This window comes from Pyxidicoccus xibeiensis, assembly GCF_024198175.1.
Taxonomy (GTDB): Bacteria; Myxococcota; Myxococcia; order Myxococcales; family Myxococcaceae; genus Myxococcus; species Myxococcus xibeiensis.
In genome coordinates, this window is the sequence record NZ_JAJVKV010000006.1 from 458,485 (window position 1) to 573,827 (window position 115,343).

Below are 115,343 nucleotides of genomic sequence, written 5' to 3' on the forward strand. Positions count from 1 at the left end.
GCCGTACCTGGCCATGGAGCTCATCGAGGGCCTCACCCTCCGGCACTACCTCGACATGAGCGGCGAGGACCTGCTCTCCCACCCCGCCGGCTACACGCCGCGCAGCCCCCTGTCCGTGCGGCGCACCGAGGACGACGACTTCGGCACCGGCAGCGACAGCCTGGCGGACTCGGACGTGGGCGAGGGCGTCTTCGGCCTGGCCGCCTTCGCGGACGAGGCCCCCAGCGAGGACCTGGCCAGCTTCGCCGGCGCCGGCATGTCGGGGGGCATGGCCTTCGGCGATGACTCGGACGACTCGCTGGAGAGCCCGGACCCGGCGCCGCCCGCGCCCCGGCCGCCGGTGGAGGAGCGCATCCGCGTGGTCCGCGTGGAGGAGCTCAACCGCCCCGAGCGCATGGGCCGCCTCAAGGACGCCATGCTCCAGGTGTGCGAGGCGCTGGCCTACATCCACGGCCACGGGCTGGTGCACCGCGACCTCAAGCCCTCCAACATCATGGTGGACGAGGACCGGCAGGTGCGGCTGATGGACTTCGGCCTCGCCAAGTTCCTCGCGGACGACGTGGCGATTACGGAGGCCGGCAAGCTGGTGGGCACCTACCGCTACATGGCGCCGGAGCAGATCCTGGGCGAGCCGCTGGACGGGCGCGCGGACCTGTACAGCCTCGGGGTCATCCTCTATGAGCTGCTGAGCGGGCGGCCCCCCTTCGACGCGAAGACGCCGCACGAGCTCTGGCGGCAGGTGCTGGAGACGGAGCCGCCACCGGTGCTGGCGCTGAACCTTCACGGGGACCCGCAGCTGGCGCGCGTGGCCCACCGCCTCATCCGCAAGGAGCCGGACGACCGGTTCCAGACGGCCGAGGAAGTCTACGAGGCCCTGTCCGAGTGAATCCCTCCAAGCTGCACACCCTCACCGTGGACGCCGCCAAGGCGGGCCAGCGGGTGGACCTGTTCATCGGTGAAGCGCTGGGCCTGTCCCGCGCGCGCCTCAAGCGCCTCTTCGAGGCCGGCGCGGTGAAGGTGAATGGCCGCACGGCGAAGAAGGGCCTGACGCTCACCGCCGGGCAGAACATCTCCGTGGAGGTGGAGGAGGAGTCGCGCGAGGCCGTGCCCGACACGGACTTCCCGCTGGTGGTGCTGCACGAGGACGCCGCGCTCGTCTTCGTGGACAAGCCCGCGGGCCGGCCCTCGCACCCGCTGCAGTCCGGGGAGACGGGCACGGTGGCCAACGCGCTGGTGGCCCGCTACCCCGAGTGCGCCCAGGCGTCGGTGGACCCGCGCGAGGGCGGCCTGTGCCACCGGCTGGACGTGGAGACGTCCGGCGTGGTGGTGGCGGCGCGCACGCGCGAGGCGTGGAGCGCGGTGCGAGACGCCTTCGGAGGCCGCACCGTGGACAAGCGCTACGTGGCGCTGGTGACGGGGCCGCTGGCGGACGAGGGCGACATCGACGTGCCCCTGCGCCACCACCCGCGCCACCCGGACCGGGTGGAGCCCGCGCCCCACGGCGCCGAGGACGCGCGCGAGGCGGTGTCCCACTTCACGGTGCTGGCGCGCACGGGCGACCACAGCCTCGTGGAGGTGCAGATTCTCACCGGCGTGCTGCACCAGGTGCGCGCGCACCTGGCGGGCATCGGCGCGCCCATCGTCGGGGACGCGCTGTACGGAGGCCGGGAGGCGCCGGAGCTGGGCCGCTTCTTCCTGCACGCCCGGTCGCTGTCCGTGCCCCACCCGGAGACGCAGAAGCAGGTGCGCGTGTCGAGCCCCCTGCCCCCGGAGCTGCGCGCGGAGCTGGAGCGCCTGGGCCTGCCGCTGCCTCCGGGCGAACAGCAGGGCTGAGCCGCGACGCCTATTCGCCCATCACCTTGACGATGACGCGCTTGCGGCGCTGTCCGTCGAACTCCGCGTAGAACACCTGCTGCCAGGGCCCCAGGTCCAGCTTCCCCGCGGTGACGGGGATGATGACCTGGTGGTGCACGAGCATCGACTTGAGGTGCGCGTCGCCGTTGTCCTCGCCGGTGCGGTGGTGGCGGTAGTCCGGCCCGAAGGGCGCGAGCTGCTGGAGCCAGTCCCAGATGTCCTCGTGCAGGCCAGACTCGTCGTCGTTGACGAAGACACCCGCGGTGATGTGCATGGCGGAGACGAGCACCATCCCCTCCTGGATGCCGCTCTTGCGCACCAGGGCAGACACCGTGTCAGTGAGGCGCACCAGCTCGCGCCGCTCCTTGGTTTCGAACCACAGGTACTCGGTCAGGGTCTTCATGGTGTCCACGTTCCGTCAAAACCTTACGGCCTTGCGTTGTCTGTGATTCAACCGGGCTCGTCCCATCCACGTCCACCGCCTTGGGGCCTCTCGCGAGGCTGGACCTGCGCGAGCAACCTCACAGGTCCTGAAGGTACACCTACCTCTTGAGTCACCAGGGTGCCGCGGGCCTCGAATCGCATGTAGCCTGTACGCGTCTTCACGCTCGCGCCCGCCGAGCGTCAGAGGGGACCGTTACAGTGATTCACACCATGCGAGCCATCATCCACGTGGACATGGATGCCTTCTATGCATCCGTGGAGCAGCGGGACAACCCTGCCCTGCGCGGCAAGCCCATCATCGTCGGTGGGCACGCGCAGCGGGGTGTGGTGGTCGCCGCCTCCTACGAAGTGCGCCCCTTCGGCGTGCGCAGCGCCATGCCCATGGCCCGCGCCATGAAGGCCGCGCCCCACGCCATCGTCGTGAAGCCCCGCTTCTCCGCGTACGCGGAGGCCAGTGAGCAGGTCTTCGCCATCTTCGAGCGGTACACGCCCCTCATCGAGCCGCTGTCGCTGGACGAGGCCTTCCTCGACGTGACGGCGTCGGTGGGCCTGTTCGGCACGCCCGCGGACATCGCCCGGCGCATCCGCAAGGAAATCGCGGACGAGCTGGCGCTGCCGGCGTCGGCGGGCATCGCCGCGGTGAAGTTCGTGGCGAAGATTGCCTCGGACCTGGCCAAGCCCAACGGGCAGCGGGAGGTGCGGCCGGAGGAGACGGTGGCCTTCCTCGCGGGGCTGCCGGTGTCGCGCCTGTGGGGCGTGGGGCCGAAGACGGAGGAGGCGCTCAAGGTCGCCGGGCTGCGGACCATCGGCGACGTGGCCGCGCGGGAGCCGGAGTGGCTGGAGGAGCGGCTCGGCTCCAGCGGCCGGCACCTGTGGGAGCTGTCGCAGGGCATCGACACGCGAGAGGTGGTGCCGGACCGGGCCGCCAAGAGCGTGGGCGCGGAGGACACCTTCGACGAGGACCTCACGGGGGTGGACGCGCTGAAGCCGCACGTGCACTCGCAGGCGCTGCGGGTGGGGCGCCGGCTGCGGCGCGCGGGGGTGAAGGGCCGCGTGGTGCAGCTCAAGCTGAAGTTCTCGGACTTCACGCTCATCACCCGGCGCACCACGCTGCGCGAGGCCACCGACGACGGGCAGGCGCTCTACCGCACCGCGCTGGAGCTGCTGGAGCGCTCGCACGAGGGCAAGTCCATCCGCCTCACGGGCGTCAGCGTGCAGCTGGACGAGGTGCCCCCGCAGCTGGGCCTCTTCCCGGCGGCGCCGCCGCGCGCCGCGAAGCTGAACGCGGCGCTGGACAAGATTGCCGAGCGCTTCGGCAGCAAGGCGATAACGACGGCGGACATCGCCGGGAGCGAGGCCCCGGCGGACGACGAGCACCGCTCCGAGCGGCCCGTGGACAAGCCGAAGCGCTGAGCCTGCGGCCCCCGGCGGACGACACGCATGGCTCCGCGCGGCGAGTGGCCAGGCCGAAGCCCTGCCCTCCCGCCCGGACCTCAGTCCGCCGCCGGCACCATGTCCGGAGGCGGCGGCTGGCGCAGGGCCTCCTCGCGGGCCATGAACAGCACGCCCACCAGGGCCATGCCTCCGCCGACGAGCTGCACCCAGTCCGGCGTCTCCCCCAGCAGCGGCACGGCCCACAGCGTGGACAGCACCGGCTCGCCGAGCGTCGTCACCGCGACGAAGGGCGCGGACAGGTGGCGCACCGAGGCGTTGAGCAGCGAATGCCCGATGAGCTGCGGCACCACCGCCAGCCCCACCAGCACGGCCCAGGTGCGCGGCGTGAAGCCGGTGAGCGGCGAGTCGACGAAGAGGTGCGCCACCATCAGCGCCACCGCCGCCACCGAGTACACCACGCCCACGTACGTCCCCAGGGACATGGCGTCGCGCACGCGCCGGCCGATGACGAAGTACACCGCCGCCAGGATGGCGCCCATCACCGCCAGCACGTCACCCCAGAGGGCCTGCCCTCCGGCGGCGAAGTCCCGCGCGCCGATGAGCACGCTGCCCGCCAGGCACAGGCCGATGGCGGCCAGCCCGCGCGGGCCCACGCGCTCGGACAGCGCCACCCAGGCGAACAGCGCTACCCATACCGGCTGCGTCGTCACCAGCGCCACCGAGCTGGCCACGGTGGTGTACTGCAGCGAGGCAATCCACGTGGCGAAGTGCAGCGCCAGCGCCAGCCCGGACAGCACCAGCCAGCCCCAGATGCGGGCCGACAGCGAGGCCAGCTCGGCGCGGCCCCGCAGCAGCGCCAGCAGCAGCAGCGGCGTGGCGGCGAAGGTGAGGCGCCACGCGGAGATGGCCAGCGACGGCGCCTCCGCGAAGCGGATGAGGGGCGCGGCCCAGGACACGGCCACCACGCCCAGCACCAACCCTCCGTAGACCCGGGCCTTCGTGGGACGCGGCGCCGGAACCGGAGGGGTGTGGCTCAAGCCTCGCCCGCGTCGGAGCCGGACGCGGGGGCACCCGACGAACCCGCGCCCTCACCGGAGGCCCCGCCCCCGGCAGGACGGCGGCGGCGGCGACGACGGCGGCGCTTGCGCTGGCCTCCGCCCTCGCCACCCTCGGCGTCGGCGGCCTCGGCGCGCGGCTGCGGCACCTCGCCGGCCTTCCACGCCTCCAACTGCTCGCGGTTCTCCCCGGTGGCCTCCACCGTCATCTCGAAGACGGCCAGGGCCTCCTGGAAGAGCGGGTGGCGCTTGAAGGCCGCGCTGCGACGGCGGCGCTCGCCCGTCAGCGTGCGCTGGGCCAGCAGCAACATGCGGCAGCGCTCGGCGATGCGGCGGGGCAGCCGCGCCGACTGCACGAAGCCGGCGAGCAGGTCCTCCACCACCTGCGACACGGAGGGCCGCGCCCCGTCCTGGGACTGGGCCTGGGCCTGGGCGTCCTCCGGCCCCGGCGAGCGGCTGATGGGCATCAGCAACATGGCCAGGAGGATGGCGTCGTCGAGCGGCTCGCCCGAGGCCACGCGCCGGTCCAGCGCCTGGGCGAAGGCGTAGAAGGTCTTCTCGCCCTCCTTGCCATACTGCTTGAGGTACGCGTTCACCGGCGGCAGCAGGATTTTCAGCGCGTCCAGCGCGTCCAGCAGCTTGAGGGCCGGGGCGGACACGCCGCCGCGGATGAGGCGGAAGGTCTCCTCCAGCAGGCGCGCGGGGGCGCAGCGCGGCAGGTCCTCCACCGCGCCCTCCATGGCCGCGTACGTGCGCGACTCGATGTCCAGGTCCAGCTTCGCGGCGAAGCGCACGGCGCGCAGGATGCGCACCGGGTCCTCGCGCATGCGAATCTCCGGGTCGCCGATGGTCCGGATGAAGCGCTCGTCCAAGTCCCGCCGGCCGCGGACGTAGTCGATGACCCGTCCCTCGGCCACGTCGTAGAACAGGCCGTTGATGGTGAAGTCGCGGCGGCGCGCGTCCTGCTGCGCGGTGCCGAAGACGTTGTCGTGGGTGATGAGCAGGTCCTCGCTCGACTCACCCTCCTCCTCACCGTTGGCGGGGGCGGGCTCCAGCTCCGTCGGGTTGGCGCGGAAGGTGGAGACCTCGATGATCTTCCCGCCCTTGAAGTAGACGTGCGCCAGCCGGAAGCGCCGGCCGATGAGGCGGCAGTTGCGGAAGATGCCGCGCACCTCGTTGGGCGTGGCGCTGGTGGCGATGTCGAAGTCCTTCGGCTTGCGGCCCAGGAGCAAATCGCGCACGCAGCCGCCCACCATGTAGGCCTGGTGGCCGTGCTGGTGCAGGCGGAGCACCACCTTGAGCGCGTCCGGGTCCAGCTCGTCCGGGTCGATTTCCGCCGGCTCGCCGGTGGAGCGGACATGGGGCGCGTGCAGCGCGCGCTCATAGGGGGTGGGCTCGGGCTCGGGCTCGAGGATGGTGGGGACCTCCTCCACCTCGACCTCGCCGGCCTGTGCGGCCGCGGCGGCCTCGGCGGCGTCCGCGGCCTCGGCGGCGGCCAGCGCCTCGACGCTCAGGCCGACCTCGTCGAGGCTGCCCTCCAGGGCGTCGTCGTCCTCGCCCTCGTCGTCTACGTCCTCGGCCCCGGCGGACAGCTCGGGCTTCTCGGACTCCTCCGCGGGGGAGGGAGGCGTGGGCAGGGTGTGGGGGGTTTCGGAAGGGGCCGCTTCGGTGGCCACGGGCTCGGAGGCGCTGGCCTGTTCCGAGGGCGCCGACAGCTCCAGATTGGAATTCATGGGGACCTCTTGTTCGCCGCGCTCGGAAGTCGCTGCCGCCTCGAAGGAGGCAACCTCGCGCGCGTCGTTATCGGGCGCAGGTGGCAGCGGACCGCCGGCAGGCGGCGTCTCAGTCGAATCTCGCGTCATCGCCATTTGACGCCCCCCAGGGGGCGCTTCAAGGGCAGCCGTCTATACCGCATCCTCCCGGGTAGGGAGTAGCGAGTGAAGACATTGTTGACCGGGGATACCGGGCCGGTGGGGGCCGTCCTGGCCTCCCTGCGCCGACCCGGTGGGTGGGGACGCCTTCCGAGCGCCCGTGCGCGAACAGGCAGAGCTTCCGTTCGCGGTGGGGATTTCGGGAAGGCGTGGAAGTGCATCCTGCTCCGGGCTCGCTCCGGTTGCGGTGAAGGGTGACACGCACGTGGCGCACCTGGCCGGAAGCGCGTGGATGACCCGTTCCTCCGGGGCACTCTGTCCCGTATCAACACGCCATGCACGTGAAACGTTCTGGGACTGTCCGGGGAGCCGGGCAGCGGGTCGCCCGGAGGGGGACCGGGCAGGTCGCCCCCCCCCCGGCTCTGGCTCCCTGACGCCCTGGCGCCCTCGCGCTCTGCCCGGGGGGACGGGCCGGATGGCGGGCGGCCGAGTCCTGGCGGCCCACCCGGGCCGGAATGTCGGTTGATGGCCAGCCGGGGGCGGAGGCCCGGTATGGTGGGTCTCCCCGGCCCCGATGCGTCCGCTCCGTACCGCCTCGCTCCTGTGTACCGCCCTCCGGCTCCCCTGCCTGACGCTGGGGCTGCTCCACGGCTCGGGAGCGTGGGCCCAGGAGGCGGCCTCCCCGGCGCCGGCTCCGGCCTCCACGGAAGCGCCAATGGCCGCCCCGGTGGCCACGGAGGCGGAGCAGGCCGGGACGTCGGCGCCTGAAGCCCCCGCCTCCCGCGAGACGGTGGTCTCCGCGCCGGCCGCCACGCAGGACGCGCCCGAGGGCCGCGCGTCGAGCACCGTCACCCGCGCCGACCTGGAGCGCCGGCTGCCGCGCTCGGCGCCGGACGCGCTGCGCTGGGAGCCGGGCGTCTTCGTGCAGCAGACGGCGCACGCGCAGGGCTCCGCCTTCGTGCGCGGGCTCACCGGCCAGCAGACGCTCGCGCTGTTCGACGGCATCCGCCTCAACACCAGCACCTGGCGCCAGGGCCCCAACCAGTACTTCTTCACCCTCGACTCGCGCACGCTGGACTCGGTGGAGGTGCTGCGCGGCGGCGCCTCCACGCCCTATGGCTCGGACGCGCTGGGGGGCGTGCTGCTGGCCCACCCGCTGGAGCCACCTGCCCGGCCCACGGCCTTCCGCCCCACCCTCTTCCTGCGAGGCGCCACCTCGGACGAGGAGCGCGGCGGGCGCGTGCAGGTGCAGGGGGCCACGGAGCGGCTCGGCTTCATCGGCGGCGTGGGAGGCCGGCGCGTGGGCCTGCTGGAGAGCGGCGGCCCCGTGTACAACCTCACGGACGGAAAGCTCCCGGAGGTGCCGCGCTTCGCGGAGGACCAGCGCACGCAGCTGGGCACGGGCTTCGACGAGCTGACCGCGGACGGGCGCCTCGTCTGGCGCGCCACGGCCGAGGACACGCTGACGGCGGCGGCGTACCTCTATCGCCAGTACGACGCCCCGCGCACGGACCAGTGCGCCCCGCCCTTCTCGCGCTTCGACGAGTGCCTCCAGTACGACCAGCAGTTCCGCACGCTGGCGTACGCCGCCTGGTCCCACGCCGGGGCGGACGGCCTCACGGCCCGCGCCACCCTCTCCTGGCAGCGGCAGCACGAGCGGCGCACCTTCGACCGGCCCGCCTTCAACGTGGTGGACCAAGGCACCGACGACGTGGACACGCTGGGCGCCACGCTGCGCCTGTCCCCCGCGCCGCTCGTCGTGGCCTCGCGGCCGCTGCGCCTCTCCTACGGCGTGGACGGCGCCTGGGACTTCGTGCGCTCGGAGGCCCTCACCACCTTCACCGCGCTCGAGCTGCAGCTGGAGCGCAGCCGGGGCCAGTACCTGGAGGGCTCGCGCTACTTCACCGGCGGCGCCTTCGTGGATGCGGCGTGGGAGCTCCACCCGGTGCTCACCGCGCGCGCCGGCACCCGGCTGGGACTGGCAACGGCGCGGGCCCCGGAGGACACCGAGTCCGGCACGCTCGCCGTGGACCGCACGTGGGTGCCGTGGGTGGGCCATGCCGGCCTCGAGTGGCGGGCCACGCGCGTCCTCACGCTGCTGGCGCACGTGGACCGCTCCTTCCGCGCGCCCAACCTGGATGACCTCACCTCGCGCCAGCAGACGGGCCCGGGCTTCCAGTTCGAGAACGCGGCGCTCTCCCCCGAGCGCGCCACCACGGTGGACGTGGGCGCCCGCGTGCGCACCCACCGCGTCACGCTGGAGGGCTGGGGCTTCGCCACCCGGCTGACGGACGCCATCGGCCGGCGGCCGCGTGACGTGGCGGACTGCCCGCCGGCCACCCCGCAGTGCAACGCGTCCTGGTCCCGCTTCCAGCTCGTCAACGCACGCGAGGCGAGCCAGCTGTACGGCCTGGAGGGCAGCACGCGCGTGCGGCTCCCCGCGGCCTTCACCGTGCAGGCCGGGGTGGCGTGGACGTGGGGCGAGGGCCCCAACCTCGCCGAGCGTCCGAGCAACCCGGCCGTCCCCTACTCGCCGCGCATCCCCCTGTCGCGAGTGCCGCCCCTCAACGGCACGGTGGAGCTGCTCTGGGCACACCCTTCGGGCCTCTCCGCCAGCACCGGCCTGCGCTGGGCGCGCGCGCAGAAGCGGCTGGCCCTCTCGGACCGCTCGGACGCGAGAATTCCGCTGGGAGGGACACCCGGCTACGCGGTGGCGGAAGTGCGAGCAGCCTGGCGACTCGACACGCGGTGGGTGGTGGCCGCCGTGCTGGAGAACGTCACCGACGCGGCGTACCGTTCGCACGGCTCGAGCGTCAACGGCCCGGGCCGGGGACTCGTGGTCTCTCTCGAGGCCACTCCCTTCTGACAGAGCGCCCCCGAGCGCCGCCTCCTTCCCCCGCAGGAGAAGACATCCATGAAGCGAACCCTGCTGACCCTGGCCGCGGCGGCCCTGCTCGCCACCGCGTGCGACTCCGACCCGGACCCCACGGAGACTCCTGACGCCGGAAGCGTCGATGCCGGAAGCCCCGACGGCGGTCCTGGCGACGCCGGTCCTGGCGACGGCGGTACCGGCGACGGAGGCACCGACGCCGGCTGCGAGAACCCCACCTACACGGAGGACGTCAGCGCCTGTCAGCCGGCGGCCACGGACTACCGGCCCCGAGACCCGGCGGCCAACAACGGCCCGGAGGACGCGTGGCCCGCGTGCATCTCCGACACCAACACGTACTCGCCCATCGACCCCAACATCTCCACCGTGGCGCGCGTGGCGGCGTTCGACCAGCTTGCCGTGAAGCTGTGGAAGGACGGCAAGGTGCCCACGAACCTGGAGTTCGTGGAGTCGCTGGACCTCTTCACGCAGCCCGAGGGCCTGGCGTCGCGCGTGCAGCGCCGCGAGGACGTGCACTACCCGCCGGCACCCAACGGTGGGCGCTGCCGGGACCAGGGCGTGCCGGAGACGGCGCCGGACCGGTGCGTGGGCCCGGCGAAGCTGCTGCCCATCATCAACGACGCCTTCACGCGAGGCGCCCGGGGTGAGACGCCGCGCGTGCAGGCCGCGCGAATCGAGGCGGCGCTGCTCTGGTTCCTCTACGTGTCCCCGCTGTCCGAGGTGACGAGCTGCGGCGGAGCGCCCAAGGACTGCGACAGCGCCTGGGCGTACTACACGGGTGGCACGGAGCGCGCGGTGCCCAAGGGCCTGGCGGCGTACGTGAAGGCGCTGGGGCCGGAGACGCACGAGCGCGCCTATGACGCGGCGCTGGCGGTGCGCTGCTGGCGCAACCTGGACAATGAGACTGGCACCGCGACGAACACGGCGATGCAGCAGCGCGCGCTGAACCAGTACGACACGGCGCTGCTGCGCGGCACGGCGCTCATCCTCCGCCAGCGCCTGACGGAGCTGACGTGCGGCGACACCGAGGGCAACGGGGCACGCCTGGCCTTCATCAACACGATTGGCCCCTTCTTCGACCGCGCGGCCCGGGCCATCAACCCCGCGCGGGCGGACGCGCTGAAGGCCGAGGTGGAGAAGACGGACGCGGAGGCGGTGGACGTGGACGCCGCCGTCGCCGCCCTCGACGCCCTCTTCCCCTGCCCGTAGTCACTGCTTCATCCAGGCGTCCGGTGCGCGCGCTGGCGTGGCACCGGGCCCTGCCGCCCTACTCTTCCGCCGGCTTCGTCCGGCGCTTGCTGTTGCGCGGCATGGCGTGGTGGATGAGCTTCACGTAGTCCACCGCCTGCACGGGCGGCGGCGGCGGCGGCGTGCCCAGCGCGGCCAGCCGCTTGCTGAACGCGGCCAGGATGTCCGGCATGGGCCGCATCGCCGCCAGCAGCTTGTTGGGCCCCTCCAGCGCCTGCGACAGCGCAATCGCCGCCTGCTGCAGCGGCAGCCCGCGCCTCAGCAGGTCCTGGAAGGAGTTGGACAGGGTGATGATGTTGTGCCCCGCCGTCTGCACCATCTCCACGGCAATCTTCAGCACCTGCGGCGCCGTCAGGTGGCCGTCCGCCAGCAGCACCAGCGCGGCCTGGAAGTAGTTGAAGATGGGCACCACGCGCGGCCCGTACGCGGTGAACTGCGCGGGCGGCGTCAGCCGGTCCAGGTGGATGAAGATGCGCCGCACCGGGTCCGACACCGGAATCTTCTTCCACGCCTCGCGCACCCGCGCCTGGTCGTCCGGGTACACCCCGCCCGCCTCCAGGACTTGAGAGAGCACCCGCTCGTCCACGCGGCCGGCAATCAGGTCCGCGAACAGCGAGTAGATGAACGCGTCCGCCTCCGCGTCGTCGCCGAAGAGCACCTCCTCGGCCTCCACCGGCGCGTGCACGCGGCTCTCCAGGATGGCCGGCAGCTTGTAGCCCACCTGCCCGCGCAGGGCCCGGAAGCGACCGCGCAAGAGGTTGCCCACGTTGTCCTTGAGGACGAACTCGTCCCACTTCACGCCGTCCAGCTTGAGCTTCTCCTCCAGCACCGCCCGCATCTGCTTCGGGCTGCCGGAGACGATGCACAGCCGCGAGTCGCCCTGCTCCGACAGCTCCCGGATGAGCGCGCTCGCCCCGGGCACCGCCACCTTCTGGTGCGCCTTCTGGAACGCCGTGCGCACCAGGTCACGGAGCGAGTCGAACTCCGTCTGGAGGTACGTCTTGTCCAGGTCCCACCGGTAGATGCGCCGGGGCGGACGCGGGTCGATGCGGTCCGGCAGACTCACTTCTTCAGGCCCTCCCGGATGGCCTGCCCCAGGTTGTTGGCCACCACCTTCGCCGCCACCTTGCCCGCGTTGGCGATGGCCCGCGACTTGGAGCGACCGTGCGCCTTGATGAAGATTTTATCGAACCCCAGAATCGGCGCGCCGCCGTACTGGTTCCAGTCGGTGATGTCCTTGATGCGCTGGATGCCGCTGGACAGCATGGCCAGGCCCGCGCGCCAGCGCAGGCTCTCCTTGTAGGCGTACTGGGCCAGCTCCACGACGGTGTCGTGCACGCCCTCCAGCATCTTCAGGCACACGTTGCCGGTGAAGCCGTCGGTGACGATGACGTCCGCGGTGCCCTTCGGGATGTCGATGCCCTCCACGTTGCCGATGAAGTTGATGTCACCCAGCGACGACAGCCGCGAGTGCGCCTCCACCACCCGGGGCGGGCCCTTCTGCGGCTCCACGCCGTTGGACAGGAGCGCCACCTTGGGCCGGTCGTTCTTGGAGATGATGCGCGCATAGGCGGAGCCCATGACGGCGAACGTCACCAGGTCATCCGCCGTGGCCTCCACCGTGGCGCCCACGTCGAGGATGAGGGAGAACGGGTCCTCCTTCGCGCCCCGCACCGAGCGCGTCGGGTACACCGTGGCCAGCGCCGCGCGGCGCACGCCGGGGATGAGCTTGAAGTGCCGCGCGCACGCCAGCACGCCCGCCCCCGTGTTGCCCGCGGACACCAGCGCGTCGGCCTCGCCCTCGGCCACCAGCCGCGCCGCCACCGCGACGGAGGCGTTCGGCTTGCGCGCCAGCGCCTCGCCCGGCTTCTCGTCCATACCGACGAAGTCCGCCGCGTGCTGCACGGAGATGCGCTCGCCGTTGTGCTTCGTCTCCGCCAGCGCCTCGTCGATGAGGGTGCGGTCCCCCACCAGGAGCGTGTGGATGTGGGGGGACTCCAGCGACAGCATCGCCGCCCCGCGCACCACCTCCGCCGGGCCGTGGTCCGTCCCCATGACATCGAATGCAATCGTCACCGGCTGCGGCTGCGTCCCCACCATGGCCTCCATCTTAGGACCTTTGCTCGGCCCCCGCGCCTGCCAATCTCGACTGGGCCACCAGGGACAGCGCCAACACCCCGGCCAGCCCCACCATCAACGCCGCCGTCCCATACGGCGCCCCCGGCCCCAAGCGGGTGAAGAGCCACCCGCCCAGCGCCGGCCCCACAATCCGCCCCAGCGAGCCGAAGGCCTGGTACGCCCCCAGCACCGCCCCCTGCCGCTCCGGCGGAGCATGCAGGGATACCAGGGCGGACAGACACGGGTTCACCAGCGCCGAGCCCACCGCCAACAGGCCCATCACCGGAAAGAGCCATGAGTAGGTCGGCGCCACCGGCATCAGTGAAAGCCCCACCGCCGTCAGGCCGAGCCCCACCGTGGCCAGCAGGGCCTCGCGCCCCGGCCTGCCGTCCGTCCCGCCGACCAGCCGCCGCACCAGCCCGCCCTGCACCAGCGCGGACAGCACGCCCACCGTGGCGAACAGCCAGCCCGCCCTCAGGCTCGCCTCGCGCAGCACCGCCGCGTCCGGCAGCGCCGCCTGGAGGAACAGCCCGCCCTCCTTCAGCGGCACCGGCCCGGACGACAGGAACTTCGTCAACAGGAAGACGGAGAACGTCCCCTCCATCTGCGCGAAGGCCGTGGTGAACACCAGCATCAGCACCAGGCAGCGCCCCACCACCGGCAGCGTCAGCGCCAGCGAGGCGCCCTTGAGCGTGCGCGCATGGCCCGAGCCCGGGGCGTCCTTGCGCCGCGTCTCCGGGAGGAAGAGGAAGGTGCAGGTGAGGTTGAGCGCCACCAGCCCCGCGGCGAACAGGCCGATGGCGAGGTTGCCGCCCCACGCCCCCAGGAAGCCTCCCAGGGCCGGCCCCAGCACGAAGCCCAGCCCGAAGGCCGCGCCGATGATGCCCATGCCCCGGGCCCGGTCCTTGGCCGTGGTGATGTCCGCGACGACGGCCTGCGCGGTGGCGATGTTGCCCCCGGACACCCCGTCGATGACGCGCGCCAGGAACAGCAGCGGCAGCGACTGGGCGAAGGCGAACAGCAGGTAGCCCGCCAGCGAGCCCACCTGGCTGAGCAGCAGCACCGGCCGGCGGCCGTACCTGTCACTCAGCCGGCCCAGCACGGGCGCCGCCACCAGCTGCATCAACGAATAGACGGAGATCAGCAGCCCCACCGTGAAGGGCGAGGCGCCGAACTTCACTCCGTACACGCCCAGCTGCGGAATCAGGATGCCGAACCCGATGAGGTCCAGCGTGACGATTCCGAAGACGACGCGCAGTGACGCCGCCCGCCTCACCACCAGGTGCCCCTTCCTTCCAAAAAAGAAAACCGCCGGGAGCGCGGAAGATAGCGCCCCCAGCGGTCGTCCGGGTGGAGAAGTCCTCGCCCCCTGGGCGGTTGCTACATCGCCTCGGCGGACTGGACGTTCCGGTTGGCGGTGTCCCGCTCGATGCAGCCCTTGGTCAGCGTGTACTGGTAGGTGCCCAGCTCGTCGCGCCAGTACTCGCCCTCGTAGGGCCAGTAGAGCTGGTCGTCGGAGACGGCCACCGAGTACTTGTACTTCTTGACGATGGCCGTGCGGCCGCCCGCCTTGAGCTGCTCCTCGAGGAACTCCTTCTCCTTCGTCGTCGTCTCGAACTTGATGCGCAGGCCGTTGGCCAAGAGCTGCTTGAGCGCCACGAGCTCCGTCTCCAGCTTGCCCTTGGCCATGATGCCCGCCTTGGAGATGAGGCCGGTGCGCTGCACCTTCAGCTCCTCCAGCAGCGTCTTGCTCAGGTCCGAGTACTTGAAGGTGTCCGCCCGGTTGGCGAAGGCGTCCATCTCCCCCTCGAGCTCGAGGATGGAGTCGTTCGTCTTGCGCAGGTCCTGGTCCGTCAGGGCCAGCCGGAGGATGCGCTCCAGGATGAGGTCCGTCTCGTTCTTCTCCAGGCCGTCCTTGTTCTTCTTCTGCACCTCGGCGAGCACCGAGTAGTACTCCCCGGCGTCCATGTTCTTCTTCACCAGCGACTCCAGCTGGTCGTGCACCGGCAGGTAGGTGCGCTCGAAGTCCTGGAGGATGAGGTTGGACTCCCGGTAGCGGCAGTTCTCGTAATAGATGACCGCCTTCAGGATGAGCGCCTCGGGGAAGTACTCGTCGCGGAAGAAGGGCGAGGACAGCGTAATCAGGTTGCCCAGCGCCTGCTCGAACTGGCCCACGCGGTAGTTGGCCCAGGAGGCCTCGAAGAGGGACTCCAGCCACTGCGTGTTCCCGCGCTCCACCTTGCCCAGGTAGAACAGGGCGAAGCGGTTCTGCTGCATGCCGTAGTGCGTGCGGGCCAGCTGCATGAAGGCCAGCTCGCGCAGCGACTTGTCCAGCTTCGTCTGCTCGGCGGACTTGCCAGCCATGGGCCGGGTGAGGCGGACGACCTCCTTCATCGCCTCGATGGCCGCCAGCATGTCCCCGTTGCCGCGCTTGGCCGCCGCGTCCTTCTGCCGGCTGCCGTTGCGGAAGGAGGACAGGCCCTCGAGGTACTTCGCGCGCGGGTAGAACGGGTCATTGCGCGGAATGGACAGCGCCAGGCGCTTCACTTCCGAGAAGCTCTTGTCCGCGTCCGCCGGCTGGCCCACCTGGTCCAGCGCCCGGCCGCGCACGAAGTGGTAGCGCGCCAGCAGGTAGCGGAACTCGTTGCGGTACTTCTCAGGGAACTCCTGGTTCGCGTGGCGGGCAATCTCGTCGAGGATGACCGTCTCGTTCTTCGTCTTGCGGCTGATGAAGAAGAGCCACTCGAGGCTCGTCTTGAAGAACTTGGTGGACGGGCCCAGCGACAGCAGCTTGGAGAACTCGCCCAGGGACGAGTGGTACATGCCCATGCGGTAGAGCGACTTGGCCAGGACGTAGCGCGCCTCGGTGTGCAGGCCCGCCAGCTTCGCGTCGCCCAAGAGCTCGTGCGCCGCCATGGCGGCCTTCTCGTACTCGTCGTTCTTGAAGAGGCTGACGGCCACGTCCAGCCGCTGGCGGTCCGCCGTCTTGCCGGAGACGTCCACCGCGTCGAAGGACATGGTGGGCGCGGCCGGCTTCTTGGCGTCGCTCGTCAGGTCCAGCCCCAGGCCGGGGTTGGAGGCACCGGCGCTCGCCGGAGGCGAGGCGGGCGTCGGGGCGGGCGCGGTGGCGGCGGGCTGCTCGGCCACGGCGGGCGCCGTGCTCCCGGTGACGGCCTCGGCCGGCGCGGGCGCCGGGCTCTCGGTGGCGGCCGTCGGGTCCTCCTCGGGGGCCGCCGCGGGGGTGGCCGCCTTGCCCTTGCCCTTGCGGGTGGGCTTCTTCTTCTTGCTGGCGGCGCCCTTCTTCTTCTTCTTGGACTGGGCGCCGAGGTCCAGGCCCTCGAAGCTCTGGGCGTAGGTAGGGGCCGTCCACGCGAGCGCGAGCCCGAGGACGGCGACACGGATGAGCCGGAAGGAGCGGATCATGACTCGGAGCCGTTGAGGAAGAAGAAGGAGACGCCCAGCTCGAACAGGAGCTGGTTGCGCAGGTAGCTGTCGGTGGTGCGGCTCTTCTCCACGTAGATGAGGTCACGCACCTCGGTGCGCAGCGTCACCCAGCGGTTGAAGAAGAAGCGCGCGCCGACGCCCACGTTGCCGCCGCCGGTGAGGTAGTTCTTCGCGCCGGTGGGGGTGCTCAGCTCCGGCCCGCGGTACTGCACCACGGAGGCGCCCGCGATGCCGTACAGGTCGAAGCTGACGAACTTCTCCGCCAGCAGCGACAGCTTGCCGTAGATGGGCGCCCACTGGACGTCCGCGCCACCCAGCAGCTTGAGCTGGCCCGGGGCCTGCCCATCCAGCTGGTTCAGGGTGGGCGAGCCGCAGCCGCGCGTGTCGCCCGCACCCGAGTCACCGAAGGTGCAGATCTGCGCGGCGCCGGCCACGGCGTTCACCGCGTAGCCCAGGCGCAGGCTGACGCCGAGCGTCTCCAGCGGGTGGTACGTCAGCGTGCCGCCGAAGATGTACTTGCTGAAGAACGCGTCGCGCAGCGACAGCGTGGCGGACGGGCTGAACTCGAAACGCCCCTTCTTGAGGAAGAGGTGCCCGGAGACGGGGCGCACGCGCTCGCGCAGCGGCCCGAGCCGGTCCTTGTCCACCTCGGACACGTCGCCGGCCTCCTCCTCCTCGGAGGTGGACTGCGCGTGGCCCAGGACGGGCGCGACGAGGCACAGGGCCAGGAGCAGACGGAGTGCCAGCTTCATTCCGCGTCCCTCCCCGTGGAGCTGAAGGGCAGGAACAGCGAGATGCCCGCGTTGAGCGTCATGACGTTCTGGATGGCGCCCTTGCTGCTGCCCAGGGGCTGATCCACATAGGAGGTGTTGATGAGGGCCACGTTCACGGCGATGTAGTCCTTCGCCACGAAGCGCATGCCCAGGCCCAGGTCGGCGGCCGGGTTGAGGCCGCGGTCGGGCAGCGCCGAGGTCTCCGTCTGCACCACGCCCGCCCCCGCCAGCAGGTAGCCGTCGAAGTGGAGGATGGAGTTGAGGAAGGCCACCTTGCCGTACAGCGGGCTCCACTCCACGTCGCCCATGGCCGACCACTCGGGCACCGAGTTGTAGATCTTGCTGTTGAACGTCCGCTTGGCGGTGCGCACGTCGTCGGACGGCACGACCTGCATCACGGAGGCGCGGGCGGCGATGGCCAGCGTGTCCGCCAGGTACCAGGCGCCGCGCAGCGACGCGCCCACCTTGGAGTAGAACGGATCATTCACCGAGATGCTGATGAGCGGCGTCAGCTCGAAGCGCCCGGCCTTTCGGTAGACCTTGCGCTGCACGCTCTTCACCCGGTCCTCCTGGGTGATGTCCGTCAGGGGCGGCAGGGCCTCCAGCTCGGGTGTGGCCTCCGCCGGGGCAGCGGCCACGGCGGGCGTGGCCTCCTCGGCGGGGGGCGCGGTGGGAGTTTCTTCAGAGGACGTCTGGGCCGGGGACTCTTCCGTCAGGTCGAGTCCCATGCCTTCCTGGCTCTGCGCGGATGCCAGCGTCGGCACCAGACACAGGGCGAGCAGCAACTTGGGGCGGTTCAAATCCGGAGGCTCCGTGGAGGAGGGGGGGCGTAACTGCCACCGGGGGGTACTGCGCAACTCTCGGTTTCCGCATCCTATCGGTCACATTCCCAACCATCAACCGCCCTGCGCAAGCCTGGTTACCCTGTATCCCTCCGGTATTCCTTCACAATTCCACCCCCCCTCCTGTGGTACCGGGGGCGTTGGCCTTCCGGGGTGCTGTGTTACCCTTCCGGGCACTGTGCGGGCCCCGCGGTCCCGCGCCCCCCAATCCCCCCTTTGTAGAGGTGTCATGAAGATGTCCGTGCGAACCGCCCTCCTGATGTCCGCCTCGCTGCTGCTGGGTGGCTGTGAAGTGGCCAGCGAGATTGGCAAGGAGTGCACCCTGGTGCGCAAGGCGACCGCCGAGGAGGAAGTGACCTTCGGCAAGAAGTTCAGGCCCATCCTCCAGGGCGAGGTGGCGCCCAACCAGGACGTCATCTCCTTTGGCTCCATCGAGTGCGAGGACCTCGTCTGCGTGCGCGACGCGGACGTGCCCTTCGAGATGATGCAGAACCCGGAGGACCCGGAGGGCCCGCAGATCATCAACCGCGGCGCCGAGGCCAAGGGCTACTGCAGCAAGGAGTGCGTGGAGGGCTCCAACGCGTGCGAGGTGAAGGACACCAGCGGCGTGCTGGAGGGCCTGCCCCAGCGGATGACGTGCCGCTCGCTGCTGCTGGACCAGGACACCCTGGAGGCGCTGCGCTCCTCGGACGAGGCCTTCTACCGGCGGACGTTCGGCGAGAACAACTCGCCCTTCTTCTGCGCCGGGACGCCCGCCTCCGCGCAGGGCAACTGACACTTTCGAGCGCGGAGGGTAGACCTTTTTCCGCGCCTCGTTCGTAAAGGCAGGGCCCGCGTCACCAGCGCAAGGAGCCCTGCCCCATGAACCGAACGGTCCTCTTCCTCAGTCTGGCCGGCGGCCTCGCCCTCACCGCCCTGGTGCTGGGGCTGCCCCACGTGGGCTCCCCGCCGCCCGCGGTGGTTCCCCGCGTGACGGAGCCGGCCGTGGTGCCCCCGCCGCCCCCGTCGAGCGTGGTGACGGGGGCGCCCGGCTCCATCAGCCTGACGAGCCGCCTGTCGCACCCGTACATCCCCGCGGGCACGTCCGAGGTCTTCGCCACGGTGGACCTGGCGGGGGCCGAGGTGCCCGGGGCGATGCGCAGCCCCGTCAACCTGGCGCTGGTCATCGACCGCTCGGGCTCCATGAGCGGCTACAAGCTGGCCCAGGCGAAGCAGGCGGCGCGGCACCTGGTGACGCTCCTGCGCAACGAGGACCGGCTGGCCATCGTCCACTATGGCTCGGACGTGAAGAGCCTGCCGTCGCTGGCGGCCACGCCCGGCAACCGCGAGCGGATGCTCCAGTACATCGACGGCATCTGGGACGAGGGCGGCACCAACATCAGCGCGGGCCTGTCCGCCGGCCGCTTCCAGCTCACGTCCGCGCAGGGGGGCCACACCATCCACCGCCTCATCCTGATGAGCGACGGCCAGCCCACCGAGGGCATCACCGACGACGAGGGCCTGACGCAGCAGGCCCGGGAGCTGCGCGCGGCCGGCATCACGTTGAGCGCCATCGGCGTGGGCACCGACTTCAACGAGGACCTGATGCAGGGCTTCGCGGAGTACGGCGCGGGCGCGTACGGCTTCCTGGAAGACGCGGGCCAGCTGGCCACCCTCTTCCAGAAGGACTTGCAGCAGGCCACCACCTCCGTGGCGCACCACGTGACGCTGAACTTCACGCTGCCGCCGGGCACGTCGCTGGGCGAGGTGCTGGGCTACCGCGCCACCCAGTCCGGCGACACGGTGCAGGTGGCGCTGCCGGACTTCTCCTCGGGCCAGGTGGAGCGCGTGGTGGTGCGGCTGAACGTCACCGACACCACGGTGGGCCGCACGGTGCCGGTGACGGGGGTGCGGCTGGCGTACACGGACCTCATCCGCAACGCGGCCGTGCAGAACGGAATCTGGCTGAGCGCGGTGGTGACGGACCGCGACGAGGAGGTGCTGGCCCGGCAGGACAAGGAGGCCACGGTGTACGCGGCGCGAGCGCGCGGCGCCGCCAACATGCAGCGGGCCGCCGAGGCCCTGCGTGAGGGCCGCAAGGACGAGGCGAAGGGCTACCTCCAGCAGAACCAGGCCCTCTTCCACGAGACGAGCGCCGTGGCCGGCGCCGCCGCGGTGGCCGCCGACATGGCCGAGCAGCAGGCCACCCTCGACGAGTACGACAGCGCCGACAGCGAGGAGGCCACCCGCGCCGCCGTGAAGAAGAGCAAGGTGAAGGCCCTCAAGAGCTTCGGGAAGATGGGCTCCACCTACTAGCTCCCTCCAGCCACGGTGCAGGCACCCGCCGGGCGGCGCCCTCCACTTCCGGGGCCCGCCCGGTTCGGTTTCCGGAGTGCTGCGCCAGGGTGCTCCGCCGGGGGGCAGGCGGGTGGGCGGGAGGGGCCCGGTGGGTGGGCATGGAGCCCCTGCCCCACCTTCCGTGTTGACCGATGGAATCCCCCCGCCCTATCTCCGCGTTTCTCCCGCCTTCGGCTGGAGAGCGCACGGAGGCGCGCACACCACATGGCGAGCACGGTCAGCCCCTGGGTCGGGGTCATCATGGGCGGCAGGAGCGACCTGGAGTACCTGCAGCCCGGGGTCGACATCCTCAAGGAGCTGGGAATCCCGCATGAGGTCCGCGTGGTGTCGGCCCACCGCACCCCGGACTGGATGATGGAGTACGCGTCCACCGCGGAGTCGCGCGGCCTGTCCGTCATCATCGCCGCCGCGGGAGGGGCTGCCCACCTGCCCGGCATGGTGTCCAGCAAGACGCTGCTGCCCGTCATCGGCGTGCCCATGCCCACCACGCTGCTCAGCGGGCTGGACGCCCTGCTGTCCATCGTCCAGATGCCCAAGGGCGTGCCCGTGGGGACGCAGGCCATCGGCAAGCCGGGCGCCGCCAACGCCGCGCTGCACGCCGCCGCCATCCTCTGCCTCAAGTACCCGGAGCTGCGCGAGCGGCTCGCGGCGTGGCGCCAGGCGCGCACCGACGAGGTGCTGGCCCACCGGGAGATTTCATGAAGTCGCGCGTGGTGCTCCCCGGCGGGACGATTGGCATCCTCGGCGGCGGCCAGCTCGGGCGGATGATGGCGCTGTCGGCGCGCACGCTGGGCTTCCAGGTGCAGGCGCTGGACCCGGACGCCACCTGCCCCGCCCGCTCGGTGGTGGACCGCTGCCTCACCGCGTCCTTCTCCGACACCGCCGCCGCCGAGGAGCTGGCGCGCGGCTGTGACACGGTGACGCTCGAAATCGAGAAGATTGCCCTGTCCACGCTGGAGGCGGTGGCCCGGCACACGCCCATGCGGCCCGGCGCGTCCGTGCTGCACGTGGTGCAGCACCGGGGCCGGCAGAAGGGCTGGCTCGCGAAGGGCGGCTTCCCGCTGGGCCCCTGGCGCGAGGCCCACTCCGTCACCGAGCTGGCCGAGGCCATCCAGGCGCTGGGCGGCCGCTGCTTCGTGAAGTCCAGCGAGGGCGGCTACGACGGGCGAGGCCAGTGGGAGGTGAAGTCCGCCGCCGAGGCCCCCACCGCGTGGAAGGAGCTGGGCGAGCGCTCCGTGGTGGTGGAGGCCGCGCTGGAGCTGAAGTCCGAGCTGTCCGTGCTGGTGGCGCGCAACCCCCACGGGGACGTGGCGGTGTACCCGCCGGCATACAACCACCACGAGGAGCGCATCCTCGCGTGGTCCCTGCTGCCGGGCCCGCTGCCGGCCCACGTCGCCGCGCGGGCCACGGAGCTGGCGCGCGGCATCACCGAGGCGCTCCAGGTGGAGGGCCTGCTGGTGGTGGAGCTGTTCCTGCTCAACGACGGCAGCGTGCTCGTCAACGAGCTGGCGCCGCGGCCGCACAACAGCTTCCACTCCACCGAAGTCGCGTGCCTCACGTCCCAGTTCGAGCAGGCGGTGCGCGCGGCGTGCAACCTGCCCCTGGGCTCGGTGGAGGTGGTGCGCCCGGCGGCCATCGTCAACCTGCTGGGGGACTTGTGGCTGAAGGAGGGCGGCCCGCGCTTCGAGCAGGTGCTGGCCATGCCCGGCGTCCGGCTGCACCTGTACGGCAAGCGGGACGCGCGCAAGGGCCGGAAGATGGGGCACCTGTCCGCGGTGGGCACCACGCCCGAGGACGCGCTCGCGCGGGTGAAGGCCGCGGCCACCGCCCTGGGAGTCTGACGCCGTGAAGACGAACGCCGCCCGGCTGCTGGACTCGCTCGGCGTGAAGTACGAGCTGCGCGACTACGAGGTGGACCCGGAGGACTTGTCCGCGGAGACGGTGGCCGCGAAGGTGGGCATGCCCGCCGAGCAGGTCTTCAAGACGCTGGTGGCGCGCGGCGACCGCACGGGCGTGCTGATGGCGGTGGTGCCCGGCAACGCGGAGCTCGACTTGAAGGCCCTGGCCCGGCTGAGCGGCGACCGCAAGGTGGACACCGTGCCCCTCAAGGAGCTGCAGCCGCTCACCGGCTACGTGCGCGGCGGGTGCACCGCCATCGGCGGCAAGAAGGACTATCCCGTCTACGTCGACGAGACGCTGGAGCTGTTCGACGTGGTGGCGGTGTCCGCCGGCGTGCGCGGCACGCAGCTCGTGCTGGCACCCGCGGACTACCTGCGGGTGACGAAGGCGAAGACGGGCCCCATCTCCCGCGACAAGGCGTCCTGAGCGCCGCGCTACGCCGCGCTGCCCTGCCCCGGCACGAAGAGCACCTTGCCGGCCGTCATGTCGGAGGAGGCGATGCGCACCGCCTCGCCCGCGGACTCCAGCGGCAGGCGCGCGCGCACCGGCGTCTGCAGCTCGCGGCCCACCATGGCCGTCACCGCCATGGCCGCGCCGAGCTTCTCCTTGCCGAAGCCCCGCTTGCCCCAGCGCTCCATCCAGAAGCCCTCCACCTTCTTGTCGCCGAAGATGAAGTCGCGCGGGTGGACGCGGCACTCCTGCTCGGACAGCAGGCCGTGGACGATGACGGTGCCCCCGTCGACCAGCGCCTGCGAGAGCTGGCCGGTGAGCCTGCCGCCCACCGCGTCGAAGGCGAGCGAAACCTGGAGCTCCTGGCACATCAGGCGCAGCCGCTCCTCGAACTCCGGCTCATGGCTGCTCAGCACGTGCTCGGCGCCCAGCTTGCGCAACAGCTCCACCTGCTCCGGCCGGCTCACCACGTGCACCATGGGGATGCCGGCCTTGCGCGCCAGCACCCCCAGCATCCGCCCCAGGGCGCTCGCCGCGGCCGTCTGCGCCAGCGCGGCGTGCTTGCCCGCGCGCGCGCGCTCCATGAGCACCCACGCGGTGAAGGGGTTGACGAAGAGGCTCGAGCCCTGCTCGTCGGAGATGTGCGCGCGAAGCGGCAGGCACTGTGACAGCCCCACCACCGCGTACTCCGACCACAGCCCTTCCCCGTCAGCGGGGGCCGCGCAGGCGACGCGCCGGCCCACCATGAGGCGCCCGGTGACGCCGCCCGCGGCGACGACGGTGCCGCTGCCCTCGAAGCCCGGCACCATGGGCAGGGGCTTGCGCGTCCCGTACATGCCGCGGATGAACATCATGTCCGACGGGTTGATGGGGGACGCCGCCATGCGCACCAGCACCTGACGCGCCGTGGGCCGGGGCACGGGCCGCGTCTCCACCCGCAGGGACTCCGGCCGGCCGTCGAAGGCGGTGAGGACCAGCGCTCGCATCGTCTCGGGCAGGGGCAGGGCTTTCATGCGGAAGACCTTTTTATTCGCCCGCGCGTGAAAGGGGGAATTCCCTGCCCGGCCCATGTCCCTGGGGTCTCTCGATGAACGCCACCATCTTGCAGCTCCACCACCGAGAAGCCTTCGAGCGCACCGTCACGCGCGCCCTCGCCGCGGGGGCCGGCGCGGGCCTCGTCCACCTCGCCACCCTGCGTTTGGGCCTGCCGCTGCCGCTGGCGTGGCTGGTGCCGGCCGCGGTGGTGCTGGCGTGCGCGCAGGGAGACAAGTGGGACCGCATCCTCCTGGGGGGCCTGGGGGTGCTGCTCACCGCGCTGCCGTATGCGCTGGGCATGGCGCCGGCGTGGACGGTGGCGTGCAGCGCGGCGGCGGCGGGGGCGCTGCTGGTGCGCGCGCGGCTCAGCGAGCGGGGGGAGAAGGGACAGGTGGCGGACGCGCGCCCCACCCTCGTCCACTTCGGGCTGGGGGCCGCGCTGGGGGCGGGGCTGACGCTGGCGGGCGTGGAGGTGGCGCGCGTCTTCACCGTGCGGCTGGCGGACCTGGCCACGCCGGCCCTGCTGGGGGCGGGGGTGTCGGGGGGCATCCTCGGCCTCTTCGTGGGGCTCAGCGCCGTGGCCGCGCACCTGGCGCTGTCCGCGGACCCGGTGGAGGCGCGCGCCGAGGAGCTGCTGCCCCGGCTCTCCGGTGACTTCCGGACGCAGTCGGAGCGGGCGCTGACGCTCTACCGGCAATGCGGCCAGTCGCTGGCGCTGCTGCCCCGGGAGCCCGCGCGCGAGGAGCTGGCCCGCACGCTGGCGCGCATCACGCGCGACGCGGTGGAGCTGGCCTCGGAGTGGGCCGGCGTGGAGGCGCAGTTGGAGGAGCGCGCGCAGGCGGAGCTCCAGGCCGAGCGCGAGGACCTGGAGCGCAGCGCCCGCGCCAGCACGGACGCGGTGGCGCGCCGGCAGCTCGAGCTGGCCGCGGCCTCGCTGGGGGAAGAGGTGCAGCACCTGGGCGAGCTGAAGCAGCGGCGGGAGCGCATCCTCGCGCGGCTCCGGGCCGAGGTGGCGCTGCTGGAGCGGGCGCGCGTGGCGCTGCTGTCGCTGCGCAGCGGCCAGGCCCAGCTCAAGGCCGCGGAGCTGTCCGCGCTGGCGCGCCGCTTCCGCTCGCTGTCCTCCGTCCAGTGGGAGGAGGGCCAGTCGCTGGACGCCGTCGCCACCCAGGCCGCGCTGTCCGTGACGCCGGGCGTCGCGGCCCCTGCCCCCTCTGATTCCGCCCACACTGTTCAGGCCATCCAGGAAGTCCCGGCCGGGGAGGGTGCGGCGCCAGTGGGGGAATCTTCCCGGATTCGTGAGTCCTGACGGGGCTGTACGCCCGCCCGACGAGGGGCGGAGGGGCCTCCGTTGCCGGGCCGTCAGGAGAATCTCACGGGGGTGGCCTGAAGCCGTGGGACGGTTCAGCTACAATTTCCCCACATGAGCCCCCCCTCCTCCTCCACGCCGGCCCCCGCCTGGCTGTGGAACGGTGACGAGCCGAGCGTCACGTCCGTGTTCCAGCCCATCGTGGACCTCCTGCACGGCGAGGTCATCGGCCACGAGGTGCTGTCACGAGGGCCAGGCGAGTGGCGGGAGCCGCAGGTGCTCTTCACGCATGCGCGGGCGAAGGGCTTCACGTGGGAGCTGGAGCGCGCGTGCTGGACGGCGGCGCTGCGGTGCATCTCCACGCTGCCGGACGAGCAGCGGCGCGCGCCCTTCTTCTTCAACGTCAGCCCGGACGTGCTGAGCGACCCGCGCTTCGGGGACGGCTCCACGATTGAGCTGCTGGCGCGCTACGGGCTGAACCCGAAGCACCTGGTGCTGGAAATCACGGAGAAGGCGGCGTTCGACGACATCGAGCTGATTCAGCGGCTGACGCGGCAGCGCGCGGCGGAGGGCTTCGGGATTGCGCTGGACGACTTCGGCGCGGGGCACTCGGGGCTGGTGACGCTGGTGCACAGCGCGCCGCAGTTCATCAAGCTGGACCAGGCGCTGGTGCGCGACATCCACCGGTACAGCTACCAGCAGCACCTGGTGAAGTCGCTGGTGGCGTTCGCCTCCAGCGTGGACGCCATCCTCATCGCGGAGGGCGTGGAGACGTGGGACGAGCTGGCGGTGCTGCTGCGGCTGGGCATCCGCTACGTGCAGGGCTACCTGGTGGCCCGCCCCGCTCCGTCGCCCGTGATTCCCAACGGGGAGTTCCAGGCGCGGCGCCACCAGGCGATGCGCGCGCTGGACTTCCGCGAGGGCACGGGCGAGGACGACGAGACGGTGGGGAGCATGATCATCCGCCGCACCTGCGGTGACGCGGGCATGTCGGCGGAGGACGTGCGCCGGCTCTTCCACGACACGCCCGCGCTGGACCATGTGGTGCTGCTGGAGGGTGAGCGGCCGTCGGCGCTGGTGACGCGGCGGCACGCGCCGTCGATGAACGACCGCCCGCTGGTGGTGGAGGACCGCATGGCCATCACCACGCTGGCGCGGCTGGCCATGAAGCGCCCGCCGGAGTGGCTCTACGAGCCCGTGGTGGTGACGGATGCGCAGGGCGTCTTCCTGGGCACGGTGACGATGAAGCAGGTCATCCTCCGCGCCACGGAGTTGCTGGAGCGGCGCGGGACGCGGTAAGGGAGCAGAGGGCTCGGGCTGGTAGGTTTCGCGCCCATGCGAAGCCTTCACGCGCTCCTGCTCTTGTGGCTTGCCGTGTCCTGGTCGGGCTGCGCCACCGTCACGCCACGGGTGTCGGCAGAGACGGAATGCGAAGACCCCGGGGCGGACCAGTGCGTCACCCTCCTGTGCCTCGGTGACGCCTGCGGCTTCTACCGGTGCGAGGACATGCCCGGTGAGGTCGAACTGGCGCGCTTCCCGCCCTCGGTGGGGCCTCCGACGCCTGCGGCACCAGGAGGGCGGCCCCGGAGGAACTGGGGCGGCGCGGGGAAGCTGCCCGGTGGCGCTGTCATGGTCTTCCCCAACTGGAACGGCGCGCCCGAGCAGATCATCCCGCCTTCACGCCAGCTCCCGCCCGGCAGATGGGAGAAGCACCACATCTTTCCCCAGCAGGAGGAACTGGCGAGGTGGTTCGAAAAGCAAGGCGTCAGAATCCACGATTTCACCATGCCCCTTCCATTCGAAGTTCATCAACGGATTCACCGCGAGGGAGGGAACGGAGGACCATGGAACCGATCCTGGCTCGACTTCAAGCGCCTGAATCCCAGGGCTACGCCAGAGGAGATCTACAAGCACGCGGGAGAACTCATCTATCGCTTCCAGCTCACGGACGGCCCCGTTCAGCCCTACTATTCTCGCCCCGGGACATGAGGACGTGATGACCCGATTCTTCTGGATGCAGGAAGACGAGGTGGTCGCAGCAAAATACGGTGGCTACATTGAGGCGTCGCACAGGTGGGGGCTCCCCGGCGCACGGTGCCACGCGTGCGGTGCTACATGGAGCGACGTAGGCCACGAGTACCCATGCGTCGACCTGTCGCAATTGCCAGAGCGCGGCGAGTTCAAGATACCCAGGCCCGAGTCCTTCACGGAGTTCGCGCGCCTGCGCGAGCTGGTGCGCCCCCTGGCTCCTCCCAATGCCGAGCTGCCACCTGGTACTGACTTTGGGCTGCTGGAGGGCACTGCTTCTGGGAAGTTTGGCCCTATTGCATGGTCGCCAGGCCAGATCACTCTGCTCATTCAGCGGGATGCGGTGGAGCGGCTCCAGACAGCAGGTGTACGGGGCTTATTGCCCTGCCCGACAGCCTTGCGGTTCCGGAAGAAGGACCCGCCAGAGCTTCTAGAACTACAAATCGAGCCGCGCAGCCGCCTGCACCCGGACTGCATTCCGCAGGATGTGCCGCCACCATGCACCACCTGTGGGCGGCACGGCTTCTCTCGTCCGGACGAGCCCATCCTCGAAGCGGCATCCCTTCCCACAGACAGTGACCTGTTCCGCGTGGGCAACTTCGCTCCGATGCTCATCGGCACCGAGCGCCTCATGGACGCCGTGCAGCGCCTGGAGTTGGAAGGCATCACCTTCCGCGAGCTGCCCACTCGCTAGTCGGCGCCTCGGAAGCAGTCCATCACACCGCGCCGGAATACGCAGTGGGAGAGGCCATTGCCAGACGAAGGTTTCGCCTCAGGAGCAGACCTCGTACGGGATGACATCCTCCGTGTACATCGTGCGAATGGTTCCCCAGCAAGCCGGGCTGGAGCCGCACAGGCACCTGCGCTCTCCGACCAGATTCGTGTGTCGCGCGTCGCTGTAGAAGCGGATCCAATACTGGGTGGTACATCAAGTGAACTGCCGTAGGAGTTCGCGGTGCCCGTCCCCGGGAGTTGCGCCGGGGGATGGCGCGCTGTCATGGGAAGTTTGCAAAACCCCTCGTTGCGGCAACTGGACATTTGAATATTGTAATATCGCCATGTCCGCCGCGATTGAATCCCTGGACGTCCGCTCCGCCTCTCGACTCTTCAAGGCACTGGGGGACGAGACGCGCCTTCGTATCGTCGCGCTCCTCAGTCATGGGGAGCTGTGCGTCTGCCACTTTGAATCCGCGCTCGGGCTGACCCAGTCCAACACCTCCCGGCAGCTCGGAGTGCTGAAGAACGCTGGCATCGTCGAGGCCCGGCGTGACGGGAGCTGGGTCTATTACCGACTGGCCCCTCAGCTGGACGAGGTGTGCAAGGCACAGCTCAAGACGCTCGTGAGTGCCTTCTCCAAGCGGGACGTGCTTCGCGCGGATGTCGAGCGCCTGCTCGAGAGCCGCGGCCCCAACGCCTGTAAGTAGCCCCCGGGAACCTCCCATGACCGCCACCACGGCCTCTAACAGCATCGTCAAGAAGCTTTCCCTCATCGACCGGTTCCTGCCGGTGTGGATTTTCGCCGCCATGGGCCTGGGAATCGGCCTGGGCCGCGCCTTCCCGGACCTCGGCGCCCGGCTGGACACGGTGAAGCTGGACACCGTGTCGCTGCCCATCGCCATCGGCCTCTTGTGGATGATGTACCCGGTGCTCGCGAAGGTGCGCTATGGCGAGCTGGGCCGGCTGCGCACGCGCGGCAAGCTCTTCACCACCTCGCTGGTGCTCAACTGGGTGGTGGGGCCGGTGCTGATGTTCGCCCTGGCCTGGCTCTTCCTGCCGGACCTTCCGCACTACCGCAACGGGCTGGTGCTCATCGGACTGGCGCGCTGCATCGCCATGGTCCTCATCTGGAACATGCTGGCGTGCGGCAGCAACGAGGTGGCCGCCGTGCTGGTGGCCCTCAACTCCGTCTTCCAGATTCTCTTCTACTCGGTGCTCGGCTGGCTCTTCCTCACCGTCATTCCGGGCTGGCTGGGCGCGGATGTCACCGCGTTCGACGTGTCCATGTGGAGCATCGCCAGGAGCGTGCTCATCTTCCTGGGCGTCCCCCTGGTGGCCGGGGCGCTGACGCGCATCGTCCTCACGCGGCTCAAGGGAGAGGCGTGGTACGAGCAGCGCTTCCTGCCGCGCCTGGGCCCCACCGCGCTCATCGGCCTGCTCTACACCATCGTCCTGATGTTCGCGATGCAGGGGGAGAAGATCACCCGCCTGCCGCTCGACGTGGTGCGCATCTCCCTCCCGCTGGTCGTCTACTTCGTCATCATGTTCACCAGCGCGTTCTTCCTCTCGCGCAAGCTGGGCTTCAGCTACGAGGAGACGGCGTCGCTGTCCTTCACGGCGGCGGGCAACAACTTCGAGCTGGCCATCGCGGTGGCGGTGGGCGTCTTCGGCATGGCCTCCGGTGAGGCGCTTGCCGGAGTGGTGGGGCCACTCATCGAAGTGCCCGCGCTCATCGCCCTCGTCTACCTGTCGCTCTGGCTCAAGCGCCGCCTCTTCCCGGCGGCGGGAGAGGCCGTGCTGCCCACGGACCGCTTCCAGTCGACGGAGTCCTCGCGATGAATGCGGCTCATCACCAGGGCAGCCAGGCGTCCTCCAGCAGTTCCCAGAAGCCGGGCGCGTCCTTCGGAACCCGGGTTGATCGCGACCAATGGTCCACTTGAACCCACCGTCCAGCCTTCCAAGCGACTGAAATCTTACAATCTTAACGGTGGCGTCACATTTGCTCTAGTCTGGTTTCGTCACGAAAGTGACACGACAGGGGCCTCGACAGGGGCCTCTGTCCCCCTCAGCCACACCTCCACCCACTTCGGGCTGGTGCGGGTTGACCCACACCCCAGAGTACCGAGCTCCCCCCATGACGCCCGTGTCTGCCCCCTCCCGCTTCTCGAAGCGCCGCTACCCCCTTGCCCGCGTGGCCGCGATGCTCCTGGCCTTCGGGCCCTCCGTGGCGAGCCTGACGGCCCACGCGCAGCCCCCGGCCGCCAGCAGTGCTCCCGCCGCGAAAGCCAAGACGGTGCGGATGGCGATGACCGCCGCGTTCGTGTCGGAGAGTGGCATGCCCGTCTACGGGCGCATCGCCACGTATCTCAGCAAGAAGCTCGGCACGGAGTTCAGCTTCGTCACCGGCCAGTCCTATGGCGCCGTGGACAAGATGCTCGACGCGGGCACCGTCGAGGTCGCCTTCGTCTGCGGCCTGCCCTACGTCCTCAAGCACGACGCCAACAAGGCCGCCGTGCACCTCGTCGCCGCGCCGGTGATGAAGCACGCGCGCTACGGCAACAAGCCCAAGTACTTCTCCGACCTCATCGTCCGCAAGGACAGCAAGTTCAAGAAGCTGGAGGACCTGCGCGGCGCGACCTTCGTCTACAACGAGGAGGCCTCCAACTCGGGCTACAACATGCCCCGCTACAAGCTGCTGAAGCTCGGGCAGACGCAGGGCTTCTTCGGCAAGCTCGTGCGCTCCGGCTCCCATGAGGAGTCCATCCGCATGGTGGCCACCGGCAAGGCGGATGCGAGCTTCGTGGACAGCCTGGTCCTCGACTTCGACCGGGAGACCGGCAACGGGTGGGCCAGCGAGGTGTCGGTCATCGACTCGCTCGGGCCCGCGGGCATTCCCCCGGTGGTCGTGTCGGGCAAGGCGCCCGCGGAGCTGCGCCAGCGCATCAAGGATGCCCTCGTCACGATGCACAAGGACCCGGACGGGCGCCGCATCCTCGATGACGCGCTGGTCGACCGCTTCGTCGAGGTGGACGACAGCAACTACAACGACGTCCGTCAGCAGCATCAGGCGGCCGTGAAGGCGGGCTTCACCACCATCAAGTGATGGACCTCGCGCGCCCCCCCCACGCCCCGTCCATGACCATGACGTCCCCCTCCCTCCCCCGGGCCCTCCGTGGCGCGGCCCTGCTCGGGCTCGCCCTGACCTCCCCTTCGGCATGGGCCGAGGAGCCGCCCCCCACCGGTTCCTCCGCCCCCGCCAGCGTGCCGTCCGCTCCCCCTTCCGAGAGCGCACCCGAGCCCGAAGCCGCACCCCTCGTCCCGGAAGCCTCCCGCCTGAAGCTGACGTTCGGCGGGTTCCTCACCGGAACGATGAGCTACGACACGAACCGCGGCGCGAGCCGGCCCTACCTCCACCAGGTGGGCTCCGGAGGCACGGAGGACGTCCTCTTCTTCGACGCGGCGGGCACCCGGCTCAACGTCGGCCTGGAGTCCCACGGCGACGCGGTCGTCGGCCGCGGACTGCTCGAGCTGGACTTCCTGGGCGGCGAGGGCCCCTTCTCCCCTCGCATCCGGCATGCCTACGCGGAGCTGGAGACGGCGCTGGGCAGCATCCGGCTGGGACAGTCGTGGACCCTCATCGGGCAGCACTTCCCCACCAGCTTCAACCTCGACGGCCTCTTCCTCCAGGGCAACCCGCACAACCGCCTTCCGCAGGTGACCCTGTCTCGCAAGGTGGGGCCGCTGGAGGCCTCGGCCGGGGTGTTCCTCAACAATGCCAGGAACGGCTCGGCCACCATCGTCGTCGACCCGGCCCTCGCCGGCTCGGCCTCGCCGGGTGACAATGCCTCCCCCATCTACCAGGCCCGCCTGGGCGTCACCGTGAGGCAGACCGGGTTCGTCGCGGTGGCCGCGGCGCTGGGGAAGACGCGGGTCTACTTCTCGCCCACGCCGGGCGCTGACGCGGGGGCGGCCTTCGACTCACCGGTCGGCATGGCGCTGGCCACGCTCGACTTCTCCATTCCCCTGGCCCCCCTGACGCTGTCCGGCAAGCTCTGGTACGCGGCCTCCGGCGGCTACAGCGCCGGTATCGGTCAGCTCGCCGTCATCGATGCCTCGGGCGAGCTGCGGCAGCTCCGCTCGCGCGGGGGCTGGCTGGACGTCGCGATGTCGCTGGGACACCAGGCCAAGGTGTCTGCCTATGCGGCGGTGGATGACCCCGAGGACCGCGTGGAGGGGGTTGCCATTCCGATAGCGCGCAACCTGACCCTGGGCGCCACCACCTCCTACGAGGTGATGCCGAAGTTCATCCTGGGGCTGGAGGGCCAGTACGCGCAGACCCGGTATGCCCCCCCCGCCGGAACCCCCGCTCCGGTGCGTGCCGAGGCAAACGCCCTGCGGCTGTCGCTCGTCGCCCAGTACCACCTGTAGGCCCGTGGCTTCATCACATGAATCGGAGCTGGGCATGAGTCCACGACGCGACGTGAAGCGCCTACGCGGGTTGGCCCCCTGGCTGTTGCTGGGAGCCCTGACGTGCGCCGGGGCGGTCCTGGCCGAGCCAGGAGTGAGTCCGACGGAGGTGGTGCTCGGACAGCCCGCTGCCTTCAGCGGCCCGTCCGCGGGCCTCGGCGTGGAGATGTGGCGCGGGGCCTCGGCGGCCTTCGCGGAGGCGAACGCCGCGGGCGGCGTCCACGGCCGCAAGGTCCGCATCGTCGCCGCCGACGACGCGCTCAATCCCGAGCAGGCGGCCCCGGCTGCCCTGCGGCTGCTGAAGGAGCAGCAGGTCTTCGCCCTCTTCGGCGGCGTAGGCGACGCCACGCTGATGAAGGTCCTGCCCGTGCTGCTGCGTGCCTTCCAACGGGAGCAGGCCTTCTACTTCGCGCCGTCATCCGGCGCGCAGCCCCAGCGCGAGCCGCCGTGGGAGCCGGCCGTGTTCAACGTCCGGGCCTCCTACCGCCAGGAGATTCGCGCCATCGTGGATGCCTTCATCGCCCTGGGGCGCCGCCGCATCGGCCTGTTCGTCCAGAACGACGCATTCGGCGCCATTGGCCGGGATGCCATCCTTCGAGCGCTCCAGGACTACGGCCTCAAGCCCGCGGCGGATGCCACCTACCGGAAGGGGCAGGACTTCACCGTCAGCACCCAGCCGCAGCTCGAGGTCCTGCGCGCGGGGAAGACGGACGCCATCATCGCCATCGGCACCGCCCAGGCCTGTGCCGCGCTGATTCGCGACGCGCGACTGGCCGGCTGGGACCTTCCCATCCACAGCCCCTCGGTGGTGGGCGCCGACGCCCTCGTCTCCCTGCTGCGCGCCGAGGAGCAGCGGGTGAGCAAGCCGCTGCTGGGCAACCTCATCTTCACCCAGGTCGTCCCGTCCTATGACGACACGGACCTCGACCTCGTCCAGCAGTACCGGGCCGCCATGGAGCGCCACCGGCCCACGGCGCCCCCGGGCCTGGGCGGTGGCTACACCCCTGCATCGCTCTACAGCTTCGGCTCCCTGGAGGGCTACATCAGCGCCCGGGCGATGCTGGCCGTCCTGGAGAAGACGGGCCCGGAGCTGACCCGCCAGCGGTTCCACGCCGCCGCCGAGTCGATGGGCAAGTTCGACCTGGGGCTGCGCGCCGTCGGGGAGCTGTCGCCCACCCGGCACCAGGTGCTGAGCAAGGTCTGGTTCACCTATGTCACGGCCGAGGGCTGGCGGACGACGTCCGCACCCGGGACGGTGCTGCGATGAGCGCCCCGGGAAGGCGTCTCACGGGCCGGTGGGACCCGCTGTCGCTGCGGTTCGGCCTCGCCGCCAAGCTCATGCTCATCAGCGCCGGCGTGACGCTGCTGGTCTGCGCCACGCTCATGCTCCAGGCGTCCACCCGCATGACCGCGACGATGCGCGGCGCGTTCACCGCCAACGGAGAGGCGCTCGCGCTGTCGCTGGCGTCGGCCGCCGAGCAGAGCGCGGGCGGCAACATCGCCCTGCTCCAGAGCGCCATCGACTCCGGACAGACGCTTGCCCATGTGCGCTACATCTACATCCAGGAGTCCGACGGGACCATCGTCGCGCACACCTTCGTCCCCACCTTTCCCACCGGCATCGAGCAACACAACCCGTTGGAGATGGGCGAGCTGTCGGCTGGCGCGCGCGTGAAGGTGAACCCCGGCCTGGAGTTCACGGCCTACGGCGACCCCATCCGCGCCATCGACGTGGCGGCGCCCATCTCCGGCGGCGCGCTGGGCACCGTGCACGTCGGCATGGACCTCGACGCCATCTCGACGGAGGTCACCTCGCTGCGGCGGGCCCTCATGCTGTGGGCGGGCCTCGTCCTGCTCGTGGGCGTGCTGCTGAGCTACGTGGCCTACAACCTCATGCTGCTGCGGCCCTTGCGGCACCTGGCCCACGTCACCGGCCGCATCGTCGAGTCCAATGACCTGGCGCAGGTCGTGACGGTGAACTCCCGGGACGAGCTGGGGCAGCTGGCGCGCTCGTTCGCGATGATGGTGGAGAAGCTGCGGCAGTTCCAGTCGAGCCTCCGCGGGTCGGTGGGGGTGCTGACGGAGTCGGCGAGCCGGCTCGATGCGGACACCTCCGAGCAGAGCGCGATGATCCACCGTCAGGCCGCGGCGCTGCAGCAGACGCGGGTCACCATCGACGAAATCAACCAGACCTCGATGATGGCCTCCGGGCGCGCGAACTCCATTCTCGAGGTGGCGGTGCGCGCGGACGAGGTGGTCCGCACTGGCGAGGACGCCCTGCAGAAGACCATGGGGGGCCTCAACGACATCCAGGGGGTCGTCCAGCAGATGGCGGAGATGGTGACGCAGCTCGGAAAGCGGACCGCGCAGATTCACGGCATCGCGGAGACGGTGCGGGAGCTGGGGGCCCAGTCCAACATGCTGGCCATCAACGCCGCCATCGAGGCGGCCCGGGCGGGAGAGTCGGGCCGGAGCTTCGGCGTCGTCGCCCGGGAGATTCGGGCGCTGGCGGACCAGTCCATGCGCGAGACGCACCGGGTCACCGCCATCCTCGCGGAGGTGTCGGACACCGTGGCGCAGGCCGTGAAGAGCTCGGAGAACGGCTCGGTCCGGCTGCAGGTGGGGCTGTCCCAGGTGGCGGTGTCCGGCGACAAGCTCCGGGAGCTCTCCAGCATCCTCACGGAGAGCACGTCGGGCGTGAGGCAGATTGCCGCGGCGGTGAGCCAGCAGAGCACGGGGGTGAATGAAATCTTCACCGCGCTCAAGAGCCTGGACGCGATGATGGTGGAGACCACGCCCCGTGTCGCCTCCACCCAGAAGGCCGCCAGCGCCTTGAAGGACCTCTCCGTGAAGGTGTCGGAGCTGGTCAGCCACTACAACGCCTGAGGACCGGGCGGAGGGCACTGGCGCGGCCGGCCCGCGCGCTGAGTGCCGGAGGTGGGGAGTACAGCGGGGGAGGTCGCACGGTGGTCGCAAGCCGGGCTGGTAGCTTTCGCCGGCCATGCGAACCCCTCACGCCTACTCCCATGCCAGGTGCAGCCGGCCATCCTCGAAGATGAGCCCCGCGTCTTCGAGTCCCGTGGACCCGTTCTCCACCTGCGGCAGCACGTTCTCCGGTGGCGCGAGCAGCGTGTCCCTTCCCTTCGCGAAGCCCTGCTCGCGCACCAGCGCCAGATAGGCTCGGCTCAACTCCAGCGCCCGCTCGCGTGACGGCGTCACGAGCCACGCCAGGTCCTTGTCTCCACCCTTCGCCGCCCGGCGCACGGTCGCCTCGTCGACCGCCCCGCCCTTGAAGAAACGCGACAGCAGCTCCTGGTTCGCGCGGAACTCGTCGCCGCCCTTCACGCGCTCGAAGTACGTCAGCACCTCGGGCTTCGCGTGGCCGGCCTGCGGCACGTCGGGAATGCCTCGCAGGTCCTGCGGCCGCCACCCTTCCCGGCCCGGCACCTTGCGCGGGAAGGCGAAGGTCTGGTCCACCGTCACGCCCAGGTTCGTGTGGCAGCCCATGCAGAACGCATGCTCCTCCATCGTCTGCACGCGCAGCCGCCCGCGCGCGTCCTCGATGAAGCCCTGCAGGCGCCAGCCGAAGTCGTTGATGAGCCCCAGCTCGGGGTTGCCGGGGAAGACGGGCAGGCGCCCCTGCAGCTTCTTCTCCCGCTCCTCCGCGTAGAAGCCCGTCACGCGGTCGTCCTCGTGCTCCTCGTCCTTGCGCGAGTAGCGGACCTCCTTCATCCGCGTGGACAGCAGCGCGGGCGCGTCCGGGTCCACGTACCGCACGGTGTGCAGGAACTCCGTACCGAGCGGATAGAAGTACCGGCGCACGGCCACCTGCGCCGCGCCGCCCACGTAGTGTGCGGGCAGCCCACGCACCTGCTCCACCGCCGCCTCGAGCGCCCCGTCACCGTCCAGGTCCACCCCGCCCGCGCGCTCGTCCACGGGCTCTACCCGGCGCCGCGCACCGCTCACGTCCGTGAGCCCCGGGTCCACCGTCATCGCCGCCTCGAGGATGGAGAGGTTGAGCCGGTACACCTCACGTGACGGCCGCCCCTCCGAGTCCCGCCGGAAGGCCTCCGGCAGGCGGATGAAGACGTCGTCGGTGCTGCCATTGGTGGGCCAGAAGGTGCCCAGGAAGGGCTTGTAGCGCACCGCCCGCCACCCGCTGCCGTCGCGGGCGAAGCCGTCTTCGTCGAAGCCCCGGGCCAGGTCCAGGTCCGGCACCCAGCCCTTGTACCCGCCCGTCCGCCCCGTCAGCGCGGCCCGCAGCGGCGTGTAGTTGTCCTGCCGGATGTACTCCAGGACCTCCGCGTCGGAGATGTCCGCCATGGCGGCCGAGCGGTCCGTGAAGAGGTTCGTCCACTGGTTCGTCAGGCCCACGTCGCTGAAGGCGTACTCGGCCTGCAGCCCCTCGTCGCCCATGACGTTGGCGCCCACGCCGCCCGTGTGGCACGTCCAGCACGGGTTCGAGACGCCCTCCGTCTTCGTGTAGCACATGGACGGAATGGGAGCCTCGCGGTTGGCCACGCGGCCACCGCTCGCCAGTGCCTGCGCGAGCGGGTCGAAGAGAGGCTCCGCTTCGGGAGGCTCCGGTGGCGGACGGCCAATGGCCCCCCACACGCCGACGGCGGAGAACACGACTCCCAGCGCGAGGAGCCCGATGAGGGCCCCTCGCACTCCTCCCTTCGACACCGCGGACATCCGATTCCACCTCCGGGACTGAGTGGGCCTGCGACTACGGCCAGACGCTGTAGTTGTCCTCGCCCGGGTGCTGGACGCTGACGAACAGGGTCTTCATGTCCGGGCTGAACGCGGGTCCGGTGGCCTCGGCGTCGCTCGGGACGGAGAGGACGCGGAACGCCCGGCGGAAGTACTCGTTGCCGCGGTGGGCCGGGCTCTGGTTCAGGTAGTAGACGCTGTCGGACACCTTGTTCGCGTTGAAGTTGCCGTCGGTGCCGAACCACACGCCGCCGTCACGGTCGATGGCGAGGTTGTCCGGCTTGGCCGCCGAGTACTCCGGCGTCGCGCTGAGCGAGGCCGTCTCGCCCTTCCACACGCGGAAGTACGCGAAGGTCTTCGAGCCCGCCGGCGCGGCGGTGTTGGACTCCCGGAGGGCGAAGATGGAGCCCACCCGGTCCGTGGGGCGCGCATCCGCCGCGGCGCGGTCCTTGATCACCCAGACACCCTCGCCGTTGCGCTGGGCGACGGCGATGCGGCCCTGCTGGTCCAGCGCGGTGACGTCGCCGTGCTCGGTGAAGGCCACGTACAGCAGCGGCGTGCCGCTCGGGTCCTTCGGGTTCCACTCCAGGTCCTCGGGACGGTTGAGCTCCATCACCCCCACCTTGTTGGCGGCGGTCCAGAGCAGCTTGCGAATCTGGTCGTCGTTCACGAAGCCGCCGATGGCGTTGTAGTTGGCATCCCGCAGCGCGGCGCCCACCGTCAGCGTGGGCTGGCCATAGGCCTCCGCGTTGGGCGCCACGTCCGCGCTGTCCACGCTCAGCTCCACCCAGCGGCCCTGGCCGGGAGCCTGCTCGGTGGGGATGGCACCGCCCACCAGCGTGTCACCCGTGCTGTTGTTCAGGCCCGCGAAGTGCGCGGCGTAGAGCTTGCCCGTCTCCAGCAGGTCGCGGATCTGCTTCTTCGTCATGCCCTCGGTGTAGTTGCCGCTGGTGACGAACTTGAAGATGCGGCCACCGCGCCGGTCGTCGCCGCCGTACATGACGATGGGCTGGCCCGCCAGCAGCTTCCAGTTCGCATCCACCACGAAGGTGGCGTTCTCCCAGTGCGCCCGGCCCATGCCGCCCAGCTTGCGGTGGCCCGCGCCCTGCTTCGTCGCGTCCTTGTCGTACCAGAGGTCCGCCGGCTGGCCCGGGTCGATCTCCGTCAGGTAGCCGTACCCGTCCTTGAGGTGGCTGGAGTTGGCGTCGGAGCTGATGAAGTCGCCGGACGTGGGAGCGGAGAAGTTCGGGTCCAGCGGCGCGCCCGCCGCGAAGCCCGGGGCATTCACCTTCCAGGTGTTGCCATCCCAGAGCGCGAGCTCCGGGTCGCCATAGGCGCCCTGGGTGTTCTCCTCGCCCGTGAAGATGGTGCCCCACGGCGTCTGACCGCCGGAGCAGTTGGAGTGGGTGCCGGGCACCACCCCCGCCGCCAGCGGGTTGCCGGCGTCATCGCGCTCGGTGCCGGACAGGGACAGGCCCACCACCTTCGCCAGCGTGGAGCTGGTGGCGTCGTAGCGCAGGTTGGCCGCGCTCCGGTCCACGGCCCACTCGCCGGTGGCCGGGTCCTGCACCACGCGAATCCACGAGCCGCCCACCTGCTTCTTCCACTCCTTGTTGTAGGTGATGAGCGCGTCGGCCTGCCACGTGGTGCCGTCCGTCACGGTGTTGGACAGCACGCCCGTGTTGCGGAGGAACTTCGCGAAGTCCAGGTGCTGGCCGATGGGGGCCGTGCCCGTGCGCGGCTTCGTGCCGGAGATGTACTCGTGGTTGATCCACATCCACCCCGCCGAGCCCTTGCCGGTGAACTGGGGCGCGTTGCCGTTGGCCGACCAGCCGTCTCCGAAGAAGGCGATGTAGTCCACGTTGGCGCCGAAGCGCGCCCCCGTCTTGCTGAAGGTGACGGGGTCCATCCACTTGATGACCGTGCTGGAGAACAGGCCGGGCACCGTACGCACCGTGTCCGTGGAGGACGACGGCAGCGGGAACACCATGGGCGTGGGCAGCTGGTTGGTGACCACCTGGTCCACGCGCAACTTCACGTACTCGGCCAGGTTGGAGGCGCCCGTGCCCAGGTCGCCGCGGAAGGTGATGGCAATGACCGAGGACAGCGGCGTGCCCGCCTCCACCCCGGGAGCGCGGGTGATGGCGCCCGGACCCGGCTGCCCCTGCGTGCCGGGACCCGCGGGGCCCGGAGGCCCCTGCGTGCCGGGCTGCCCATCCTGACCGTCCTGGCCCGGGGTGCCATCCTGACCGGCCGGGCCCTGCGTGCCCGAGGCACCCTGCTCACCCTCGCAGCCGACGACGGCCACGGTGCTGCCCAGGAGCATCGCGCTGGTGGCGAGCCCCAAGAGACGAGAAGACATGAAGTACTCCCTCCAAGAGTGGTCGCCGGCACGGGGACGCGCGAGCGCGGGCGCATCCTGCTCAGGCCGTGTGGCAACCACTTGGACGGTACGTCACTTCTTCATCACGGAGGCGCGGCGCTCAGGGGGCGATGTCCGCCGTGGACACGCCCTCGAACTCCACCGTGCTGCCCTTCTTCACGCCCACCTTCTCCGTCCAGCCGCCGGGCACCTCCAGCACGTACTGGCTGGGCAGGCCCACGGAGCGGGACTCGAGCGACTTCGGCTCCGCGCGCGAGACGACGCCGACGATGCGCAGGTCCGAGGAGATGAAGAGCATGTCCAGGGGGATGAGCGTGTTGCGCATCCAGAAGCCCTGCACGTCCTGGCGGGGGAAGAGGAAGAGCATGCCCTTCCCGGCGGCCAGCTCCGTGCGCCACATCAGCCCGCGGGTGCGCGCGTCCTGGGTGGCGGCGACCTCGACCTCCACCCGGTGCACGCCTCCGAAGGCATCCTTGAGCCGCACGTAGCCCCGCGGCAGCGGCGGCATGACGTAGTCCCTCGCGGTGACGTCGGTGACACGCCTGGGCACGGAGTCGCTCGGAGTTGGTGGCCGGGGCTGGCTGCCCTGCGCTTCCTGCTGGCAGCCGGCCAGCAGGAGGGGCACGGCCGCCGCCATCAGCCGGAGGAGGGCCTTCATGCGTGCGGGTGCAGCGGCTTGTTGAGCAGCTTCTCCGTCAGCTCGGCGCCGAGGCTGTCGGACATCAGCCGCTCCACCACGGTCTCGAACTCCACCCGCTGGGACTCGCTGCTGTAGATGAAGCGGATGCCCATGCCCGGCTCCTCCGCGTCGGCCTTGGACCAGACGACCTCGCCCAGCAGCTCGAAGGGTGCCTCGCGGTGGGGCACCGTCAGCTTGAAGAGGAAGCGCGTGCCGATGGGCAGCGGCTTCTTCGTCTTGATGAACGTGCCGCCCTTGCTGATGTTCTTCGTGTAGTCCGCGAAGAACGAGTTGAGCTTCTTGTAGTCGACCTTCAGCTCGATGGGGGCTCGCCCGTGCTGGCGGTGCTCGGGACCTGTCTTCTGTTCGGACATGCTGGGCGGGAGTATAGGGGAGGCCATGCGGCAAGTCCTCACCCGTGCCCTGGCCCTGTTGCGCCGCCCCGGAGTCCTGGCCATCGTCCTCCTGCTGGCAGGGGGTGGCTCGGCGCTCGTCCTGCTCCCCCTCTTCGGCGTCCCCGGCTTCGAGCTGAGCCTGGCCCTGGCCATCGCCATGGGCCTGCTCGGAGGGGGGACGGGCATCGCCGCCGCCGCCCAGGAGCGCCGCCTGCTGCTCGGGGTGGACCCCCGCCCACAGGGGGCCACGCCCGTCCGGGAGCCCGGCGCCGCCGTGCGGCTCGCCCTGGGGGCCTCCCTGCTGCTCAATGTAGGCGTGCTGGTGCCCCCGTTCCTGGCGGCCACCCTCTTCGCCGTGCTGCGCACCGCGTGTGACCCCTTCGAGCTGGTGGGCTTCTACCCCCTGCTCACCCTCCCCTCGGCCCTGCTCGCCTCCTCGGCGGGGGTGCTGTGTGGGTTCCGGGGCAAGCGGCCGGCCCGGGCCGCGGGCCTGTACGCGCTGGCGGTGCTGGTGTCGGCCGTGCCCACCCTGTGGCCCATCGTCCTGGGGCCGCAGGTGTTCGCCTTCAACCACTTCCTGGGGCACCTGCCGGGGCCGCTGTACGACGAGGCGCTGGCGATTACCCCCGCCCTGGCCTGGTTCCGCCTGGAGACGCTGCTGTGGGCCTGGGTGCTGGCGGGCCTGGCCGCCGCCACGCTGGACACCGGCTCCGGCCGGCTGGGGCGCTCCGGCCTGCGCCCCGCGCTCCTCGCCGTCCTGGCGCTGCCGCTCACCGTCATCGTCCTCATCGAGACGCGCGGCCCGGAGCTGGGCCAGCGGATGACGGACGCGTACCTCGCCGAGGAGCTGGGCGGCGTGCGCGAGACGGAGCACTTCCGCCTCCACTACTGGCGCGGCAAGCCCCGCGAGGACGTGGACCGGATGGCGAGGGACCTGGAGTTCCGCTGGACGCAGACGCAGCGCTTCCTGGGCGTGGCCCCCACCGAGCGCCTCAAGGTGTGGCTCTACAAGGACGAGAAGCAGAAGCAGCGGCTGGTGGGCGCCGGCCGCACCCAGTTCGCCAAGCCCTGGCGGCACGAGCTGCACATCCAGGACCGGCCCTTCCCCCACGCCGTGCTGCACCACGAGCTGGCGCACGTCATGGCGGCCCCGGCCGGCTCGGGCCCCTTCCGCGTCACCACGCGGCTGGGCCTGTGGCCGCTGATGGGCGTGATTGAAGGCCTGGCGGTGGCGTCCGACGGCCCGGTGCAGGGCGACCTCACGCTGCACCAGTGGGCCGCCGGCATGCGCAAGCAGAACCTGGCCCCGGACATGCGCAAGCTGATGGGGCCGGAGGGCTTCTACCAGTCCGCACCCTCGCGCGCGTACACCGTGGCCGGCTCGTTCCTGCTGTACCTGGCGGAGACGTACGGCGCCGCGAAGCTGCGCGCCGTGTACGCCGACGGCGACTTCCAGGAGGCCTATGGCCGGCCCCTGGGAGAGCTCGTCACCGAGTGGGAGGGCCACGTGGACGCGCTGCCCCTGGACGCCGCCGCGATGGCGCGCGCCTTCGCCCGCTTCCGCACCGGCAGCCTCTTCGCCCGCGCCTGCGCCCGCGAGGTGGCCCGCCTCACCGAGGCCGCCCGCGACGCGCTGGCCAGCGACCCCGAGGACGCGCTGGCGCGCTACCGCCGCGCCGCGGAGCTGCAGCCGGAGGAGCCCGGCTTCCGCCTGGGCGAGGCCACCGCGCTGTCCACCCTCGAACGTTACGAGGACGCCGCCACCGTGCTGGCCAGGCTCGCCGAGGCGGAGCGCGTGAAGGGCCAGGCCGTCCTGGAGGCGGAGGTGGCCATGGCGCGCGCGGACGTCGCGATGCGGCGCGAGCAGCCCGAGGAGGCCCGCCGCTTCCTCGACTTCGTGCTGTCGAAGGACGCCGGCCCGGAGCTGACGCGCACCGCCCAGGTGAAGCTCGCCGCGCTGGAGTCCCCCGCGCGCCGGGCCCCCATCGACGCCTACTTCCGCGCGTCCCACGAGGAGCTGCGGCTGCTGCTGCTCTCGCGCGCCCTCACGGCGGTGCAGAAGGACCCATACCTGAGCTACCTGCTGGGCCGGCGGCTGCACCAGGTGGGGGCGCCCGCGCTCGCGGCCGAGCAGCTGCAGCAGGCCCTGGCGGACGAGGGGCTCCCGGAGGCCCTGCGCAAGGAGGCCCTGCGCCTGCGGGTGGAGTCCGCCTACCTGGCGGGCGACTGCGGCGCGGTGCGCCACGAGGTGGGGGCCATGCCGGACTTCGGGGATGCCTTCCGGGCCTCCACCACCGAGTGGAAGTCGCGGTGTGATTTCGAGGAGACGACCTTTCGCGGCCCCCTGGTGCCACGACAGGCTTTCCGCTAGACGTGCCCGAAATCAAGGAGGACGCGAATGCGGTTCGAGACGAGGCAGCGAATCCAGGGGACGGTGGACGAGGTGGAGCGCGCGCTCCTCGACGAGCGGTACTTCGAGTTCCTGCTGAAGCACCACGGCGTGCTGCTGGAGCTGCAGCCGCTGGAGGTGAAGACCGAGGGTGACGTGGTGCGCCGCCGCGTGCGCTACCGCCCCAAGCCGGTCATCGAGAGCATCGGCCCCAAGCGCGTGCCCCCCGAGTGGTTCGCCTTCATCGAGTCGTCCACCTACGACAAGCGCCGCAAGGAGCTGACCTTCACCAACGTGCCCACCTCCGGCACCATCTCCAAGATGCTGGTGAACACCGGCGTGCTGAAGCTGCGTGACATCGGCGGCGGGCAGACGGAGCGCACCCTGGACGGGGAAATTTCCCTCAAGCTGCCCTTCCTGATGAAGCCGCTGGCCCTGGTGGGCGAGAAGGTCATCCAGAACGAGGGCCTGAAGATTCTCGACGCCGAGGTGCCGGTGCTCAACCGGTTCATCACCGAGGTCATCCGCAAGGCCTGACCGGGCGCCTGCCCACATGGCGGGGTCTGGGGAATGGGTTGACTTCCTCTCGGTTGTCCCCGTAAGGCCCCGCCATGCTCAACCGCTTCCTCGCCCTCAGCGCCCTGTTCCTCCTGGCCGGCTGCGCCACGAAGCGCATCCCCGGCACGGACATCGACGACACCTCCGACACGCGCGCCATCCTCCAGGTGATGGAGAACTACCGCGCCGCCGTGGAGGCCCGCGACGCTCCGGCCATCCAGTCCCTGGTGTCCAAGGACTTCCGCGAGGATGCGGGCACCCCGGGCGAGCCCGAGGACGACCTCACCGCCGCGAACCTCACCCCCTACCTGGAGTCGCTCTTCAAGCAGCTCCAGAGCCCCCGGGTGGAGCTGGACGTGCGCCGCGTGCAGGTGAGCGACGACGTGGCCGCCGCCGTCTACTACTGGAAGGCGAGCTGGCGCATGCCCACCCTCAACCAGCGGCCCCAGCGCGAGTCCGAGCTGGAGCAGATGGTGTTCCGCCGCGAGGGCGGCGGGTGGAAGATCGTCTCCGGCATCTGACGGAAAAGCCGCGCCCGCCGGCCACGCCTCACAGTCCGAGCAGCGTGGCCAGTCCCTCGGGCCCCATGGCGGCCAGCTTCCGAGCGCGCGTGAGGTACGTGCGGTAGTCCTTGCGCACCAGCTTGTCCGCCGGCAGCGGGGACAGGTGGTAGTCGCGGATGCGGCTGGCCGTGAAGCGCACCGCGCCGTAGAGCGCGTGGCCGAAGAGGTTGGCGCGCTCCACGGGCGCCAGGGGCCGCACGTCCTGGTAGCCGCGCACGAAGGCCCGGCACCGCTCCGGCAGGTACTCGCCGCCGTCGAAGCACCAGGCGTTGAGCGTAATCGCCACGTCCAGGCCGTACGCCTCGCGGCACGCCATCTCGAAGTCGAAGAAGGCCCCCACGCGGTCGCCCAGCCACTTCACGTTGTCCATGAAGAGGTCCGCGTGGATGACGCCCCGGGGCTCCAGCCCCTGCCGGACGGCCTCGGACTTCTCCAGGTAGCGCTCCAGCTCACCGGCCACGGCGGCCAGCTCCGCGTCCGGGTGCCGGGCCAGGCCCGCGAGCCACCCGCGCACCGTGTCCGGGCCGTAGGGGTTGTCGCGCGAGCCGGAGAACGACTGCGTGTCGCGGTGCAGCTTGCCCAGCTCCGTGCCCAGCCGCTCCAGGTGGTCCGCGGTGAGCTGCGGGTGGCGCAGCTCCTCGCCCGGCAGCCAGCGGAAGACGCTGACGCGCCCGCCCTCCAGCTCCAGGAAGGGGTCGCCCGCTCCCGTGGGCAGCAGCACCGGCCCGGGGAAGTGGTACGCCGCCAGGTGGGCCAGCAGGGAGGCCTCGAAGCGCAGGTCGTCCGCGGAGCGCACGGTGGTGTGGCGCATGAAGTAGCGCCCGCCCTGCGTCTCCAGCCGGTGGTTGGTGTTGATGGACCCCTGCGGAATGGGCGTCACCTCCCGCACCGGACCCAGCCCATACGCTTCCGCGACCCGGGCGAACGCCTCGGGCGGCAGCGCCGTGTGTACCGCCATTGCGCGCACCTCCGGGGCCAGTATGCACCAGCTCGCCTGGAGGCTGAGCGTCACGCACACGGAGGCGGCAGTGTCCTCCGCAAGGAGGGGCCGCGCAGGTCACATGGACACTGCCCCTCCGAGCGGGTATCCAGGTGGACCGCCTCTGGATGCTCAACCTCCCCTCAGGTGGCACTACGCAGGAGGCCCCATGGCGAGCCAGAACAAGAAGCCGCAACCCGAGCGCGCCCACACGGACGAAGGCCTGCGCCAGGAGCGGCAGAAGGCGGATCTCGAGTACGAGCAGGCCCAGAGCGAGATTGAGAAGAACTCGGATGAAGCCATCATCAAGGCCCGGGACAGGGCGGATGAGGTCCTCCAGGCCGCCCGCGACAACGCGGATGCGAAGCTGAAGCGTGATGCGACGCCCACGACCCGGGAGACCCTCACCCAGGAACGGGCGGAAGAGGACGCGGCCCTGCAGGGAGAGCGCGAGACGGCGGACGCCGAGCTCCAGGACGAGCGCGAGGAGCGCCAGCGCGCCCTGGACGCCCTCCTCCACATGGAGCGCGGGGAGACCGACCTGCGGCTGCTGCTGGAGCGGGCGCACGCCGATACCGGGCTGGCGACGCGGGACGAGTTCATGGGCATGGTCAGCCACGACCTGCGCACGCTCCTCGGGGGCATCGCGCTGCAGGCGGCCCTGCTCAAGCGGAACTCCGCGGAGGACGTGGTGGGCAGGAGGACCGCGCTGGCCGCCGACAAGATTCAACGCTTCACGGCGCGGATGAACCGGCTGATTGGAGACCTGGTGGACGTGGCCAGCATCGAGGAGGGCCGGCTCCGGGTCGCCCCCGAGCTGCAGGATGCGACCGCGCTCGTGCGGGAGTCCGTCGAGGCCTTCCAGCCCCTCGCCGCCGCCCAGGGCCTCCTGCTCGACGTGGAGCTGCGCGGGAACACGCTGATGGCGAAGTTCGACCATGAGCGCATCCTCCAGGTGCTCGCGAACCTGCTGACCAATGCCATCAAGTTCACCGCCGAGGGAGGCAGGATTTCGCTCGTGGTGGAGCCCGTGGGACAGGAGGTCCGCTTCTCCGTGACGGACACCGGCACCGGAATCCCCAGCCATCAACTGCAGAGCGTGTTCGAGCGCTTCTGGCAGGCGCGTGGCGAGGACCGGCGAGGCCTGGGGCTCGGGCTCTTCATCGCCAAGGGCATCGTCGAGGCCCATGGCGGACGGCTCTGGGCGGACAGCGAGCCGGGCAAGGGCAGCACCTTCTTCTTCACGCTTCCGGCGGCGCCCGCCGCGTCGACCTGACGGGGCCGCGGGGACACGCGCCCCTGGAGCGCTTCAAGGCCGGCGCTCCGGGGGGCCTGGGAGACGGCGGGGAAGGCGCACGGTGAAGGTGGTGCCCTCCGCCCCGGTGGACCGGACGTCGACGGTTCCGCCGTGCGCCTGGACGATGTGCCGCACGATGAAGAGGCCCAGGCCGATGCTCCGGCCCGTCTGACTCACCAGCTCGCTGCCTCGCTCCAGCGGCTCGAAGATGCGCGGCAGCAGGTCGGGGGAAATGGGCCTGCCGTGGTTGTGCACCTCCAGCGTCGCGGTATCCCCTTCCGCCTGCGTGGTCACCCGCACCGGCAGGTCCTGTGGACCGTACTGGAGGGCATTGCCCACCAGGTTCGCGACGACCTGCGCCAACCGGTCCGGGTCCCACTCACCGTCACCGTCGCCCGCCCGCACGACTTCGATGCGCGCCCCCGGCTGCATGGCCTGCGCTTCCTCCACGACAGTCTGGGCCAGCTCGTGCAGGTGTGTCAGCTGACGTTGGATGGGGAGGCCACTGCCATGCCTGGCGCGCGTGAAGTCCAGCAGGTCGCCAATCATCCTCGTGGCACGCTCGGCGGAGAGGCAGATGCGGCTGAGCCCTCGCTGCTCCCGCTCACCGGTGACCTGCCGCTTCAGCAGCGTGGCGGTGAGGTTGATGGCCGCCAGGGGGGTGCGCAAGTCGTGACTGACGATGCCAATCAGCTGCTGCTCGAACTGGTGGCTCGCGCGCAGGGCCGCCTCGCTGCGCTTGCGCTCCGTGACATCCTGCACGAGCGACACGTAGCCGCGCAGCGTCCCGTCCGGCCCGTGGTAGGGCACGTGCGTGCCATGGATGTAGCCACTGCGGCCACCACCGAAGATGAAAGGCACCTCGTACTCCACCACCTCCCCGGCGCGTGCACGCTCGAGCATCGGACCGAGCTGACGGGAGTTCTCCGCTCCGAAGACCTCGTGCACCGGGCGGCCCCGGAGGTCCCCCACCGGGACGCCGAACCAGGCGGCGTAGGCCTGGTTGTTGATGACGTAGCGCCCCTCGGTGTCCACGAAGTTGATGAGCGAGGGGATGGTGTCGAGCACCAGCTGCAGCCGCGCCCGGCTGTCCTGCAGGGCCTCCGTGGCCTCCTGCACGTCGGACAGGGCGCCCTCGGCGAGCGCACGAGCGGCCCGGGCATCGGCCAGCGCCCGTCGGGCCTCCGCCTCCCTGAGGCGCAGCGCCCCCTCGCGCTCGCGCAGTGAATCGGCCTGGGTGCGCACGCGCACCAGCGTGCGCACCCGTGCGAGCAGCTCCACGTCGTTGTAGGGCTTGGGGACGAAGTCGTTGGCGCCTGCCAGGAGGGCCGCCTCCAGGTCCTCGCGCTCGGTGCTCGCCGTCAGGACGAGGATGGGCAGGGACACCTCGTCGAAGCGCTCGCGCAGGAAGGCGAGGGCCTCCCTTCCGGAGATGCCCGGCAGGTGCCAGTCGAGCAGGAGGACATGGGGCAGGAGTGCATTCTGGGAGACCCGCTCCAGCAGGGGGCCCACATCGTGGAACACCTCCACCGCGTAATCGGCTGCGAGGAGCGCGTGGGTGCGCCGGGCATCGAGCGAGCTGTCGTCGATGAGCCATACCCCGGGCCTGTAAGGCGTCACGGCTCGCCTGTCGTCCGGCCCCTGTGGGTCGCACTCGGGGCTCGGAGAATCAAGCGAGGGAGTTTGCATTGAAGAGACACCTTAAGGGGGACGAGCCCTGACTGCTTGCGGCATCTGGAAATTCGGGCCGAGCGCTCCGTGTGCACGCCGCCCCACCTCCCGTCGGCCGGCAGACATTCGCGAGGCGACCGTTACGCCGCGGGAGCGGGACGGCCAGGGTCTCCCGAGCTCCCTGCGTTGGCGTGCCTGGATGCGAAGCAGGCGAGGCGGCATCCACGAGATGACGTGCCCCGAAGACGGTGGTTGCTTCACGTTGGGGACTCTCTAGGTTGCGGCACGCCCCATGTCCCACCCCGAGTCCAGCACGTCCCAGCTCCCGAGCCTCGCGGACTTCCTGCGCGACGAGCGCGAGGACATCGTCCGGGACTTCCTCGCGCTCGACCGGAGGACCCTCGCCTCCGCCCGACGCGTGGTGGAGCAGGAGGACCTGAAGGCGCTGCTCGACCACATCCCGGACGTGCTCGACACCATCGAAGCGGCCGCCCGGGCGACGGAGGCCGGGGCTCCGGACGTCCCCCCTCTCCGCCACGATGCGCGCCGGCATGCCCTGCACCGGCTGCACCAGCACTTCACCCTCGATGAGCTGGCGCGGGAGTACAGCCTGCTGCGCGGCGTGCTGCTCACCCGGCTCGGCCCGCGCGCCGGAGCCCTGTCCACCCGGGAGCGGATGCTGCTCCACGAGTCCATCGACGAGGCCGTGCTCGTGGCGGTGAAGGCCTATACCGAGCGCGACACCGCGCGGCTGAAGTCGGAGCAGCAGCTGCGCTCCACGGTGCTGGAGCAGCTTCCCTCCGCCGTGCTCATCGTCGAAGCCCCTGGCGGCAGGCTCCTCTACACCAACCCCCAGGTGGCCCGCATGCTGCGCGCCCCACCGCCTTCCGTCGGTGGCATCGGCGAGTACCACCGGTACCGCGGCTTCCATCTGGACGGGCGTCCGCTGAAGGACGAGGAGTGGCCCATCGCCCGCTCCATCCAGCAGGGCGAGCTGGTGGAGGGAGAGGAGCTGCGGATGGAGCGCGGGGACGGCACGCGCGGCACCTTCTCCGTCTCCTCCACGCCCATCCGCGACGAGGCCGGGAACATCACCTCCGGCGTGGCCATCCTGTCCGACATCACCGCGCGCAAGGAGGCTGAGGAGGCCCTGGAACGCGCGCTCGCCCAGGCGCGGCGCACCCAGGCCGAGCTGCAGCAGGCCCGTGCCGAGGCGGAGCTGGAGCGCACGCGCCTGCACAGCCTCTTCCTCCAGGCGCCCGTGGCCTTCGCCATCCTCCGGGGGCCCCGGTACGTCATCGAGCTGGCCAACCCCCTGGTGTGCCGCTTCTGGGGCCGCGGGCATGAGCAGCTCATCGGCCGGCCGCTCTTCGACGCGCTGCCCGAGGTGGTGGGCCAGGGCATCCAGGAGCTCCTCGACGGCGTCATGGCCACGGGCACGCCCTACGTGGGCGCCGGCCTGCACGTGCGGCTGGCCAAGGCCGAGGGCGGCGCCCTGGAGGATGGGTACTTCAACGTCGTCTACGAGCCGCTTCGGGACACCGGGGGCCGCGTCGAGGGCATCATCGTCGTCGCCACGGACGTCACGGAGAACGTGGCGGCCCGCAAGCGGATGGAGTCCCTGGCCCAGGCGCTGCACGACAGCCAGGAGCGGCTCCGGCTCGTCACCGATGCCATCCCCTACCTCGTCTCCTTCGTCGACACCGAGGAGCGCTACCAGCTCAACAACAAGACCTATGAGCGCTGGTTCAGCCGAACGCCCGAGGGACTGCACGGCGTCACGGTGCGCGAGCGCAGCGGCGAGGCGAACTATGCCCGCGTCCAGGGCCCCATCCGGCGCGCGCTCCAGGGCGAGTACGTGACGTTCGAGACGCCCTACACCTACCCGGGCAATCGCGAGGGCTTCCTCGAGGCCACGTTCATCCCGCAGCGCGCGCCCGACGGGCAGGTGGTCGGCTTCGTGGCGGTGGCCATGGACATCTCCGAGCGCAAGCGCCTGGAGGCGGAGCAGCGCCAGCGCGCCGAGTTCGAGCAGCAGCTCATCGGCATCGTCAGCCACGACCTGCGCAACCCCATCAGCGCCATCGCCATGTCCGCGGGCGGGCTCCTGCGGCGGCAGGGGCTGGACGAGCGCACCCTGGGAGGCATCACCCGCATCCTCGGGTCCGCGGACCGCGCCAACCGGATGATCCGCGACCTGCTCGACTTCACCCAGGCGCGCCTGGGCGGCGGCATCCCCCTGGAGCGCAAGCCCGGGGACCTCCACGAGCTCACCCGGCAGGTGGTGGAGGAGGTGCGGCTGGGCGCCCCCGAGCGTGAAATCCTCCTGGAGCACGCGGGCGACGCACGGGGGGAGTGGGACGCGGACCGGCTGGCCCAGGTGGTGACGAACCTGGTGGGCAACGCGCTGGCCTACAGCCCGCCGGACACGCCCGTCCGGGTGCGCACCGCGCAGGTGGAGGGCGAGGTCGTCCTCTCCGTCCACAACCAGGGCGAGCCGATTGCCCCGGAGCTGCTGCCCCGCATCTTCGAGCCCCTCCAGCGCGCGGTGCCCCGGGCCATCCATGCCACGCGCAGCATCGGCCTGGGCCTCTTCATCGTGCGCGAAATCGTCCGGGGCCACGGCGGCCGCATCGAGGTGCGGTCCACCCGGGACGCGGGCACGACGTTCTCCGTCTTCCTCCCCCACGCGGGCTGAGGTGGGAGGGACGCGGCGGCCCCCCTACCGTTGACACCCCGGGGGGGCATCCCTATCTGTGCGCGGCCCCTATACTCAGCAAGCGGGCGCAATCGTTCACAACCCATCGATTCCAGCGCGGGAGACAGGGCCATGGCCACCGAAGGGCGCGGGGACTGGAAGCGGCGAGAGAGCCTGAAGAGCGCGCTGGTGCAGGTAGGCGTGGTGGCCGTGCTCCTCGTGGGCGCGGTGGCCTGGTTCGTCCACCGGGGCGGTGTGCGCAAGCAGACCGAGGAGCGCATGCACGCGGCCCGCCTGGCCTCCCAGCGCGGCAACCCCGCCGACCTGGCGCAGGCCATGAAGGAGCTGGAGGCCGTCTTCCAGCTCAACGACAAGTCCCGGGACGCCCAGGCCCTGGCCGCCGACATCCAGACGATGCTGTGGCTGGAGCACCGCCAGCCCGGCGCGGACGCCAAGGCCCGCGAGTTCCTCACCCGCGCCGAGGCCCTGGAGTCCCGCTCCGGTGAGCGCTACGGCGCGCGCGCCCTGCACATGCTCGCGGAGGGCAAGGCCGCCGAGGCGGAGAAGTACCTCGAGGAGCTGCGCTCGCAGGGCGCCAGCAGCCCGAAGCTGACGCTGGCCCTGGCCATGGCGCTCCAGGCACGAGGCGACCTGCCCGGCGCGCGGCAGGCCTTTGCCCGCGCCGCGGAGACGGCCTGGAAGGACCCGCGCTTCACCACCGCCTTTGGCGAGGCCCTGCTGGACGAGGGCCAGTACGGCCCCGCCGTGGAGGCCTTCGGCAAGGCCACCTCCGTCAACCCGGACCACCTGCTGGCCCGCGTCTCCGCGGCGCTGGCGCACACGTACCAGGGGCGCAAGACGGAGGAGGCCCAGAAGGTGCTCGCGGAGGTGCAGGGCCGGGGCGCCGAGCTGACGCCCGTGCTGAAGGCCCGGGCCGGCGCGCTGAAGGCGGAGCTGGCGCTGGCGCGCGGCGCTCCGGACGAGGCGCTCCAGGCGGCGGACGAGGCGCTGAAGGCCTGGGCGGATGACCACTACGCCCTCTTCGCCCGCGCCCGCGCGCTGGCGGTGAAGAAGGCCCCGGACGCGCGCGCCGCCTTCGAGGCCGCGGTGGCGAAGCGGCGCAACGCCCCCCTGCTCTACCTGGACGGCGCGCGCGCGCTGCAGGGCGCGGGGGATGGCGCCGGCGCGCTGGCGCTGCTGGACGCGTACGAGGCGACGTTCGGCCCCGTGCAGGTGACGCTGGCCGACGGGAAGAAGGCCGGCCAGCTGGAGCAGGACGGCCGCTACTGGCTGGCGCGCGGCGGCGTGCTGGAGGCGGCGGGCCGCCAGGACGACGCCCTGGCCGCGTACGACAAGGCCATCACCGCGCGAGGCGTGGGGCTGGCCCGCGCCCAGTACGCCAAGGGCGCGCTGCTGCTGGCCCGCAAGGACTATGCGAATGCCCGGGCGCTGCTCGCCTCGGTGGCCCCGGACTCCGGCGCGGGCGCGCTGGCGGAGGCCTACACCGCCATGGGCGACCTGCTCTTCGCCCAGAGCGAGTACGCCGCCGGCTGCCAGCACTACTACTTCGGCCTCGCCCGCGCCCGCGCGCAGGGCACGCCCCGCGAGGAGCTGGCCGCGCGCATCGACGGCATCAAGAAGAACCTGGAGTCCGCCGGCCAGGGCTCCATGGCCAGGGCGTGGGTGACGGAGACGGGCGCCCTGCTCCAGTAGGGCCCGCACCGCCCCCGCTACAGGAGGTCCGTCGGGTTCAGCGGGCGCTGCTTTGCGCGCACCACGCGCCACTCGCCGTCCGCTTCCTTCTCGAAGGTGCCTTCAATCAGGTAGGCGTTCAGCACGCTGTCGGCGGCCAGGTCCCGCACGTTCTCCGCCTCCGAGCGGCCGAAGATGAAGCGGGCCTGGAAGTCGCCCTGCGTGGGGGACACCTCGCGGACCTCCAGGTTCGTCATGAAGACGCGGACCCACTGGCCGCGCAGCACCTGGCCCAGCAGCACGCCGCGCACCTGCTTCTTGTCCCAGCCGCCGCCGTCGCTGCGGAAGCGCTCGGAGACGTGCTCCATCACCCCGCCCACGTCCTTCGCTTCCGCGGCGCGGGTGATGGCGATGACCCGGCGGGTGATGGCCTCCTGGACGCCGGGCTCCGGGCGCGGCCAGAAGAACAGCACCGCGCCCGCGGCCAGCAGCGCCAGACCCACTCCCACCACCCGCGAGCGAGACAGCATCAGCATCTCCTCAGGCCGCCTCGGGCTCGAGCACCAGCTCGTCCGCGTCGATGATTTCGGCGGGCCGCAGCGCCTCGCCAATCTGCTTCAGCCGCCGGTCCGACAGCTGCTCCAGGTACGTGCGGATGTGCGGGAAGCCCTTCACCAGCTCCTGGAAGGCCGCGCGCTCCAGGAAGGCCGCCGCCGTCTTGCGCGTGGCCACCACCGTGGCCGACGCGCGCAGGCCCGTCAGCAGCGAAATCTCGCCCGCCACGTCGCCCTCGCGCAGCACGCCCAGCGTCACCTGCCCGCCCGCCGGGTCCTCCTTCTGCACCACCAGCTCTCCGGCCAGCACCAGGAACAGGCCCGGCGAGTGCTCGCCCTCCACCAGGACCTTCTCGCGCCCCTGGAGCGCACGGAAGGTGAAGCGCTGCAGCATCGCGCCCCGCTCCGACTCCGGCAGCGTCTGGAACATGGGCGAGGTGGCCATGAGGTTTCGCGCCATGCGCTGCTGCGCGAAGTCCGCCAGCACCTGCGGCACCGCCGGGTGGTTCTTCGCCACCGCGTTGAGGTGCTCGCGGCGAATCTCGAATACCTCCGTGTCCGAGACGGCGGTCACCGTCGCCGTGGGGGGAGCGCCCGTCAGCAGGGCAATCTCCCCGAAGATGGAGCCGCCGCCGAGGAAGCCCAGCGTCTTGGCCTCGCCATCCATCTGCCGCGTCACCTCCGCCTTGCCCGCGACGAGCACGTACAGGTGGTCCGCCGGCTCGCCCTCGCGGCTCACCACCTCTTCCGGCTTCACCCGGCGCCACGCCATGCGTCCCACCAGGTCCAGGAAGGCGTCCCGGTCCAGCTCCGCGAACAGCGGCAGCGGCGGGCGGCTGTTCGGGTCCGCCGAGCCCCCCGGGTCCGTCGCGGCCAGCACCTCGATGGCGCGGTTGGACAGCTCCTCGCCCTGCAGCCCCATCAGGTCCGTGTCCACCTTGCCGTCGTAGAGGACCTCCGGCGGCAGCGGGGGCGGCACCGCGGCGCGGCCCGGCGCGTTGCGCACCGCGCGCGCGTGCAGCCGCATCAGCGTGTCCTTCAGCCGCCGCTCGTTGGGCGCCAGGTCCAGCGCCAGCTTGCACGCGGCCATGGCGGACAGGAGGTAGTCGCGGCGCAGCAGGCCCTCCGCGCACGCATGGTACGCCGTGACGGCGCGCTCGCGCTCGCCCAGCTCCGCCAGGGAGCGGGCCGCCATCATCCGTGAGCGGTGGTCCGCGGGAACCCGGCGCACCGCCTCCGCGAACACGGCGAGGGCGCGCTCGAACTGGCGCTCCTCGATGAGGTCCATCCCGAGCTCACGCAGCGACGACTCGCTCATCCCATCTCTCCAAAGACCAAGACCTTCGTTGTTTGCGAGCCACCGCTCACGGCTGGAGCTCGCTCAGGAACACTTCCGCCTTGCGCTTCACTTCGGAGCCCTCGGAGGCGGACTCGATGATGATCTTGAACTTCTCGGCCGCCGCCTGCGGGTCCCTGTCGCGCTGGATATAGGCCTGGAGGTACAGCTCCTCGACCTTTTTCTGCAGCGTCTCCAGCCCGTCGCGCGCGCGGCCGTCGCCGGGGTTGAGGCGCAGGGCCTCGCGGAAGTTGGAGCCCGCGGCCGCCAGGCTGCCCTTCTTGAGGGCCGCCTGCCCCGCCGCCACGGACGAGGAGGCGAGCTGCTCGTCGAGGGTGTTGCCCAGCGAGCCCCGGAAGCCAATCTTCCGGTACAGCTCCGCCGCCAGGCGCAGGGGCTTGGCCGCCGCCTCCAGGGCGTTGGAGTCCATCTTCTTCTGGCCGTCCGCCAGGTTGCGCTCGAACTGGGGGATGAGGCGCTTGAGGGTCATGGCCCTGTCCCGCACCTCCTTGTCCCCCTTGTGCTTGTCCACCACCCGGTCGCACTCGAGGATGGCGCGCTGGTACTCGCCGCCGTTGAAGCGCCGCTCCACGTCGACGAAGGCCTCCTCCATGAACTGCTGGCGCTTCTCCTTGGCGGCCTGGGCGGCCCGCTCGCGCTGGCTGCGGCTGCGGCGGGCGTCGTCCGCGGACTCCTTCGCGAGCTCCGCCTCCAGGTCCGCCAGCTTCGTCTCGAAGGCGGGGCGGTTCACCGCCGGCAGCTTGTCCAGCAGCGGGCGCACCGCCTCCGGGTCCCTGGTGGCCAGCGCCTCCTCCACCTGCTGGATGCGCCAGAGCACGTCCTTCTCCTCCAGCTCCGCCTCCAGCTTGCGGCGCACGTCGTCCGTCTTCGCCGTGCCCTGCGGGGTGTCCGTCAGCTTCGCGCGGGCCTCGTCGAACTTCTTCTCGTCCATGAGGGCGCGCACGGCCTGGAACGCGTCCAGCACCTCCTGCTGCTTCTTCGCGCCCCGGGCCAGGCCCTCCTCGTCGATGCCCGGCCGCAGCTTCTCCGCCTCTTCCACCAGGCGCACCGCGTTGGCGAAGTCGTCCGCGCGCACGGCCTCGCGCGCCTTCTGCATCAAGAGCTTCGCCCGCTCGACGGCCGGGTCCGGCGGCGGAGGGGGCGGCGGCCCCTTGGGCAGCAGCAGGAGCCCCGCCACCAGCAGCACCACCACGCCGCCCGCCACGCCCACCAGCAGCTTCTGCTTGCTGTTCATCCCGCCCTGGACGGAGCTGCGCGTGGGGGGACGCGGGCGCGGAATCGCCACCGCGCCCTTGCCCTTGCTCACGCCCTTGCCCTTCCCCTTCGCCTCGTCGCGGAGCAGGTCGGGCAGCTTGTAGTTGGCGTTGGTGGCCTCGTTGAAGCGGGGGTCGTTCGGGTCCACCTCGCTGCCGCGCGCGACGGACGTGGACTTGCGCTTCTCCTCCGCCTCCTTGGCGGCCTCCTCGCGCTCGCGCTTCTCCTCGGCCTCGCGGGCCTCGGCCTGCTCGCGCAGCTCCTTGAGCTGCTCCGCCTCGTCCACGAAGCGCAGGCGCGTCTTGCCCAGCGACAGCTCGTCCCCGTGCTTGAGCACGCACTCGTCCACGCGCTGGTCGTTGACCTGGGTGCCGGCCACGCTGCCCAAGTCACGCATCACCACCCCGCCCTCGCCGTAGACGAGCTCCAGGTGGCGGCGGGACACCGACTGGTCCTCCAGCACGAAGTCGCAGTCCTTGTTGCGGCCGATGACCATCCGCACGCTCTGGAAGCGCTTCTTGCGGCCCCGGTCCGGCCCCGCCAGCACCAGCATCTGCACCGGCGGCCCGGCGCGGGTGGCGTCCGGGTTGTCGTCCTCGTCCTGGCGCGGGCGCTCCTCCTCCACCTCCCGCATGGCCGCCACCCGCGTCTCGTCCGTGCGCGAGCGCGGCGCCCCGCTCGCGTCACCGTAGAGCTCGGGGTTGGCGGGGCCGTCCTCCGGGTAGCCCTCCTCCCCGGAGAGCGGGGCGGAGAAGTCCTCGTCCTCGGACGAGGGCGCGCCAGGGGCGGGCCGGCGCCGGGCCGGAGGCTTCGCATTTTCGGAATCCGCCCCCGCGCCACCGCCGGAACGGCCGGCGCCAGCGCGAGAGGAGGGTGGAGGACGAGGAGGCATGGGGTGGTTTCCAGTCTCGAAACGCCCGGCATCTTAGAGCGCCGTTCCCACGGTGGGAATGCGAACAGGCCGATCAGCTTGGAAAGACCCGGGAAAGAAGGCGGGGCATTGAGCGTTGCTCCGGGCGGCGCCGCCTCCTATGTAGGTGCCCACATACCCCATCGCCCTCACCGCGGGAGTCCCCAAAACATGCCCCGAGCCACTGCGTCCCAGCGGCGCGCCCCCACCTCCCAGCTTGCCCCCCCGGTGGCCCGGCGTGCGCCCGTCACCTCGCTGCTGCCCCAGCCGCTGCTCGAGCGCCTGCTCGCCGTGGCCATGGAGCGGGGAGGTGACTTCGCCGAGGTGTACGTGGAGCGCATGGTGAGCACCGCGGTGGTGCTGGAGGAGTCGCGCATCAAGAGCGCGCAGACGGGCCTCATCCAGGGGGTGGGCGTGCGCGTCATCTCCAATGGAAGAGTGGGCTACGCCTTCTCCGACGACTGGGACGAGCCCGCGCTGCTGCGCGCCGCGTCCACCGCGGCGATGATTGCCCAGGGCGGCGGCTCCGAGCGCAGCTTCCCGGTGCGCCGCGCCGCGGTGCCCAGCCACTACCGCGTCTCCACCCCGCTGGCGGACGTGGAGGTGGCCCTCAAGGCCGACCTGCTCATGCGGGCGGACAAGGCCGCGCGCGGCTTCGACTCGCGGGTGAAGCAGGTGAATGGCACCTACGCGGACCAGACGCGCCGCATCGCCGTGGCCAACACGGAGGGGCGCTACACCGAGGACTCGCAGGACCTGTGCCGGCTCGCGGTGAGTGTCGTCGCGCAGGGGAAGAACGGCGAGCAGCGCTCCGGCATGCACGGCGGCGGCGGCCGGGTGTCCTTCAACCACTGGGACAGCTTCCCGCCCGAGGGCGTGGCGCGCGAGGCGGCGCGGCAGGCGGTGGCCACGCTGGGCGCGGTGGACTGCGCGGCGGGCCCGCAGACGGTGGTGCTGGCGCCCGGCTGGAGCGGCATCCTCCTGCACGAGGCGGTGGGGCACGGCCTGGAGGCGGACTTCATCCGCAAGGGCACCTCGCTGTTCGCCGGCAAGCTGGGTGAGAAGGTCGCCTCCGACCTGGTCACCGTCATCGACGATGGCACCGTGTCCAACGGCCGCGGCTCCATCAACATCGACGACGAGGGCAACCCCGGCGAGCGCAAGGTCCTCATCGAGAACGGCATCCTCAAGGGCTACCTCTACGACGGCCACAACGCGAAGCTGATGGGCCAGCGCACCACGGGCAGCGGGCGCCGCGAGTCCTTCAAGCACCTGCCGCTGCCGCGCATGACGAACACCTTCCTCGCCCCGGGCGACCACTCCCCCGAGGACATCCTCAAGGAGGTGAAGCGCGGCCTGTACTGCGCCACGTTCGGGGGCGGGCAGGTGGACATCACCAACGGCAACTTCGTCTTCGAGGTGAGCGAGGCGTACCAGATTGAGGACGGCAAGCTGGGCCGGCCGGTGAAGAACGCGATGCTCATCGGCGTGGGGCCGGAGGCGCTGAAGAACGTGACGCGCGTGGGGTGCGACCCCATGCCCGACCCGGGCATGGGCGTGTGCATGAAGGGCGGGCAGCGGCTGCCGGTGGGCGTGGGCCTGCCCACGCTGCGCATCGACAACGTCACCGTCGGCGGCACCAAGGTCGGCTGAGAGGATGACCCCCGTGGACTACCAGCAGCTCGCGAAGAAGATCGTCCAGCGCGCGAAGAAGAAGGGCGCCCGTCAGGCGGAGGCCTTCCTGGAGGTGGGCCGCCAGAGCAACGTGCGCGTGCAGAAGGGGCAGATTGAGGACCTCACCCAGTCCACCAGCAAGGGCGTGGGCCTGCGCGTGGTGCTCAAGGACCGGCTGGGCTTCGCCTACTCGTCGGACTTCGAGCCCTCCGGCATCGACAACCTCGTGGACATGGCGCTGAAGCTGGCCGGGGCCGCCGCGCCCGACAAGCTCAACGGCCTGCCCGGCGGCAAGGACCTGGGCCGCTTCGCGGACCCGGGCGTGCTCTTCGACCCGAAGGTGGCGGAGCTGCCCGGGGACTGGAAGATAAAGGCCGCGCTGGAGGTGGAGCGCGCGGCCCGGGCGGAGGAGTCGCGCATCATCGCCTTCAACGGCGTGGGCGCCGGGGACTTCGTCTCCGAGGTGTACGTGGCCTCCACGGAGGGGCTGTCCGGCGGCTACTCCGGCACGTACGTGTACCTCTACGCCATGCCGGTGGCGTCCGACGGCGCCAACCTCCAGATGGGCTACTGGCTGGACTACAAGCGCTTCCTGGACGACCTGGAGTCGCCGGAGTCCATCGGCCGCGAGGCGGCGCGCCGCGCGGCGCGAATGCTGGGTGCGAAGCGCGTGAAGACGCAGCAGGTGCCGGTGATCTTCGACCCGCTGGTGGCGTCGTCCTTCGTGACGAACGTCGCCGCCGCCGCCAAGGGCAACGCCGTGTACCAGAAGGCCAGCGTGCTGGCCCCGCACCAGGGCAAGCGGCTGGCGGGCGCGCACGTGACGCTGGTGGACGACGGCCTGCTGGAGCGCGGCCTCGCCACCGCCCCCTTCGACGGCGAGGGCGTGCCCACGCGGCGCACCCCCATCCTGGACAAGGGCGTGCTGTCCGGCTTCCTCTATGACGCCTTCACCGCCCGCAAGGCCAAGGCGCGCACCACCGGCAACGCCACGCGCGGCTACAGCGCCCTGCCCTCCATCGGCACCACCAACCTGTACCTGGAGCCGGGCACGAAGACGCCCCAGCAGCTGATTGGCGAGGTGGACAGCGGCCTGTACGTCACGTCGCTGCTCGGCCATGGCGCCGACCCGGTGACGGGCGCGCTGTCCTCCGGGGCCAACGGCATCTGGATCGAGAAGGGCGAGCTGGCCTACCCCGTCCAGGAGGTGACGGTGGCCGGCAACCTCCTGGGCATGCTCCAGGACCTGGACGGCCTCGGGAATGATTTGCAGTTCCGCGGGGGCTCGGTGGGGGCGCCCACTGTCCGCTTCCGGCAGCTCACCGTCTCGGGCGAGTAGCCCTACCCTCCGCGTCACCCTACCGTGGACCTACGCGCCGGCGGTGTCAGGGCCGGCGCGTACAACCCGAGCAACCCGCAGGAGGGCTCGCCCCATGGCAGCGAAGTCCGCACGCAAGACAGCCGCCGCGAAGAAGCCGACGACGGCCCGCAAGCCGCGCCGCAAGAAGGCGGAACCGAAGTCCAAGGGCCTGTCGCCGGCGGAGGTGGCCAGCGACTCGGTGGAGTACCCCACCGAGCTGCTGGAGGGCGTGCGCGAGGACGGGGGCGAGGTGCTCGGCGTCTACCGCGAGCCGCTCGGCGGCCACCCGGTGGTCTTCGCCGTGCTCCCCATCGACAAGGTGGAGCCCACCCCGTACCAGCGGGACCTGTCCGAGCCCCACGTGAAGCGGCTGGCGGGCGCCATGGAACGGCTGGACCGCTACCTGGACCCCGTCATCGCCGTGCGCAAGGACGGCCGCTACTGGACGCCCAACGGCAACCACCGCCTCAATGCCAGCAAGCTCCTGGGGGCGAAGTCCATCGTCGCCCTGGTGCTGCCGGAGGAGGACGTGGCCTATCAAATCCTCGCCCTCAACACGGAGAAGGCCCACAACCTCAAGGAGCGCTCGCTGGAGGTGGTCCGCATGTACCGGGGCCTCGTCGGCGCGGACCGGCAGGGGAAGGAGACGGCCTTCGCCCACCTCTTCGAGGAGCCATCCTTCATCACCCTGGGCGCCGCGTACGAGAAGCGCCCCCGCTTCTCCGCGGGCGCCTACCACCCCTTCGTCAAGGTGGTGGAGGACTTCCTCGAGGTGCCCCTGGCGGACGCCCTCCCCCTGCGCGAGGCCCGCGCGGACCGGCTGCTGGAGCTGGACGACGCCGTGGTGGCCGTCGTCAACACCCTCAAGGAGCGCGGCCTCCAGAGCCCCTACCTCAAGAACTTCGTCGTCGCCCGCATCAACTTCCTGCGCTTCCGCAAGAATGGCGGCAAGCCCGACTTCGACGCCACCGTGGACCGGATGCTGGCCAGCGCCCGCGCCTTCAACGTGGAGAAGGTGAAGCGCGAGGACATTGGAAGGATGGGCGGCGGGCCCGTGGAGGCGGACGAGGAGACGACGTAGGGAACGCGGCTTGCAGGTGCGCGGCCGCCTTGAGGAGCTTTCGCACGCCATGACATCCCCCACCGTCCTCGTCGTCGACGACGACCGCGCCAACCTCGACTCGGTCACCCGCATCTTCCAGCGCGAGAGCATGGCCACGCTGTCGGCCGGCAACGGCACCGAGGCGCTGGAGCTGCTGCGCCGGCCCGAGGTGGCCGTCATGGTGACGGATTTGATGATGCCCAACATGGACGGGCAGGAGCTGCTGCGCGCCGCGCGCGCCATCCGCCCGGACGTGGAGGTGGTGCTGATGACCGCCTACGGCACGGTGGAGACGGCCGTGGCGGCGATGAAGGACGGCGCCTACGACTTCATCACCAAGCCCCTCAAGCGCCACTCGCTGGTGAAGGCCGTCCAGAAGGCGCTGGAGAAGCGCTCGCTGGTGGCGGAGAACCAGTCCCTCAAGGCGAAGCTGGCGGAGATGAGCGCGGCGGGCGGGCGCGCCATGGTGGGCCAGTCCCCCGCCTTCCGCGCCATGCTGGACACCATCCGCCAGGCGGCCCCCTCCACCGCCACCGTGCTGCTGCTGGGCGAGTCCGGCACGGGCAAGGAGCTGGCCGCGCGCTCGGTGCACGAGTACTCCAACCGCGCCAAGGGGCCCTTCGTCGCCGTCAACTGCGGCGCCCTGCCGGAGAACATCCTGGAGGCGGAGCTGTTCGGCGTGGAGCGCGGCGCCTTCACCGGCGCGGTGGCCCGCCGCGAGGGCCGCTTCGAGCGCGCCAGCGGCGGCACCCTCTTCCTGGATGAAGTCGGCGAGATGCCGCTGTCCGCGCAGGTGAAGCTCCTGCGCGCGCTGGCCGAGGGGGAAATCGAGCGGCTGGGCGGCACGCAGACGGTGAAGGTGGACGTGCGGCTGGTCGCCGCCACCAACAAGGACCTCCAGAAGGAGGTGGCCGAGGGGCGCTTTCGCGAGGACCTCTACTACCGCCTCAACGTGGTGGAGATTCGCGTGCCCGCGCTGGCCTCGCGCCGCGAGGACATTCCCCTGCTGGCGGACGCCTTCCTGCGCCGCTTCGCCGCCAAGAATGCCAAGGTGCTGCGCGGCTTCTCCCAGGAGGCGCTGGGCGTGCTGGAGAACTACGCCTGGCCCGGCAACGTGCGCGAGCTGGAGCACGCCGTGGAGCGCGCGGTGGTGCTGGCCCGGGGCGAGGTGCTCGACGCCAGCGACCTGCCCGAGTCGGTGCGCAAGGGCCCACTGGGCTCGGCCGGACAGCTCGTCATTCCCATCGGCACGCCCATGGAGGAAATCGAGCGCCGGGTGATCCACGAGACGCTCCGCCACACCCGGGGCGACAAGACGCTGGCGGCCCGCCTGCTGGGAATCGCCGCGCGCACCATCTACCGCAAGCTGGAGCGCGAGCAGTCCACCGGCGAAGCCCCGGCCGGCGCCACCCCCACCGGCGACACGGACGACTGACAGGGCGTCACACGGCCCCCTGCCCCCTTTTGACAATTTGTCCGGCGGGGCTCCAGGGGCGGTTTCCCGGGCCGGGGGGTCCGCTCATTCCGGAATAATTACGCGAGCTTGGCCATTTGGGCCTGGATTGTCCGCCTGGCTCGCGGTGGCACCTGACTTGCTCAACCCCGGCCTGGCCTTCCACCGGAAGCGTGATGGAACTCTTCTTTCGAAAATACTTCTGGACCGTGAACCTGGTGTTCATCCTGCTCGTCGCGCTGCTGGCGGCGCGCACGGTGAACCTGTTCGTCGAGTCCGCCATCTCCTCGGTTCCCGCGGGGTCGGCCTCGCGCGCGCCCTCGCAGCCGCGCCGGGCGGAGACGCAGCTGGCCAGCCTGGACATGGTCCGGCTGTCGAAGCTGACGGGCATCAAGATTCCCGAGCCCGAGGTGGCGGTGCGGGAGCCGGAGACGCCGGCGATGGACCCCAACGCGCCGCCGGTGAAGAGCGGCCTGCGGGTGAAGCTGCTGGGCACCCTGGTGGCGGGCAACGCCGAGTGGTCCTTCGCGTCCATCCAGGACATGGTGACGCAGCGCTCGCAGACGTACATGGTGGGCAATGCCCTGCAGGGCGCCACCGTGGAGGAAATCGAGCGCGAGCGCGTCATCATCGTCAACAACGGCCGCCGTGAGTTCATCGACGGGCAGCCGGGGGATGGCGCCTTCACGCCGCCGCCCGCGGTGGCGCAGGCCAACACCGCCCCGCCGCCGCCCGGCAACACCAGCGGCATCCGCGCCGTCACCGACAACGAGTACGAAGTCCCGCGCGCGGAAATCGACAAGACGCTCAACAACCTGAACGACGTGGCCATGCAGGCCCGCATCGTCCCCGCGTTCAAGGACGGTCAGGCGGTGGGCTTCAAGCTCTTCTCCATCCGCCCCGACTCCATCTACTCCAAGATTGGCGTCCAGAACGGAGACGTCATCCGCCGCATCAACGGGTTCGACCTCAACAGCCCGGAGAAGGCCCTCGAGGTCTACTCGAAGATGAAGGACGCATCCCGTATCGAGATTGAGATCGAGCGCAACGGAGCGCCGATCCGCAAGTCGTACAACGTCCGTTAAACACCCCCGCCGCGCCCGCTCCTCCATGAAGACGCTCCCGTCCTGGATGCTCTGCCTGTGCCTTGCGCTCGCCGTCCCCGCGCAGGCCCAGCGCCGTCCCCCGCCGCCTGGCACCACCGCGCCCACCACGCCCGCCGCGCAGAGTGAGCGGACCATCACCCCGCAGGCCGAGGGCGGGGAGGAGGCCAATCAAGGACCCCGCCGCACGCCCACGTGCGAAGAGGCCCGGCGCAATGCGCGCTACGGCATCTACTTCGACAAGGTGGAGATCGAAAAGCTGGTCCAGACGGTGGCCGATGCCACCTGCCGTACCTTCATCCTCCCGGAGAACGTGCGCGGGAAGATCTCCATCATCGGCCCGGAGAACGGCCGCGTGGAGGTCAACGCGGACGCCTTCTACTCCGCCTTCCTCGCCTCGCTCGACGCCAACGGCCTGTCCGTCTACCAGCACGGCCGCTTCCTGAAGATTGTCGACAAGCGCTCGGCGAAGCAGAACCCCATCCCCACCATCATCGAGGAGGGGCAGCCGTACACCACCAACGAGCAGATGGTGACCAAGCTGTTCCGCATCAAGAACGTGGAGGTGGAGCCGCTGCGCGGCGTGCTCCAGCAGCTCGTGTCCAAGGACGGCGACACGATTCCGTACCCGCCGGACACCATCATCGTCAACGACGTGGGCTCCAACATCCACCGGCTCGAGCGCATCATCGACCAGCTCGACAGCCGCGCCGCCAGCGACGAGCTGCGCGTCATCCAGGTGCAGTACGCCGCCGCGCAGGACATCGCCACCACGGTGCAGCGCCTCTTCGAGGCCAAGGGCGCCCGCCCCGGCCAGCGCCCCGGCGGCTTCAACCCGGGCAACGTGTCCCCGGGCGCCTCGCCCGGTGAGGTCGCCGCCGCCCAGGCCGCGCAGGGCGCGGGCCAGGAGGGCTCCGGCGGCGCGGTGACGCTGTCGCAGATCATCCCGGACGAGCGCACCAACAAGCTCATCATCGTCGCCAGCCCCGCCGCCTTCGACCGCATCCAGGAGATTGTCGGGCAGCTGGACATCCCCACCAGCAGCGGCGGCCGCATCAACGTCTACCCCCTGGAGAACGCCAACGCGGAGGAGCTGGCCAGCACGCTCCAGTCGCTGGCCCAGGGCACCGCGAACCGCCCGCGCACGCCGTCGCCGCAGGCCCCGCCGGGAATCCCGCGCGGCCCCGCGGGCAGCACCCAGGCCGCGGAGCTGTTCAGCGGCGAGGTGAAGATCTCCGCCGACAAGGGCACCAACTCGCTGGTCATCGTCGCCAGCGCGGCCGACTACAAGAACATCGTCCAGATCATCCAGCAGCTGGACATGCCGCGCCGCCAGGTGTTCGTGGAGGCCGTCATCATGGAGGTGAACCTGGACCGCAACCGCGAGTTCGGCGTCGACCTCCACAGCGGCTTCAGCCTGAAGACGAGCGAGGGTGACGTGCCGGGCATCATCGGCACCAACAACACCGGCGGCCAGGGCCTGCCGCCCTCGCTCAGCCTGGGCAGCCTGGCGCAGTTCGGCGGCTTCCTCGCCGGCCTCCAGGGCCCCGTCATCCCCGCGCTGGAGAAGCTGGGCCTGGACATCCCCGCCTTCGGCGTCGTCCTGCACGCCATGCAGCAGAGCTCGGACGTCAACGTGCTCTCCACCCCGCACATCCTCACCAGCGACAACGAGGAGGCGGAAATCACGGTGGGACAGAACGTTCCCTTCCAGTCCGGCTTCAACCCCTCGTCGCTGGGCTCCTCGGTGGGCGGCGTCGCCGGCCAGCAGGGCGGCATCAACTCCATCCTCGGCGGCCTGGGCGGCCTGGGCTCGCTGTACGCGCCCATCCAGCGCCAGAACGTGGAGCTGAAGCTCACCGTCAAGCCGCAGATCAACGAGAGCGACTACATCCGCATGGTCATCTCCGAGCAGACGGAGGAGATTGCCTCCAACGACGCGGTGCTCGGCCCCACCACCAGCAAGCGCAGCGCGAAGACGACGGTCATCGCCAAGGACCAGGAGACGGTGGTGCTGGGCGGCATCATGCAGGACCGCACCATCGAATCCGTGTCCAAGGTGCCCATCCTGGGTGACATCCCCATCCTGGGCCACCTCTTCCGCGAGACGTCCCGCCGCAAGACGAAGACGAACCTGCTGCTGTTCCTGACGCCCTACATCATCCGGGGGCCGGAGGACTTCCGCATCATCTTCGAGCGGAAGATGAAGGAGCGGCAGCAGTTCGTGGAGCAGTTCTACGGCCAGGTGCCCGGCTACGACGTGGCGGTGGACTTCACCCGCAAGCCCGGCCCCCTGTCGCGCATGAACCAGGCCGTCATCAAGGAGCGGCAGCGCGCCGAGAATGGCGGCGCCGGCATGCCGGGCGAGCGCGTCATCGGCCCCACGCCCGCCAGCCCCACCAACGGCCGGCAGACGCGGCCCCCGGCGCCCGCGCCGGGCACCGCCCCGCAGGCGCCCGCGCCCGAGTCTTCCGTGAGCGAGCCGCCGGTGCGGGAAGTCGCGCCGCCTCCGGGCGGTTCGGAGGACTCAGTGCCCACCGCACCGGCCCCGCAGCCGCCCGATGCCCCCGTCCCCGAGAGCGCTCCCGCTCCCGATGACGCGTCCACGGGCGGCCTGCGCATCCAGCCGGACACGGGGGACCAGAGCCCATGAACGTGACCGCCGACCCCACCCTCTCCGCCGCCGCCGCTGGCGCGGCTCCCGCGCGCAACGACGCCACCCAGCTCGTCGCCCACGGCCAGGCCTTCCTCTGCGGCCGGCCGCTGGGGGAGATCCTCCGCGCGCTCGTCCCTTCCCTCACCGAGGAGAAGCTCCAGGAGGCGCTCGCCCTCCAGGCGGAGAAGGGCCAGCGCATCGGCGAGGTGCTGGTGGGTATCAAGGCGGTGTCCGAGGAGGACGTGGCCAAGGCCCTGGGGCACCAGCTGGACCTGCCCTACCTGGCGCGCATCTTCACCGAGGAAGTGGACGCGGAGCTGGTCAAGCGCATCCCCATCAACTTCGCCAAGCAGGCCCACATCCTCCCGCTGTCCATGGAGGGTGACACCGTGGCGCTGGCGGTGGGCGACCCGCTGGACACGTCCGCGCTGGACCACATCCGCCTGCTGCTGGGGCAGAGCATCAGCCAGCGCATCGCGCTGAAGTCCACCATCATGGACGCCATCAACAGCGTCTATGACCGCTCCGTCAACGAGACGGAGCAGCTGGTGGACGAGATGGAGACGACGGACCTCGACTCCATCGCCCATGAGCTGGAGGAGCCCAAGGACCTGCTGGACGAGGATGACGAGGCGCCCGTCATCCGGCTGGTGAACTCCGTGCTGTTCCGCGCCGCCAAGGAGCGCGCGAGCGACATCCACATCGAGCCCATGGAGCGCGAGCTGCTGGTGCGCTTCCGCGTGGACGGTGTGCTGCAGGAGGTCATCAAGCCGCCCAAGCGCTACCAGAACGCGATTGTGAGCCGCGTGAAGGTGATGGGGCAGCTCAACATCGCGGAGAAGCGCCTGCCGCAGGACGGCCGCATCCGCATCAAGCTGGCCGGCCGCGACATCGACATCCGTCTGTCCACCATCCCCACGTCGCACGGCGAGCGCATCGTCATGCGTCTGCTCGACAAGACGGCGACGCTGCTGGACCTGGCGGAAATCGGCATGAGCCAGCCGGTGCTCCACGCGATGGAGGCCGTCATCAAGCGCTCGCACGGCATCGTCCTGGTGACGGGCCCCACCGGCTCCGGCAAGACGACGACGCTGTACGGCGCCCTGTCGAAGATCAACACGCCGGACCTGAACATCCTCACCGTCGAGGACCCGGTCGAGTACCAGCTCAAGGGCATTGGCCAGATGGCCATCAACCCGAAGATTGGCCTCACCTTCGCGCAGGGGCTGCGCTCGTTCCTCCGCCAGGACCCGGACGTCATCATGGTCGGCGAAATCCGCGACAAGGAGACGGCGGAGATTGCCATCCAGGCGTCGCTGACGGGCCACCTGGTGCTGTCCACGGTGCACACCAACGACGCGGCCGGCGCGGTGACGCGACTGGTGGACATGGGCGTGGAGCCCTTCCTCGTGGCGTCGTCGCTGACGGGCATCCTCGCCCAGCGCCTCGTGCGCCGGGTGTGCCCGGACTGCCGCGTGCCCTACCAGCCCACGGACGCGGAGCTGAAGGAGCTGGGCCACACCGTCGCGTCCTTCAAGGCGCGCTACGGGACGGACCACATCTTCAAGGCCTCCGGCTGCCCGTCGTGCAACCGCAATGGCTACCGGGGCCGCTCGGGCATCTACGAGTTCCTCCCGGTGGATGACGACGTGCGCCAGCTGGTGCTGAAGAACGTGGACGCGTCCACCATCAAGCGCTCCGCCACCAGCAAGGGCATGACGACGCTGCTGGACGACGGCGCCCGCAAGATTGCCCTGGGCGAGACGACCATCGCCGAAGTGCTGAGCATCACCCAGGAGGACATGTAACCGACAGCTCCTCCCTGGGAGGGGCCGGGGTCTGAGCCATGCCGGTCTTCGAGTACAGAGGTCTCAATTCCTCGGGCAAGTCCATCAAGGGCCTGCTCGAGGCGGACTCCCCCAAGACGCTGCGCTCCAAGCTGCGCGCCGACGGCATCTTCCTCACGGACGTGCTGGCGCAGGCGGAGGGCAGCCGGGCCGCGGTGTCCAAGGGCGCCAACGCGTCGCTCGTGGCGCGCGACATCGACCTGCGCAAGCTGGGCCGGGGCCGCGTCAACACGGACGACGTGGCCATCTTCACCCGCCAGCTGTCCACGCTGCTGCACGCCGGCGTCACCCTGGTGGAGTCGCTCAGCGCGCTGGTGGACCAGGTGGAGAAGGAGCGCTTCAAGCGCGCCCTCTCCGACATCAAGCAGCGCGTCAACGAGGGCTCCACCCTCGCGGACGCCCTGGGCCAACACCCGAAAATCTTCCCCAGCATCTACGTGAACATGGTGCGCGCGGGCGAGGCCTCCGGCGCGCTGGACGCAGTGCTCACGCGCCTGGCGGACTTCACGGAGAACCAGGCCCGCCTGCAGCAGAAGATTCTGAGCACCATGCTCTACCCCGCCATCATGATGGTGGTGGGCGGCGGCATCCTCGTGGCGCTGATGGTCTTCGTGGTGCCGAAGGTGACGAAGATCTTCGAGACGATGAAGGCCACGCTGCCCCTGAGCACGCGCATCCTCATCGCCACGAGCAACTTCTTCCAGAACTGGTGGTTCATCGTCGTGCCGCTGATGGTGCTGGGCGGCTGGCTCTTCATGCGCTGGACGAAGAGCCCCAAGGGCAAGCCCAAGTGGGACCGCATCACCCTGAAGGCCCCCGTGGTGGGCCAGCTGGTGCGCCTGCTGTCCATCTCCCGCTTCGCGCGCACGCTGTCCACGCTGCTCAAGAGCGGCGTCCCGCTGCTGGCGGCCATGGACATCGTCAAGGCGGTGATGACGAACTCGGTGCTGGCGGACGTCGTGGAGAAGGCCCGCGACTCCATCCGCGAGGGCGAGAGCATCGCCAACCCGCTCAAGCGCTCCGGGGAGTTCCCTCCGCTCGTGTACCACATGGTCGCCATCGGTGAGCGCTCCGGCCAGCTGGAGGACATGCTCACCAACGTGGCGGACAACTACGAGACGCAGGTGAACGTCCGCATCGGCGCCCTCACCTCGCTGCTCGAGCCCCTCCTCATCGTGGTGATGGGCGCGGTGATTGCATTCGTCGCGCTCTCCATCCTGATGCCGATTCTGCAGGTGAACTCGGCCATCCGCTGAGGAGTGACGGAACGATGAACGACACGATGGACCGTTGGGTTCAACGCGTCACCCTGGCGGCGATGATTGCCGTGGCGGCGGCGCTGCTGACGGTGGGGGCCCGGCTGTACGGCCCCCAGCAGCCGCGCCCGGAGGCGGGTGTGGCGGACGGGGCCCGGGCGCCCTGACAGGAAGACAATCAGACAACGGGGTGGCTGCCAGAAAGTCACCCGGGATGGACAGGACATGAGCCAGAAGAACCGGAGCCAGAGGAAGCAGCGCCGCAACCGCGGCATGACCCTGATTGAAATCATGGTGGTCATCACCATCCTCGGCCTCATCGCCGCGGCGGTGGGCGTGGCGGTGATTCCGCAGCTGGAGGCGGCCCGTAGAGATCGCGCCTCGCTGGACATCAAGAACATCCAGGGCGCGATGAAGCTGTACTACACGAAGAAGGGGAAGTACCCGGACACGGCCTCCGGCCTGAACGCGCTGGTGGAGGCGCAGGCGCTGGAGCAGATGCCGAAGGACCCCTGGAACAACGACTACGTGTACATCAACGAGGGCGGCAAGCCCGTCATCATCTCCTACGGCGCGGACGGCACGGCGGGTGGCGAGGGCAACGACGCGGACATCTCGTCCGCGGACGGCGCCGCCGCCGCCAACCGGTGAAGAAGTAGCGCACGACGCGTGTTGCACAGGGCCTTGGGTATGAACGAGCACGCCTCCCCCACATCCCCGACGCCCTCCGACGAGGGGACGAGCCGCCGCCAGCGCGTGGGCCGGCTCATCCTGGCCCTCGTCTTCCTGCTCGCCACCGGCCTGGCCTTCTTCCTGGTGTGGCTGACGGACGACCCCTCGCTGACGGCGGAGCAGCGCCGCGCCCGCGCGGAGATCCGCAAGCTGGAGGGGCTCTTCAAGTCTCACCACCGGCTGATGGGCCGCTTCCCTTCGAGGGAAGAGGGCTTCACCCCGCTCATCCAGGCGCGGCTGCTGGAAGCCCCGCCGGTGGACCCGTGGGGCCACCCGTACGTGTACTGGATGGACGGGAAGAACGGCGCCGTCATCTCCTACGGGGCGGACGGCAAGCAGGGTGGCACGGGAGTGGCAGCGGACCTGAGCAGCGGCGGGACCCTCGCCGCCTGGGGGCAGCCATGACGCACGCCACGCAGTCCCGCAGGGCCGCGCACCGCAAGCAGCGCGGGCTGACGCTCATCGAGATCTCCATCGCCATCATCATCGTGGCGATTCTCTTCTCCGCGGCGGTGATGGGCATCGGCTCCATCACCGGCGCCAAGGCGAAGGGCACCGCGGGCGAGCTGGCGGGCCTCATCCGCTCGCTCTACGACTCGGCGGCGCTGCGCGGCAAGACGTGCCGCCTGGTGTTCGAGATTCCGGACCCGAAGAGCGAGGAGGCCACCCGCTACCACGCCGAGTGCGCGGAGGGCTCGGTGACGACGTCGCGCGACAGGGACACCACGCTGCGCGACGACAACACGGCGCGCGAGCGGGCCGCGCGCGCCAGCCGGGGCCCGAGCGGCGAGGAGCGCCGCAGCTACCTGGTGTCCGGCGGCAGCGCGCCCACGGCGACGGAGCTCCTGGAGGGAGAGAAGCAGCGCGTGGAGGCGCTGTCGCGCTTCTCCTCGTACACCTCGGAGGAGGTGCCGTCGCGCGAGCTGCCCTCGGACGTGAAGGTGTCGGTGTGGACGCGGCACCAGAAGGAGCCGGTGGAGAACGGCGTGGCGTACCTCTACTTCTTCCCGCAGGGCTACACGGAGAAGGCGTACGTCTACGTGCAGCAGGGCGACAACGTCTGGACGCTGGACGTGTCACCCCTGACGGGCAAGGTGCAGGTGGTGGCCGAGGCGCTGGAGGTGCCGCGATGAAGCGCAGCCGTGGCTTTACCCTGCTGGAGGTGGTGGTGGCGCTGGCCATCCTCGGGCTGGCGCTGATGGCCATCTTCGACCTGAACGCCGGCGCGGTGTCCAACCACGTCTACACCAAGCGGCTCACCGTGGCGTCGCTGCTGGCCCGCTCGAAGATGACGGACCTGGAGCAGACGCTCTACGACGACGGCTTCTCCGTGGACGACGACGAGGAGTCCGGCGACTTCTCCGACGAGGGCTGGCCGCAGTTCAAGTGGCGCGCGCGCATCATCGCGCCCAAGACGGAGGGCGTGTCGCCCGACCAGCTCATCGGCGCCATCTTCAACCTGCCCATCGGCGGCGGCGGGGACGACCCCATGTCCGGCCTGGCGGGCCTCTTCGGCGGCGGCGCGGCGGCGGGCGGCAAGGACGGCGCGTCCTCCGGGCCCCAGCCCGCGGGCATGAGCGGCATGGGCGGCGCGGCCATGGGCATGGCGCAGCCCATGTTCACGCAGATGGTGCAGCAGATAACGCAGACGGTGCGCGAGGTGCACCTCACCGTCTTCTGGCAGGAGGGCACGCAGCTGGAGAGCATCGACCTGGTGACGCACGTGGTGTCGCTGGGGCCGGGCTCGGACCGCAACGGCGGGTTCCAGGCGCAGCAGGGCCAGCAGCCGGGCGAGCAGTCCAGCCAGTGGGTGAACCCGAACACGGGCCTCATCGTCGCCAACCCCATCCCCGGCCCCAACGGCACCATGCTGGACCCGGCGACGCGCGCGCCGCTGATGCGGCAGGACCAGTTCAACCAGCAGCGCAACGGCGGCACCCCGCCGCGGCAGGGCGGTTCGGGCGGCGTGGTGCCCCCGGGCAACCCGCTGGGCAAGTTCCCGAGCATCCCCGGCTTCCGGAGGAACACCCAGTGACACGGCGCGCTCGAGGCTTCACGCTGATGGAGGTCATGGTGGCGGTGGCCATCACCGCCCTGATGGGCACGGTGGTGGCCATGGCCTTCCAGACGGGCCTGACGGCGAAGGAGACGGTGGAGACGGACGCGGACCGCTACCGCCAGGTGCGCGTGGCCATGAACCGCATGGCGCGCGAGATTGGCTCCGCGTTCGTGAGCGACAGGTATGACCTGAAGCGCTTCCGCGACCAGCAGGACCGGCCCACCAACTTCATCGGCGAGCAGGACAAGCTGCTGTTCACCACGTTCTCTCACCAGCGCCTGTACACGGACGTGAAGGAGTCCGACCAGGCGGTGGTGGAGTACTTCGTGGAGGCGTCCAGCGACCGCGAGGCGCGCGGCCGGATGGACCTGAAGCGGCGGGTGAACCCCAACGTGGATGACCGGATGGACCGGGGCGGCACCACGGACGTCCTCTTCGAGGGCGTGAAGGGCATCGAGTTCGAGTACTGGAACTCCGAGAAGAAGGAGTGGGACAGCGAGTGGGACACGCGGCGCACGGAGCGCAAGGCCATCCTGCCGACGCGGGTGCGCGTCACCGTCACCGCCGTGGACGAGACGGGGAAGGAAGCGCGCTACAGCACCCAGGCGCGCATCATGCTCAACACGGAGCTCCCGAGGTACTGATGCCCCTGCCCTCCTTCATGCGTGCGTCCCAGCGACGCCGGAAGTCCCAGAGCCCGGCCGCGCGCCGGGTGCGGCGCTCGCGCGGCGTGGCGCTCATCATCGCGGTGGTGTCCATCGCCATCCTCACGGTGATTGCCACCGACTTCGCCTACAACAGCCGGGTGGACCTGCAGCTGGCGGCCAACCAGCGGGACGAGGTGCGCGCGTACTACATGGCGCGCTCGGGCATTGCCCTGTCCCGGCTGCTCTTGCGCTTCCAGAAGCAGGTGGACCAGACGCCCATCCCCAACCCGGCGTCCATCCTCGCGCAGCTCGGCATCGGCGGCACGCCCCCCGCGGGAGGCGCGGCCCAGCCGTCGTCGCTCAACATCCAGCTCTACAAGATGGCGCGTGTGGACTGCCACATGCTCAAGGGGCTGGTGAAGAGCGAGGAGGGCGGCGGCGGCGGGGAGATGTCGCCGCTGGAGCCCGCCGAGGGCGACGAGAACTTCAAGATGGACGAGGAGGAGGACCCGGCGCAGCAGGAGGTGGCGGCGCAGATGACGCGGCGCTCCTTCGGCGGCTTCGAGGGCTGCTTCCTGGCCAGCATCAGCGACGAGGAGGAGAAGCTGAACGTCCACCGCCTCATCGCGGGCGCGGGCGACGCGCTGCCCACCGCGCTGCGGATGATGGACATGATGAACGACAAGCGCTTCGAGTTCCTCTGGGAGCGCGACGACGCCAACAAGGTCCGCAGCACCCCGCAGGACGTGCTGCTGGCGCTGAAGGACTGGGCGGACGACGACGAGACGGGGTCGACCATCAACCCCAACGACCCGGCCAACCCGCTGCCCAACGGCTTCTCCGACGAGGGCTCACCGTACAGCCGGTACGAGCCGGGCTACGAGCCGAAGAACGCGCGCTTCGACAGCCTGGACGAGCTGTACCGGGTGCACGGGGTGAACGACCAGTTCATGGCGGCCTTCCGGGACAGGCTCACGGTGTACCCGGACATCAACCGCCGGCCCAACATCAACACGGACGACCCGGTGATGATGGGGCTGGCCATCATGTCGGTGGCGGACCAGACGCGGCCGGACCCGCGGCTGCAGGACCCGGTGTTCCTCAACGAGCTCATCGAGCGCATCCGCGCCGCGCGCATGTTCAGCTTCTTCGGGATGTCCGTGCAGGACTTCGTCGCGGTCATCGAGGCGGCGGGCGTTCCCATCAACGCACAAGTGAAGTCCAACGTGGCGGGCAACCGCTTCGTGGGCGACAAGAGTCAGACGTTCACCATCAAATCCGTGGGAGAGGCGGGCAGCGTACAGAAGACGCTCACCGCCGTGGTCCGGCTGGACGACACGCTGGGCAGGCTCCTGTACTGGAGAGAGGAATAGCATGGCCCGCATTCTTGGCCTCGACCTCGGCAGCCACACCGTGAAGGCGGTGGTGCTGGAGTCGAAAACGAAGGGACATGGCGTCAGGGGCTTCGTCGAGGTGCGCCGCGCCCAGGAGGGCGAGCGCGCGGACACCCTGCGCGCCGCGGTGCAGGAGCTGCTCGGCCAGCTGCCGCCAGGGCACGCGGACCAGGTCGTCATCGCCCTGCCCGGCCCGTCGCTCATCACCCACGCGCTGGGCCTGCCGTTCTCCGACGGCAAGCGCATCGAAGCGGCGCTGCCCTTCGAGATTGGCAGCCAGCTGCCCTTCGACCTCTCCGAGGTGGTCTACGACTACCAGGTGGTGGGACTGAAGGACTCGGAGGGCAAGGAGAAGGCCAGCGAGCTGCTGGTGGGCGTGGTGCGCAAGGAGGAGCTGCAGTCCCTGCTGGCGCTGCTGGCGGAGCTGAAGCTGGACCCGCGCATCGTCACGCACCCCGGGCTGGCGTACCAGAACCTGCTCCAGCAGCAGCCGGGCCTCTTCGAGGGCACGGGCGAGGCGGGCGCGGTGGCGGTGGTGGACATCGGCCACGAGCGCACCTCGGTGTCCTTCGGCAAGCCGGGCACGGGCGTGCAGTTCGCGCGCACGTTCGCTGGCGGCGGCAGGGACTTGAGCAAGGCGCTGGCCACCGAGTTCCAGACGTCGCTGGCGGAGGCGCACCACTGGAAGGAGCAGCACGGGGCCATGGCCAGCGCGGCGAAGGGCCCGGACGCGGAGCGCGCGGCGGCGGCCTTCGTGCGCGGCCTGCAGCCGGTGCTGCGCGAGCTGCGCCCCACCCTCAAGGCCTTCACGGCCCGCACGCGCCAGCAGGTGGGCGCGGTGGTGCTGTGCGGCGGCACGGCGCGGATGCCCGGCCTGGCCGAGCAGCTGTCGAGGGACTTGAACCTCCCGGTGCGGGTGCTGGCGCTGCCGGCGGACGCGGTGGAGGCGATTCCCGCGGCGGCACACCCGGCGGCGGCGCAGGCGTACTCGCTGGCGCTGCGCGGCAACGCGGCGGGCGCCAAGGCGCCGCGCTTCAACTTCCGCCGGGGCGAGCTCGCCTTCAAGGGTGACTTCGACTACGTGAAGGACAAGCTGGGGCTGCTGGCCTCGTTCGCGGCCACGCTGCTGCTCCTGCTCATCGCCTTCGGCGTGGTGCGCAACTCGGTGCTGGCGCGGCGCGAGGCGCAGGTGGACGCCGTGCTGTGCGACACCACCCAGCGCATCCTCGGCCGGTGTGAGAAGGACTACAACCGCGCGCTCAACATGCTCAAGGGCGTGGAGAGCCCGGCGGCGGCGCTGCCGCGCCTGACGGCCGTCAACCTGCTGGCGGAGGTGACGCAGCGGGTGCCGGCGGACGTGCCGGTGAAGTTCGACAGGATTCAAATCGACCTGGACCGCGTCATCCTGCAGGGCGAGACGGACTCGTCGAAGCAGATCGACACCCTCTCCAACGCCATCAAGGGCCACGCCTGCTTCAAGGACGTGCGCCAGGGCAAGGTGGAGAAGACGCGGGACGGCAACAAGGTGTCCTTCCGGTTGGACGTCCAGGTCCAGTGCCCCGGTGAGCAGGGCGGGGAGAGCTAGTCATGGCCAAGGTCTCTGAAGTCTTCACCCCGGTGACGACGTGGTTCGAGCGGCTGAGCGACCGCGAGCGCCGGATGGTGTCCATCGCCGGCGCGGCGCTGCTGGCGTTCATCCTGTTCGCGGTGCTGATGATGTTCGCCAACAGCGCGTCCGGGTACCGGAAGCGCACGCAGGACAAGCAGGCCAAGCTGCAGGAGGTGCAGGCGCTGGCGGCCAGCTTCCGCGAGGCCCAGGCGGCGCGGCAGTCCGTGGAGCAGCAGCTCACGTCCAGCAACGTGCAGCTCATCACCTACATCGAGGACAAGGCCACGGCGGCCGGGCTGCAGGTGCCCAACATGACGCCCAAGGGTGACCTGGGCGTGGGTGACGGCAAGATCATCGAGAGCTCGGTGGAGCTGACCTTCACGGACGTGGACCTGCGCAAGCTGACGGACTTCCTGAGCACGGTGGAGAGCGGGCCGGGCGTGGTGAAGGTGAAGTACCTGCGCATCGAGCCGAAGCCCGCCTCGGACACGCTGACGGCGTGGACCACCGTCGCCACCTACCGGATGAAGCAATAAGCCATGTCCTCTGACACCAAGCCTGCCCGCTGGAAGGTCTTCCTCGGCTACGCCGCGTTCGCGGTGGCGGCCTTCGTCTTCGCCCTGTTCGTCACCTTCCCGTACGACGCCATCCGCGCGCGCATCGTCTCGGAGGCGGCGCAGGCGGGGCTCGCCGTGCGCATCGGCTCGCTGCGGCCGGGGCTGGCGGGCATCACCGCCACCCAGGTGCGGGTGAGCAAGCCGCCGCAGCCGCTGAGCGCGGACGTGGTGGCGTCCCTCGTCAGCGGCGAGGCCGCCATGCTGGGCCCCGCGGAGCTGGGCGAGGCGCTGACGTTCGACAGCGTGGCCATGCGCCCCGCCCTCTTCCCTCCTGGCGTGGCGCTGCGCGCCGAGACGCTGGGCGGCACGGTGACGGCGTCCGTGGGCCTCTTGGGCGACATGAAGGTGCGCGCGGAGCTGGACGGGCTGCAGGTCTCCGGCGGCAACCTGAAGGCCTTCACCGGCATGGAGCTGGAGGGCGAGGTGAACGGGCAGCTGGCGCTGACGCTGCCCAAGGGAAAGAGCCCGGAGCCGGACCTGTCCCAGGCGGACGGCGAGCTGACGCTGGACTCGCAGGGGCTGGTCATCAAGAGCGGCAAGGTGGCCATCCCCATGGGCGGCGGCCCCGGCATGCCCATGGACATCCCCCAGGTAACGCTGGGCAACCTCACCGGCCGCATCAAGTTCGAGAAGGGCCTGGGCACGGTGGAGACGCTGCGCCTGAAGGGCGAGGACCTGGAGGCGCTGGCCACCGGCACCCTGAAGCTGGGCAAGAAGGTGGAGTACAGCGAGCCGGCCATGGACGTGAACATCAAGCTGGACCCCGAGGCGCAGAAGCGGCTGGGCGCCGTGGCCATGGGCCTCACCATCCTCCCGCCGGACAAGAAGGACCCGAGCTTCCGCGCCGCCCGGCTCGGGGGCTTCCTCAACCGCCCCACCTTCCTGCCGCGCCGCTGAGCAAAGCCGGCGAAGGCCCCCACGCGCGCCCTACCCGGCGCGTGGGGTTGAAAGGTGAACACCCGCCGTGTAAAGCGCAGGCGAGCCGACCTGTAGGGAGGGGCCTGGGATGCCGGAGCTGGTGTTCTTTCGTCGAGGCGAGGAGGTGTTGCGGGTGGCGGTGGACCGGGCCCGGCTGGTGCTGGGGCGCGGCGAGCACAGCGACGTCGCCATTCCGGACCCGGAGGTGAGCCGCCAGCAGGTGGCCCTGCTGTGGGACGGCGAGCGCTGCCGGGTGGAGGACCTGTCCGGCAAGGGCACCCTGGTGGCGGGCCAGGCCGTCACCCAGGGCGAGCTGGCGGATGGAGCGGACCTGGCCCTGGGCCAGTGGCGCGCGGTGTTCCGCCTGCAGGCCGGGGGCGACGGCGCGGACGTCACCACCGAGGTGGGCCACACCACGTCCGTGCAGGCCCGTGACACCCAGGCCGCGCGCTGGCAGCCGGCCCAGGTGCGGGTGAAGCAGGGGCTCAACGAGTCCGTGCACCGGCTCACGGGCGACAGCTTCACGGCGGGCAAGGATGCCGCGTGTGATCTGGTCCTCCAGGACCGCTTCGCCTCCAGCCGGCACCTCAAGGTGACGCGCAAGGAGGGCACCTTCCACGTGGTGGACCTGCGCTCCACCAACGGCACCTGGCTGGGCCCGGTGCGCGTCTTCGAGGCGGAGGTGCCGCTGCCCACCGTGCTGCGCGTGGGCGAGACGGAGCTGGTGCTGGAGGCGGCGGCCCCGGCGGCGCGCAAGGAGGCCGCGGCCTTCCACGGCATCATCGGCGGAGACCCGGCGGTGCGGCAGCTCGCGGAGCTCATCGAGCGGGTGGCGCCCTCGTCCGCGGCGGTGACGATTCTGGGCGAGTCCGGCACCGGCAAGGAGCTGGTGGCGCGCGCCATCCACGCCTGCTCGTCGCGGGCGAACCGCCCCCTCATCCCCGTCAACTGCGCGGCCATCTCCAAGGAGCTCATCGAGAGCGAGCTGTTCGGCCACGAGAAGGGCTCCTTCACGGGCGCCAGCGGCGCGCGCAAGGGCGCCTTCGAGGAGGCCGACGGGGGCACCCTCTTCCTGGACGAGATTGGCGAGCTGCCGCTGGACCTCCAGGCCAAGCTGCTGCGCGCGCTGGAGGGCGGTGAAATCAAGCGCGTGGGCGCCAGCCGGCCCCTCCAGGTGGACGTGCGTGTGGTGGCCGCCACCAACCGGGACCTGCTCGCCGCCGCGCGTGAGGGCCGCTTCCGCGAGGACCTGTACTACCGGCTGTGCGTCATCCCCCTGCACCTGCCGCCGCTGCGCAGCCGCAAGAGCGACCTGGCGGCGCTGGCCGAGCACTTCATCCGCACCTACTCACCCCGGGGGCAGGCCGTGCGCTTCACCCCGGCGGCGCTGGAGCGGCTCCAGCACCACGCGTGGCCGGGCAACATCCGCGAGCTGCGCAACGTGGTGCACCGCGCGCTGCTCTTGCGCAAGGGGCCCGTCATCGACACGGGCGATTTGTCCTTCGACCAGGAGCTCAACCGGGAGACGGGCATCTCCGTGCCGGAGCTGCCACCTGGGATGACACTGGAGCAGATGCTGGAGAAGCTGGAGCGCCAGATTGTCGAGGCCGCCCTGAAGCGGTGCAACGGCAACCGCGAGCGCGTGGCCCGGGAGCTCGGCGTGGCCCGCTCCACCCTCTTCAAACGATTGAAGGACTGGGGGATGACGAAGCAGGACGAGCAGGAGTAGCGCTCACCCGGCCCCGGGGGGATGTGGGCGTGTCGGGCACCCGGCACGGGCAGTGAAAAACTCTTTCCCCACGGGGCGATAGACCCTTCTGGCGGCCCGTTCGTTCCAACTCCTGTCCTTCCCCGTCGGGGGTGTCCAGGAGCCTGGTCGCCATGCACGCCGCCTTCGTCTCGCTTCCTCCCCTCACGCAGCTCTACCTGGAGCACCGCCCGCGCGCGCTGGCCATTGCCCGGCGCATCGTCGGTGACACCGACGACGCCGAGGACGTGGTGCAGGACGTCTTCGTCCGGCTGGCGCGCAAGGCCCCCGGCTTCGGTGGCCGGGCGGCGTGGAGCACCTGGCTGCACCGGGTGATGGTGAACAGCAGCATCAACTGGCTGCGGGCGCGCAAGCGCCGCGAGCGGCTGGCGCACGAGCCGCAGGAGCCGCTGTCGCCGGAGCTGCTGGCGGTGGGCGCGGAGATGGAGCGCCACTTCGGCGACGCGCTGGACGCCATCAGCGAGCAGCAGCGGCAGGTGCTCTACCTGCGCGAGGTGCGCGGCCTGAGCTACCCGGAAATCGCCCGCCTGCTGCACATCCCCGAGGGCACGGTGAAGAGCACGCTGCACCGCGCCCGCCAGCGCGCGCTGGCGCTGCTGGAGGAGCGCGGCCAGCGGCCGTGACGGCTGGCGGACGGGCTACTCGTCGCCCTTGGAGCCGACGAACTGGTCCGACTTGTCCTTGAAGAGGACGTTGAAGCTGGTGAGCGAGCCGTAGACGCGGGTGATGTAGCTCTGCATCTCGACTTTTTCCGCGTCGGACAGCTTGGGGTGCGCGTTGAGCTTCTGCTCCAGCACGCGCAGCCTGTCGCGGACCATGACGACCTTGTGGAACAGGTTGTCGATGGGCAGGTCCCTGGGCTGCAGCTCCGGGTTGGAGGGGACGAGCCGCAGCGTGCCGCCCTCCCACTTGTTGGCCAGGGGCGGGGCGTCCGTCAGCCCGGAGGCCTCCCGGAAGATTTCCATCAGCTCTTCACGCGTCATGTTCAGCCCTTCCAGGTCCACCACTTCATCGGGGTCCGCGCGGCGCCGCACCACCACGGGCGCCACGCTGCGCACGGCCTTCGCGTGCGCGGGGGCGGGTGCCAGCGGCGCCGCGCTCCCCTTCGGCGAGTACTTGTCACAGATGGGGGCGGACGGTGGGAAGTGGCCCCGCCACGAGTGGAGCCGGCAGACGCCCACCCAGCCGCGGCGCTCGTCCACCGACTGCGCGCTCCACAGCTTGCAGTTGCCACACACCCGCTCCTCCGGCTTGAAGACCGGGAGGGGCAGCGAGCCGTCCGCCGTATCCGCCATCTATCGCGTCTCCTTCACCACGGGCGGGCCCTTGCGCACGCCCAGCTCGCGCAGCAGCGCGTCCGCGTTCTCCACCTGGTCCAGCATCCAGAGGATGTAGCGCACGTCCACGTTGACGTTGCGGGCCACGTCCGGGTTGTAGCCGAAGTCGTTGGCCACGTTCTCCCAGACGCGGTCGAAGTTCACGCCCACCAGCTGGCCCCTGCCATTGACGGTGGGGCTGCCCGAGTTGCCGCCCGTGGTGTCCGCGTCCGCCAGGAAGTTCACCGGCACGTCCTTCAGCGCGGGGTCCCCCCACGGGCCGAAGCGCTTCGCCTCGGCCGTCCGGGCCACCTTGGCCGGCACGTCGAAGGGCTCCTCACCGGTGTTCTTCGCCAGCAGGCCGGACAGCGTCGTCTGCGGCGTGTAGATGGCGCCGTCGCGCGGCGCGTAGCCCCTCACCTTGGCGAACGTCACGCGCAGGGTGCCGTTGGCGTCCGGGGCCACGGGCTTGCCCGCGTGGGCCAGCACCGCCTTGCGCCACTCCGGCCGCAGCCGGAAGGCCGCGCCCTGGCGGCGGTCCTTCACCTCGTCCAGGGCGGTGAGCTCCTTCGCCAGGTCCAGGCCGAAGGCGAGCAGCGGGTCCTTGCGCGCCTCGAGCTGCGCCACCGTCTCGCCGGCCATCTTCAGCCGCGCGTCCAGCGTGAGGACCTGGGTGCCGGCGTACATGGCGTCAATCTTCGCCGCGACGTCCTTCTCCGAGAACGCCTTGCCGAAGTGCTTGTCCACGGCGGCGATGCGCTCCTGGGCGCCCAGGGCCTGGGCGCGCTTCACGAAGGCCAGCAGCAGGCGCTTCTCGGCGGGGAGGAAGAGGTTCTTCTGCTCGCGCTCCAGCCGGTCCTTGATGCGGGGCTGCTCGCGCTCCATGTACTCGGGGCGGCGCTCCAGGTCGGGCTTCGCGCGCTCGGCGGCGAGGCGGGACACGGTGGCCGCCAGCGCCGGGCCGCGCGCCAGGCGGTTGACGGAAGCCAGGAGGAACTCGCGCTCGAAGAGCTTGCCGGTGGCGGCCTGCTCGGCGAGGAGCGCCTCGCGGGCCTTGACGGCGCCCGTCCACTGCGCGCCGGCCTTCCGGGCCCAGGCGGCCACGGCGGCCTCGGCGTCGCGCTGCTTCTCCACGATGCGGCCGCGCTTCAGCCCTTCGAGCTGGCCGCCCGCGTTCTTGTGGACGTTGTGCAGGCTCTTGAGGGTGGAGGCAACGGCAATCTTGCCGGCGGGGTCCTTGTCTCCCTCCTCCTCGAGGATGCGGATGGCCTCGCCGAACACGTCGCGCATGCGCGGGTAGAGGCGGGACTGGCGCTCGGCCATCTCCTCCGCGAGCAGCGCGCGGTAGGTGAGGCCGGGGTAGCCCAGCACCATGACGAAGTCGTCGGGCTTCACGCCCTCGGTGGCGAGGGGGAAGAAGAACTCCGCCTTGTAGGGCACGTTCTTCACGTTGTACGGCGCGGAGGCGCCGTCCGGCGCGGTGTACGCGCGGAGGATGGCGAAGTCACCGGTGTGGCGGGGCCACATCCAGTTGTCCTCCTCGCCGCCGTACTCGCCCACGCCGCGCGGCGGGGCATAGACGAGCCGCACGTCCGTCAGCTCCACCGCGTCCACCAGGGTGAAGTTGAGGCCGCCATCAAACGTCGCCACCTGGCAGCGGGTGGCGGGGCGCTTCTCGCACTCGGCGACCAGTTCCTTCTGCTTGCGCTCGATGGCCTTGTAGCGCGCGCTGTCGTCCGCGCCCGCGGGCACGGCGGCGAGCACCTCCTTCGTCACGTCCTTGAAGCTGCGCGGCACCTGCACGCGGGAGCCCTTCCCGGGCAGCTCGTCCTGGCTCCTGGAGGCGAGGAAGCCATTCGTGATGAGGTCGCGCTGGGGGGTGCTGTGCTCCTGGATGACGCCGAAGGCACAGTGGTGGTTGGTGATGACGAGGCCCGCCTGGGCGATGAACGCGCCGGAGCAGCCGCCCACGTTGACGGTGCCGGCGAGCAGCCCGGTGCCGCGCTGCGGGTCCCACAGCTTCTGGGGAGGCAGCTCGAGGCCCTGGGCCTGGAGCCACGCCGGGTCCAGCTCCAGGACCTGCTGGGGTGTCCACTTGCCTTCTACGGCCAGGGCCGGAGCAGCCACGAGCGACAGGAGGAGGAGCGTCTTCTTCATGGTGTCCCTTCCCTACCCCGTCCGGCGGCCGGAGGCGACCCCTTCCCGCCGACGCTGCGCGGCACGGTGGCCGGGCTTTTTCATGGATGATGGACCCGGCTTAAGTGTTGGGGTGTCCCACAGGAGGGGAGCAAGCGATGAGGACCGCCAGCGGAGCACAGCTTGATTTCAGCCGGTTGGCCCTCCTCGTCCTGATGCTGGGGGTGGGGTGGTACTTCTGGGACTCGCCCGTCTTCTGGCCCCTCAAAGTCCTGGTGGTGATGATGCACGAGAGCGGGCATGCCATTGCCACGCTGCTGGTGGGGGGCTCGGTGGACAAGATCCACCTGGCGGCCAACGAGTCCGGCTCCTGTCTGTCCCGCCTTCCACCGGGCGTGCTGGCGAAGGTGGCCGTGTACTCGGGGGGATACCTGGGGAGCGCGGTGGCCGGGGCGGGGCTGCTGCTGGCGACGTTCCGGTTCCGGCTCCGGCGCTGGGTGCTGGGGGCGGCCTGTGTGTGGCTGGCGGTGATGGGGCTGGTGTACGGCGGGGACCTCTTCACCAAGGCTTTCTGCCTGGGCACGGCGGTGGTGCTGGGGCTGTGCGCGAAGTACCTGCCGGACGGCGCGGTGGACGTGGTGAACCTGTTCATCGCGGCGTTCACGGCGCTGTACGCGGTGGTCGACTTGAAGGACGACCTGTGGAACGCCGCGGTGCGCTCGAGAAGTGATGCGGCGCTGCTGGCGGACCTGACCTGGGTGCCCGCGATTGTCTGGGCCGTGCTGTGGACGCTGCTGGCCGTGGGCCTGCTGGGCGTGGCCGCGTACTGGTCCCTGCACGCGAAGCCGCGCGGGCTGCAGATGCCGTCCGTGTCCACGCGGGCGCGGCGGGTGTAGTCCTCCTCGCCCCTGGAAATTCCGAGCGCCGTGGCGGAGCCCTGCGTGTTCCGCCGCGAGGTCGGCGTGAATCACACGCATGCATTCATTGCCTCCATCGCTCCGCCCGGCCCGCCTCGCCTGGCATGAAAGGAGGCTCGCTGTGGCGCATCCACATCCGGTAGAACGCGTCGGGTCAGCGCGAGGTGGAACCTACGCACATGCCGCCCTCCCCTGAACTGCCGCCCGAGGCCTACAACCTTCCCCAGGGCTTCTACCTGGTCCGGCGCGTGGGGCGCTCCTCGCACGTCGCGCGCGGGCCCACGCACCGCAACCCAGGCTACGAGCTGTCGTGGGTGGTCTCGGGCCGCATCGAGTTCGAGCTGCCCAGGGACAGGCTCTCCGGAGCCGCCGGCAGCTGCCTCCTGCTGCCGCCGGGCCTGCTGAACACCCCCGCCGCACGCAACATGGACGTGCTCCAGCTGATGCTCGCGCCCTCCCTCGTGGAGGAGGCCCTGAAGGCGCTCGGCCGAAGAGTGCGACTGCCCCTGGCGGCCCGGGCCCTGGCGCCTGGCTCGCGCCTGGGAGCCCTCTGCCACGCCCTCGCGCTGGAGTCGACCCATGTGGCGGAGGACGACCCAGCCCTCGGGGCGCTCGTCTACGCAGTCACCCTCGGCCTGGTGCGCGAGGACGGCCCGCGCGCGTCGCGGGGAATGACGCCTGGCATCCGCCGCGCCCTGGACCTCATCGAGGCGCAGCTCGACCAGCCGCTGCGCGTGGAGGACATGGCGCAGGTCGCGGGAATGGCGCGCTTCGACTTCATGCGGGCGTTTCGCGACCAGGTGGGCCAGAGCCCCTACCGTCACCTGACGCGCAGACGGCTGGAGCGCGCGGCGGAGCGGCTGCGCGGCGGGGCGCGCTCCATCCTCGAGGTGGCGCTCGCATGTGGCTTCCAGGACCCGAGCCGCTTCGCGCGCGCCTTCACCCGCCACCACGGCTGCGCCCCGCGCGCCTACCGTGCACGATTCACCTAGTCCCCGCACGAAACGCCGCGCGCCGCGCCCGGGAGGTGCGCGATGTCTCGCGCGAATGGACACACCCCACGACCCGTACGCGGACCACCATGCAGGGCTCCTCCACGTTCACCGCGAGCTCCTCGCCCTCTTCGACACCCTGCGAGCGACCTGGGAGCACATGCCCTTGAAGCCCACCGTGGAGCTCGCGCTCGGAGCAGGCAACGCCCTCCTCGGCCACCACCACCGCGAGAGCGAGGGGCTCTTTCCGGGCCTGCGCCGGTACGGGCGCCTGCGCTCCGCCGACGTCGCGTTCCTCGACGCGCGCGACACGGAGCATCGCGCCCTTCACGGCCTCTGCGTGCGCCTGCTGGACAGCGCGCGCGCACCCCACCCGAAGGTCTCGGAGCTCGTGCTGCTGGGCGGACAGCTCGCCGACGCGATGCGCCCGCACTTCGCCGACGAGGAGGCGGGGCTCGCGCCCGAGCGCCTGCGCCTGATGATTGCGCCAGATGCGCTCGTCGAGCTCGGGCGCACGCTCGGAGGCCCGCCCCCTCCGTGAGCGCCCGGGGCTCCCTGGACCCGGCTTCTGGAGCTGGCAGCGGCGGTAGGCTCGCCTCGATGGCGATGGATGACGACGTGAAGGCAGCGCTCCGTGAGAAAGCGGAGGTGGCGGTCCTGGGGGGCTATCTGAGCGAGAAGCAGGTGCTCGCCTCCATCCGGGAGCGCGCGGAACACGCGCTGGGCAGTGACGACGCGGTGGAGGCCATCCTCGCGTACACCCGGGGCCTGCTCGAACGGCACGGGGACGAGGAGCGCCACTGGAAGGGGCCCACGGTGAATGACGCCATCACCCGCGCCTTCGAGGAGCTGAATGGCAAGGGCATCATCGCCCTGGAGGATGTCGGCGGCGCCCTCTCGGATGGCTGGACGGAGGTCACCCAGGCCGCGAAGGACAGCGACCCGCCCGCCCGGGGCGCCACCTTCTTCCAGGGTCAGGACGTCGAGCGCGGCGTGCTGGGACAGGGACTCATGCTCGCCTTCGGCGCGTTCGATGAGTTCTTCCAGTTGGACGACGCGGCGAGCCCCGCCATTGCCCGGGAGGTCCGCGACACGCTCGCACGGCATGGCCTCCAGACGGAGTGGGACGGGAGCGTCGAGCAACGCATCCACATCCCGCCGTTTCCCTGGCGCAAGCGCCGCGCGACGCTGCCCGCCAGGAAGGGCCGCGCCCGAGGCAGGAAGAAGGCCGAGCCCGTCCCCGAGCGCATCCGCTGCAGCCAGGTCCTGGACGCAGTGGTGCGCGAGGAAGGCGTGACGCGGGAGGAGGCCATCGCGGCGCTCGAAGCCCACATCCGCGAGGCGGCCCTGAAGCACTACGGCGACTGGCGCAAGCTCGAGGCCCGCTACGACGCAGAGAACGACCGGGTCGAGCTCTTCCAGGACGTCCTGGTGGTCGAGCGCCATGCCGACACCGGCCCGGCGCCCAACGAGACGACGCCCGCGGAGCTCGGCCCCGACCTGGGGACGAAGGTCGAGCCGGGAGACGAGCTGGTCTTCCAGCTCTTCTATCTGGCCGAGCACTGGGCGGAGGCCCGCGAGCAGGATGCGCAGTACGGACACATCATGAACCTCGTGGCCTTCGAGCGCAGCATCGAGCCGATGACCGCGCAGTCCATGAAGGCCGGCATGCTCGAACAGCTCCGCGCGGCGAAGCAGTAACAGGGGCCGGGAGCGCCGATGGCCCGCTGCTGTTCGGAAATGTCGGGACATTGGGTCGGCGCAAAACCCCCGACATTTCCGAACAGCAAGCTCTCGGAGCGGCTCGGACCCGGTCCGTACGGCGAGCACACGCTCCATCCACATGGCGACGGCCCAGGCCCCAGAATCCGTTTTCAGGTTTTTCGGTGAGCGGTGTCTCCAGGACATGCGAACCCTCCTCCTGACGCTGTGCCTCGGGCTGTCACTCACGAGCAGTCCCTCCCTTGGGGGTGACGAAGCCCCTCCGCCCTCCCTCCTCGACCCGGTCTCCACTCTGAGCGTGACCCTCCTCGGCACGGGTCAGGCCGAGGCCGGCGGGCAGGTGTGGCACTACCAGCTCCTGCGGCTCCAGGAGCCCGGAAAGGTCCCCACCTATGCGCAGTGGTTCCCGCCCCGGAACCCGGGCCTCTGGCCCACGCTGATGCTCGCGCGCCCCTATGACGGCATCTCCTGGTCCGGCGAGGCCGTGGACGCGAAGTGGGCCGCCCGCGGCCCTGGCATCCACCCCGACGACAGCGAGCCGCACCACCACGCGGGCTCCTCGCCCATCGCCTACTCGCTCACGACGCCCGAGCAACTGGCCTCGGAAGCCTTCATCTACCTGCTGCACGACTTCGGCGTGCTCGCCGTCTACGGCCGCTTCTACGCGGGCGGCAACCTCCAGAACGACCGGGACGACATGCACGCGGGGATGCGCTTCCTCGCCCAGGCCCCTGGCGTCGACCGCTCGCGCATCGGCGTCTTCGGCGGCTCGTGGGGTGGCTTCGAGGCCCTCTACGCCGCCGCCGACGCTCCGGCCGCCTCCCGCCCGAAGGTCGGCGTCGCCCTCTACCCGCTCTCGGACTTCGCGCGGCAGCTCGACTACCTCTCCAACGTCGTTCCCTCCCGCGTGACGGACCCGGCGGTGCGCGCCCGGTACGCCAGCTTCTTCGAGCCCTACTCCCGCCGCATCTTCGCCACCACCGGCGGCCCGCCCGGCGCGCCCGGCACCGACTACAGCCGCTGGACGCGCGAGCACCTGGCCCCGAGGCTGGACATGCCCTTCCTCGTCATCCACGAGGACTGGGACACGCTCGTCCCGGTGGAGCAGACGCGGACGCTGGCCGCCCAGGCCGGCCCGAGGCTGTCACCGCTCTACTTCGAGCACCTCGCCGCCCCCGATTGGAACACCGCCGCGCTGTCCCACGGTCCCCTGATGGAGCAGTACGTGCTCACCGTCGGCACCCTCTCCGTAGGCCATCTGCTCACGAATCTGGGCAGCCCCGCGCAGCTCCTCTTCGTCCCGTATGTGGAGTCGTCGCTGGTCAGCTGGCTGTGGGAGGTGCGCGTCCTCCAGTGGTACGGGCGCGACGTGTCGGCCGTGGCGCCCCGGCTCCGCGAGCTCGCGGACGCGCGCGTGGTGTTCTACGAGCTCAACACCGGAGGCGCCGTCTTCGGAGCGGACTGGGTGGCAGCGGCCGTCAACGCGCTCTGGGGCACCCAGTACACGTCCGCCAACATCCGCGAGGCGCTCGCGGGAGGCCTGCCCCACTGAGGGATGCGCGCCCGCCCACGGACTGCACCGGGGCGGGCGCGCGGGGTACGACGACTACCGGTTGCAGGCGTAGCGAACGATGCAGCCGCCCGAGTACACCGGGGTGATGATGCCGTCCTCGCAGAAGCCGGGGGCCGGGTACACCGGCTTCGGACAGACGACGGCGCCGGCCACCGGGTAGACACAGTTGAAGCCGGTGAGGCAGTTGCCCGAGTAGATGGGGTACAGGACGCCACCCTCGCACAGCGGCGGCATCACCTGCGGGCAGATGGGCCCGGGCGCGTGGCCGATGCCATTCTGGCTGACGGTGCCCTCCTCCGGGGTCTCCTGCACAGGCACTTCCGGACCACAACCGACCAGCGCGAACAGGCCACACACCACCGCAAGACGTCCGAGGTTGTTCATCTAGGATCTCCGAGCCAAACCCGCCAAAACGGCGGGGCCCGGACCTCTACCAGTCCCCTCGAAGTCCCGCAAACCGGGGCCCGCGCTACTTCCGGGGCCGCATCCGGAACGCCACGAACGAGGCCACGTCCTTGAACGCGAAGTACGGGTTCTTCTCCCGCACCTCGCCCAGGGAGCGCACCGGCACGTCCGCGTAGTCATGCCCGGGCCACAGCTTCGCGGTGTCCGGGACCTTCAGCAGCACCTGGGACAGCGAGCGGTACATCTCCTCCGGGTTGCCGCCGCTCATGTCACACCGGCCGCAGCCGTTGATGAACACCGTGTCCCCGGACACCAGCGCGTCCCCCGCCAGCAGGCAGTGCGAGCCCGGCGTGTGCCCGGGCGTGTGCAGCGCGTGGAACTCCTCCCGGCCCACCTTCAGCACGTCCCCTGCCCCCACGGGGCGGAGCGCGTCGCCCAGCGCGCGCAGCTCCTCGGAGAACTCGAGCTCCTCGCGCTGCGCGTACACGGGGATGTCGTGCCGGGAGAGCAAATCAGGCAGCCCGTTGATGTGGTCGAAGTGGCAGTGCGACACGAAGGCGCCCACCAGCTTCTTGCCGTCCTCCTTCACCGCCGCCTCAATCGCCTCCACCTCCCAGGCCGGGTCCACCACCACCACGTCGGGCGCGTCCGCCGGCCCCACGAGGTAGACGAAGTTGTCCATGGGTCCCAGCTTGAGCTGCCGCACGTACGGGTTGCGCATCCTCGGCTCCTCCTGCCTTGCGTCCTCGGCCGGGCACTCTAACGCCAGGGACTTGAAGACGCGGGGGGCTTCCCATTTGAATACCCCCCTTCCGCCCCGGGAGGTCCACCACGTGAAGCGCCCGCTGCTGCCGCTGCTCGTCTGCACCCTGCTCACCAGCACCGGCGTCACCGCGAAGGAGCGGTCCACCTTCCGATACACCGCCCCCCCGGACGGCGAGCGCCCCGTCATCGTCGACGCCACCGTCGGCCCCCAGGGCAGCGACTTCGCCATGCGCCTGCGCTTCGACAAGGCGCCCTGGGGCGAGGACTGCAAGAGCCGGTGCGCCAACGCCACGCTCCTGCTCGACACCGACAACAGCAAGCAGTCCGGCCTGCGCCTGACGCAGGACTCGCCCGTCAACGGCGCCGACCTCGTCGTCCTCGTCCAGGGCGTGCGCGAATCGCCCAAGGAGGAGGGCGGCAAGGCGGAGACCTGGCTGCGCGTGAAGGTGCGCCTGCTCGGCAACGACGCCCGCTCCGTGGACGACGGCGAGCTGCTCGCCGAGCTGAGCCACAAGCAGGACAGCGAGCGGCTGCACGTGGAGGACACCAGCGTCTACCTCCTGGTGGACGCCACCAGCGCCGCCCTCCCCTCCGCCCGCAAGGCGCGAGTCGTGTACCAGCCGCCGGGCTCCAAGCCCCTGACGGCCACCATCCCCGGGATGATCGGCGGAGGCGGCGGCAAGGGGGTCCGCATCTTCAAGGACGGCAACTGGAACCGCGCCCGCGACGCCGCGCCGAAGAAGTCCAAGCCCGCCCCCGGTGACAACGGGTAGTCCGCTCCCACCCGCACCCACCGTCTCGCCCCTCCAGCGACCAGTCAGGCTCCCAACCCCGGAATTACGCGGGGTTGTAGGGACGTTCTACTGGCGCACAGGACTGTACGGACGTATAGGTGGGCGCGCCCGGAGAGTGCGCAACCCCCCGAATTCGTTCCAAATGTCAGGGGCCCATGGTAGTCCCGCCGCCCTGTTACATACCTCTGGATTCGAATGTGAGGAGTGCGCGGGTCGCGCGCCGCGTTCGGGTACGAGGCGTTCTCACCTGGATTGATGACCATGCTCGCAGAAGCCGAAACGAAGACGCGAAAGAAGCAGGGAGCCGCGGGCGGCAGCGGCGGCGGTGGCGGAGCCGCGACGGGCTCCGGTGGGGGGAGCGGAGGCTCCGTCAATGCCTCGCTGGCGGACGAAGCGCGCCGCCGGTACATCAACTACGCCCTGTCCGTCATCACCTCGCGCGCCCTGCCGGACGTGCGGGACGGCCTCAAGCCGGTGCAGCGCCGCATCCTCTTCGGCATGTACCACGACCACCGGCTGACGCAGGACGCCAAGTACCAGAAGTCCGCCAAGGTGGTGGGCAGCGTGATGGGCCAGTACCACCCGCACGGCGACGCCTCCATCTACGAGGCGCTGGTGCGCATGGCCCAGGACTTCTCCCTGCGCTACCCGCTGGTGGACGGCCACGGCAACTTCGGCTCCATGGACGGCGATGGCGCCGCGGCCATGCGCTACACGGAGTGCCGCCTGGCGGGCCTGGCCAGCGAGCTGCTCACGGAGCTGGGCAAGAAGACGGTGGCCTTCCGGCCCACCTATGACGGCTCGCTCCAGGAGCCCGTCGTCATCCCCGCCCGCGTGCCGCAGCTGCTCATGAACGGCACCACCGGCATCGCCGTGGGCATGGCCACCAATATTCCTCCCCACCACCTGGGCGAGCTGGTGGACGCGCTGGTGGCGCTCATCGAGAACCCGCAGCTGGTCACCAAGGATTTGCTCAAGTGGGTCAAGGGCCCGGACTTCCCCACCGGCGCCCAGGTGCTCAACAGCAAGAGCGAGCTGCGCGAAATCTACGAGACGGGCCAGGGCAGCATCCGCATCCGCGGCGAGTACAAGCTGGAGGACCTGAAGCGCGGCGGCCAGCAGATCATCGTCACGTCCATCCCCTACACGGTGAACAAGTCCACCCTGGTGGCCAAGATTGGCGACCTGGTGCGCGAGCGGAAGCTGCCGCTCATCACCGACGTGCGCGACGAGTCCACCAAGGACGTGCGCATCGTCCTGGAGCTGAAGAAGGACGCCAACCCCGAGCTGGTGATGGCGTACCTGTACAAGCAGACGCCGCTCCAGACGAACTTCGGCGTCAACCTCACCTGCCTCGTCCCCAGCGACGACAACCCCGAGGTGGGCACCCCGCGCCGGCTGGACCTCAAGACCATCCTCCAGTACTTCCTGGACTTCCGCTTCGACGTCGTGACGAAGCGCTTCCAGCACGAGCTGGGCGAGCTGCAGCGGCGCGTCCACATCCTCGAGGGCTTCGAGAAGGTCTACGACGCGCTCGACGAGATGATTCGCATCATCCGCGCGTCCGAGGGCAAGCAGGACGCGGCCAAGAAGCTCATCGCCCGCTTCAAGCTGGATGAGGTCCAGGTGGACGCCATCCTGGAGATGAAGCTCTACAAGCTGGCCCGCCTGGAGATTCTGGTCGTCGAGAAGGAGCTCAAGGAGAAGCGCGCGGAAATCAAGCGCATCCAGGGCATCCTCAAGGACAAGAGCAAGGTCTGGGGCACCGTCCGGGACGAGCTGGGCGAGATGAAGACCCTGTACAACGACAAGCGCCGCACGCGCATTGGCGGCGCGGGCTCCGAGGAGCTGGAGTTCAGCGAGGAGTCCTTCATCGCGGACGAGGACGCCCACGTGGTCCTCACCAAGGACGGCTGGGTGAAGCGCGTGCGCGAGGTGAAGGACCCGGCCTCCACGCGCCTGCGCGAGGGTGACGCCGTCATGGCCGTCCTGGCCGGCAGCCTGAAGGCCAACCTGGTGCTGTTCAGCAACTTCGGCACCGCGTACGTCACGCGCTTCAACGACGTGCCCGCCTCCACGGGCTACGGCGAGCCGGTGCAGAAGTTCTTCAAGTTCGACGACGGCGAGCGCGTCGTCGCGGCGCTGTCGCTGGACGCGCGCCTGCCCCAGCCGGAGAAGCTGCTGGGGGTGACGAAGCATGGCATGGGCATGCGCTTCCTGCTGGAGGCCCACACGGAGGTCTCCACCCGCGCCGGCCGCCGCTACGCGAAGACGGGCGAGGGCGACGAAATCATCGGCGTGCAGCCGGTGGGCGACAAGGACCTGGTCGCGGTGCTCACGGAGAAGACGAGCGCCCTGGTGTGCAAGGTGGCCGAGGTCAACGAGCTGGCGGGCCCGGGCAAGGGCGTCACCGTCATCAAGGTGGCCGAGGGCGACCGGGTGGTGGACTTCCTCGCCGCCGCGCCGAGCCACAAGGACGCGAAGCTGGAGTTCGAGACGCAGAAGGGCCGCAAGCTGCACCTGACCCCGGCGAGGCATGAAGTCACGGGACGGGGCGGCAAGGGCCACGAGATGTCGAAGCGCGACGCGGTGAAGGAAGTGGCACGGCCCATCACCTTCATCCCGCTGCCGGAGAAGAAGGAGTAGTCAGAGGACGCCATGGCGACGAAGAAGGAAAGCTACACAGGCGCGGACATCCAGGTCCTCGAGGGACTGGAGCCGGTGCGCAAGCGCCCCGCGATGTACATCGGCGGCACCGACAGCACGGGCTATCACCACCTGCTGTGGGAAATCCTCGACAACTCGGTGGACGAGGTCATCAACGGCTTCGCGACCACCGTCGAGGTGACGCTCCACAAGGACTCGCGCAGCATCACCGTGGTGGACAACGGGCGCGGCATCCCCGTGGACATCATGCCCAAGCACAAGAAGCCGGCCGTGGAGGTCATCCTCACGACGCTTCACTCGGGCGGCAAGTTCGAGCAGGGCAACTACATCCACTCGGGCGGTCTGCACGGCGTGGGCAGCTCGGTGGTCAACGCGCTCGCGCGCAAGCTCGTCGTGGAAATCAAGCGCGACGGCAAGCGGCACGTGCAGAACTACGCGCGCGGCCGGGCCACCACCCCGCTGAAGGTGGAGGGCCCTTGCCGCGGCACGGGCACGTCCGTCACCTTCGAGCCGGACCCGGAAATCTTCGGCGAGAAGCTGAAGTTCGACGCGGAGCTGGTGCGCGAGCGGCTGGAGGCCAAGAGCTACCTCCACAAGGGGATGACCGTCGTCTGGAAGGACGAGACGGCCCACCCGCACACGTCGGTGACGTACAAGCACGACGGCGGCATCGCCGAGTACCTCACCAAGGTGGTGACGGAGCGGCAGAAGCCGGTGGTGCCCACGGGCAGCGCGGCGTTCTACCACTCGCGTGACAACGGGGTGCGGCTGGAGGCCTCGCTGGCGTGGACGGAGGCCACGGACGAGCACATCCGCTCGTACGTCAACGGCATCCCCACGGCCCAGGGCGGCACGCACGAGGCGGGCCTGCGCAGCGCCGTCGTCAAGGCGGTGCGCAACTACATCGAGACGCACAACCTGACGCCCAAGGGCGTGACGCTCACCGCGGAGGACATCCGCGAGGGCATCACCGCGATTCTGTCCACGTACGTGGTGGAGCCGCAGTTCCAGGGCCAGACGAAGGGGCGCCTCAACAACCCGGAAGTCACCGCCCAGGTGGACGGCGTGCTGCGCCCCGCGCTGGAGAAGTGGCTCAACGACAACAAGTCCATCGCCGAGGCGGTGGTGGCGCGCATCGTCCTGGCCGCCCGGGCCCGCGAGGCCAGCCGGGCCGCGTCCCAGGCCATCAGCCGCAAGACGGCCGTCAGCCACCGGCTCAACCTGCCGGGCAAGCTGGCGGACTGCTCGTCCACGGACCCCGTGCACAGCGAGCTGTTCATCGTCGAGGGCGACTCGGCAGGCGGCTCCGCCAAGCAGGGGCGCGACAGGCGCACCCAGGCGATTCTCCCGCTGCGCGGCAAGGTGCTGAATGCCGAGCAGGCGTCCACCGACAAGGTGACGACGAACAAGGAGCTGCAGGACATCGTCTCCGCGCTGGGCTGCGGCATCGGCTCGGACTTCGACATCAGCAAGCTGCGCTACGGGCGCGTCTTCCTGCTGATGGACGCGGACAGCGACGGCCACCACATCGCCACGCTGCTGCTCACCTTCTTCTACCGGCACCTGCGCCCGCTCATCGAGAGCGGCGCCATCCACATCGCCCAGCCGCCCCTGTACCGGGTGGACATCGGCAAGGAGACGTACTGGGCGCTGGACGAGGCGGACAGAGACCGCATCATCCAGGAGAAGACCCGGGGCAACGCGAAGCCCAACATCATGCGCTTCAAGGGCCTGGGCGAGATGACGCCGGACGAGCTGAAGGAGACGACGCTCGACCCGAAGCACCGGATGAGCCTGCGCGTCACCATCGACAACCCCCTGGAGACGGACCGGCTCATCAATGACTTGATGGGCAAGGACGTCAGCGCCCGCTTCAAGTTCATCATGGAGCGCGCGGGCGAGGTCCAGGAGCTGGACGTCTAGGCAGCCCCCTCCCCCCTGGCGGAGCGGCCCGTGCCCCCCTGGCGCGGGTCCGCTCCCACCCGGAGGGGGGTCGGATGACTGGACGGGGCTTTTGAGAGTCCCCCCCTGCTCGGCTAGCATCCGGCGCGTGAACACGTTCCGCCGATTCGCCCTGCTCCTCGCGCTGCTGCTGGCCTTCGTCCCCGCCCACGCCCAGACCACCCGGAAGAAGGCCACCCGGAAGAAGGCGGCCGTCACCAAGGTGGTGAAGAAGAAGAAGGGCAAGAAGACGAAGGCCCCGCCCGTGGCGGAGGAGACGGCGGAGACGACCGAGGTGGCGCCCACCGAGCCCATGGTCTTCGGCGAGGGTGAGCCCGAGAAGCCGGCCGAGCCCGCGAAGCCGGTGGCGCCGTCGGACAAGCCCGCCGTCGCCACCCCGGCCCCCGTGGCCCCCGCGCCCACCCCCGTGGTGATGCAGAAGCCGACGCTGCCCGCCGCGCTGACGGCCTCCGGCCCCGTCGCGCTGTTCGCCGTGGCGCGCACGCCGGCGGCGGCGGACGCGGCGGTGAAGCTGGAGGCGGAGCTGCTGGGGCACCTGCGCAAGGGCAGCGGCGTGGAGCTGGTGGACCTGGGGCTGGCCTTCCCGCCTCCGGAGCCCGCCCCGCTCACCAAGGCGGACACCCTCTTCGAGGAGGGCCGCACCGCCTATGACAACCTGGACCCGGAGGCCGCGGAGGCGAAGTTCCGCGCGGCCGCCGAGGCCTACGTCCAGTCCCCCGGCCAGCTGTCCCCGGAGCGGCTGTCCCAGGCCTACGTGTTCCTCGGCGCGTCTCGCATGCTCAACGGCGATGCCGCCGGCGCGAAGGCGGCCTTCCGGAGCGCCGTGGAGGCCCAGCCCTCCAACCGCCCCGACGCCGCCCTCTTCGGCCAGGACGTGCAGAAGGCCTTCGAAGACGCCCGCGCCGAGGTGACGGCGCGCCCCGCTGGCAAGCTGGTGGTGGACTCGCAGCCGGCCGGCGCCCAGGTGCTGGTGGGCGGCCGTGAGCTGGGCGTCACCCCCCTCAAGGGCGTGGACGTCCCCGCCGGCCCGCACCCCGTGGTGGTGCAGCTGCCCGGCTACGCGCCCTACGCGCAGTACGCGGAGGTGAAGTCCGCCGCGAGCACCGAGGTGAAGGCGAAGCTGGAGCCCACCCCCGGCCTGTCCGCCATCCGCGAGGCGGCCACGCGGGGCGCCACCGAGGCCGCCTTCGACCAGGACGCCCCCCCGCCGGAGGTGCGCGCCATCGGCGAGCGGCTGGACGCCCGCTACGTGGTGCTGGCCGCGGTGACGAAGGACAAGAAGGGCCGCAACCAGGCAGAGCTGCAGGCGTGGGACTTGAAGTCCAAGGCCCGGCTGCGCGGCGTGGAAATCGAGCTGGCGGCGCGGGACGGCAAGCGCAGCCCGTCGGCCGCGGCGGACCAGGTGCGCGGCTTCGTCAACGGCGCCATGGCGCCCCGCGTCTCGGAGAAGAGCGGCTCGGGGGACTCGCTGCTGAAGCGGCCGTGGTTCTGGGCGGCGGTGGGTGGCGCGGCGGCGGTGGCGGCCGGCACCGTCTACGTGGTGACGCAGCAGCCGGGTGGTCGCTACAACCCGATTACCGGAGGCGTCGGCTTCTGAGGTATCGGAATTGAATGCAGGGCGGCGCCCCCGCGTCGCCTGCTCCGAGCCTTCCTCGAGATTCCCCATGAAAGTCCTCCTCCTCACCCTCCTCCCTGCGTTGGTCCTGGCCGCTCCGCCGCCCTCGCGCCGTGTCACCAGCCTGCTGGTGCCCATGGATCCGGCCTCCGAGGCCGGGGGCGTCCAGATGGAGGGCTACATGAACGAGGCCCTCCGCCACTTCAATGGCTTCACCGTGCGCAAGCCGGAGGAGCTGTTCGGCATGCCCGAGGACACCAACGCCAAGGCGTCGCTGGAGCGCGGGCGCAAGGGCTACTCGGAGAGCGTCGCCGCGTTCGACAAGAAGGAATACGAGGAGGCGGAGCGCAAGGTGCGCGCCACCCTCAAGGAGCTGCAGTCGGCGGCGGGGGCCATGCGCGGGTGCTCGCCGCTGTGCGAGTCGCTGGCGCTGTACGGCGCGCTGCTGCACCTGCGCGGGGACGTGGAGGAGGCGAAGCTGGCGCTGATGGACCTCATCGCGCTGATGCCCACCTTCGAGCTGGACCCCAAGCGCTTCAGCCGGGACTTCATCGCCCTGCGCGTGCAGGTGGCCACCGGCCGCACGTCGCTGTTGCGCGGCGGGGCCACGGTGAAGTCGCGCCCGTCGGGCGCGCGGGTGTACGTGGACGGAGACCTGGTGGGCCACACGCCGGTGACGCTGCCGGCGCTGCCCATCGGCAAGCACCTGGTGCGGCTGGAGCGCGCCGGCTTCCGCCAGCACGGCATGCTGCTGGAAGTCACGCCGGACGACGTGGAGTCCACCACGGACCTGGTGCCCACCGCCGCGTACAAGGCCTATGACGCCCAGCTGGACAGGGTGGCCGGCGAGGTGATGCGCGGGGGCTCCAAGTCCTCGGCCGTGACGGCGCTGGGGCAGTCGCTGGGGCTGGAGCGGGCCATGGTGGGCACCGTGAAGGCGCTGGAGGAAGGCTCCGAGCTGCACCTGGGCTACTACGACGTCAAGAGCGGCCGGCGGCTGGGCGGCCGGCGCGTGGTGCTCCAGGGCGACGAGTTCGGCCAGCTGAAGCAGGAGATGGAGCGCATGGTGAACCAGCTGGTGAACGGCAGCGGCGAGAAGATGTCGCGCAGCTCGGACCCGCTGGACAACCGCGGCGGCACCGAGGACTGGAGCGCCGAGGACCGCGGCGGGAAGACCAAGGCCGTCGAGAAGAAGAAGAAAGCGGACGACCCGCTGGACGGGGTGTCTGGAACCGAGGATTGGTGACGCACGGCGCTTGTCCCGGGACTGCTGGCGCCTAGAGTCCCGGGGCGTATGCGCCTGCTCGCCCTCCTGCTGCTCCCCGCCCTCGCCCTCGCCCAGACGGGCACCGTCCCCCAGTCCCACCAACCTTCCCGGGGGGTGACGCTGCCGCCCACCGGCGCGGCCCTGGTGGACGAGGCCACCGCCCTCTCCCTCAACCCCGCGGGCCTGGGCTACCTCGACGGCAGCCAGCTCTTCTACCTGCACGAGCGCAACCTCACGCGCGACGGCGTGGGCGACGGCGTCTTCGTGGCCACGCGCTTCCTCGGCCTGGGCGCCGGCGCCTCCATGGAGTGGATTCGCGGCCGCTTCGAGCCCGACTACCGCAAGACGTCGCTGGGCCTGTCGCTGGGCTCGCGCACGCTGCAGCTGGGCGGCGCGTGGCACGACTTCAGCTCGGACGACGACGACCTCGATGACCTGTCCAGCTTCGACCTGGGCCTCACCGCGAGGCCGGCGCGCGGGCTGTCGCTGGCCGCGGTGGTGAAGGACCTCAATGCCCCTGAAGAGGGGGGCGTGGCGCTGAAGCGCCGGTACAACCTGGGCCTGGGCGTGCGGCCGCTGGACGAGCGCTACACGCTGGGCGTGGACTGGCTCTTCTCCGAGGGGGCGTTCCGCACCGGGCAGGCCACGTACACGCTCAACGCGGAGGTGATTCCGGGCGTGCGGCTGGGCGCGGGCGTGTCCCACGGCTTCGCCAGCGGTGTGCCGCTGGCGCTCCAGGTGGCGGCCACGGTGGACGCCTCGCGCGTGGGCCTCACCTATGCGATGGGCGGCACCCGTGACGGGCTGGACCACGTGGTGGCGGTGCGCCTGTCGGGCGAGAACTACCGCGCCCTGCGGCCGCCCGGGGGCGTGGTGGCGATGCTGGACCTGAACGACATGCTGGCCGGCGGCACCAGCCCCCTGCTGGCGCTGCTGGGCGGGAGCACGTCGGACCCGTACCTGCGGCTGACGCGGTGGCTGGAGCTGGCCACGAAGGACCCGCGGCTGTCGGGCGTGGTGCTGAAGATGGAGGGCCTGCCCGGCCTGGACTGGGGCACGGCGGAGGAGCTGCGCCAGGCGGTGCTGCGGCTGCGCGGCGCCGGCAAGCGCGTCATGGCGGTGCTGATGTCGGCGGATGACCGGGGCTACTTCGTGGCCTCGGCGGCGGACCGGGTGTACGCGCTGCCGGAGTCGATGCTGCCCATCAACGGGCTGGCGGCCCACATCCAGCTGCTGGGCGGGACGATGCAGAAGCTGAACGTCCACTGGGACGTGGCGCGCGTGGGGCAGTACAAGACGGCGCCCGAGCAGTTCACCCTCACCGAGCCCAGCGAGGCGTCGCGCGAGACGGTGAATGCGTACCTGGACGCGCAGGTGACCTGGTACGAGAAGGCGGTGGCGGAGGGGCGCAAGCACCCGCCCGAGCAGCTGCGGCGGCTGTGGGCCACGGGCCTGGCCACCCCGAAGCAGGCCCAGGCGCTGGGCTTCCTCGACGGCGTCATCGTGCCCTCGGAGCTGGACGCGAAGGTGGCGGAGCTGGTGCCGGGCGGCCGCTTCAGCAGCACCTACTGGCCCCGGGACGAGCGCGAGGGGCGCTGGGGTCAGCGGCGCCGCGTGGCCGTGGTGCCGGTGCTGGGCGGCATCGCCGGGGGCCGCAGCCGCGAGGACCCGCTGGGCTTCAGCCGCATCGCCGGGGCGGAGACGGTCATCCGGGCGCTGGAGCGGGCGCAGGCGGACCCGTCGGTGGTGGCCATCGTCGTGCGCGTCGACTCGAGCGGCGGCGAGGTGCTGGCCTCGCACCTGATGTACCAGGCGGTGCTGGAGGCCGCGAAGCACAAGCCCGTCATCGCCTCCATGGGCGACGTGGCGGCCTCCGGCGGCTACTACGCGGCCATGGGCGCGCACGAGGTGCTGGCCCTGCCCACCACGCTGACGGGCAGCATCGGCGTCTTCTACATCAAGCCCGCGCTGCAGGGCCTGCTGGGCGACATGCTGGGCGTCACCCAGGAGAGCATCACCCGGGCGCCCCTGGCGGACGTCTTCGACCTCTGGCGGCCGTGGACGCCGGAGGAGCAGACCGCCATCCAGGGCTGGGTGGACGCGTCGTACGACACCTTCATCACCGAGGTGGCGGCGCGGCGGAAGCAGGACAAGGCGAAGGTGGACGAGGTGGCCCGGGGACGCGTGTGGAGCGGCCAGGACGCGCTGGCGCGCGGGCTGGTGGACCGGCTGGGCGGCCTGCCCGAGGCGGTGGACGCCGCGCGGACGCGGGCCGGCGTGCCCGCCGACGAGGACCTGGACGTGGTGGTGATGGGCGAGGCCCGGGGCTTCTTCTCCGCGCTCGGCGGGGAGCCGGGCGTCCAGGCGGCGCTCTCCCTGCTGCCGGAGCCCCCGCCCGCCATCCCCGAGCCGCTGCGCGCCCTGGCGCGTGGCATGGGCCTCAACCTGGAGCTGCTGCGCCCGGGAGTGAAGGCGATGGTGCCCTTCACCCTGACGGTGGACTGAGGGAGCTGGGAGGGGGTCCGCCGGACAACACCCGGTGAAAATCCGGGTGAAAAAACCGGCGGCGCCGCTCCCGGGCTCTGTTAGTGTTGCAGGAGTACCCCGGACGGCCCCGGCCGCCAGGGTGCTCCAGGGACCGGCGGTTCGGCCTGCTCATCTCAAGGCCCCGCGTCCGGCTCTCTGTCCCACAGCCTGAGTCACCCTGCGTCTCCGCCTCCCCTCGGGATGGCCTGCATGGGACGCGCGCAGTCTGGAAACCCATGAGCGAAAACTCCGATAACCGCGACCCTCGTGAAGCCCCCCCGATGCCCGTGGCCGCCCGGCCGGCACCTCCGTCCGAGCCGGATGACGACGGTGGCGACGAGGGCGACGACGAGGGGCCCGACGACGGCGAAGGCGCGAGCGCGGGAGGCCCCCAGGGCGCCCCCGGGCAGCCCGGCCAGGCAGGCGGGCGTCGCCGCCGCCGCCGCCGCCGCCGCCGTGGCGCCCAGGTCCTCTTCACACCGGACGGCCAGGCCTACCGGATGCAGCCCGGCCCCGACGGCCAGCAGGTCCAGGTCTTCCTGACGCCGCAGGAGCTGGAGCAGTACAAGCAGCGCCAGGCGCAGCAACAGCAGCAGGGCCAGGGCGCCCCGCCGCAGCAGGCGCAGCAACAGCAGCCGCAGCACCATCATCAGCGCCAGCAGCACGGCGGAGGCCAGCAGCAGCGCGAGGCCGCGCAGCAGGCCAACCTGGCGCCGGTGGAGGGCGTGCTGGACACGGAGGCCAAGGGCCCCAACGCCTACCTGCGACAGCTCAAGCGCAACCTCCTGGCGGCGCCGGACGACCCGGAGCTGCCGAAGAACCTGGTGCAGAAGCTGAAGCTGCGGCAGGGCCAGTACCTCACGGCCTTCGCGCAGATGCGGGGCAACAAGGGCATCATCCAGAAGGTGGACACGGTGGACGGCCGCCCGCTGGAGGGCGCGCCCCGCCTGCCGCACTTCGCGGACCTGACGTCGGTGGACCCCACCGAGCGCCTGAAGCTGGAGAACGGCCACAAGGAGCTGGTGACGCGGGTGCTGGACCTGATTGCCCCCATCGGCAAGGGCCAGCGCGCGCTCATCGTCGCGCCGCCCAAGACGGGCAAGACCATCATGCTCCAGCGCATCGCCCAGGCGGTGCTGGCCAACCACCCCGAGTGTCACGTCATGGTGGTGCTCATCGACGAGCGCCCCGAGGAAGTGACGGACATGCGCCGCGGCATCAAGGCGGAGGTGCTGGCGTCCAGCTCGGACCGGCCCACGGTGGACCACCTCAAGGTGGCGGAGCTGGCGCTGGAGCGCGCGCGCCGGCTGGTGGAGTCCGGCAAGGACGTGGTGATTCTGCTCGACTCGATTACGCGCCTGGCGCGCGCCTTCAACAAGGAGATCGACAACTCCGGCCGCACCATGTCCGGCGGCGTGGACAGCCGCGCGCTGGAGCGCCCCAAGCGCATCTTCGGCGCCGCCCGCGCGACGGAGGAGGCCGGCTCGCTGACCATCATCGGCACGGCGCTCATCGACACCGGCAGCCGCATGGACGAGGTCATCTTCGAGGAGTTCAAGGGCACCGGTAACAGCGAAGTCACCCTGGACCGCCTGCTCGCGGAGAAGCGCGTCTTCCCGGCCGTCAACATCGCCCAGTCCGGCACGCGCAAGGAGGAGAAGCTCTTCACCCTGCGCGAGTACGAGAAGGTGAAGAAGCTGCGGCAGATGCTCCACTCGGTGAAGCCGGTGGAGGCCATGGAGGCGCTCGTCAAGCGGCTGTCGCGCTACACGTACAACGACGAGTTCCTCGACGAGTTGTAGCGGGGGTGGTGCGGCGGGCCCGGGTTTGCTTAAGGTGGCGTCATGATTCAGGGCTCGGGCCGCTGCCACTACCACCCGGAGCGTGCCGGCCTCGGCGTCTGCGTGGAGTGCCGGCGCGTCATCTGCCGGGAGTGCACCACGCAGTTCGAGGGCATCAACCGCTGCGCCAGCTGCCTGGAGAAGCGCCTCAAGGCGCTGGAGGGCCCTGGCGAGCGGAGGGAGTGGACGGTGGGCAACGTGGTGCTGGCGTTGGTGGGAGTGGGCCTCGTCTGGGGCGCGCTCCTCCTGGTGGCGCAAGTGGCGGCGAGCTAGCGCATGGCCGTCTCCGCGCTCGAGCTGCGCCCCCGAGGCGCGGTGGCCCTGATGGACGCGGCGTTCCGCCTGTGCGCGCGCAACGCGGGCGTCTGGTCCCTCACGCTGCCCGGCGGCGTGGCCGTCGTCTCCGCGGCGCTGTACCTGGCCGAGGCGGTGCGGCTGGGCCAGCCGGTGGTGCTGCCCACGCTGTGGCTCACGCTGGCATGGTTCCTCCGGGGGCTCTGCCAGGGCGCGGCCTGCCACCATGTGCAGGGGCTGCTGTTGGACCCGAAGGGCGAGCCCACCGCCCGGGAGTCCATGCGGGCGGCGCTGGCCCGCGCGCCCGCGCTCTTCATCACCGTGGCGTACCTCTTCGCCTTCAACACGCTGACGGTGATGTTGACGCTGGGCATCGCCTTCTTCGTGATGGTGGCCCAGGGCGTGGGCTACGCGGCGATGATGCAGGGCCGGGGCAGCCCGCTGCGGCTGTACGGCGTGTGCTCACGGCTGCTGGGCCCGGCGCGAGGCACGGCCGCGGCGGTGCGCATCCTCATGGGCGTGCAGCTGCTGGGGTTCTTGAACCTGCACATCGCGCTCAACTTCCTGCTGTTCCTCGGGCGGAAGCTGGTGGGCATCGACCTGACGTTCGCCGAGCGCTTCGCCTCGCTGGACAACCCGCAGTGGCTGCTGTTCCTCGCCGTCACGACGTTTGCCCTCTTCGAGCCGGTGCGCGCCACCATCGCCACGCTGCTGCTGGTGGATGGGCGCGTGCGGCAGGAGGGCCTCGACTTGCTGGCCGCCGTGCAGCAGCTCCCCGCGCGCAACACGGGCCGGCCCCTGGGTGCCGCTCGGGGCTCCGGCACCGCCGCGGCCGTGCTCGCGGGGGTGCTCGGGCTGGGGCTGCTGGCCCCGGGTACGGCTCGGGCTGGAGCCATGGGCGCGGTGGCCCCCGGCGGCCTGGCCCTGATGTCGCAGGACGCGGAAGCGCCGCTGCCGGCGGAGCACGCCGAGGGCCCACTGGGGCGTGACGCCATTGCCCGGCTGGCGCAAGACACGCAGGAGCCACCTTCGGATGACGCCGAGACGCCCGATCCATCGGAGTCCGACGAGGCCGCACCTGAGGAAGCCGAGCCCCCCGCTCCGCTGGAGGCCGAAGAGGACGCCGTGCCAGTCGCGCCGCCACGGCCGTCGGTGGCCCCGACTGGCGAACCGGGCAAGGACGTGAAGACGCCCGTCACCTCGGGCAAGGACGCCGTGCGGCGCCTGGGCGCCGTGGCGGATGCCTGCGAGGGCATCGGCCCCACCGGAGACGAGCGCTTCGAGTCGCTGGGAGCACTGGGCCCCACCGAGGTGGGCAAGCTGGACCGGCTGGTGCGCACCGTGGAGCGGCAGGCCTGGGACGAGGAGGACTGCGACACCGCGCTCGGCACGCTAGAGACGGGACTGACGCAGGCCACGCTCACGGTGGACGCACAGGCCCGCGCGGACGCCCGGGCCGCGGCGTCACGGGCGAAGGACATCCTGGCACGGCCGGAGTTCGCGGTGGCGCCCCCCGTGGAGAAGGCCCCCGACGAGCCTGCGCCTCCGCCGGAGCCGCCGGGCTGGTGGCGGCGCTTCATCGACTGGCTGGGCGAGTTCCTCAAGAAGCTCTTCGAGCGAGACCCGGCACCGCCACCGCGAGCCGACACGCCCCTCGTCTCCGGCCTCGACGCGGCCAACGTGCTCGTCATCGCGCTGGTGGTGCTGGCGCTCGGGGTGCTGGGCGGGCTGCTGCTGCGGTTCATGAGCAGGGACAGGAAGGGCCAGGGCGAGGCCGGGCTGGAGGTGTCCACGCTGGACGCCGCGGCGCTGGCGGGTGACCCGGCCCATGCGCTGTCCCGCCCGCCCGAGGGCTGGGCACACCTGGCGGACGAACTGGCCGCCCGGGGCGAGTACCGCGAGGCGGTGCGCAGCCTCTACCTGGCGCTGCTGTCCCGGCTGCACCGCGACGGCGCCATCCTCTACGACGTGACGCTGAGCAACTGGGACTACCTGCGCCAGTTCCGGGGCCGCTCGGAGCTGAAGGCCCCCTTCCGCGAGCTGACGCGGCGCTTCGACTTCGCGTGGTACGGCAACCTGCCCGTGGGCGTGGAGGGCTACCGCGAGTTCCGCACCCTCACCGAGCCGCTGCTGGCCGCGCCCCGCCCGGAGGCCGCCGGTGCGTGACCGTTTCCCGCTGCTGGTGGTAGGCGGCCTGGTGCTCACCGTGGTGCTGGGCGGCTTCCTCGTCCGGGGCGCCCGGCGCGGCGAGTTCGCCGACACGCTGTCCAGCTACCGCGCCCAGGAGGACGGCTCGCGCGCCCTCTTCCTGCTGGCCCAGGAGAGCGGCCTGCCCGTGTCCCGCCGCATGGCCGACTTGCGCGTCTACTCCGGCCCCGGGACGCCGGTGCTGCTGGCGGTGGAGGTGGAGGGCGCGCAGGAGGCGGACCCGGACGAGACGCGGCTCGCCGCCGAGCCCGACGGCGGCCTCGCGGACGAGGACGTGCCGCGCACCGGCTTCAACGCCTTCCGCGCCGCCGCGCTGGACGAGGACGAGCGCGAGAAGCTGCTCGACTACGTGCGCGGCGGCGGCGCGCTGGTGTACGTGCCCTGGGGCTCGCGGGAGAACCCGCTGCTCGATGCCCTGGAGGTGAAGCTCTTCAAGGCGGACACCTCGCTGCCCATGCGCACGCTGGTGCCACCGCTGCCCACGCCGTACACGCTGGGCGTGGAGCGGGTGGAGGCGAAGGTCCAGGCGTACCTGGAGCTGCCGACGAGCGCGGTGCCGGTGCTGGAGGATGACCGGCTGGGCCGCATGGTGGCGGCGGTGGTGCCCTACGGCCAGGGCCGGGTGCTGGTGGTGGGCGCGCCGGAGCTGGCGATGAACCGGGCGCTGGCGCGCGCGGACAACGCGCAGTTCTGGCTGAGCACCCTGGCCGCGCTGGGCCCCGGCCCCTACGAGTTCGACGAGTTCCACCACGGCTTCACCAACGAGCGCTCGGTGGTGGACTTCGCGCGGCGCTACGGCCTGCACTTCGCCGTGGTGCAGTTGCTGCTGGGCGTGGCCCTGTGGTCGGTGTCGCTCAAGCGCTTCGGCCGCCCGCGCCGGCCGCCCGAGTCCGCCCGCGTGGGCGCCACCGACGCCCTCTTCGCCATGGGCCGCCTCTACCGCGAGGGCCGGCACCACGGCTTCGCCGCCGGCCTCATCGCCAGGGGGCTCACGCAGGAGTTCGCCCTGCACGCGGGCCTGCCCGCGCACGCCCCCGTCGCCACGGTGGCCGACGGCCTCGAGGAGCGCGGCCGCGAGGACCTCGCCCGGGGCCTGAAAGCCGTGGCCGGGCAGGCCGAGACCGTGACGAGCGACAAGGACCTCCAGCAGCTCGCCGCCCACGCGGCCGGGCTGCGCCAACGTCTTCCCACCGCCGGCCGTAGCCGGCGCAGCACTCCCGGAACGCCATGAACGACACTCCGCCCGCCGTCCCCTTCTCCTCGGCCGGCAACGCAGTCCAGGCCGCCCACGCCATCCGCGAGGGCGTGCTGTACGAGGTGCGCAAGGCCGTGGTCGGCCAGGACGAGGCCCTGGAGCTGATGCTCTGCGGCCTCATCGCCGGCGGCCACGTGCTGCTGGAGGGCGTGCCCGGCGTGGCCAAGACGCTGATGGCCAAGGCCCTGGCGCGCACCATCGGCTCGGACTTCAAGCGCATCCAGTTCACACCGGACCTGATGCCCGCGGACATCCTGGGCACCAGCGTGTTCGATTTGAAGTCCCAGTCCTTCGTGCTGGTGCGCGGTCCCATCTTCACGGACCTGCTGCTGGCGGACGAAATCAACCGCGCTCCGGCCAAGACGCAGTCCGCGCTGCTGGAGGCCATGCAGGAGCGCGGCGTGTCGATGGAGGGCCGCAACCTGACGCTGTCGCCCCTCTTCACGGTGTTCGCCACGCAGAACCCGGTGGAGTCCGAGGGCACGTACCCGCTGCCCGAGGCCCAGCTGGACCGCTTCCTGCTGAAGATTGAAGTGGGCTACCCGGCGCCGGACGAGGAGGACGCGATTCTCGCCTCGGTGCACCGCGGCTTCGACTCGGGCGACCTGGCGCGCGCGGGCGTCAACGCGGCGGTGAGCAAGGATGGCCTGCTGGCGGCGCGGGCGGCGCTCAACGAGGTGACGGTGGAGCCGCCGGTGCTGGCGTACATCCGCAAGCTGGTGGCGGCCACGCGCACCTCCAGCCGCATCCGCCTGGGTGCGGGCCCGCGCGCGGGCGTCCATCTGCTCCTGGCGTCCAAGGCGCTGGCGGCGCTGCGCGGGCGCGGCTTCGTCACGCCGGACGACGTGCGCTTCCTGGCCGGGCCGGTGCTGAAGCACCGCCTGCTGCTGTCGCCGGACGCGGAGCTGGACGGGGCCACGCCCACGGACGTGCTGCGCGAGGTGGTGCAGGGGGTGGAGGTCCCTCGGTGATACCCACCCCGCGCCTGTGGGGGCTGCTGGCGCTACTGGCGCTGCCGATGATGGCCGCGGGGTTCTTCCCGGGCCTCGGCGGCGCCGTGCTGGTGCTGGACGTGCTGGTGCTGGCGCTCGCAGGCCTGGACGTCCTCTCCGCCCGCCGGGTGCGGCTGGAGGTGCGCCGGGTGCTGCCGCAGCGGCTCAACGTCGGCGTGCCCAATAAAGTCGAAGTGCGGCTGGTGCACCGGGGCCGGGGCTCGGTGGACGTACGGGTGAAGGACGACGTGCCGGAGTCCTTCACCTCCACGGTGGAGCAGGCGCCGCTCGTGCTGCCCGCGGACAGCGAGGCGCGCTGGGTGTACCGGGTGACGCCCGCGAAGCGGGGCCGCTTCGAGTTCGGCGACGTGCACGTGCGCGTGCGCGGGCCGCTGGGGCTCGTCTTCCACGAGCGCGTGTTCCCCGCCGCGCAGGCCATCTCCGTCTACCCGGACCTGCGCGGGGCCAGCCGGCTGCTGCTGTCCGGCGCGGCGCTGGACCTGGTCAACCTGGGCCTGCGCCAGCTGCGCCGTGACGGCCGGGGCAGTGAGTTCGCGCGCCTGCGGGACTACGCACAGGGCGACAGCGCGCGCGACGTGGACTGGAAGGCCACCGCGCGCAGGGGCCGGCCGGTGACGCGCGTGCTGGAGTCGGAGCGCTCGCAGTCCATCCTCATCTGCGTGGACGCGGGCCGCTCCATGGCGGCGCAGGTGGACGGGCTCACCAAGCTGGACCACGCGGTGAACGCGGCCCTCTTCCTGGCCTTCGTGGCGGTGCGCAATGGGGACCGGGTGGGGCTGGCCGTGTTCGCGGACGGCGTGAAGACGTACCTGCCTCCGGCGGCGGGGCGCGGGCAGTACCGGAAGATGGTGGACGCGCTCTACTCCACCACGCCCAGCCTCACGTACGTGGACTACCTGGCGCTCTTCAAGGAGCTCAACGTCCGCCTCACGCGACGCAGCCTGCTGTGCGTCTTCACCGACTTCCTCGACGAGGAGCAGGCGTCCACCATGGTGGCCCCGCTGCACCGGCTGGCGCGGCGGCACGTGCCCCTCTGTCTCTCCGTGAAGGACACGGCGCTGCAGAAGCTGCTGCGCACGCGGCCACCCGGACCGGAAGAGGCATTCCAACACGCGGTGGCCTCCGAGCTGCTGTCGGACCGCGAGGTGCTCAAGGCCCGGGTGAGCCAGGGCGGCGTGCAGATGATGGACGTGCAGCCGGATGAGCTGAGCCTCGCGGCCGTGAACCGCTATCTGGACATCAAGGCGCGCGGCGTGCTGTAGCAGCAGGTCCATGAGCCCTCTCTTCCAGGCCATGGACCTCACCGCCGAGCGCGTGTCCGACGCCGACGTGGACCTGTTCCAGCCGCTGCTGGTGCGCGGCGAGGACTTCTACCAGCGCTGCTACGGCCGGCCCGCGCGCGAGGACGAGGCGCGGCAGATTCCGCTGGAGCGACCGCCCGGAGTGGGGCCGGAGCGCGGCCACCTGGTGGCGCTGCGGGACGCGCGGGGACACCTCGTGGGCATCCTCGAGGGCATCAGTGACTTCCCGAACCCGGGCGAGTGGTACCTGGGATTGATGCTGCTGGCGCCGGAGGTCCGCGGGCAGCGGCGCGGCGAGGCGGTGATTCGCGGGTACGAGGACTGGCTGCGCCGCGAGGGCGCGCGGCTGCTGCGGCTCGGCGTGGCGGAGCCCAACCCCGACGCCCTCCGCTTCTGGACGCGCGTGGGCTTCCGCGAGGAGGTGTGGGTGGGGCCGCTGGAGCAGGGCCTGCTCACCTACCGCGTGCTGCGGCTGTCGAAGCCGCTGGCCTGAGTCAGGGCGTGGGGAGCCAGCCGGTGAAGTGCGTCTCCGGCACGTTGCCGCGCACGCGGTGCAGCCCCCGCTTGAAGAAGGCGTAGACGCTGAAGAAGCGCTCCAGCCCGGCGCGCTCGGACGCGCTCAGGGGCGTGGCGCTGCACACCACCTTCGGGTCTCCCCGCCCCTCGTCGATGAAGCCGAGCACGGCCACCACGGGCACGCGGACCCGCTGCCCGCGCGGCAGCCGGGGCCCCATCACCACCGCGTCGAGCGGATCTCCATCGTCCGACATGAGGCCGGGGATGCTGCCGTAGTTGTAGGGGCACGGCAGCGGCGACACGAAGTCCACCGCGCCGTCCGCGCGCCGCTTCACGAAGGAGAAGCGCGGGCACTCGATGAGGACCTCCGGCTCGCGGGGCAGCGGAGGAAGGGCGGGAGGCACGGGCACGGGGAGCGGTCTACCACGGCCCCGGTGTCAGGACGTGACGGCGGACCCGGCCGGCGCTTCGCTTCCATCCGGCGCCTGCGTTCCGCCGCGCAGCCAGTCCGACAGGAGGTACGCGTACACGCCCGCGCCCACGGTGAGCGCGAAGGAGATCTTGAAGACCACCGACAGCTTCGGCGGATGGATTTGCGACACGGTGCCTTCGATGAACCCCGCCAGCACGAAGAGGACGAGGGTGCCGAACAGCAGCTTCACCGCCGTCACCGCCTCCTGACGCAGGGCCTGGCCCCGGGGCAGTCCGCGCGGAGCCACCATTCCACGCGCAATCACCAGGCCCGCCGCGCCCGCGATGCAGATGGCCGTTATCTCCGGGATGCCGTGCGGAAGAATCCACGCCCAGAACCAGCCCGCCATCCCCTTGGCCGCGTACACGTGCGCCAGCGCCCCCAGGAACAGGCCGTTGACGAACAGCATCAGCGCCGTGCCCAGTCCCATGGTGATTCCCAGCGCGAAGGCCAGGAAGGCCACCTGGATGTTGTGGGTGAACAGGAAGGTGGTGAACTGGGCCTGCTGGTCCGTCGTCATCCCATCCCCGGCCGCCTCTTCCGCGGCGCGCTTCACCGGGTCCAGGTCCAGGTGCTCGGCGGGCACCAGGTAGTGCGCGGCATCCGGGTCCACCATCATCCCCAGGTAGCCGAAGCCCATGCCCGCCAGCAGCAACATCAGCGAGGCGACATACATGCGCCACTCACGGCGCATCAGCGCGGGGAAGCCCCGGGCCACGAAGCCCCACACGTCCGCCAGGCGCGGGCGGCGTCCGGGATAGGTGAGCGCATAGGCCCGGCCCACCAGGTCGTTGAGGTAGGCGCTCACGTCCGCCGAGCCGCTGCGCGCACGCACCCAGAGCAAATCACTGGAGACGGCACGGTACAGCCGGCCGAGCGTCCGGGCGTCCTCCAGGCTCAGCTTTCGCAAACCGTGGGACTCGGACCTGTCCAGCAGCGCCTCCAGCTGCTCCCAGCGCGGCCGGCGCGACTCGATGAACTCCGCCATCTCCATGGTCCGACACTCTAACCCAGACACGTCCCCCCCCACCTGCCCTCGGGGCGGCGGTTGTGGGAAAACTCGGGTCATGACGTGTCGGATGGCGTTCCTGGGGCTGGTCATGGCCGTGCTGTCGGGGTGCACCGGCGTGCGTGCCGTATGTCCCCTCGAGGGCGGGCGTGCCTGGGTGGAGGTGCGCAGCTCCCACTTCAACGTCCGGACGAACCTGGACGCGGAGACCGCGGAGGAGGCCACCCGGGAGCTGGAGATGCTCCGCCAGGGACTGCTCCAGGCGTGGGGCGGCAGCTTCGACCCGCCGGGCGCGGTGGAGGTCATCGTCCTCAGCAACCGGGCCGCGATGGAGGAGTTCACCAACGTCCGCATCGAGGGCTTCTCCGCCACCACCTCCGACGGCCCCGTGCTCGTCATGGCCGGCAACGCATACGTGCTCAGCGAGCAGTCCGCGGACCAGGGCACCCAGGCGCACGAGCTGACGCACTACCTCTCCGAGTTTGCCCTGGTGCGCCAGCCGCGCTGGCTCTCCGAGGGGCTGGCCTCCTATCTGGAGTCCATCGCCCTGCGGCCCGAAAGGCAGGAGGTCATCCTCGGCCGGCTGCACGGCCCCTTCTTCCAGCACGTGCACCGCAGCGGCTGGCGCACGCTGGACGAGCTGTGGGAGTGGGACGGCAAGGGGCTGCTCAGCACCGCCGAGTCGCGGCAGTACTACGCGTCCTCGTGGCTCTGGGTGCACTTCCTCATCAGCCGCCACGCAGACCGCTTCGAGGACTTCCAGATGCGCCTGATGCGCGGGGATGAGCCCCGCCAGGCGTGGGAGGAGTCCTTCCGGGGCGTGAAGGACATGGCCGGCCAGCTCCACGCCTACGTCCACGGCGGGCGCCACGTCACCTACCCCACCATCACCGCGCCGCTCAAACCCGAGACGAGCCCCATCCACACGCGCCTCATGGTGCCAGGAGAGGTCCACGCCATCCGCGCCCAGCTCTTCCTGATGACGCCGGGCGCCGCGCCCACCGAGGAGCGGCTGGAGAAGGCGGAGCGGGAGATGGCGCAGGCGCTGCGGGAGAACCCGGACAACGTCACGGTGGCCCTGCTGCGCATCCGCTCCACGGCGGACCCGTTCCGCCGGCTCGAGCTCGCCCGGGCGCTGGCGGAGCGGCACCCGGAGAGCGGCCAGGCCTGGGACGCGCTGGCCCAGGCGCTGGACGCGGCGGGCAACACCTCCGAGGAGCAGGAGGCCGCGCGGCTGCGGGCCGTGGAGCTGCTGCCCGACAGCATCAGCGCGCAGAACGGCCTGGCCGGCTTCTACGCGCGCACCTCGCAGCCGGAGAAGGGGCTGGCCGCGGCCCGGCGTGCCCTGGCCCTGGCCCCCGGCAACGCGGCGGTGCTCGACACCTGGTCCACCCTCCTCTTCCAGCTCGGCCGCTGCCAGGAGGCGCTCTCCGCGCAGCAGCTCGCGGCGGACATGCTCCACGAGGGCACCCCGGAGCGGCTGCGGCGGACGGTGCACGACACGCTGGCGCGCTATGAGGCGGTGTGCGGCACGGCGTCCTCCCCTGCCCCGTCCTCCGAGCCGGCCGCCGTGCCCGGGGCGCACTGAGGGCCTTGCCGGAAACGGCGAAGCGCCGGAAGGCCCCGTGAAGGGAACCGTCCGGCGCTCCGGGGAGTGCGGGGTGCGGCGGGACTACTTCAGCAGCTTCTCCAGCGGCTTCTTCTCGCTGGACTCCTTGCCCTTCGTCCAGTCCACCACCGGCGTCTGCCAGGCCATGCCCGTCTCGGTGGGCTCGGGGTCCAGCTTCTCGAACTCGAAGCCGTCACCGCCGAAGTAGAGGTACTCCACCGTGGCCACGGAGTACTCCTTCTTCGGGTCCAGCGCCTTGCCCTTGGCGTCCTTGAACTTGTTCTTCCCGGCGGGGGTGAAGCCGGCGATGAGCGCGGCGGGGTTGGCCAGCTGCTTCGCCAGGTCCTCGCCCTTGAGGTTGACGACGAGCAGCGTGTTCTCGAAGGGCATCACCGAGTAGATGCTGCCGCGCGTGACGGCGCCGGCCGGCAGGTCGCCGCGCAGGCCGCCGCGGTTGAGGACGGCCCCGTCCGTGCCGAGCACCTCGCGCACCGCGCCCGCCACCCACTTCGCCATCTGCGGCGAGTCCTGGGGGATGCCGGCCTTGGTGAAGCCAATCTGCTGGCCGAGCGACTCGTCGAGCTGCGTCTTCCACTTGGCGATGAGCTGCGCCGTCTCCGCGTCCGGGGTACCGCCCGCCGCGTCGACGAGCTTCGTGTCCACGGCCGTCACCTTCTCGCCCGCGGGCTTCTTCGGGTCGAAGGTGAGGTGCGCGCGCAGGTACTTGTTGAAGCCGCGGTCCAGCGACACGAAGGCGGTGCCGCCCTCCTTCACGTCCACCGGCTGCGGGCAGCGGCCACCGGCCACCAGCGCCAGCTTCCACTCGGCGTGCTTGGCGACGACGGGCTGCAGCTCGGTGACGCAGGCGTCGGCGACCACCACCACCACGTCCGCGCCGGCCTTGCGGGCCTCGGGGACGGCGACGTTCAGCGCTTCCTCGTAGCCCGTCACTTCCAGGCCCTCGGCGCGGCCGGCCATGGCCGTGCGCACCGTCTTCTCCGAGGCCAGGCCCACCACGCCGACCTTGAGGCCGCGGCGCTCGAACACCTGGAACGCGGGCATGGAGAGGTCACCGGCCAGGGCCGCGTCCTTCACCTTGAGGTTGGCGGCGAGGAACGGGAAGCCGCCGGCGGCGCGGTTCTTGAGGAAGGCCTCCTTGCCGAAGGCCAGCTCGTGGTTGCCCAGGGCGGAGGCCGCGTAGCCCATGCGGCCCATGACCTCGGCGGTGGGGGTGCCCAGGAAGAAGGAGGAGATGGCCGGGCCATTCCAGTGGTCACCGGTGGCGAGCGCCAGGGTGCCGGAGTCGGCGCAGGTGGCCTGGCCGTCCTTCACGGGGCCGGCACAGTGCTTCTCCTCGGCCACCCAGCGGCCGAGCAGCTCCGCGGCGCCGCCCTTGCCCTCGGCGGGCTGGAGCTGACCGAAGGCGCCGCCCGTGACGAGCAGGGTGACCTCGCTGGGCACCGCGGGAGCGGCGGGCGCCTGGGCGGCCGGCTGCTCCGCGGGGGCGGCGGGCGGCGGAGGGGTGCTCTTCTCGCAGCCGGTGAGGGCGCCAAGAGCAAGGACCAGCACGCCGGACAGCCGCGGCTGGCGGGAGGGACGCTGACGGAAGGAAGGAGGGGTCGTTCTCACACCCGCGCCTTTAGCACAACTCGGCACGTGCTACGGTGCCAGCGTGTCGGAGCACGACGGCCAGCAGGACCCGCCCGCGTCCCAGGGCGGAGCGAGCAAGGACGCGGAGCGCGGGCCCACCGGGCACGGTGAGGCCATGGCCCGGGAAGTCTGGGAAGAGGTGCGAGAGGGTGCGCTCCACTTCCACCTGAGGAACCGGAAGGTTCCGCCCGGGCGGGTGCGGCAGTTCATCCACGGGTTGAGCCTGCCGTTCCACCTCGCCCGGGCGCTGATGGCAGACCCGATGGCCCGGGGGCGATACCTGCGCGTGGGCCTCCTCCAGACGGTGGCCGCCCTGGCGCTGGCGCTGACCTGCATGGGCTCCGGCAAGAAAGCCGCGGAAAACGCGAGCGAGCGGAGTTCGCAGGCGTCGGACGCGAAGGCGATTCGCGCGGTGACGGAGGCCGTGGTCGCCCGGCATCTCGAAAACGCGGAGACGAAGCGGACGCGGCAACAGGAGAAGGTTGACGCGCGGGTGGACGAAATCCTGCGCAACGCGGGCGTGACGCCCCCGGCGCGGCGTCGGCGGGATGCGGGGACGGGCGCCACCGTCCAGGAGACGACAGCAGCGGGGCAGTCCCAGCAGGACGCGGGCGCGGTGGCCACGAGCCAGGACGAAGCAAGCGCGGCGGCCGTCCCCTCCTCGGACGCGGGAGCCATCACCGCGCTCGAGGATGAAGCGAGCGCCGGGCCCCTCCCCGCTCCGGACGCGGGAGCGGTGGCCTCGGGCAAGGCGGACGCGGGTGACGCGCCAGCCCTCACTCGGGACGAAGCACGGGCCCAGGCGGCCCAGGCGCGCATGGAGCAGCGCATCCGCGACCTGGAGGCCGCGGTCCAGGGCGGCGACGCGGGTACCTCCCTCTCGGAGGCCATCAGCGCCCTGGTGCTCGAGACTGCGGCGCTCGCCGAGGCCCCCGAGACGGAGGACGAGGACGAAGACGAGGACGGCGGCCCCCCCGCGGCCACCCGGGCGGACCCGCCTCAGGACGAGGACGGCGAAGCCGCTCGCGACGCTCAGCCCAAGGCCAAGGCGGACACCGACTTCTTCACGGTGAAGGGCTTCTCCCTCTGGGGACTGGCCTTCTGGGGCGCGCTGTTCGCGGCGCTCCAGCTGTCCCAGTGGGTGGTCATCGCGCTGTCGCGGGAGCACCACGACGCCATCGCCCGTGATGCCAGCCTGCTCACCGGCGTGCCGCCGGAGGACGAGGAGCTCACCCCGCGCATCCGCGTGGACGTCCCGTGGATTCGCAAGAAGGTGAAGCGGCGCTGGCGGGCGTTCATGCTGTTCCTGGTGGGCGTGCCGGCCATGGTGGTGCTCACCGTGCCCTTCCTGTTCAGCCGCACGATGTTCAGCATCCTCTCCACGCTCTGGGGCGGGTGGTGGCTGATTGTCTTCACCGCCGCCAAGAGCGGCCAGGCCTGGGAAGCCGTGGGCGAGCCGCAAACGCCCTGGTTCCTCCGTGCCTGGACCTGGCTCACCACGAAGGTGCCCGGGCTGCGGTGGGGCATGCTCCAACGCTACGGCGCGCTCGTGACACGGCGCACGCAGGAGGTCATCGCCCCGGTGGCCACCGTGGAGCGCCACCCCTGGGCCTTCGCGGGGCTGACGCTGGTGCGCTTCCTGGGCACCTTCCCGCCCATGAAGTTCTTCATCCGGCCGCTCATCCCCGTGGCCTCCGCGCACCTGCTCGCGGACGAGGCGGCCGCGCGGGCCGCCCTCAAGCCCGCACCTCCGAAGCCGGCGATTCCCGCGGGCGAGACGGGCTCCTGACGGGGCTCCGGACAGTGGGCTCCGTCAGCCCTCGTCGCGAGCCCGCTCCCGGGCCGCGCTGATGACCTCGTTCGTCCCGCTGACCTCGGGCGCCGGGCCCGTGGGCAGCGGCGGCGCGTCGATGGGCTGCGGGGCGGTCAGCTCCAGGCGCTCACCCGTCTCGCGCGAGTCCGGCAGGGCCATGAGCTTCTGCAGCTGCAGGCTCACCGCGCGGAAGAAGCCCGTCAGCAGCTCCGGGCGGTCCGCCAGCAGGTCCAGGAAGTCTCGCCGGTCGATGATGAGCAGGCGCGTGTCCACCGCGGCCACCATGTCCGTGGGACGCGGCGCCCCGTCCAGGAGGCTCACCTCGCCGAAGGCCTGCTTGCCCTGGAAGCGCAGCACGTGCTCACCGTCGTGGAACGCGTCCACCGCGCCCTCGACGATGACGTAGAGCGCGTCCCCCGGGTCGCCCTGCGCGTAGATGCGCTCGCCCGCGCGGAACGAGGCCTCGCGCGCCACGGCGGCGATGGCCGCCAGGTCGTCCACGTCGCTCTGCGAGAAGACGCTCACCCCTTCCAGGGCGAACATCCGTTGGACCGTCCTGTCGCTCAAGTCACCCTCCTGCGGGAGCACGTTCAGCCCGTTCACCCGCGCCACGTGGCGGGCGCACGCGCGCAGCACCACGTCCTCGCTCTGCACCAGCGCCGCCAGCCGCCGCCACAGGCGCCCGGGCGCGCCCGGAGGCAGCTCGCGGTGGTGGGCCTCCACCTGCTCCATCACCAGCTCCCGGTCTTCTTCGGAGACCAGGTTCTCCAGCAGCTCCAGCGCCAGCGCCCGCCGGCGCGCGTCCTGCCCCACCAGGTTGTAGTGGATGCCGCGCATCACCTGCGACGGGTGCAGGAGCCCCAGCAGGAAGAAGGACAGCTCCAGCGCCTGGTCCAGCCGGTCTCCCACCGCGCGCGTCAGCAGCGAGCCGTCCCCCAGCGCCGCGCGCACGTCGCGGAAGGCGCCCACCAGCGCGCGGTACACCTCGCGCCGGCGGCCCAGCGCCTCGCGCACGCGCTCCACGTCCACCGGGTGCTCGGGGTGCTCGTCGCGCAGGCGCGACAGCTGCGCGCCGATGCGGAAGTGCAGCGAGGCATCGTCGCGCACGTTGGAGAACAGCAGCGCGTCCAGCGCCGCCGGCGTGCCGATGTCACGCAGCACGCGCGGCAGCTGCAGCCGCATGGCCAGGGGCGCGCCCTTGTTGTTGAGCTGCTCCTCCACCAGAGGCGTCACCGCGTCGCCCAG

General features: G+C 71.0%; 93 protein-coding genes (2 of these 93 only partly in view). 66 read left to right on the forward strand and 27 right to left on the reverse strand.

Features of this window, described 5'->3' with window-relative positions; genetic code table 11:
* Both LXT23_RS28670 and LXT23_RS28675 read left to right on the forward strand, forming a co-directional pair.
* A protein-coding gene (locus LXT23_RS28670; RefSeq protein WP_253983501.1) for a serine/threonine-protein kinase crosses the window boundary here: on the forward strand, positions 1 to 886 show its 3' portion. Its footprint begins 242 nt before the window's first position; the window shows 886 of its 1,128 coding nt (coding positions 243-1,128); the start codon falls outside the window, past its left edge; the stop codon is at positions 884 to 886.
* A complete protein-coding gene (locus LXT23_RS28675; protein WP_253983502.1) occupies positions 883 to 1,833 on the forward strand; it encodes an RluA family pseudouridine synthase in 951 nt (316 codons plus the stop codon). The genes LXT23_RS28670 and LXT23_RS28675 overlap by 4 nt, the downstream gene beginning before the upstream one ends.
* Before the next feature lie 10 nt (positions 1,834 to 1,843).
* Here LXT23_RS28675 and LXT23_RS28680 read toward each other — a convergent pair whose 3' ends face one another.
* Complete coding sequence (locus LXT23_RS28680) at positions 1,844 to 2,257, reverse strand: secondary thiamine-phosphate synthase enzyme YjbQ (protein ID WP_253983503.1); 414 nt, start codon at positions 2,255 to 2,257, stop codon at positions 1,844 to 1,846.
* A gap of 251 nt (positions 2,258 to 2,508) precedes the next feature.
* On the opposite strand from LXT23_RS28680, the gene dinB reads away from it, so the two are divergent.
* On the forward strand, positions 2,509 to 3,711 hold the full coding sequence (dinB, locus tag LXT23_RS28685) for a DNA polymerase IV (protein WP_253983504.1): 1,203 nt from the start codon (positions 2,509 to 2,511) through the stop codon (positions 3,709 to 3,711).
* 80 nt (positions 3,712 to 3,791) lie between these two features.
* Here dinB and LXT23_RS28690 read toward each other — a convergent pair whose 3' ends face one another.
* The gene (locus tag LXT23_RS28690) at positions 3,792 to 4,730 is read right to left on the reverse strand and encodes a DMT family transporter (protein WP_253983505.1); all 939 of its coding nucleotides are present in this window, start codon (positions 4,728 to 4,730) and stop codon (positions 3,792 to 3,794) included.
* Positions 4,727 to 6,481, reverse strand: a complete 1,755-nt coding sequence (gene pcnB / locus LXT23_RS28695; protein ID WP_253983506.1) for a polynucleotide adenylyltransferase PcnB — start codon at positions 6,479 to 6,481, stop codon at positions 4,727 to 4,729. The genes LXT23_RS28690 and pcnB overlap by 4 nt, the downstream gene beginning before the upstream one ends.
* An 853-nt stretch (positions 6,482 to 7,334) precedes the next feature.
* Between pcnB and LXT23_RS28700 the strand changes: the two genes are divergently transcribed.
* Positions 7,335 to 9,485, forward strand: a complete 2,151-nt coding sequence (locus LXT23_RS28700; RefSeq protein WP_253983507.1) for a TonB-dependent receptor plug domain-containing protein — start codon at positions 7,335 to 7,337, stop codon at positions 9,483 to 9,485.
* Positions 9,486 to 9,533: 48 nt separating this feature from the next.
* A complete protein-coding gene (locus LXT23_RS28705) occupies positions 9,534 to 10,718 on the forward strand; it encodes a hypothetical protein (RefSeq protein ID WP_253983508.1) in 1,185 nt (394 codons plus the stop codon).
* A 58-nt stretch (positions 10,719 to 10,776) separates the two neighbouring features.
* Here LXT23_RS28705 and LXT23_RS28710 read toward each other — a convergent pair whose 3' ends face one another.
* The 6 genes from LXT23_RS28710 to LXT23_RS28735 form a co-directional block, all read right to left on the reverse strand.
* Entirely contained in the window at positions 10,777 to 11,823 is a 1,047-nt protein-coding gene (locus LXT23_RS28710; RefSeq protein ID WP_253983509.1) for a phosphatase domain-containing protein, read from the reverse strand.
* Entirely contained in the window at positions 11,820 to 12,857 is a 1,038-nt protein-coding gene (gene plsX, locus LXT23_RS28715) for a phosphate acyltransferase PlsX (protein WP_253983510.1), read from the reverse strand. Before plsX ends, LXT23_RS28710 begins: the two co-directional genes overlap by 4 nt.
* Positions 12,858 to 12,867: 10 nt before the next feature.
* Positions 12,868 to 14,154, reverse strand: a complete 1,287-nt coding sequence (locus LXT23_RS28720) for an MFS transporter (RefSeq protein WP_253983511.1) — start codon at positions 14,152 to 14,154, stop codon at positions 12,868 to 12,870.
* A 101-nt stretch (positions 14,155 to 14,255) separates the two neighbouring features.
* Positions 14,256 to 16,298, reverse strand: a complete 2,043-nt coding sequence (gene gltC / locus LXT23_RS28725) for an adventurous gliding motility protein GltC (RefSeq protein WP_253983512.1) — start codon at positions 16,296 to 16,298, stop codon at positions 14,256 to 14,258.
* Positions 16,295 to 17,071: an outer membrane beta-barrel domain-containing protein gene (locus LXT23_RS28730; RefSeq protein ID WP_253983513.1), complete on the reverse strand. Its 777-nt coding sequence runs from the start codon at positions 17,069 to 17,071 to the stop codon at positions 16,295 to 16,297. The genes gltC and LXT23_RS28730 overlap by 4 nt, the downstream gene beginning before the upstream one ends.
* Entirely contained in the window at positions 17,068 to 17,892 is an 825-nt protein-coding gene (locus LXT23_RS28735; protein WP_253983514.1) for an outer membrane beta-barrel domain-containing protein, read from the reverse strand. Before LXT23_RS28735 ends, LXT23_RS28730 begins: the two co-directional genes overlap by 4 nt.
* 277 nt (positions 17,893 to 18,169) lie before the next feature.
* Between LXT23_RS28735 and cglC the strand changes: the two genes are divergently transcribed.
* The 5 genes from cglC to ybaK all read left to right on the forward strand — a co-directional run bounded on the left by cglC (position 18,170) and on the right by ybaK (position 22,596).
* Entirely contained in the window at positions 18,170 to 18,709 is a 540-nt protein-coding gene (gene cglC / locus LXT23_RS28740; protein ID WP_253983515.1) for an adventurous gliding motility lipoprotein CglC, read from the forward strand.
* A gap of 86 nt (positions 18,710 to 18,795) precedes the next feature.
* A complete protein-coding gene (locus LXT23_RS28745) occupies positions 18,796 to 20,229 on the forward strand; it encodes a vWA domain-containing protein (RefSeq protein ID WP_253983516.1) in 1,434 nt (477 codons plus the stop codon).
* A 246-nt stretch (positions 20,230 to 20,475) separates the two neighbouring features.
* On the forward strand, positions 20,476 to 20,973 hold the full coding sequence (gene purE, locus LXT23_RS28750) for a 5-(carboxyamino)imidazole ribonucleotide mutase (RefSeq protein WP_253983517.1): 498 nt from the start codon (positions 20,476 to 20,478) through the stop codon (positions 20,971 to 20,973).
* On the forward strand, positions 20,970 to 22,112 hold the full coding sequence (gene purK, locus LXT23_RS28755; RefSeq protein ID WP_253983518.1) for a 5-(carboxyamino)imidazole ribonucleotide synthase: 1,143 nt from the start codon (positions 20,970 to 20,972) through the stop codon (positions 22,110 to 22,112). The genes purE and purK overlap by 4 nt, the downstream gene beginning before the upstream one ends.
* 4 nt (positions 22,113 to 22,116) lie before the next feature.
* Positions 22,117 to 22,596 carry a Cys-tRNA(Pro) deacylase gene (gene ybaK / locus LXT23_RS28760; RefSeq protein ID WP_253983519.1) on the forward strand — a complete coding sequence of 160 codons (480 nt, stop codon included), beginning with the start codon at positions 22,117 to 22,119 and terminating at the stop codon, positions 22,594 to 22,596.
* 8 nt (positions 22,597 to 22,604) lie between these two features.
* On the opposite strand, the gene LXT23_RS28765 is transcribed toward ybaK, so the two are convergent.
* Positions 22,605 to 23,633: a zinc-binding dehydrogenase gene (locus LXT23_RS28765; protein ID WP_253983520.1), complete on the reverse strand. Its 1,029-nt coding sequence runs from the start codon at positions 23,631 to 23,633 to the stop codon at positions 22,605 to 22,607.
* A 74-nt stretch (positions 23,634 to 23,707) separates the two neighbouring features.
* Between LXT23_RS28765 and LXT23_RS28770 the strand changes: the two genes are divergently transcribed.
* The 10 genes from LXT23_RS28770 to LXT23_RS28815 all read left to right on the forward strand — a co-directional run bounded on the left by LXT23_RS28770 (position 23,708) and on the right by LXT23_RS28815 (position 35,059).
* On the forward strand, positions 23,708 to 24,961 hold the full coding sequence (locus LXT23_RS28770; protein WP_253983521.1) for a hypothetical protein: 1,254 nt from the start codon (positions 23,708 to 23,710) through the stop codon (positions 24,959 to 24,961).
* Between the two features lie 114 nt (positions 24,962 to 25,075).
* Positions 25,076 to 26,260 carry an EAL domain-containing protein gene (locus LXT23_RS28775; protein ID WP_253983522.1) on the forward strand — a complete coding sequence of 395 codons (1,185 nt, stop codon included), beginning with the start codon at positions 25,076 to 25,078 and terminating at the stop codon, positions 26,258 to 26,260.
* Between the two features lie 36 nt (positions 26,261 to 26,296).
* Positions 26,297 to 26,950 (forward strand): SitA6 family polymorphic toxin lipoprotein, encoded by a 654-nt coding sequence (sitA6, locus tag LXT23_RS28780; protein WP_253983523.1) that lies wholly within the window; start codon positions 26,297 to 26,299, stop codon positions 26,948 to 26,950.
* A gap of 7 nt (positions 26,951 to 26,957) precedes the next feature.
* Positions 26,958 to 27,683: a SitI6 family double-CXXCG motif immunity protein gene (gene sitI6 / locus LXT23_RS28785; RefSeq protein WP_253983524.1), complete on the forward strand. Its 726-nt coding sequence runs from the start codon at positions 26,958 to 26,960 to the stop codon at positions 27,681 to 27,683.
* 364 nt (positions 27,684 to 28,047) lie between these two features.
* On the forward strand, positions 28,048 to 28,413 hold the full coding sequence (locus tag LXT23_RS28790) for an ArsR/SmtB family transcription factor (protein ID WP_253983525.1): 366 nt from the start codon (positions 28,048 to 28,050) through the stop codon (positions 28,411 to 28,413).
* A gap of 16 nt (positions 28,414 to 28,429) precedes the next feature.
* Positions 28,430 to 29,545, forward strand: a complete 1,116-nt coding sequence (gene arsB, locus LXT23_RS28795) for an ACR3 family arsenite efflux transporter (RefSeq protein ID WP_253983526.1) — start codon at positions 28,430 to 28,432, stop codon at positions 29,543 to 29,545.
* Between the two features lie 295 nt (positions 29,546 to 29,840).
* On the forward strand, positions 29,841 to 30,809 hold the full coding sequence (phnD, locus tag LXT23_RS28800; protein WP_253983527.1) for a phosphate/phosphite/phosphonate ABC transporter substrate-binding protein: 969 nt from the start codon (positions 29,841 to 29,843) through the stop codon (positions 30,807 to 30,809).
* A gap of 38 nt (positions 30,810 to 30,847) precedes the next feature.
* The gene (locus LXT23_RS28805) at positions 30,848 to 32,134 is read left to right on the forward strand and encodes a hypothetical protein (RefSeq protein WP_253983528.1); all 1,287 of its coding nucleotides are present in this window, start codon (positions 30,848 to 30,850) and stop codon (positions 32,132 to 32,134) included.
* A 34-nt stretch (positions 32,135 to 32,168) separates the two neighbouring features.
* Positions 32,169 to 33,440 (forward strand): ABC transporter substrate-binding protein, encoded by a 1,272-nt coding sequence (locus LXT23_RS28810; RefSeq protein ID WP_253983529.1) that lies wholly within the window; start codon positions 32,169 to 32,171, stop codon positions 33,438 to 33,440.
* On the forward strand, positions 33,437 to 35,059 hold the full coding sequence (locus tag LXT23_RS28815; protein WP_253983530.1) for a methyl-accepting chemotaxis protein: 1,623 nt from the start codon (positions 33,437 to 33,439) through the stop codon (positions 35,057 to 35,059). Before LXT23_RS28810 ends, LXT23_RS28815 begins: the two co-directional genes overlap by 4 nt.
* A gap of 132 nt (positions 35,060 to 35,191) precedes the next feature.
* On the opposite strand, the gene LXT23_RS28820 is transcribed toward LXT23_RS28815, so the two are convergent.
* The 4 genes from LXT23_RS28820 to plpQ all read right to left on the reverse strand — a co-directional run bounded on the left by LXT23_RS28820 (position 35,192) and on the right by plpQ (position 40,322).
* Positions 35,192 to 36,868, reverse strand: coding sequence for a hypothetical protein (locus LXT23_RS28820; RefSeq protein WP_253983531.1), 1,677 nt, complete (start codon positions 36,866 to 36,868; stop codon positions 35,192 to 35,194).
* A gap of 34 nt (positions 36,869 to 36,902) precedes the next feature.
* Complete coding sequence (locus LXT23_RS28825; RefSeq protein ID WP_253983532.1) at positions 36,903 to 39,248, reverse strand: PhoX family protein; 2,346 nt, start codon at positions 39,246 to 39,248, stop codon at positions 36,903 to 36,905.
* A 121-nt stretch (positions 39,249 to 39,369) separates the two neighbouring features.
* Positions 39,370 to 39,927, reverse strand: a complete 558-nt coding sequence (locus tag LXT23_RS28830; RefSeq protein WP_407692919.1) for a DUF192 domain-containing protein — start codon at positions 39,925 to 39,927, stop codon at positions 39,370 to 39,372.
* Complete coding sequence (gene plpQ / locus LXT23_RS28835) at positions 39,924 to 40,322, reverse strand: motility regulator PlpA (protein ID WP_253983533.1); 399 nt, start codon at positions 40,320 to 40,322, stop codon at positions 39,924 to 39,926. The genes LXT23_RS28830 and plpQ overlap by 4 nt, the downstream gene beginning before the upstream one ends.
* Before the next feature lie 25 nt (positions 40,323 to 40,347).
* Between plpQ and LXT23_RS28840 the strand changes: the two genes are divergently transcribed.
* The 3 genes from LXT23_RS28840 to LXT23_RS28850 all read left to right on the forward strand — a co-directional run bounded on the left by LXT23_RS28840 (position 40,348) and on the right by LXT23_RS28850 (position 43,811).
* Entirely contained in the window at positions 40,348 to 42,714 is a 2,367-nt protein-coding gene (locus tag LXT23_RS28840) for a tetratricopeptide repeat protein (protein WP_253983534.1), read from the forward strand.
* A gap of 27 nt (positions 42,715 to 42,741) precedes the next feature.
* Positions 42,742 to 43,269 carry a hypothetical protein gene (locus tag LXT23_RS28845; RefSeq protein ID WP_253983535.1) on the forward strand — a complete coding sequence of 176 codons (528 nt, stop codon included), beginning with the start codon at positions 42,742 to 42,744 and terminating at the stop codon, positions 43,267 to 43,269.
* A 74-nt stretch (positions 43,270 to 43,343) separates the two neighbouring features.
* Positions 43,344 to 43,811 carry a DUF4440 domain-containing protein gene (locus tag LXT23_RS28850; protein ID WP_253983536.1) on the forward strand — a complete coding sequence of 156 codons (468 nt, stop codon included), beginning with the start codon at positions 43,344 to 43,346 and terminating at the stop codon, positions 43,809 to 43,811.
* A gap of 28 nt (positions 43,812 to 43,839) precedes the next feature.
* Here LXT23_RS28850 and LXT23_RS28855 read toward each other — a convergent pair whose 3' ends face one another.
* The gene (locus LXT23_RS28855; RefSeq protein ID WP_253983537.1) at positions 43,840 to 44,811 is read right to left on the reverse strand and encodes a homoserine kinase; all 972 of its coding nucleotides are present in this window, start codon (positions 44,809 to 44,811) and stop codon (positions 43,840 to 43,842) included.
* Between the two features lie 190 nt (positions 44,812 to 45,001).
* Between LXT23_RS28855 and LXT23_RS28860 the strand changes: the two genes are divergently transcribed.
* Complete coding sequence (locus LXT23_RS28860) at positions 45,002 to 46,108, forward strand: ATP-binding protein (protein WP_253983538.1); 1,107 nt, start codon at positions 45,002 to 45,004, stop codon at positions 46,106 to 46,108.
* A gap of 33 nt (positions 46,109 to 46,141) precedes the next feature.
* On the opposite strand, the gene LXT23_RS28865 is transcribed toward LXT23_RS28860, so the two are convergent.
* Entirely contained in the window at positions 46,142 to 47,749 is a 1,608-nt protein-coding gene (locus LXT23_RS28865; RefSeq protein WP_253983539.1) for a sensor histidine kinase, read from the reverse strand.
* Between the two features lie 343 nt (positions 47,750 to 48,092).
* Here LXT23_RS28865 and LXT23_RS28870 point away from each other — a divergent pair, with 343 nt between their 5' ends.
* Both LXT23_RS28870 and LXT23_RS28875 read left to right on the forward strand, forming a co-directional pair.
* Positions 48,093 to 50,498, forward strand: coding sequence for a PAS domain-containing protein (locus LXT23_RS28870; RefSeq protein ID WP_253983540.1), 2,406 nt, complete (start codon positions 48,093 to 48,095; stop codon positions 50,496 to 50,498).
* A gap of 132 nt (positions 50,499 to 50,630) precedes the next feature.
* Complete coding sequence (locus tag LXT23_RS28875; protein ID WP_253983541.1) at positions 50,631 to 52,211, forward strand: tetratricopeptide repeat protein; 1,581 nt, start codon at positions 50,631 to 50,633, stop codon at positions 52,209 to 52,211.
* 17 nt (positions 52,212 to 52,228) lie between these two features.
* On the opposite strand, the gene LXT23_RS28880 is transcribed toward LXT23_RS28875, so the two are convergent.
* From LXT23_RS28880 to LXT23_RS28890, 3 genes are read right to left on the reverse strand one after another with little or no spacing between them, the layout of a single operon-like run.
* Positions 52,229 to 52,726 carry a hypothetical protein gene (locus tag LXT23_RS28880; RefSeq protein ID WP_253983542.1) on the reverse strand — a complete coding sequence of 166 codons (498 nt, stop codon included), beginning with the start codon at positions 52,724 to 52,726 and terminating at the stop codon, positions 52,229 to 52,231.
* Between the two features lie 4 nt (positions 52,727 to 52,730).
* On the reverse strand, positions 52,731 to 54,062 hold the full coding sequence (locus LXT23_RS28885) for a cyclic nucleotide-binding domain-containing protein (protein WP_253983543.1): 1,332 nt from the start codon (positions 54,060 to 54,062) through the stop codon (positions 52,731 to 52,733).
* A gap of 46 nt (positions 54,063 to 54,108) precedes the next feature.
* A complete protein-coding gene (locus LXT23_RS28890) occupies positions 54,109 to 56,247 on the reverse strand; it encodes an FHA domain-containing protein (protein WP_253983544.1) in 2,139 nt (712 codons plus the stop codon).
* Between the two features lie 189 nt (positions 56,248 to 56,436).
* On the opposite strand from LXT23_RS28890, the gene LXT23_RS28895 reads away from it, so the two are divergent.
* The 20 genes from LXT23_RS28895 to LXT23_RS28990 all read left to right on the forward strand — a co-directional run bounded on the left by LXT23_RS28895 (position 56,437) and on the right by LXT23_RS28990 (position 79,083).
* Positions 56,437 to 57,918 carry a TldD/PmbA family protein gene (locus LXT23_RS28895; RefSeq protein ID WP_253983545.1) on the forward strand — a complete coding sequence of 494 codons (1,482 nt, stop codon included), beginning with the start codon at positions 56,437 to 56,439 and terminating at the stop codon, positions 57,916 to 57,918.
* 13 nt (positions 57,919 to 57,931) lie between these two features.
* Positions 57,932 to 59,278: a TldD/PmbA family protein gene (locus LXT23_RS28900; RefSeq protein ID WP_323379091.1), complete on the forward strand. Its 1,347-nt coding sequence runs from the start codon at positions 57,932 to 57,934 to the stop codon at positions 59,276 to 59,278.
* A 94-nt stretch (positions 59,279 to 59,372) separates the two neighbouring features.
* A complete protein-coding gene (locus LXT23_RS28905; protein ID WP_253983547.1) occupies positions 59,373 to 60,380 on the forward strand; it encodes a ParB N-terminal domain-containing protein in 1,008 nt (335 codons plus the stop codon).
* Between the two features lie 49 nt (positions 60,381 to 60,429).
* Complete coding sequence (locus LXT23_RS28910) at positions 60,430 to 61,836, forward strand: sigma-54-dependent transcriptional regulator (RefSeq protein WP_253983548.1); 1,407 nt, start codon at positions 60,430 to 60,432, stop codon at positions 61,834 to 61,836.
* 194 nt (positions 61,837 to 62,030) lie between these two features.
* The gene (gspC, locus tag LXT23_RS28915; RefSeq protein WP_253983549.1) at positions 62,031 to 62,939 is read left to right on the forward strand and encodes a type II secretion system protein GspC; all 909 of its coding nucleotides are present in this window, start codon (positions 62,031 to 62,033) and stop codon (positions 62,937 to 62,939) included.
* A 25-nt stretch (positions 62,940 to 62,964) separates the two neighbouring features.
* Complete coding sequence (gene gspD / locus LXT23_RS28920) at positions 62,965 to 65,610, forward strand: type II secretion system secretin GspD (protein WP_253983550.1); 2,646 nt, start codon at positions 62,965 to 62,967, stop codon at positions 65,608 to 65,610.
* Positions 65,607 to 67,421 carry a type II secretion system ATPase GspE gene (gene gspE, locus LXT23_RS28925; protein WP_253983551.1) on the forward strand — a complete coding sequence of 605 codons (1,815 nt, stop codon included), beginning with the start codon at positions 65,607 to 65,609 and terminating at the stop codon, positions 67,419 to 67,421. Before gspD ends, gspE begins: the two co-directional genes overlap by 4 nt.
* A 38-nt stretch (positions 67,422 to 67,459) precedes the next feature.
* Positions 67,460 to 68,716: a type II secretion system inner membrane protein GspF gene (gene gspF / locus LXT23_RS28930; RefSeq protein ID WP_253983552.1), complete on the forward strand. Its 1,257-nt coding sequence runs from the start codon at positions 67,460 to 67,462 to the stop codon at positions 68,714 to 68,716.
* 14 nt (positions 68,717 to 68,730) lie between these two features.
* Complete coding sequence (locus LXT23_RS28935) at positions 68,731 to 68,883, forward strand: hypothetical protein (protein ID WP_253983553.1); 153 nt, start codon at positions 68,731 to 68,733, stop codon at positions 68,881 to 68,883.
* 58 nt (positions 68,884 to 68,941) lie between these two features.
* Positions 68,942 to 69,367, forward strand: coding sequence for a type II secretion system major pseudopilin GspG (gene gspG, locus LXT23_RS28940; RefSeq protein ID WP_253983554.1), 426 nt, complete (start codon positions 68,942 to 68,944; stop codon positions 69,365 to 69,367).
* Positions 69,368 to 69,406: 39 nt separating this feature from the next.
* Positions 69,407 to 69,853: a type II secretion system protein GspG gene (locus LXT23_RS28945; RefSeq protein WP_253983555.1), complete on the forward strand. Its 447-nt coding sequence runs from the start codon at positions 69,407 to 69,409 to the stop codon at positions 69,851 to 69,853.
* Positions 69,850 to 70,581, forward strand: a complete 732-nt coding sequence (locus LXT23_RS28950; RefSeq protein WP_253983556.1) for a prepilin-type N-terminal cleavage/methylation domain-containing protein — start codon at positions 69,850 to 69,852, stop codon at positions 70,579 to 70,581. Before LXT23_RS28945 ends, LXT23_RS28950 begins: the two co-directional genes overlap by 4 nt.
* Positions 70,578 to 71,483: a type IV pilus modification PilV family protein gene (locus tag LXT23_RS28955; protein WP_253983557.1), complete on the forward strand. Its 906-nt coding sequence runs from the start codon at positions 70,578 to 70,580 to the stop codon at positions 71,481 to 71,483. Before LXT23_RS28950 ends, LXT23_RS28955 begins: the two co-directional genes overlap by 4 nt.
* Complete coding sequence (locus LXT23_RS28960; RefSeq protein ID WP_253983558.1) at positions 71,480 to 72,151, forward strand: type II secretion system protein GspJ; 672 nt, start codon at positions 71,480 to 71,482, stop codon at positions 72,149 to 72,151. Before LXT23_RS28955 ends, LXT23_RS28960 begins: the two co-directional genes overlap by 4 nt.
* The gene (locus LXT23_RS28965; protein ID WP_253983559.1) at positions 72,151 to 73,527 is read left to right on the forward strand and encodes a type II secretion system minor pseudopilin; all 1,377 of its coding nucleotides are present in this window, start codon (positions 72,151 to 72,153) and stop codon (positions 73,525 to 73,527) included. Before LXT23_RS28960 ends, LXT23_RS28965 begins: the two co-directional genes overlap by 1 nt.
* Position 73,528: 1 nt before the next feature.
* Positions 73,529 to 75,133 (forward strand): pilus assembly protein PilM, encoded by a 1,605-nt coding sequence (gene pilM / locus LXT23_RS28970; RefSeq protein ID WP_253983560.1) that lies wholly within the window; start codon positions 73,529 to 73,531, stop codon positions 75,131 to 75,133.
* A gap of 2 nt (positions 75,134 to 75,135) precedes the next feature.
* Positions 75,136 to 75,693, forward strand: coding sequence for a type II secretion system protein GspM (gene gspM / locus LXT23_RS28975; protein WP_253983561.1), 558 nt, complete (start codon positions 75,136 to 75,138; stop codon positions 75,691 to 75,693).
* A gap of 3 nt (positions 75,694 to 75,696) precedes the next feature.
* Complete coding sequence (gene gspN, locus LXT23_RS28980; RefSeq protein ID WP_253983562.1) at positions 75,697 to 76,671, forward strand: type II secretion system protein GspN; 975 nt, start codon at positions 75,697 to 75,699, stop codon at positions 76,669 to 76,671.
* Between the two features lie 109 nt (positions 76,672 to 76,780).
* Positions 76,781 to 78,421 carry a sigma 54-interacting transcriptional regulator gene (locus LXT23_RS28985; RefSeq protein WP_253983563.1) on the forward strand — a complete coding sequence of 547 codons (1,641 nt, stop codon included), beginning with the start codon at positions 76,781 to 76,783 and terminating at the stop codon, positions 78,419 to 78,421.
* 152 nt (positions 78,422 to 78,573) lie between these two features.
* Entirely contained in the window at positions 78,574 to 79,083 is a 510-nt protein-coding gene (locus tag LXT23_RS28990) for an RNA polymerase sigma factor (protein WP_253983564.1), read from the forward strand.
* A gap of 15 nt (positions 79,084 to 79,098) precedes the next feature.
* Here LXT23_RS28990 and LXT23_RS28995 read toward each other — a convergent pair whose 3' ends face one another.
* Entirely contained in the window at positions 79,099 to 79,755 is a 657-nt protein-coding gene (locus LXT23_RS28995) for a hypothetical protein (RefSeq protein WP_253983565.1), read from the reverse strand.
* Positions 79,756 to 81,933 (reverse strand): S46 family peptidase, encoded by a 2,178-nt coding sequence (locus LXT23_RS29000; protein WP_253983566.1) that lies wholly within the window; start codon positions 81,931 to 81,933, stop codon positions 79,756 to 79,758.
* A gap of 137 nt (positions 81,934 to 82,070) precedes the next feature.
* Here LXT23_RS29000 and LXT23_RS29005 point away from each other — a divergent pair, with 137 nt between their 5' ends.
* The 5 genes from LXT23_RS29005 (at position 82,071) to LXT23_RS29025 (ending at position 87,095) form a co-directional block, all read left to right on the forward strand.
* Complete coding sequence (locus tag LXT23_RS29005) at positions 82,071 to 82,808, forward strand: M50 family metallopeptidase (RefSeq protein WP_253983567.1); 738 nt, start codon at positions 82,071 to 82,073, stop codon at positions 82,806 to 82,808.
* A 200-nt stretch (positions 82,809 to 83,008) separates the two neighbouring features.
* Entirely contained in the window at positions 83,009 to 83,821 is an 813-nt protein-coding gene (locus LXT23_RS29010) for a helix-turn-helix domain-containing protein (RefSeq protein WP_253983568.1), read from the forward strand.
* 55 nt (positions 83,822 to 83,876) lie between these two features.
* Entirely contained in the window at positions 83,877 to 84,362 is a 486-nt protein-coding gene (locus LXT23_RS29015; RefSeq protein WP_253983569.1) for a hemerythrin domain-containing protein, read from the forward strand.
* A gap of 77 nt (positions 84,363 to 84,439) precedes the next feature.
* Positions 84,440 to 85,522 carry a DUF6891 domain-containing protein gene (locus LXT23_RS50425; protein ID WP_253983570.1) on the forward strand — a complete coding sequence of 361 codons (1,083 nt, stop codon included), beginning with the start codon at positions 84,440 to 84,442 and terminating at the stop codon, positions 85,520 to 85,522.
* 205 nt (positions 85,523 to 85,727) lie between these two features.
* The gene (locus LXT23_RS29025) at positions 85,728 to 87,095 is read left to right on the forward strand and encodes an alpha/beta hydrolase family protein (RefSeq protein ID WP_253983571.1); all 1,368 of its coding nucleotides are present in this window, start codon (positions 85,728 to 85,730) and stop codon (positions 87,093 to 87,095) included.
* Positions 87,096 to 87,149: 54 nt separating this feature from the next.
* On the opposite strand, the gene LXT23_RS29030 is transcribed toward LXT23_RS29025, so the two are convergent.
* On the reverse strand, positions 87,150 to 87,500 hold the full coding sequence (locus tag LXT23_RS29030) for a hypothetical protein (protein WP_253983572.1): 351 nt from the start codon (positions 87,498 to 87,500) through the stop codon (positions 87,150 to 87,152).
* An 85-nt stretch (positions 87,501 to 87,585) separates the two neighbouring features.
* Positions 87,586 to 88,242 (reverse strand): MBL fold metallo-hydrolase, encoded by a 657-nt coding sequence (locus LXT23_RS29035; RefSeq protein ID WP_253983573.1) that lies wholly within the window; start codon positions 88,240 to 88,242, stop codon positions 87,586 to 87,588.
* 112 nt (positions 88,243 to 88,354) lie between these two features.
* Between LXT23_RS29035 and LXT23_RS29040 the strand changes: the two genes are divergently transcribed.
* The 13 genes from LXT23_RS29040 to LXT23_RS29100 all read left to right on the forward strand — a co-directional run bounded on the left by LXT23_RS29040 (position 88,355) and on the right by LXT23_RS29100 (position 107,522).
* Positions 88,355 to 89,059, forward strand: coding sequence for a hypothetical protein (locus LXT23_RS29040; protein ID WP_253983574.1), 705 nt, complete (start codon positions 88,355 to 88,357; stop codon positions 89,057 to 89,059).
* Positions 89,060 to 89,341: 282 nt separating this feature from the next.
* A complete protein-coding gene (locus LXT23_RS29045; RefSeq protein ID WP_253983575.1) occupies positions 89,342 to 91,726 on the forward strand; it encodes a DNA gyrase/topoisomerase IV subunit A in 2,385 nt (794 codons plus the stop codon).
* Positions 91,727 to 91,738: 12 nt separating this feature from the next.
* Complete coding sequence (locus LXT23_RS29050; protein WP_253983576.1) at positions 91,739 to 93,670, forward strand: DNA gyrase/topoisomerase IV subunit B; 1,932 nt, start codon at positions 91,739 to 91,741, stop codon at positions 93,668 to 93,670.
* Between the two features lie 127 nt (positions 93,671 to 93,797).
* Positions 93,798 to 95,306: a PEGA domain-containing protein gene (locus LXT23_RS29055; RefSeq protein ID WP_253983577.1), complete on the forward strand. Its 1,509-nt coding sequence runs from the start codon at positions 93,798 to 93,800 to the stop codon at positions 95,304 to 95,306.
* Between the two features lie 67 nt (positions 95,307 to 95,373).
* Positions 95,374 to 96,570 (forward strand): PEGA domain-containing protein, encoded by a 1,197-nt coding sequence (locus tag LXT23_RS29060; RefSeq protein ID WP_253983578.1) that lies wholly within the window; start codon positions 95,374 to 95,376, stop codon positions 96,568 to 96,570.
* A 48-nt stretch (positions 96,571 to 96,618) separates the two neighbouring features.
* On the forward strand, positions 96,619 to 99,096 hold the full coding sequence (gene sppA, locus LXT23_RS29065; RefSeq protein ID WP_253983579.1) for a signal peptide peptidase SppA: 2,478 nt from the start codon (positions 96,619 to 96,621) through the stop codon (positions 99,094 to 99,096).
* Positions 99,097 to 99,353: 257 nt separating this feature from the next.
* On the forward strand, positions 99,354 to 100,919 hold the full coding sequence (gene rho, locus LXT23_RS29070) for a transcription termination factor Rho (protein ID WP_253983580.1): 1,566 nt from the start codon (positions 99,354 to 99,356) through the stop codon (positions 100,917 to 100,919).
* 42 nt (positions 100,920 to 100,961) lie between these two features.
* A complete protein-coding gene (locus tag LXT23_RS29075) occupies positions 100,962 to 101,231 on the forward strand; it encodes a hypothetical protein (RefSeq protein ID WP_253983581.1) in 270 nt (89 codons plus the stop codon).
* 3 nt (positions 101,232 to 101,234) lie between these two features.
* Positions 101,235 to 103,418, forward strand: a complete 2,184-nt coding sequence (locus LXT23_RS29080) for a DUF4129 domain-containing protein (RefSeq protein ID WP_253983582.1) — start codon at positions 101,235 to 101,237, stop codon at positions 103,416 to 103,418.
* Positions 103,411 to 104,691: a DUF4350 domain-containing protein gene (locus LXT23_RS29085; RefSeq protein WP_253983583.1), complete on the forward strand. Its 1,281-nt coding sequence runs from the start codon at positions 103,411 to 103,413 to the stop codon at positions 104,689 to 104,691. Before LXT23_RS29080 ends, LXT23_RS29085 begins: the two co-directional genes overlap by 8 nt.
* Positions 104,688 to 105,686 carry an AAA family ATPase gene (locus LXT23_RS29090; protein WP_253983584.1) on the forward strand — a complete coding sequence of 333 codons (999 nt, stop codon included), beginning with the start codon at positions 104,688 to 104,690 and terminating at the stop codon, positions 105,684 to 105,686. Before LXT23_RS29085 ends, LXT23_RS29090 begins: the two co-directional genes overlap by 4 nt.
* The gene (locus tag LXT23_RS29095; RefSeq protein WP_253983585.1) at positions 105,683 to 106,990 is read left to right on the forward strand and encodes a DUF58 domain-containing protein; all 1,308 of its coding nucleotides are present in this window, start codon (positions 105,683 to 105,685) and stop codon (positions 106,988 to 106,990) included. The genes LXT23_RS29090 and LXT23_RS29095 overlap by 4 nt, the downstream gene beginning before the upstream one ends.
* Positions 106,991 to 107,000: 10 nt before the next feature.
* The gene (locus LXT23_RS29100; protein ID WP_253983586.1) at positions 107,001 to 107,522 is read left to right on the forward strand and encodes a GNAT family N-acetyltransferase; all 522 of its coding nucleotides are present in this window, start codon (positions 107,001 to 107,003) and stop codon (positions 107,520 to 107,522) included.
* 1 nt (position 107,523) lies between these two features.
* Here the strand turns inward: LXT23_RS29100 and LXT23_RS29105 are convergent, their stop codons facing one another.
* Both LXT23_RS29105 and LXT23_RS29110 read right to left on the reverse strand, forming a co-directional pair.
* Positions 107,524 to 107,955: an inorganic diphosphatase gene (locus LXT23_RS29105; RefSeq protein ID WP_253983587.1), complete on the reverse strand. Its 432-nt coding sequence runs from the start codon at positions 107,953 to 107,955 to the stop codon at positions 107,524 to 107,526.
* A gap of 27 nt (positions 107,956 to 107,982) precedes the next feature.
* Positions 107,983 to 109,011, reverse strand: a complete 1,029-nt coding sequence (locus LXT23_RS29110) for a stage II sporulation protein M (RefSeq protein WP_253983588.1) — start codon at positions 109,009 to 109,011, stop codon at positions 107,983 to 107,985.
* Positions 109,012 to 109,096: 85 nt separating this feature from the next.
* On the opposite strand from LXT23_RS29110, the gene LXT23_RS29115 reads away from it, so the two are divergent.
* Positions 109,097 to 110,614, forward strand: coding sequence for a hypothetical protein (locus LXT23_RS29115; protein WP_407692920.1), 1,518 nt, complete (start codon positions 109,097 to 109,099; stop codon positions 110,612 to 110,614).
* Positions 110,615 to 110,698: 84 nt separating this feature from the next.
* Here the strand turns inward: LXT23_RS29115 and LXT23_RS29120 are convergent, their stop codons facing one another.
* Positions 110,699 to 112,264, reverse strand: a complete 1,566-nt coding sequence (locus tag LXT23_RS29120; protein WP_253983590.1) for a bifunctional metallophosphatase/5'-nucleotidase — start codon at positions 112,262 to 112,264, stop codon at positions 110,699 to 110,701.
* Positions 112,265 to 112,307: 43 nt separating this feature from the next.
* Here LXT23_RS29120 and LXT23_RS29125 point away from each other — a divergent pair, with 43 nt between their 5' ends.
* Positions 112,308 to 114,074, forward strand: coding sequence for a hypothetical protein (locus LXT23_RS29125; protein WP_253983591.1), 1,767 nt, complete (start codon positions 112,308 to 112,310; stop codon positions 114,072 to 114,074).
* 24 nt (positions 114,075 to 114,098) lie between these two features.
* On the opposite strand, the gene LXT23_RS29130 is transcribed toward LXT23_RS29125, so the two are convergent.
* Positions 114,099 to 115,343, reverse strand: the 3' end of a protein-coding gene (locus tag LXT23_RS29130) for a cyclic nucleotide-binding domain-containing protein (RefSeq protein WP_253983592.1). The gene runs 1,893 nt beyond the window's last position; only the last 1,245 of its 3,138 coding nucleotides appear in the window; its start codon lies beyond the right edge, outside the window; it ends in the stop codon at positions 114,099 to 114,101.

Coding starts and splice junctions, on each gene's coding strand:
- arsB (WP_253983526.1), top strand. CDS start 28,430: ATGACCGCCACCACGGCCTCTAACAGCATCGTCAAGAAGCTTTCCCTC.
- LXT23_RS29060 (WP_253983578.1), top strand. CDS start 95,374: ATGAAAGTCCTCCTCCTCACCCTCCTCCCTGCGTTGGTCCTGGCCGCT.
- LXT23_RS28875 (WP_253983541.1), top strand. CDS start 50,631: ATGGCCACCGAAGGGCGCGGGGACTGGAAGCGGCGAGAGAGCCTGAAG.
- LXT23_RS28990 (WP_253983564.1), top strand. CDS start 78,574: ATGCACGCCGCCTTCGTCTCGCTTCCTCCCCTCACGCAGCTCTACCTG.
- dinB (WP_253983504.1), top strand. CDS start 2,509: ATGCGAGCCATCATCCACGTGGACATGGATGCCTTCTATGCATCCGTG.
- plpQ (WP_253983533.1), bottom strand. CDS start 40,322: ATGTCCGAACAGAAGACAGGTCCCGAGCACCGCCAGCACGGGCGAGCC.
- LXT23_RS28870 (WP_253983540.1), top strand. CDS start 48,093: ATGTCCCACCCCGAGTCCAGCACGTCCCAGCTCCCGAGCCTCGCGGAC.
- LXT23_RS29100 (WP_253983586.1), top strand. CDS start 107,001: ATGAGCCCTCTCTTCCAGGCCATGGACCTCACCGCCGAGCGCGTGTCC.
- LXT23_RS28845 (WP_253983535.1), top strand. CDS start 42,742: ATGCGGTTCGAGACGAGGCAGCGAATCCAGGGGACGGTGGACGAGGTG.
- LXT23_RS29080 (WP_253983582.1), top strand. CDS start 101,235: ATGGCCGTCTCCGCGCTCGAGCTGCGCCCCCGAGGCGCGGTGGCCCTG.
- LXT23_RS29115 (WP_407692920.1), top strand. CDS start 109,097: ATGGCGTTCCTGGGGCTGGTCATGGCCGTGCTGTCGGGGTGCACCGGC.
- phnD (WP_253983527.1), top strand. CDS start 29,841: ATGACGCCCGTGTCTGCCCCCTCCCGCTTCTCGAAGCGCCGCTACCCC.
- LXT23_RS28890 (WP_253983544.1), bottom strand. CDS start 56,247: ATGCCTCCTCGTCCTCCACCCTCCTCTCGCGCTGGCGCCGGCCGTTCC.
- gspC (WP_253983549.1), top strand. CDS start 62,031: ATGGAACTCTTCTTTCGAAAATACTTCTGGACCGTGAACCTGGTGTTC.
- LXT23_RS28945 (WP_253983555.1), top strand. CDS start 69,407: ATGAACGAGCACGCCTCCCCCACATCCCCGACGCCCTCCGACGAGGGG.
- gspG (WP_253983554.1), top strand. CDS start 68,942: ATGAGCCAGAAGAACCGGAGCCAGAGGAAGCAGCGCCGCAACCGCGGC.
- LXT23_RS28885 (WP_253983543.1), bottom strand. CDS start 54,062: ATGAGCGAGTCGTCGCTGCGTGAGCTCGGGATGGACCTCATCGAGGAG.
- LXT23_RS29005 (WP_253983567.1), top strand. CDS start 82,071: ATGAGGACCGCCAGCGGAGCACAGCTTGATTTCAGCCGGTTGGCCCTC.
- pilM (WP_253983560.1), top strand. CDS start 73,529: ATGGCCCGCATTCTTGGCCTCGACCTCGGCAGCCACACCGTGAAGGCG.
- LXT23_RS29090 (WP_253983584.1), top strand. CDS start 104,688: ATGAACGACACTCCGCCCGCCGTCCCCTTCTCCTCGGCCGGCAACGCA.
- sitA6 (WP_253983523.1), top strand. CDS start 26,297: ATGCGAAGCCTTCACGCGCTCCTGCTCTTGTGGCTTGCCGTGTCCTGG.
- pcnB (WP_253983506.1), bottom strand. CDS start 6,481: ATGAATTCCAATCTGGAGCTGTCGGCGCCCTCGGAACAGGCCAGCGCC.
- sppA (WP_253983579.1), top strand. CDS start 96,619: ATGCGCCTGCTCGCCCTCCTGCTGCTCCCCGCCCTCGCCCTCGCCCAG.
- plsX (WP_253983510.1), bottom strand. CDS start 12,857: ATGGTGGGGACGCAGCCGCAGCCGGTGACGATTGCATTCGATGTCATG.
- LXT23_RS28855 (WP_253983537.1), bottom strand. CDS start 44,811: ATGGCGGTACACACGGCGCTGCCGCCCGAGGCGTTCGCCCGGGTCGCG.
- LXT23_RS28860 (WP_253983538.1), top strand. CDS start 45,002: ATGGCGAGCCAGAACAAGAAGCCGCAACCCGAGCGCGCCCACACGGAC.
- LXT23_RS28680 (WP_253983503.1), bottom strand. CDS start 2,257: ATGAAGACCCTGACCGAGTACCTGTGGTTCGAAACCAAGGAGCGGCGC.
- LXT23_RS29000 (WP_253983566.1), bottom strand. CDS start 81,933: ATGAAGAAGACGCTCCTCCTCCTGTCGCTCGTGGCTGCTCCGGCCCTG.
- LXT23_RS28805 (WP_253983528.1), top strand. CDS start 30,848: ATGACGTCCCCCTCCCTCCCCCGGGCCCTCCGTGGCGCGGCCCTGCTC.
- LXT23_RS29035 (WP_253983573.1), bottom strand. CDS start 88,242: ATGCGCAACCCGTACGTGCGGCAGCTCAAGCTGGGACCCATGGACAAC.
- gltC (WP_253983512.1), bottom strand. CDS start 16,298: ATGATCCGCTCCTTCCGGCTCATCCGTGTCGCCGTCCTCGGGCTCGCG.
- gspF (WP_253983552.1), top strand. CDS start 67,460: ATGCCGGTCTTCGAGTACAGAGGTCTCAATTCCTCGGGCAAGTCCATC.
- LXT23_RS28745 (WP_253983516.1), top strand. CDS start 18,796: ATGAACCGAACGGTCCTCTTCCTCAGTCTGGCCGGCGGCCTCGCCCTC.
- cglC (WP_253983515.1), top strand. CDS start 18,170: ATGTCCGTGCGAACCGCCCTCCTGATGTCCGCCTCGCTGCTGCTGGGT.
- LXT23_RS29025 (WP_253983571.1), top strand. CDS start 85,728: ATGCGAACCCTCCTCCTGACGCTGTGCCTCGGGCTGTCACTCACGAGC.
- LXT23_RS28910 (WP_253983548.1), top strand. CDS start 60,430: ATGACATCCCCCACCGTCCTCGTCGTCGACGACGACCGCGCCAACCTC.
- LXT23_RS28935 (WP_253983553.1), top strand. CDS start 68,731: ATGAACGACACGATGGACCGTTGGGTTCAACGCGTCACCCTGGCGGCG.
- LXT23_RS29030 (WP_253983572.1), bottom strand. CDS start 87,500: ATGAACAACCTCGGACGTCTTGCGGTGGTGTGTGGCCTGTTCGCGCTG.
- LXT23_RS28965 (WP_253983559.1), top strand. CDS start 72,151: ATGCCCCTGCCCTCCTTCATGCGTGCGTCCCAGCGACGCCGGAAGTCC.
- LXT23_RS28985 (WP_253983563.1), top strand. CDS start 76,781: ATGCCGGAGCTGGTGTTCTTTCGTCGAGGCGAGGAGGTGTTGCGGGTG.
- LXT23_RS29015 (WP_253983569.1), top strand. CDS start 83,877: ATGGACACACCCCACGACCCGTACGCGGACCACCATGCAGGGCTCCTC.
- LXT23_RS28840 (WP_253983534.1), top strand. CDS start 40,348: ATGCGGCAAGTCCTCACCCGTGCCCTGGCCCTGTTGCGCCGCCCCGGA.
- LXT23_RS28705 (WP_253983508.1), top strand. CDS start 9,534: ATGAAGCGAACCCTGCTGACCCTGGCCGCGGCGGCCCTGCTCGCCACC.
- gspD (WP_253983550.1), top strand. CDS start 62,965: ATGAAGACGCTCCCGTCCTGGATGCTCTGCCTGTGCCTTGCGCTCGCC.
- LXT23_RS28700 (WP_253983507.1), top strand. CDS start 7,335: ATGGCCGCCCCGGTGGCCACGGAGGCGGAGCAGGCCGGGACGTCGGCG.
- LXT23_RS28850 (WP_253983536.1), top strand. CDS start 43,344: ATGCTCAACCGCTTCCTCGCCCTCAGCGCCCTGTTCCTCCTGGCCGGC.
- sitI6 (WP_253983524.1), top strand. CDS start 26,958: ATGACCCGATTCTTCTGGATGCAGGAAGACGAGGTGGTCGCAGCAAAA.
- LXT23_RS29075 (WP_253983581.1), top strand. CDS start 100,962: ATGATTCAGGGCTCGGGCCGCTGCCACTACCACCCGGAGCGTGCCGGC.
- LXT23_RS28830 (WP_407692919.1), bottom strand. CDS start 39,927: ATGAAGGCCCTCCTCCGGCTGATGGCGGCGGCCGTGCCCCTCCTGCTG.
- purE (WP_253983517.1), top strand. CDS start 20,476: ATGGCGAGCACGGTCAGCCCCTGGGTCGGGGTCATCATGGGCGGCAGG.
- LXT23_RS28820 (WP_253983531.1), bottom strand. CDS start 36,868: ATGTCCGCGGTGTCGAAGGGAGGAGTGCGAGGGGCCCTCATCGGGCTC.
- LXT23_RS28955 (WP_253983557.1), top strand. CDS start 70,578: ATGAAGCGCAGCCGTGGCTTTACCCTGCTGGAGGTGGTGGTGGCGCTG.
- LXT23_RS28950 (WP_253983556.1), top strand. CDS start 69,850: ATGACGCACGCCACGCAGTCCCGCAGGGCCGCGCACCGCAAGCAGCGC.
- LXT23_RS28770 (WP_253983521.1), top strand. CDS start 23,708: ATGAACGCCACCATCTTGCAGCTCCACCACCGAGAAGCCTTCGAGCGC.
- LXT23_RS29045 (WP_253983575.1), top strand. CDS start 89,342: ATGCTCGCAGAAGCCGAAACGAAGACGCGAAAGAAGCAGGGAGCCGCG.
- LXT23_RS29110 (WP_253983588.1), bottom strand. CDS start 109,011: ATGGAGATGGCGGAGTTCATCGAGTCGCGCCGGCCGCGCTGGGAGCAG.
- rho (WP_253983580.1), top strand. CDS start 99,354: ATGAGCGAAAACTCCGATAACCGCGACCCTCGTGAAGCCCCCCCGATG.
- LXT23_RS28995 (WP_253983565.1), bottom strand. CDS start 79,755: ATGGCGGATACGGCGGACGGCTCGCTGCCCCTCCCGGTCTTCAAGCCG.
- LXT23_RS28880 (WP_253983542.1), bottom strand. CDS start 52,726: ATGCTGATGCTGTCTCGCTCGCGGGTGGTGGGAGTGGGTCTGGCGCTG.
- gspN (WP_253983562.1), top strand. CDS start 75,697: ATGTCCTCTGACACCAAGCCTGCCCGCTGGAAGGTCTTCCTCGGCTAC.
- LXT23_RS28825 (WP_253983532.1), bottom strand. CDS start 39,248: ATGTCTTCTCGTCTCTTGGGGCTCGCCACCAGCGCGATGCTCCTGGGC.
- LXT23_RS29010 (WP_253983568.1), top strand. CDS start 83,009: ATGCCGCCCTCCCCTGAACTGCCGCCCGAGGCCTACAACCTTCCCCAG.
- purK (WP_253983518.1), top strand. CDS start 20,970: ATGAAGTCGCGCGTGGTGCTCCCCGGCGGGACGATTGGCATCCTCGGC.
- LXT23_RS28810 (WP_253983529.1), top strand. CDS start 32,169: ATGAGTCCACGACGCGACGTGAAGCGCCTACGCGGGTTGGCCCCCTGG.
- gspM (WP_253983561.1), top strand. CDS start 75,136: ATGGCCAAGGTCTCTGAAGTCTTCACCCCGGTGACGACGTGGTTCGAG.
- LXT23_RS28765 (WP_253983520.1), bottom strand. CDS start 23,633: ATGAAAGCCCTGCCCCTGCCCGAGACGATGCGAGCGCTGGTCCTCACC.
- LXT23_RS29050 (WP_253983576.1), top strand. CDS start 91,739: ATGGCGACGAAGAAGGAAAGCTACACAGGCGCGGACATCCAGGTCCTC.
- gspE (WP_253983551.1), top strand. CDS start 65,607: ATGAACGTGACCGCCGACCCCACCCTCTCCGCCGCCGCCGCTGGCGCG.
- LXT23_RS28905 (WP_253983547.1), top strand. CDS start 59,373: ATGGCAGCGAAGTCCGCACGCAAGACAGCCGCCGCGAAGAAGCCGACG.
- LXT23_RS28730 (WP_253983513.1), bottom strand. CDS start 17,071: ATGAAGCTGGCACTCCGTCTGCTCCTGGCCCTGTGCCTCGTCGCGCCC.
- LXT23_RS28790 (WP_253983525.1), top strand. CDS start 28,048: ATGTCCGCCGCGATTGAATCCCTGGACGTCCGCTCCGCCTCTCGACTC.
- LXT23_RS28775 (WP_253983522.1), top strand. CDS start 25,076: ATGAGCCCCCCCTCCTCCTCCACGCCGGCCCCCGCCTGGCTGTGGAAC.
- LXT23_RS28895 (WP_253983545.1), top strand. CDS start 56,437: ATGCCCCGAGCCACTGCGTCCCAGCGGCGCGCCCCCACCTCCCAGCTT.
- LXT23_RS28815 (WP_253983530.1), top strand. CDS start 33,437: ATGAGCGCCCCGGGAAGGCGTCTCACGGGCCGGTGGGACCCGCTGTCG.